The sequence below is a fragment of the Pseudomonas sp. AMR01 genome (assembly GCF_041946035.1).
GTDB classification, from domain to species: domain Bacteria; phylum Pseudomonadota; class Gammaproteobacteria; order Pseudomonadales; family Pseudomonadaceae; genus Aquipseudomonas; species Aquipseudomonas antarctica_B.
Genome location: NZ_JAUTYR010000004.1, coordinates 1 through 111,616 on the forward strand (window position 1 = coordinate 1; position 111,616 = coordinate 111,616).

The window sequence follows — 111,616 nt, forward strand, 5'->3', positions numbered from 1 at the left end:
GTAGTGAAACGATGCATCGCCGATGGTAGTGTGGGGTTTCCCCATGTGAGAGTAGGTCATCGTCAAGATTAAATTCCGAAACCCCTGTTTGCTAACGCAAACAGGGGTTTTGTTTTGGGCGGTCGGAAAATATCGTCAACGCTCCCTGACAAATTTGCACAGTTATTTCTGAACCAGAACACTAGAATAGGTACCTAACCTTTTTTAGAGTCAGAGCCCTATATATGCCCGATCCGGTTGATACCCTTGAGGTGTCGGATTTACCTCTGGATGACCTGGTGGCATGCCATGAGTGCGATTTGCTGATGCGCAAACCCGCGCTTGCCCGAGGTGAAAAGGCCCAATGCCCACGCTGCGGTTATGAGCTCTATGCTCACCGCCACAATGTCGTGGAGCGCAGTCTCGCCTTGGTTATTGCCGCCTTGTTGATGTACATCCCTGCGAACTTTTTACCCATCATGCAGCTCAATCTACTCGGGCAGACCTCGGAGGACACCGTATGGAGTGGCGTGGTTGGTCTGTTCGACACCGGCATGCAAGGCGTCGCGATCGTCGTATTCCTGTGCAGCATGGGCATTCCCCTGCTCAAGTTGCTCTGCCAATTGGCAGTGCTGCTCAGCATTCGCTGGAAGGTCGGTCGCAGCTATGGGTTGTTGCTCTACCGCATTTACCATCACCTCAAAGACTGGGGGATGTTGGAGGTTTACCTGATGGGCGTGCTCGTCGCGATCGTTAAGCTCGCTGATATGGCGTCCATCACGGTTAGCTTGGGCCTGTTCTGTTTTATCAGTTTGCTAATGGTCCAGGTACTGCTGGAGGTGGTCATGTCGCCCCATCAAATTTGGCAGGCGCTGTCTGGGGATAATGATCATGCGGGCGATTGATGCAGGCATTCTGGTGTGTACCGAGTGTCATGAGCTCAACAAGCGGGAGCCGGATACCGACGAACAACTCTGCACCCGTTGCGGTGCACTGATTCATGCCCGTCGCCCCAACAGTCTCGTGCGCACCTGGGCGTTGCTGGTCACCGCCGCGATTCTGTATATCCCTGCCAATTTGTTGCCAATCATGACCGTCAATTCCCTGGGCCAGGGCGATCCCAGTACCATCATGGCCGGCGTGATCCAGTTGGCGCAGCACGGCATGTACCCCATCGCTGCAGTGGTGTTCATCGCCAGTATCCTGGTGCCTACCTTCAAGCTGGTCGGCATTGGCTTGCTGCTGTTCTCGGTGCAGCGTCACCAACCGCTGTCCGCACAACAACGCATTGTGATGTACCGCTTTATCGAATTCATTGGCCGCTGGTCCATGCTGGATATCTTCGTGATCGCCATCCTGGTGGCGGTCGTAAACTTTGGGCGACTTGCCAGCGTCGAGGCTAATCTCGGCGCGGCAGCATTCGCCAGTGTGGTGATCTTGACGATGCTTGCCGCAGTAACTTTCGATCCCCGACTGATTTGGGATAACACGGAGTCGGACGACGACCATGAGTGATTTGCCTAAAGCTAAAACCCGCCCGGCTTCCAACTGGTCGGCCATTTGGGTGTTGCCCCTGATCGCCCTGATCATCGGTGGCTGGTTGGGATGGCGCGCCTATTCCCAGCAAGGTCTCGAGATTCAGGTCCGCTTTGAAAGCGGTGAAGGCATACAGGCCAACAAGACTGAAGTGGTCTACAAAGGCATGCCTGTGGGCAAGGTCAAAACCTTGGCCCTGGACGACGAGGGCAATAATCGCGGGGTGATCGCCACCATCGAAATGAACAAGGACGTGGAGCAATACCTTAAGACCAACACGCGTTTCTGGCTGGTAAAACCCAGCGTGACCCTCGCCGGCATCACCGGCCTTGAAACCCTCGTTTCGGGTAACTACATCGCCGCCAGCCCTGGTGACGGTGAGCCCACGCGCAAATTCAAGGCACTCTCCGAAGAGCCACCGTTATCCGACGCCAAACCTGGCCTGCACTTGACCCTCAAGGCTGACCGGCTTGGTTCGTTAAACCGTGGCAGCCCGGTGTTTTACAAACAGATCCAGGTTGGCCAGGTCAAAAGCTATCTGCTTTCCGAAGACCAGAGCACCGTCGAGATCAAGGTCTACATCGAACCGACTTACGCCAAGCTGGTGCGCAAACAGACGCGTTTCTGGAACGCCAGCGGCATCAGCATCGACGCCAACCTGTCCGGCGTAAAGGTGCGCAGCGAATCGCTGTCCAGTATCGTCGCCGGCGGTATCGCCTTCGCCACGCCGGAGAATCACAAAGACAGCCCGCCGACTGACCCGAGCCTGCCGTTCCGCTTGTACGAAGACTTCGATGCCGCCGCCGCAGGTCTCAAGGTCAAGGTCAAACTCACCGACTTCGAAGGCCTGCAGGCCGGGCGCACCCCGGTGATGTACAAAGGTATCCAGGTGGGGAGCCTGAAGACGCTGAAGATCAACCCGGATCTGTCGAGCGCCAACGCCGAACTGACGCTCGACCCATTGGCCGAAGACTACCTGGTGCAAGACACCCAATTCTGGGTGGTCAAGCCGTCGATTTCCCTGGCAGGCATCACTGGGCTTGAGGCGCTGGTGAAGGGCAACTACATCGCTATTCGTCCCGGCGACAAAGGCACCGCGCCGGCGCGTGAATACGTGGCCCGTGCCAAGGCTCCTCCGTTGGACCTACGCTCGCCGGGCCTGCACATGGTGCTGCTCACCGATAACCTGGGCTCCCTGGATGTCGGCAGCCCGATTCTCTACAAGCAGGTCAAAGTCGGCTCGGTGCAGAGCTACCAGTTCTCGCGTAAAAACAAGCAACTGGTGATCGGCGTTCACATCGAGAAGGAGTACGAAAACCTGGTCAATGGCTCGACGCGCTTCTGGAATGCCAGCGGAGTCACCCTGACCGGCGGACTCACCGGCGGCATCCAGGTGAAGAGTGAATCCCTCGCCAGCTTGATGGCCGGCGGTATTGCCTTCGAAACCCCGGAACCGAACGTGCCGCTGAAAAAACGCATTCCGCGTTTCCGTCTGTTTGCCGATCGCGATGCCGCTAATCAACATGGCACGCTGGTGACCATCAAGGTTGATCGTGCCGATGGTTTGCGCGCCGGCTCTCCGGTTCGATTCAAGGGGCTGGACGTGGGCAAGATCGAAAGCGTCGACCTCAGCGCGGACATGCAATCAGTGATGCTCAAGGCGCGCATCACCCAAGTCGCGGACCGTATCGCGCGCGCTGGCAGCCAGTTCTGGGTGGTCAAGCCCGAACTGGGCTTGATGAAAACGTCCAACCTGGAAACCCTGGTCACTGGGCAGTACATCGAAGTGCAGCCAGCGACAAAAAATGCCGGTCCACAAAAGAGCTTCGTTGCGCTGGACCAGCCGCCGAAGGCCGACCAACAAGAAGAAGGCCTGAGGTTAGTGCTCAGCGCTGCCCGCCGTGGCTCGTTGAAGGAAGGCGTTCCGGTCACCTACCGCGAAGTCACCGTGGGTAAAGTCACCGGCTACGAGCTGGGCCAGACTGCCGACCGCGTACTGATCCACATCCTGATCGAGCCCAAGTACGCAGCGTTGGTGCGCAGTGGCAGCCGCTTCTGGAATACCAGCGGCTTTGGCCTCGACTTCGGCCTGTTCAAAGGCGCGACGGTTCGCACCGAGTCTTTGGAGACATTAGTCGCCGGCGGCATTGCTTTCGCCACGCCTGAAGGTGAACGAATGGGCAACGTCGCTCGGCCACAGCAAACTTTCCCGCTGTTCGACAAGTTCGAAGATGAATGGCTCACTTGGGCGCCCAAGATCCCACTCGGCAAATAAACCGAGGTGCGTCCTTCGCGAGCAAGCCCGCTCCCACATTTGATCGCGTTTATCATGTAAAAACGCGGTCGAATGTGGGAGCGGGCTTGCTCGCGAAGAGGCCGGCACAGACATCAAAAAAGGCCCCTGGATTCTCACCCAGGGGCCTTTTTGCATTTCAGCGAAACACGTCAGACCTCATCCAGCTCCGGTTCATCTGCCTGCACATTGACTGTCGCCTTCACCGCATCGTGACGACGAATGTACTTCCAGTCCGCCTCATCAATGTAGATCCCATTAGGCCCGCTACCACCTTCAAGGTCGATCGCCACCTGCGCCGACACCTGCGGTTTCACACTCGCCAGAATCGGCACAAAGCCCAGTTGCAAACTGGTTTCCAGCAACGCCGCCTGATTCTTCTCGTCGATGTCCGCCGCCTCATCGAGGTAGTACGGCAAACGCACACGCCCGGCCTGGTCGCGGTCCATCAAGTGCAGCAACAAATACATGTTGGTCAGCGCCTTGATGGTCATGGTGGTGCCGTTGGAGGCTGCACCATCGATGTCGGTATGAATAATCGGCTGGCCGTTGACCTTGGTGATCTCGAACGCCAGTTCGAACAAATCCTTGAGGCCCAGCTGGTTATGGTTGGCCGCCACGAGGCGGGCCAGGTATTCCTTGGCCTCTTCGTTCTTGTTGTCTTGCTCGGCGCTCTGGCTGAGGTCGAACACCGAGAGGGTTTCGCCTTCTTCATACTGACCGGCACTGTGAATAATCTGGTCGATATGCTTGAGGGCTTCCTTGTTCGGCGCCAGCACAATGCGGAAGCTTTGCAGGTTGGACACCTGACGTTTGTTGATCTCGCGGTTGAACAACGCCAGTTGATGCTCAAGGCTGTCGTAGTCGCTGCGAATATTACGCAGGGTCCGCGCGATATCGGTGACCGCCGCACGGCGCGCCTTGCCGAGGGTCAGCGCCTCGTCGGTACGGTGCGCATACGCGTTGATCAGCAGTTGCAAGCGACGCTCCACGTCGTCCTCGCTGTCGAACTTGGCCACGCCCTTGAGGCGCACCTGAGCGTACAGCGCCTCGATCTGGCCATCCGCACGCAGCAAGCCCTGCCAGCTGTCCTGATAGTCATTGAGCAGCGGCAGCAGGTTGTCCATGGAATCGTCGACCGGGTCCATGAACGGCGTGCCGAACGGCAAGTCTGCCGGCAGTAGCTGACGACGGCGCAGCGCGTCATCCAGCGTACGTTGCTTGGCTTCCATATCGGCAATTTGACGGCCGACCAGTTGCAGCTTGGCCGACAGTTGCTGCACGCGTTCGGTAAACGCATCGCTGGAGCGCTTCAACTCGTCCTGCGCGGCTTCCATCTGCGCCAGGTTTTCCAGCTTCTCGCCTTCTTCGGCGCTCAGGGTTTGCGCACGGCGGAAATCTTCCAGCGCCTTCTGCGCGTCCAGCACTTGCTGGTACAGCGCTTCGGTCTGGGTCTTGCTCGCGGCGCGGTCCGAGGCTACAGCCTGTTGAGTCTTGAGCTGCTTGAGTTCTTTTTCCAGACGCTCTTTTTGATCGCGCAATGCCGCGCGATCGGCCAGGGCTTGCAGCGCAGGCGGCTCGATGTGCGAGATATCGATAGACAGCCCCGGCACTTCAAAACGCTCGCCCTTGAAGCCATCGAGGATTTGCTCCAGGGATTTAACCCACAGGCCTTCCTCGTCCAGCGTGATGCCATGTGCGCCGAGCGGCAGGCTGAACAACGAACTGTTGAACAGGCGCATCAGACGCTCGACATCCGGCTGCGAGAATTCCTCGCGCAGTTTGGCGTAGCTGTTGTTATCCGCGTGGTCGAGCTGCTGCTTGACCGACTTCAGGCGTTTTTCCAGGTCGCGCAAACGCTCGTCCAAATCCTCGGCGCTGAACTGTCGCGACTGCGCCAGGGCGCCGGCCAATTCATCGTGAGCATCCTTGGCCGCCAGCAGTTGCTGCTCCAGCACGTTGACGTTATCCACCAACGCAAAGCGATGCTTGAGCACCGACAACTCGCCCAGCCAACGCTGGATGCCGCTGATTTCGCGCTCCAGGCGCATCAGCTCCTGGGTGCCACCGCGCTGATCGTTCTGCAGCGTGTCCTGCTCGTTACGGTAATGCTCGGCCTGAATGGTCAGCTCTTCCTTGCGCGCACCGGCGTAGTCCGACCACGTGCCCAGCAACGAATCCAGCAGCGGCGACAGGCGATGCAGCTTGCCGCGCAGGCTGTCACGCTGGCGAACACCGTTGGCCAAGGCTTCCACCAACGGCCCGGCGGCGACCAGCGCGTTGTAGTCCTGTTCCATGCGTCGTACATCGCGGAAGGCTTCTTCGCACGCGGCGATGTAATCGACACTGCCGGAACGCAGGCTGTGTTCGAACGCATCCAGGAACAATTGCTTGAGCTTGGCCGCGGTGATTTCGCGCATGTGCAGCAGGTTGATAAACAGCGCGCGGAAAGTCTTCAGGCTCTGCTCGCTGGTGGAGCGCAGCGGAATCAGGGTCAGGTCCAGCGGGATCGACGTGTGGCCGCCCACCAGCAAACGGCGCAGCTCATCCGGCTTGAGTTCGTAGGCTTTCAGGCCTTCGCGCTCAAGGTTGGTGAACAGCTCTTTCTGACGCAGGCAGGTGTCGTTCTTCTGGTAATGCGCCAGGTCCAGCTTGCCGGCATAGGCAAAGAACTGGTGACCAAAACCGCCGCCCGGGCCGCGACCGACCACGCCGATCACGTGCGGGCCGTGGGGCAGGGACACTTCCACGAGGATGTAGCTGGTGTCGGTGGCAAAGTAGAAACGCCGCGATTGCTCCAGCGTGTACTTGCCGAAACTCATGTCCGACATGCGCGCCAGAATCGGGAACTGCAAGGCGTTGATCGATGCGGATTTACCCAGGTTGTTCGCGCCATACACCGACAGCGGTTCTTCCAGCGGGAACAAACCCAGGCTGTAACCGGCGGTGTTCAATAGGGCGAAGCGGCGGATGCCGTAGCGTTCCTTGCTCATGCATCGGTCTCCTGTTCTTCGGCAATGGCGCGGGCCATGGCGTCTTCTTCGCTTTCTTCTTCGAAGTCACTCAGATCCAGCGGGTCATCGGTTTTCAGCAATTTTTCATCGCTGTCTTCGTCGATGATCACCGGCGCCGGCAGTGGCAACACGCTGTGCACGCTGGCCGCGAGGTCGCGGTCTTGTTGCACCGACAGGCACACGTCGAGGAAGCGGTGCATCGGCGGCAGGAAGCGATAAATGCCGTTGTCTTCGCTGGCAAAGCCCAATTGGGTCATGCGGCGCATGATTTTTTCTTCGAGTTCTTCCTGGGTCTGCACCTCGGCCTGGATAAACAGGTCGCGGTATTTCTCCAGCAACGACGGCAACTCATCGCGGCCCAGGCTGCCACCATCAAGCACGGCGATCGGGTCGCGGCCCTGGTCGGCCAAATGCTCAACGATGATGAAGGTGAATAACGCCAGGCGCTGCGCGGTCTTGTTCACCTGCGCGCTGGCAATCGCGGAATCCGGCACAAAGTAGTAGAAGCCACGGGTATCGCACACCAGCTCAAAGCCCAGGGCCTTGAACAGCGTGCGGTACTGGTCCTGGAAGTTCGACAGTTGCGCGTACAGCTCCGGGTCGCGGCGGCTGACGTGGTAACCCTTGAACAGCTCGCGAAAGATCGGCGCCAGCTGGGACAGTTCGGATAGATCAAGATGCATGAGGGATACTCGCGGAATTCTCGGCGGCGTCGCTGCTGGCCGGGAGCAGGGCGAATGAGCGCAGGCTGACCTGATGCTCGTGTGTGTGGTAATCGCGGCGTTCCAGGCGTTCGCGCTTGAAGCGTTTTTCACGCGAGAGCCGCGAGAACCAGTACAGCAATTCGTCGGTGGCGCCGTCCGGCTCCTGCTCCAGCAGCCAGCTCATCAGGTCCGGCATCGGCAGTGCGTCTTCGCAGCGCTCGAGCATTTCCTTGACCGTACGCGGTGCACGCGGGGCTTCGCCCTTGTGGGATTTGTGTGCTTTGGGGAAACGCGCCGGTTTCGGCTCGAAATTCGCCAGGGCATACACATAGGCTTCCACCTGGCTCGCGCTGCCGAGGAAGGTGCTTTGCGGTCGCGTGAACATCGGCATGGCCGCTTGCGGCACCGCGTCCAACCCCTTACGACGAATCGCCGACAGGGCCAGTGCCGCGCCACGGGTTACGGCGTTATGCCGGCGTGCTTCTTCACGCAACGGCAACAGCAGTTCGCGGGCATGGCGCAAGGTCAACTGGGCGCTGGTCTGCATTTCAAGGATGCGCGCGTGGGTGCGCAGCAGCATGTCGTCGTCAACCAAATGGCCGAGGCGCTGTTGCTCGGTGAGCATGCGCAGCAGCACGTTCTCGACCTTGCGCACGCCTTGCTCGAAAGCGCCGTCGGCGTTCACCAACTGGATCATAGGTTCGACGTATTCGTCCCAGGTCGCCAGCACTTCGGCGTATCGCTGGCGCAACGGGATCTGCCGGTCGCTGGTCTTGGCGCGGTCGGCCACGGCCGCGAGCGCTTGCTCATCGTTGGCGAGTTTTTTCAGCACGTCCCGTACGCGCATATCCAGCAAGCGCAGTTGGCGGGCGAGGTCGTGGCCATCACGGATGTCAAAAGCGTCCTGGATATAACCCGCCAAGCGCTCAAGGTGGCGCAGGTAGGCTTCGATTTCCAGGCACAGGCCAAGCCGGTGCTCCTTGCGAAGATAGGCGAGGAAGTCGTGGATCTGCGCGTTGAGCTCGAAACGGTTCGGGCTCTTGGCGACAGGCACCAGGATATCCAGGCGAATCCACACGTCCAGCAGGCTGGTGATGTCCTGTGGCGTGCTGTCCAGTTGTTGGGCCGCCAGTTGTGCGCGCAATTCGCTCAGGCTCAACGTGCCTTGGTCGAAGTGTTCGCACAGTGGCTCAAGCAGGGCCCAGTGTTCGGCGAGGGCGCGCAAGACGCGCTTGGGTTCGATCATCGGAATGGCCGGCTGGTTGGCGATTAAAAGTCGCGATTGTACTGCATCGGGACTGGGATTTATCCACAGCCGGTCAGTGCGCAGTGGGCGATTGTGGCCGAACAGCGGTAGAATCCCCGCTCTTAACTTATCCACAAGTGGCCGAGCTGTGCTTATCGAGTCCCGACGTCGCGCTTACTTGACCGCCATGCAGGTGGTCAACTGGCTGCCCCGCACCGAACTGCCGTTTGCCGCCCCGTCGCGGCCCGAGCTGCTGGAAGCGCTCGAGCCCTATGAGGCCATCATGGTGTCGGGGGAGGAGGCGGCTGCGCCGGTGGCGGTGGTCAAGCCCGCGCCCGAAGTGCGCCCTGTGGTAGAGCGGGCGAAGATCGAAGTACCGCGCCCGTCGCCCATCGCCAAAGCGGCAGAGGTTGAAAAGGCTGCTCCGGTGGCCAAGGCCGTCGTGGTGCCGCCGCCGCGCTTCGCCCTGCAATTGCTGCGGGCCGGGCGTTGCCTGCTGCTGGTGGAACTGCCCACCGGCGAACGTTTCCAGACCCGCGACCCGGCCTACATGCTGCTCAAAGACATGCTGCGCGCCGCCGGCCTGCCCGACAGCCCGCAAATCATCGGTGACCCGGTTCGCTGGCCGTTGCTGACGCGCGGCACCATGGACCAGGGCCCGGAAGCCGCGCGAGATTTCGTGCAAGGCTTTGTGTCGGCACGCCTGGAAGACGAACCCTGCGTGTGCCTGTGGCTGATCGGCCTGCCCGCCGTGCGTTTCGCCGGCGAAGCGAATGCCGAAGCCTGGTACCGCGAACTGCAGGTAGAAGGCCTGGGCTCGGTCTGGGCCCTGCCGGGCCTGGAATTATTAATGGAAGAGCCACAGCGTAAGGCTGATGTCTGGCAAGCCATGCGCCGGCTGATGGCGCGCTGGAAAACAACCGATGAGTGAGGCTTTAACCTTCCGCCCGATGACCGAGGCTGACCTCGACGCCGTGCTGAAAATCGAATACGCAGCGTTCAGCCATCCCTGGACCCGTGGGATATTTCTCGACGGGCTGGGCAAGTACCAAATCTGGCTGATGTTTGAAGGCGAACAGCAAGTGGGGCACGGCGTAGTGCAGATCATCCTTGATGAAGCGCATTTGCTGAATATCACCGTCAAGCCGGAGAACCAGGGCCGTGGCCTTGGCCTGGCGCTGCTGGAGCACTTGATGTCGCGGGCGTATGCCGCCAATGCGCGGGAATGTTTCCTGGAGCTGCGTGACAGCAATACTGGCGCGTTTCGCTTGTACGAGCGGTATGGTTTCAACGAAATCGGCCGGCGTCGCGATTATTACCCCGCCGTTGGTGGCCGCGAAGATGCGGTTGTCATGGCCTGCACCTTGGTGGATTAACCACAAATCCAAATGTGGGAGCGGGCTTGCTCGCGAAAGCGGTGTGTCAGTCAAGATATCGGTCGACTGACACTCCGCTTTCGCGAGCAAGCCCGCTCCCACATTTGAACCGCGTTTTTTCAGCGGTTGCCGTCTACCGGGTCGAGATCCGCCAGTTCGGCTTCATCCAGCCCATTGCCGCCGCCAATCTCGTCTTCATCGACGATGCTCAAGTCATAATCCGCAGGACCGTCTTCACCTGCCTCCCGAGCATCCCGCGCGCCATCTTCAAGGATCAGCGTTTCCGGGCTCAAATCATCGTCGGTGGGATGGTGATCATCCGTCGACGCGCCGGTCAGCCCGGCTTCGCGTACCCGTTCGTCAGGCATCAGGTGCTCGCGCTCGCGAGACGGGATTTCATCGCCTATCTCAGCCGTTTGATCGGGTTCGTCAAAATCCAGCTCGCGCATCGAACCCATGCGGTCTTCGTTATCATCAATCGGTTCGGGCTGTGTAGCGCCAAAAGGGCGTCGTGATTCAGTCATGGCCAATCCTCATACTGTGGGGCTTATAGTGTGTGGACAGGCTGTGCGCCCCAAAAATTCAAGCTAATTTGCGTTGGGCGTGACCTGCAAGCGAGGTTGTCAGTCACAAAACTGCGCATCATTCCTGAGGCTTTCCCTGATGAACGAACTACAAGACCTGCTTGATAACAACGAACGCTGGGCGGATGCGATCAAACAGGAAGATCCCGAATTCTTCGCCAAGCTCGCCCGCCAGCAAACCCCGGAATACCTGTGGATCGGCTGCTCCGATGCACGCGTACCGGCCAACGAAATCGTCGGCATGCTGCCGGGCGATCTGTTCGTGCACCGCAACGTGGCCAACGTGGTGCTGCACACCGACCTCAATTGCCTGTCGGTGATCCAGTACGCGGTGGACGTGCTCAAGGTCAAACACATCCTCGTCACCGGCCATTATGGCTGTGGCGGCGTGCGCGCCTCGATGCAGGACCGCCAGTTTGGCTTGATCGACGGCTGGCTGCGCACCATCCGCGACCTGTATTACGAAAACCGCGAGGTATTGGCCCAGTTGCCGACCGAAGAAGAGCAAGTAGACCGCCTCTGCGAGTTGAACGTGATTCAGCAGGTGGCCAACGTCGGCCACACCAGCATTGTGCAAAACGCCTGGCACCGTGGGCAGAACCTGTCGATTCATGGCTGCATCTACGGCATCAAGGATGGCCGCTGGAAGAGCTTGAACACAACCATCAGTGGCTTTGAGCAGTTGCCGCCGCAGTATCGCCTGCGCCCGTTGGGTGAGGCTTAAGGCCCGCTGAGGCAGCCCTGCTGTTGAAAGAACAAGTAGCCTTCCTGGCTCAGTTCTTCCTCAGGGCCTTTGATCCAGCCCCGACAGATCTCACAGCCGCATTGGCAGGCGAACTGTCGGGGCAGGACGCTGCCAGTCTTGGCGAAATCAATGGTCAACCAGGTGTTGGCCGCGATCGGCATGACTGACCAGAGCTGCAGGTAAGCGGTGTCGAAATACAGGTTCGGCTCACAGGAATGGCGCAGTTGGCCGCAGAACCAAGGGTCATACAGCCGAATTCGTGTGGATATCTGGAAGGTATGAGGGCGGCAGTCGTTCAAGGCATAGCCGAATACCCTGGCGATGAGGCTGCGGTTGTCGAAATCGACGCGGGATTTGATACCAACGGTTTCACCGTTTTGGTCGCGCACGACCTCAAACTGGCGCATCGAGGGGTAGCCTGACTCGACGAGCGTGGTTGCGAAGGGGTAAAGACTGTCGTTTTCACTGTCAGCGCTGGTAGCCGTATCCATGGCTTGAGTTTTCATAACTCTCCCTGGTTGGGCTGCATCGACCTGCGTATGGGGAGTGATTGCCAGTCTTGCAGCGGGTGGGCCCGATTCAAGACTCGCTGAAGAGACCGCCGATATCTACTGTCAACATTGACAGTAGATATCGGCTTTTTTTTGTGCGACTCAAAGTGCTGGCGCGGTGATTGCGGGCGCTGGCGCGGCATCCTTCAGCTGTTTCAATTGAGTTTTTATAACCGGCGTGGCGCATTTGGCATTGGCTTGTTCCGGCGTCAGGTGACGCACCGAGGTATAGAACAACTCACAGGTCTGTTCCTTGCGCGTGACTTGCCAGGTGTTCATGCAGGCCTTGAGTAGCACATTCGGATCGCTGGCCGGTTTCTGCCCCATCCCGCCTTGCCAGCAGGCAGCACTCAAATCCTGGCCCATCACTTTCAAGCCTGCTTCGTCGGCCTTTTGCTCGTTATCGTCATAGTTCGCCGGGTCCGCCGCGTACCAGATGTAACTCGGGTGATTGGCGCCCAGCACCGACACGCTTCTGCCCGCCGCCGGGCTGATTTGCGCCAGGCTCAGTACGTTCACCGTCTGGCCGTACTGCTGCTTGATCCAATTGCGCACCGGTGCGCCGAACGCCACCATCGGCAATGAAGCGTTGGCTTGCAGGCTCAGCTCCTTGACCATGCGCGTCTGGTAGTCGGTGAAGTAGCTATAGACGGTTTCCAGATCCTTGCCCGCGTTGGACGGCGCAGCAATCGGCGCGATATCGATGATGGTCTGGTAAGCCGGTGTTTCGGTGGCCGGGATGCCATTGTCGGTGAGCAAGCTTGCCCAGCGGTCGGTGGTGGCCGATTCCAGATAGTCCTGGGCCTGGGTCAACGAATAATCCGGCGGAAAGTGCAGCAGCTCAATACTTTTACGGTTTTCCAGGGCCATGCCCAGCGGCAGGAACAGGTACCAGTTGTAGGCCCATTTGCCGTCGCTGTTGAGCTTGCTGGCGCCTTGATACGCCAGGTCTGCGGTATTGAGCAGCGCAGTCAAGGGCTGGCCGTAGCTGTCGGGCACTCCGGTAAACGTTGCCGACACCTGCCCGTCATGGGTTTTCACGCTGACTTTGGCGCGGCTGTAACCGTCACGCTGCAGGCTTTGGGTCAAGTAATGCTCGGCGGTTTGTTCCAGCGTCCACGGCCGAAAGCAGATCACATTGCAATTATTGGGAAACGCGAACAGCTGGGTGACGCGTTGCGTGCTGCCCAGTGGCACTTCGATGTCGGCCTGTACGACCGCACTGGCCAGCAGTGCGGCCACTGTGAAAAACAACCGGGTCGGTTTGAACATACTTAATTCCTTGTCAGCGAAAGCCCGTCTGCGCGGGATGAAAGCCCACTTGCACACAGTAGCGGTTGACCAGGAAAACCGCGTGCTAAATCGCTGAACGTGTCGTTATTGGATAAGAAACCCTACAGATTGAACTGCAAAGCGTTGCTCAGATCACCCATCGGCTGCTGGCCTCGAGCGCGCATCGCGTCATCGCGCTGCTTGAGGCCGTCCAGTGTCTCCAGCTGGAACACCCGGGTAATTAACCGCAGGATCGACGCGGTGTCGTAAACCGTGTGGTCCACCGTGCCTTTGCGCGCAAACGGCGACACGACGAGCGCCGGAACGCGCGTGCCTGGGCCCCAACGGTCGCCTTTTGGCGGTGCGACGTGGTCCCACCAGCCGCCGTTTTCATCAACCGTCACCACCACCACCATGTTTTTCCACTGCGGGCTTTCCTGCAGCACTTTCAACGCGCGAGCGATATGGCGATCGCCCGAGGCGACGTCGGCGTAACCGGCGTGCATATTCAGGTTGCCCTGGGGCTTGTAGAAACTCACGGCGGGCAGCTTGCCGGCCTGGGCGTCGGCGAAGAATTTGTTGGTGCTCGACTCATCGCCCAAACCGCCATCGCGCAGGCGCTTGTCACGTTCGGCGCGGTTTTCCGGCCCCTGTTTCTTGAAGTAGTTGAACGGCTGATGGTGGTACTGGAAGTTCGGGATCTTTGGAATGCCACCCGAATCCTTGAACTGATCCAGCGTCGCTTGCCATGCCCCGGCGTACCAGGCCCAGTCGATATTCTTTTTCGACAGTTTGTCGCCAATGTGTTCGTGGGTTTGCGGCACCAGCACGTTGGGCAGGTCAGGTTTGGAGTAATCCGGGTTTTCCGGGTCACGAATCCAGGTCGGCCAGTAGGGCGGGGCCAGGGTATTCACGCCGTAGCCGTCCGGAGTCAGGGCGCTCGGGCCGAACTGCGGGGGGCCGGTCATCGCGCTCGCCGGGGATTTATCCAGCGGCTTGAGGCGCGGGTCGGTCGGGTCATCACTTTGCAGCGTGGCGATCTGGGCCTTGGCGACGGACTGCGCGGCATTCGGGTAAAACGGCGCGGTGGCGCTGATCAAGTATTGGTGATTAAGGAAGGAGCCACCAAAGGCACCCTGGAAGAAGTTGTCGCACAGCACAAACTCCTTGGCCACATCCCACAGGCGCAGGGCATAACGGCTTTGGGCGTAATGGCCCATCACCAAACCGCCGGAATCGGCCCAGGCAACAAAGTTGTCGTTCTTGCCGCCATTGATCTGCATCTGGTTTTGATAGAACACGTGCCACAAATCGCGGGTGACCAGGCTCAACGGCAGGTCTTCGGCGTTCGGGCCCTTGAGGGCGAACGGAGCGTTGGGCAGGTTTTCCTGAAATTGCACTTCGCTGGGGTAAGTCACCCCGTCCACACTTTGCGGGCCGACTTGCAACACGCCGCCCCAGACCGGCGGCAACGTGGTCAGCAGGCTGCCATCGCGGTCGCGTTGCTGAGTGTCGGTCGCCGACAGCGCCGACAGGGGTTTCTCCACGCCGGGGAAGTCCGCAAACAGGTTGTTGAAGCTGCGATTCTCGGCGTAGATCACCACCACGGTTTTCACCTGCTCGCGCAGTGCCTTATCGAGCTCTTGTGGTGTGAGCGGCCGCACCACCGGTTTGCCCGGCGCTTCGCTGGTATTGCCGCAGGCACTCAAGGTCGCGCCGACCCCCAACACCGCCGCGCCCCCCAGAAACCGACGGCGGCTGCTGTCCACCGGTGGTGGGCTGACGGAATCGGCGGAAGGGCGGTCTTCGTGCTCGTCGCTCATGGCTGGGAGTTCCTGCAGGGTGGTTGTTTCAAGATATTTCCGCAGGACGGTAGCAATGGAATGTGACGGAACGAAGACAGTGGCGTGATCACGCAGCGGTGTCGAGGTGGCTCCGGCGCTGCTAGACTGATCCGATAATGGACCTTGCGAGGTGAACCGTGAAACCTTCAACCGCCCTTGATCTGCAACGCGCCGCCGTCAGAGAAGTCGTGGGCCGTTTTCGTATTTCAAACCCAAGAGTGTTCGGCTCGGTCTTGCAGGGTACCGATCAGGAAGGCAGTGATCTCGACCTTCTGGTGGATGCGCCGCCGGGCACTACGCTTTTTGATCTCGGCGGCCTTCAGGTTGAGCTTGAGGACCTGCTCGGGGTCAATGTCGACTTACTCACACCTGCCGATTTGCCATTGAAGTTTCGAGCGAAAGTGCTGGCAGAGGCTCGGCCGGTATGACAGCCAGTCGCCTTGGCGATTACCTCGATCACATCAGGCAAGCCACCGTGGACGCAATCAGCTTTGTTGAAGGCTTGAGTAAAGAGGAGTTTCTGGAGGACCGGCGCACCCAACAAGCGGTGGTCATGAGCCTTGTCATCATCGGCGAGGCCTCTACCAAGATCATGGATCAGTACACCGACTTCGCCGAGGGTCATGCTCAAATCCCTTGGCGTAGCATGCGTGGCATGCGCAACCGGATTGCCCACGGTTATTTTGATATCAACCTCGACGTGGTGTGGGACACAATTCAAACCGCATTGCCTGAATTGCTGGAGCACCTTCCGGGCGCTCCAGGCTGAAGGCATCTGCTGCAATAACAGATGCGTGATTTTCCGACTACGGCATCACCGGCGGCAAATACTTCAACGTCGTCCCCAGCGCCCACAGCAGAAACAGCACCAGCGGCGTGTGCACCAGCAATTGCACAAACGAAAAACCAATCAAGTCCCGCGCCTTCAACCCCAACACTCCCAGCAATGGGAGCATGTAAAACGGGTTGATCAGGTTCGGCAGCGCCTCGGCCGCGTTATAGATCTGCACCGCCCAGCCCAGGTGATATTGCAGGTCATTGGCGACTTGCATCACGTAAGGCGCTTCGATGATCCACTTGCCGCCACCCGAGGGGATAAAGAAGCCGAGTACCGCCGAATACACGCCCATCAATAAGGCATAGGTGTCGTGGGAGGCGATGGAGGTGAAGAACAGCGAGATATGGTGCGCCAGGGTCTGGCCGTCACCGCCCTTGACCACGGTCATCAGCGCGGCGATCGAACCGTACAGTGGGAACTGAATCAGCACGCCGGTGGTGGTCGGCACCGCGCGGGCCACCGCATCCAGGAAGCTGCGCGGGCGCCAGTGCAGCAGCGCGCCGACCATGATGAACAGAAAGTTATAGGTGTTCAGCCCCGAGATGGCGCTGATCGCCGGCTTGGTCGAGAACTCATGAAACAGCCAGCCGGCTGCCAGTAATGCCAGCAAAATGGTCAACAACGGGCTGTGTTCCAGCCATTCGCCCGGGCGGGTCGGCGCTTGTATCTTGGGCAGGTTGAACGCCGGGTCGACGCCGCAAGCCTTGGCGTCACGCGCGCTGTTCGGGCCGGGCGCGGTGGCGTAGGCGATGATCAACGACACCACAATCAGCGCCAGCAACAGCACGCCGGATTGCCACAGGAAGATGGTCTCGGTGAACGGGATCATCCCGGTGATCGACAGGATCGACGGCGGCAAGCTCGCCGGGTTGGCCTGCAACTGCGCAGCCGACGACGACAGCCCCAGCGCCCATACCGCGCCAAGCCCCAGTAAGCCGCGGCACCGGCGGCGCGGTAATCCATGCGCAAATCCGTGCGACGGGCCAGCGCGCGCACCAGCAAACCGCCGAACACCAGGGACAAGCCCCAGTTCAGCAACGACGCAACCATGGAAATCAATGCGACCCACGCCACTGCCGAGCGGCCGTTTTTCGGGATTCGCGCCAGGCGGTCGATCAGTTTTACCGCAGGCGGCGAGCTGGCCACCACGTAACCGCCGATCACCACAAACGCCATCTGCATGGTGAACGGAATCAGGCTCCAGAACCCGTCGCCAAAGGCTTTGGCGGCTTCGGTGGGCGCGGCGCCCATGCCCAGGGTCGCCACGGCGACGATGATCACGGCGAGGGCGGCGAATACCCAGGAGTCAGGAAACCAGCGCTCGGCAAAGTTGGAACAACGCAGGGCAAATAGGGCGTAGCGGCTTTCTTCGATAGCATCGGCCACAGGTTCTACCTCTTGTATTTATTAGGGTGATGGCAGTTTTCCGGCATGTTCCGCTACGGCCATTGATATGGGAATGCAGTTATCTTCATCGATCCATGAGGAAAACAAATATATCGGCCGCGATTGCCATCATCTGGCTCACCTCATAACCTGCACGCCATTTTGTTTGTCTGCCGAGCCTTTACATGACTGCCACCTTTTCCCCACAGGCGCAGCGTTTTTCCCGCTCCGACTACAAAACCCTGGGCCTGGCCGCCCTCGGTGGTGCTCTGGAAATCTACGACTTCATCATTTTTGTGTTTTTCGCGCTGACGCTCAGCCAGTTGTTTTTCCCGCCGGAAATGCCCGAGTGGCTGCGCCTGCTGCAAAGCTTCGGCATCTTCGTCACCGGCTACCTGGCCCGACCGTTGGGCGGCATCCTGATGGCACATTTCGCCGATCACTTGGGGCGCAAGCGCGTGTTCAGCCTGAGCATCCTGATGATGGCCTTGCCCTGCCTGCTGATCGGGATCATGCCGACATACGCGCACATCGGTTACTTCGCCCCGCTGATCCTGCTGGCGCTGCGCGTGCTGCAAGGCGCGGCGGTCGGCGGTGAAGTGCCGAGCGCCTGGACCTTCGTCGCCGAGCACGCGCCAAGGAACCATCGCGGTTACGCCTTGGGCTTCCTGCAAGCCGGCCTCACATTCGGCTACCTGCTCGGCGCGCTGACCGCGACCTTGCTGGCGCAAGTCTTCACCCCCGCCGAAATCCTCGACTACGCCTGGCGCTTGCCCTTCCTGCTCGGCGGCGTGTTCGGCGTGATCGGCGTATGGCTGCGGCGCTGGCTCAGCGAAACCCCGGTATTCCTCGAAATGCAGGCCCGCCGCCAAGCCTCCGCTGAAATGCCACTGCGCACCGTGCTGCGCGACCACCGCGCCGTGCTGCTGCCAGCGATGATCCTCACCTGCGTGCTCACCTCCGCCGTCGTCGTGCTCGTCGTCATCACCCCGACCATGATGCAAAAAACCTTCGGCATGAGCCCCAGCCACACATTCGCCTTGAGCGCCTTGGGCATCGTCTTCCTGAATATCGGCTGCGTCCTCGCCGGCCTTTTGGTGGACCGTATCGGCGCCTGGCGCGCGGTGCTGGTCTACAGTTTGTTGCTGCCGCTGGGCATTGCGGTGTTGTATGCGAGCCTGATCAACGGCGGCGTCTGGCTGGGCGCGGCATATGCCGTAGCGGGCTTGAGTTGCGGGGTGGTCGGCGCGGTGCCATCGGTGATGGTCGGCCTGTTCCCGGCGCAGGTGCGGGTGTCGGGCATTTCCTTCACCTACAACATTGCCTACGCGCTGTGGGCGAGCACCACGCCGTTGCTGTTGATTGCATTGATGCCGACCAGCCCGTGGATTTGCGTGGGCTATTGCGTGGTGATGGGGGCGGTGGGGGTGGCGAGTGTGGCGCTGTTCAGCAAGCGCCACACCTTGGCCGCCTGAGCTTTAAGTCAAAAAGTGCCAGAGCAACAGCGTGCCGACCAGCCCGACCACGGAGACGATGGTCTGTAACACCGACCACACCCAAATCGTCTGTTTCAGCTGCAAGCCAAAGTACTCGCGCACCATCCAGAAGCCGGCGTCGTTGACGTGGCAGAAGAACACCGAGCCTGCGCCAATCGCCAGCGCGATCAGTGAACTTTGCGTCGCCGCCAGCCCCGCCATCATCGGCGCTAGAATGCCCGCCGTGGTGGTCGTGGCGACGGTTGCCGAGCCAGTGGCCTGGCGCAGGGCCACGGCGATCAGCCAGGCCAGCAGCAGGTACGGCATGTGCGCGCCTTCGGCCACCTTGCTGATGGCCTGGCTCACGCCGGCGTCCAGCAAGGTTTGCTTGAGGCCGCCGCCGGCGCCGATGGTCAGCAACAGCACGGCGATCGGCGCAAGGGCTTTACGCAGGGTGTTGCCGACTTCCGCACGCGGCATGCCGGCGGCCCAGCCCAGGCAGATCACGGCGGCGATCACCGCCAGGCCGAGGGCGATCAGCGGTTCACCAAGGAACTTCAACGTCAGTGTCAACGGGTTTTCCGGCGACATGGCGACCTTGGCCAAGGTGCTGCCCAGCATCAGAATCACCGGCAACAAAATAATCAGCAACGACACGCCGAAGCTCGGCTGGCGCGGCGCCTTGGGCGGTGCACTGAACAGTGCGCCGATGTCGGCCGGTTCATCCACGTGCAAGCGCTTGGACAGCCAGTTGCCGTAGATCGGGCCGGCGAGAATCACCGCCGGCACCGCCAGGCAGAAACCCAGCAACATGGTCAGGCCGAGGTCGGCATGCAATGCGCTGACTGCGATCAGCGGCCCTGGATGCGGCGGCATCAGGGCGTGCAGGGTGGTCATGCCTGCCAGCGCCGGGATGGCGATTTTCAGCAGTGGCTGGTTCGAACGTTTGGCCATGACGAAGATGATCGGCACCATCATCACCAGGCCGACTTCGAAGAACAGCGGCAAACCAATCACCATTGCCACCAGCGCCATCACCCACGGCAATGACTTGCCCTTGCCTAACCCGAGCAGGGTAGTGGCAATGCGGTCAGCCGCGCCGGATTCAGCCATCAGCGCGCCAAGCATCGCGCCCAGCGCAATGATAATCCCGGCTTCGCCGAGGATCGCCCCGGCGCCTTTACTGAAGGCCTTGGCGACCTCTTCCGGTGGCAGGCCAGCGCCCACGCCGGCGATAAACGTACCGATCAGAATCGACAGGAACGGCGGTAACTTGGTGGCGCTGATCAGCACGATGATGCTGACGATGGCCAGCAATACACAAAACATGAGGCGGGTGTCGTGAACCATCCACGCGGCAGTCGATAACTCCAAAACGGGACTCCTTATCGAACAGGTTGGCTAATATGTTTCTTTTTGTTTCCTGCTCGAAAAGCATACCTGATAGAACCGCCCGAGCGTGCTCATGTGCGATTTTGGTGCGATCAAATTATCAGCGCGTTGGCGGGCAAATAGACGTTTGCAACCGGTGCCCGGTTATTTGGCCTACAGCTCCATGATCAGCGGACTACTCACCACGAGGACATTTCATGAGTGCAGGACAGAGCCACGCCATCCCTCAGGTTGAAGGCAAGGTTTTTCAGCACGAAGACCATGATGAGGTGCATGCCTGACGGATTTGTAATCTTCCCTCCACCGCCCCGATAAGTACCGAAAGCTACATTGCCCCCGCTGGGAAACCTCAGCGACTTCAAGGGCGTGGAACTCTCGTTATGGCACTTTCCGTTAGAACACTGTTGGGGGCGATGGCCGTGTGGGCGATCGCAAGCGTCGCTCAGGCGCAAACCCTCACCCTCGACTCAGCCCTGCAAACCGCCTTCGCCAATAACCCGGACCTGGCGGCCGCGCAGTGGGAAATCGAGATTGCCGGAGGCGCTCGTCAGCAGGCAGGGTTGATCCCCAACCCTGTGGCGTCCTGGGATGCCGAAGACACGCGCCGCAACTCGCGCACCACGTCCATCAAGCTCAGCCAGACCCTCGAACTGGGCGGCAAACGTGGCGCGCGAATTGATGTGGCCGAGCGTGCCCAGGATGGCGCCGCACTGACGTTGGAGCAGCGCCGAAACGGCCTGCGTGCAGACGTGATCGACGGCTACTACGGCGCCCTTCGTGCCCAGGAACGGCTTGAACTGGCGCAACGCTCCCTGGCCTTGGCCGAGCGCGGGCTGGTAGTCGCGAAGGGGCGCGTCACCGCCGGTAAATCCTCGCCGGTGGAAGCGACCCGCGCGCAGGTGCAGCTGTCGCAGATCCGCCTGGAACTGAACCGCGCGCAGATCGGCCTTACTGACGCTTATCGCCGCTTGGCGGCCAGCACGGGCAGCGCGAACCTGGACTTTCAAGCCGTGGCCACGCAAAGCCCAACGACGCCTCCCTTGCCGCCGACGGCGCAGTTGCTGGCGCGCCTTGAGCAAACCCCCGAGCTGCGCCTGGCTGAGCTGAAAATACTGCAGAGTGAAGCAGGCGTCGGCCTGGAAAAAGCCCAGCGCATTCCCGACCTCGACGTGTCCGTCGGCAGCCAATACGACGCAGGCGTGCGTGAGCGGGTGAACCTGGTGGGTGTATCGATGCCAATCCCGTTGTTCAACCGCAACCAGGGCAACGTGCTCGCCGCCAGCCGCCGCGCAGACCAGTCCCGCGACCTGCGCAACGCCACCGAATTGCGCCTGCGCACCGAGATTCGCCAGGCCATGGACCTGTGGCAAACCGCGAATACCGAAGTGCTCGCCTTCAATCAGCACATCCTGCCCGCCGCCCAGCGCGCGGTAGACAGCGCCACCCGTGGCTTCGAACTGGGCAAGTTCAACTTCATCGACGTACTCGACGCCCAGCGCACCTTGATCGCGGCCCGCACCCAATATCTCGCCTCGACCGCCCAGGCCACCGACGCTTGGGTGCGCATCGAACGGATTTACGGCGACCTCGCCCGCTTTTGATTTTTCCAGGAGTCTTCTATGAACCATAAACATGGCGTGGCGCTTGCCATCGCCCTGGGCCTGATGCTGTCAGGCGTTGTAAAGGCTGACGAGGAAGAGGGCGCACTCGAGCTCACCGAACAGCAAATCCAGGCGGCCGGCATTGAACTCGCCCAGGCCCAACCGCGCGCAATCAGCACCTTGCTGACGCTGCCCGGTGAAGTGCGGTTCGACGAAGACCGCACCTCGCACATCGTCCCGCGTGCGGCAGGCGTGGTGGAGTCGGTGAAGGTCAACCTCGGCCAGGCGGTGAAAAAGGGTGACGTGCTGGCGATCATCTCCAGCCAGCAAATCTCCGACCAGCGCAGCGAACTCGCCGCCAGCGCACGCCGGGTTGAACTGGCGCGCACCACGTTCCAGCGCGAGCGCCAATTATGGAAAGACGAGATCTCCGCCGAACAGGATTACCTGCTGGCGCGCCAGACCTTGCAGGAAGCTGAAATCGCCCTGAACAACGCTCGCCAAAAGATGACGGCCCTCAGTGGCAGCGCGGTAGCGGCGGGTGGCAATCGCTATGAATTGCGCGCGCCGTTCGCCGGCATCGTGGTGGAAAAACACCTCGGCGTCGGCGAAGTGGTCAGCGAAAACAGCAACGCTTTTACCCTCTCGGACCTGTCCCAGGTGTGGGTCACCTTCGGCGTATTTCCCAAGGACCTGAACAAGGTTCGCGTCGGCAAACCGGTAAAAGTCAGCTCCACGGAAATGGGCACCGAAGTCCTCGGCACAGTGGCTTACGTCGGCAATTTGCTTGGCGAGCAGACCCGTACCGCCACCGTGCGCGTGACCGTGCCCAACCCCGACGACGCCTGGCGCCCGGGGCTGTTTGTGACGGTACAAGTGGCCACCGACACTTATCAGGCCAAGGTCACCGTCCCGCAAACCGCGATCCAGACGGTCGAGGACAAACCCTCGGTATTCGTGCGCGCGCCGGACGGGTTTATCACCCGCCACCTTGAACTGGGCGTGAGTGAAAACGGCTACGTCGAAGTGCGCAAAGGGCTCGACGCCGGCGCGCAGGTGGCCACCGTCGGCAGCTTCATCCTCAAGTCCGAACTGGGCAAAGGCTCGGCCGAACACGCCCATTGATCCTGCGAGTGACTTTTCATGTTTGAGCGCCTTATCCAATTTGCCATCGAGCAGCGCATCATCGTGCTGTTGGCGGTGCTGTTGATGGCCGGTGTTGGCATCGCCAGTTACCAGAAGCTGCCCATCGACGCGGTGCCCGACATTACCAATGTGCAGGTGCAAATCAACTCCGCGGCGCCTGGGTTTTCGCCGCTTGAGACCGAGCAACGCATTACCTTTCCCATCGAAACTGCCATGGCCGGGCTGCCAGGTTTGCAGCAGACGCGTTCGTTGTCGCGCTCCGGTTTGTCCCAGGTCACGGTGATTTTCAAGGACGGCACCGACCTGTTTTTCGCCCGCCAATTGGTCAACGAGCGTCTGCAAAATGCTCGCGAGCAATTGCCCGTGGGCATCGAGACGGCGATGGGGCCGATCTCCACCGGGCTTGGGGAGATTTTCTTGTGGACCGTGGAGGCCGAGGACGGCGCGCTAAAGGATGACGGCACGCCTTATACGCCGACGGATTTGCGTGTGATTCAGGACTGGATCATCAAGCCGCAATTGCGCAACGTACCGGGCGTGGCCGAGATCAACACCATTGGTGGTTTCGCCAAGGAATACCAGATTGCGCCAGACCCCAAACGGCTGGCGGCTTACAAACTGACGCTGGGTGATTTGGTCACGGCGCTGGAGCGCAACAACGCCAACGTCGGCGCCGGTTACATCGAGCGCAGCGGCGAGCAACTGTTGATCCGTGCGCCGGGGCAAGTGGCGTCCATCGACGACATCGCCAACATTGTTATCACCAGCTCGGACGGTACGCCGATTCGGGTCCGCAACGTCGCGCAAGTCGAAATTGGCCGCGAGTTGCGCACAGGCGCTGCCACCGAAAATGGCCGTGAAGTGGTGCTGGGCACGGTGTTCATGTTGATCGGCGAAAACAGCCGCACCGTGTCCCTGGCGGTGGCAAAAAAGCTTGAAGAGATCAACCGTTCGCTGCCCGAGGGCGTGGTGGCTGTTACGGTGTACGACCGCACCAACCTTGTCGAAAAAGCCATCGCCACCGTGAAGAAAAACCTCTTCGAAGGTGCACTGCTGGTGGTCGCGGTGCTGTTTCTTTTTCTCGGCAACATCCGCGCCGCGCTGATCACCGCGATGGTGATTCCGTTGGCAATGTTGTTCACCTTTACCGGCATGTTTACCAACAAGGTCAGCGCCAACCTGATGAGCCTGGGTGCGCTGGACTTCGGCATTATCGTTGACGGCGCGGTGGTGATCGTCGAGAACGCCATCCGCCGTTTGGCCCATGCGCAGCAACGTCACGGGCGGCTGTTGACCCGCAGCGAGCGCCTGCATGAAGTGTTCGCGGCCGCAAAGGAAGCACGGCGCGCGCTGATCTTCGGGCAGTTGATCATCATGGTCGTGTACCTGCCGATCTTCGCCCTCACGGGCGTGGCCGGGAAAATGTTCCACCCGATGGCTTTCACGGTGGTGATCGCCTTGCTCGGCGCGATGATCCTGTCGGTGACTTTTGTGCCGGCGGCGATTGCGCTGTTTGTGACCGGCAAGGTCAAGGAAGAAGAAAACCTGGTGATGCGCACCGCGCGTCGCGCCTATGCGCCGGTTTTGGATTGGGTGATGACGCGCCGCCCGCTGGTGTTCGGTTTGGCCGTGCTGACCATCGTTGCGTCGGGGTTGGTCGCCAGCCGCATGGGCAGCGAATTTATCCCCAGCCTGAGTGAGGGGGATTTTGCCCAGCAGGCCCTGCGCGTGCCGGGCACCAGCCTTACGCAGTCGGTGCAGATGCAGCAGCAGTTGGAAAAAACCTTGATGGCCCAGGTGCCGGAAATCGAGCGAGTGTTCGCGCGCACGGGCACCGCGGAAATTGCTTCTGACCCGATGCCGCCGAATATTTCCGACAGCTACGTCATGCTGAAACCGAAGGACCAATGGCCGGACCCGAAAAAATCCCGCGAGGCACTGATCGCCGATATCCAGCGCGCCAGTGCGATTGTGCCGGGCAGTGCGTATGAGCTTTCGCAACCGATCCAGCTGCGTTTCAACGAACTGATTTCCGGGGTGCGCAGCGATGTGGCGGTGAAGGTGTTCGGCGATGACATGGCGGTGTTGAACAAGACCGCCGGGGAAATTGCCGAGACCTTGCAAGCGCTTGATGGCGCTTCGGAAGTGAAGGTGGAACAGACCTCCGGCCTGCCGGTGCTGACCATTAATATCGAACGCGACAAGGCCGCGCGCTTTGGCCTGAATGTGGGCGATGTGCAGGACACCATAGCCGTCGCGGTGGGTGGGCGTCAGGCCGGTACGTTGTACGAAGGCGACCGGCGTTTCGACATGGTCGTGCGTTTGTCCGACGCGTTGCGCACGGATATCGACGGGCTGTCGCGGCTGTTGATTCCGGTGCCGGCGCTGGCGGGCAACGCGTCCGGGCAGTTGGGTTTTATCGCCTTGTCCCAGGTTGCCAGCCTGGATTTGGTCCTTGGCCCGAACCAGATCAGCCGTGAAAACGGCAAGCGTCTGGTGATCGTCAGCGCCAACGTGCGCGGGCGCGATATTGGTTCGTTTGTCGAAGAGGCCGAAGCGGCCATCACGGCTCAGGTGAAAGTGCCTGCGGGCTACTGGACCACCTGGGGCGGGCAGTTCGAACAGCTGAAGGAAGCCTCCGAACGTCTGCGCATCTTGGTGCCGGTGGCGTTGCTGCTGGTGTTGGGGTTGCTGTTCATGATGTTCAACAACCTCAAGGACGGCTTGCTGGTGTTTACCGGGATTCCGTTCGCGCTGACCGGCGGGATCATGGCGCTGTGGCTGCGCGATATTCCGCTGTCGATCTCGGCGGGCGTGGGCTTTATTGCGCTGTCCGGCGTGGCAGTGCTGAACGGCCTGGTGATGATTGCCTTCATCCGCAACCTGCGCGAGGAAGGGCGCTCGCTGTCGGTCGCCATCAACGAAGGCGCGCTCACCCGCCTGCGCCCAGTGTTGATGACCGCGCTGGTGGCATCCCTCGGGTTCATCCCCATGGCCCTGGCCACCGGCACCGGCGCCGAAGTGCAGCGCCCGTTGGCGACAGTGGTGATCGGCGGGATTATTTCTTCCACACTGCTGACCTTGCTGGTGTTGCCGGCGTTGTATCAGTGGGCGCACCGCAAGGAAGAGTGATCCGTTGACGGCCTGACTGCTGAAAACGCCAAAGATCAACTGTGGGAGCTGTCGAGCTTTAGCGAGGCTGCGAAAGCGGTGGGTCAGTCGACATCTCTATCGGCAGTGCCGCCGACTTCGCAGCCTCGCTAAAGCTCGACAGCTCCCACATTTAATCGGCGGTGCTTGTTGGATCTTGGTGGGTCGCTGGCTCTGGAACCGTGCGCAATCTACTCGGCACCAAAGATCAACTGTGGGAGCTGTCGAGCCTTAGCGAGGCTGCGAAAGCGGTGGGTCAGTCGACATCTCTATCGGCAATGCCGCCGCCTTCGCAGCCTCGCTGGGGCTCGACAGCTCCCACATTTAATCGGCGGTGTGAGTTGGGTCTTGGTAGGTCGCTGGATCGGGAGCCGTGCGCAATCTACTCGGCACCAAAGATCAACTGTGGGAGCTGTCGAGCTTTAGCGAGGCTGCGAAAGCGGTGGGTCAGCCGAAATCTCTATCGGCAATGCCGCCGCCTTCGCAGCCTCGCTGGGGCTCGACAGCTCCCACATTTAATCGGCGGTGCTTGTTGAATCTTGGTAGGTCGCTGGCTCTGGAGTCATGCGCGATCTGCCCAGCAACACAAATCAACTGTGGGAGCTGTCGAGCTTTAGCGAGGCTGCGAAAGCGGTGGGTCAGTTGACATCTCTATCGGCAATGCCGCCGCCATCGCAGCCTCGCCGGGGCTCGACAGCTCCCACATTGATCCGCGCTGGATTGCTGTTCGCTCTTCTTAACCAGGAAACACCAGGCGAAACAAGGTGAATCCCCCTGGCAGGCTGCGCACCTCAGCCTGGCCTTGGTGCAGGGTCATGATCGACCTTACGATGGCCAGGCCCAAACCAGTGCCGCCTTCGGTGCGGGCGCGGCTGCTGTCGACACGGTAGAAACGCTCGAACAGGTGCGGCAGGTGCTGCACTTCAATTCCCTGGCCCGGGTTGCTTACTGACACCGATACGGTGTCCCCACAGGCCTCCACCAGCAGGGAAATAGGTGAGCCCGCCGGGGTGTGGCGGATGGCGTTGGACAGCAGGTTCGAGAGGGCACGCTGGATCATCAGGCGGTCGCCCTGCACTTGTGCGTCGCCGTTCAAGGTCAGGGTCAGTTGTTTGTCTTCGGCACTCAGGGCAAACAGCTCCATCACCCGATGGGCTTCATCCGCCAGGGAGACCGCAATGAAAGATGCCCGCGCCGCCGGGTGGCTGACCTGGGCAAGAAACAGCATGTCCGAGACGATGCGGCCCAGGCGCTCCAGTTCTTCGGTGTTGGATTCCAGCACCGCTTTGTATTCCTCCGGCGGGCGCTGGCGTGACAGCGTCACTTGGGCTTTGCCCATCAGGTTGGTCAGCGGCGCGCGCAATTCGTGGGCGAGGTCGTCGGAGAATTGCGACAACTGCTGCACCCCCGCGTCGAGGCGATCAAGCATCACGTTGAAACCTTGCGCCAATTCGCCCAGCTCCTGAGGCAGGTTGCCCACGGACAAGCGATGAGTCAGGTCCTGAGTGGTGACTTTAGCCGCCACATGGCTGAACTGCTTCAACGGCGCGAGCCCGCGTTGCACCAGCCACCAGGCGCCCATGCCGATCAGGATCAGCAACATCGGCAGCGCGATCACCGTCGCGCGCAGGTAAGCACTGAGCAGGGCCTGGTCGTCCCTTCGGTCCAGGGACAGCAACACGCGCACACGTTCGCCGCCAGCCAGGCGCATTAGGCTGGAGGCGCTAAGCACACCGTTGCCATTGCTGTCGGCCCAGTTGAGGTAACCGAGGGTTTCCCGTGGCGAAAAACCTCTCAGCAACGGCTCTTGGGGTTTGGCGCCGATGCTCAGCAACACGGTTTCGTCGGGGGCGGTGCCGACGATGGTCAGGTAGAAATTGTCATGGCCGATTACCAAATCCATCAGCGAATGCGGGCGGGCGCGGATGGCATGGGCGTCCAGGCCTTGGGCGAGGCTGTGCTGGATTTGCTCCATTTTGCTTTCCAGGCCTTTACGCGCGAGTTTCTCCAACTCGTGGGTGAGGGCGAGGTAGGCCAGTGTCGCCAGCAACAGCACCAGGCCGGCGCCCATCAAGCTGACCGTTAAACCCAGGCGCATCGACAGGCTGCTGGTTCTCATTGACGCGCTTCCAGCACATAACCCACACCGCGAATGGTATGGATCAACTTGACCTCGCTTTGGTCATCCACCTTGGCGCGCAGACGGCTGATGGAGACCTCCACCACGTTAGTGTCGCAGTCGAAATTCATGTCCCACACCAGTGAAATAATCTGCGTGCGCGTCAGCACTTCGCCGGCCTGGCGCATCAGCACTTGAAGCAGCGCGAACTCTTTGGTGGTGAGGTCGATGCGCCGGCTCCCGCGATACGCGCGGTGGCGGCGCGGGTCCAGTTCCAGGTCCGAGACGCGGAACACTTCCGGCTGCGGCATGTGCTCGCTGCGCCGCAACAATGTGCGTACTCGCGCCAGCAACTCGGGGAATTCGAAGGGTTTGACCAGATAGTCGTCGGCGCCCATGTCCAGGCCCTTGATCTTGTCGGCCAAGCGGCCACGGGCTGTCAGCATCATCACGCGCTGGGTGCCGCTGAGGCGCAATTGCTCCAGCACTTCCCAGCCATCCTTGCCTGGCAGGTTGACGTCAAGAATCACCAGCTCGTACGCGTGTTGCCCGGCGAGGTGCAGGCCGTCGATACCATTGGCGGCGCAGTCCACCACATAGCCACTTTCGCTAAGACCTTGCTGCAGGTATTCGGCGGTTTTTTGCTCGTCCTCAACCACAAGGATACGCATGGGGATTTACCTTTTACTGAAGGAGAAGGGCTCCATTTCCCTATGGAATGAGGTGTTTTTGGAGTAGGAAAAGTCTGAACCGTGAAGTAGCTTCAGGGTCAACTGCGACCATCGGTCGCTGTGTAAAGTCTGCGCGCAAAAAAAACGCCCCAATGGGGCGTTAAAAATTCATCTCTTTCCAAAGGAGCTACACAAAAGCTTCAGAGATGAATGTGCTCGGTGAAACAAATTGAATTGAGTATAGGAAGTTAAACTTAACGAAAGGCTGAGCCCGATATTACAGTTTTGTTAGTTGCCAATTTGTGAACAGATGTTAGTTAACCGCGAGCGAATGTAAGCGTTTGCCCTCGTGACGTTTATTCAGAGTGCTGCCAGCGGGTACTCGACGATGACACGCACTTCTTCCAGGTCTGATTCGAAGGCACTTGAACGCACAGTGGCCTGGCGTAGCCGCAACGACAAATCCCTCAGGCTGCCGCTTTGTACAACGTATTTGGCCTCGACATCGCGTTCCCAACGGCGCTGATCAGTCAACGGGTTGCCCGCTGCATCGCGACGCATATATACCGCGTTGGCGTCTCCGTAGTCGGCTCCGGAGCCTTTGCCGTAGCGGGTCATGAACGACAGGCCGGGAATGCCGAACGTGTGCATGTCCAGGTCGTAACGCACCATCCACGAACGTTCCTTGGGCGAGTTGAAGTCGCTGTACTGGATCGAATTGTTGAGGAAGATCGAGTCCGACTGGCGCAGGTAGTCGAAGTCGTCATTGCCGTTGTTGCGTTGATGCGACAGGGCCACGCTGTGGGCGCCGACCTTCATCCCGACCCTGACACTCCAGATGTTGTTATCGAACTCGCCGAGCAGCTTTTTGCCTTCATCCACGGCTTTGTAATAGTTGACGTCGCCGAACAGCGAAACATCGTCGTTCATCGGGTAGGTGGCGGCGCTGCCCACGTAGTATTGATCCCAGGCGTCTTTCAGTCGGCTGCTGTACAGGCTGACGCTGAGGTGTTTGTTGAGCTGATAGTCGCCGCCAAAATAGCCGACCCAGGGCGAGTCGACCCTGCCCGCATAGAAGGTCGCGAATCCTTTATCCATGCCACTTTGCGTGGGTTGGCTCATGCCGGTCAAACGCCCGCCTTGCAGGCTCAGGCCTTCAAGGCTGGTGTTCTGGGCGGTGACGCCGCGAAAGCTTTGCGGCAACAATCGCGAGTCGCCGGCGGCCACCACTGGCGTGGACGGGAACACATCGCCGGCCTTGATGATTGTGTCCAGCACGCGCAGTTTTGCCGCACCGCCGAATTTGCTGTAACTGCTTTCGGGATGATTGTTGCTGTCCACCGGCAGCACGTCAAACGAGCCCTTGCCGCCGCTGCGGCCAGTGCCCGAGTCGAGTTGCAGGCCGTACAGGGCAAATGCATCCAGGCCAAAACCGACGGTGCCCTGGGTGAAGCCGGACTCGAACTTTCCGATCAAGCCCTGGGCCCAGGCTTCGGAGTAGCCATTGCCCGTTGGGCTGGATTGGCCCTTGCGATCATCGCGATTGAAATAAAAATTACGCGCCAGCACGTTCACGCTGCTGCCTTCGATAAAACCTTCGGGTTTTTCTTCCGCCGCGACGGCGGCCACAGGCAATGCGGCAATCAGTGAGAAGGGAAGGGTATAGAGACGGATATTCATGTTTCGCTCCTGGTTCATTGCAGTGTCAGCTTCTTATAGAGGTGGGCGTTTTTATTGATCTGGCCCGGGCTGATAGTTGCAAACGGCGAATAACAGCGAAGTTGCGCAAACATTACAATCCTGGAAACTCACGGCCACTTAACAGATACGTAATGTATTAGTGAACTTGTCGTCAGGGTTCACTCGTTAGTCTCGGCACTGAACTTTTCAACCGAGGAACTTGAGATGAACTTTTACAAAATAGCGGTGGGTGTATTCGCGGCGTTGCTCTCATTCGGCGCCTTGGCCGAAGGCGGCGGGGACCGCACCTTTGCCCTGATGATGGAGCGCAATGAGAAAGCCATGGCCGATTACGCGGTCAAAACCGGCAAGCCAGCCCCCGAGGTGCAGGCCTACCGCTATGGCATGCGGCTGGACATTGCCAGGGTGGTCAACGTCACGCCGCCCGTGCGCTCGTGCAATCCGGTGCCGTCGCGCATGACCTATGAGGACTCCAGCGGCAAGCTCAATACCCTTGAGTATCAAGTGATGGGCGTGTGCCGAAACAACGGTGGTTAATAAATCCAAAAAAGAGTTGGGTGCAGCCCTGAAAAGTTGTCAGTGCGTCGGGCAGTTTGCCAATCAACTGTCGAGCTGACCCGTAGGGCTTATGCTTGAGGTATCGTAGGTTTTTTCTCGCTTGAAGAGCCGATCCTCCATGAGCCCTACTCACCGTCGCCCCGTTCCGCTGTCCAAAGCCTACCGCTTGCTCAACCACGGCCCGACCGTGTTGGTAAGTGCCGCGCATAACGGCCAGCGCAATATCATGGCTGCCGCCTGGGCCATGCCGCTGGATTTTGAACCGCCGAAAGTCGCCGTGGTGCTGGACAAGGCCACCTGGACCCGCCAGTTACTGGAAGGCGCGGGCACCTTTGTGCTTCAGGTGCCGTGCGTGGCCCAGGCCGATCTTGTGCAAACCGTTGGCAACATCACCGGTGCCGACACCGACAAATTCGCCGCTTACGGCTTGCAAACCTTCACGGGCGAACACACCGAAGCGCCGCTGCTGGAAGGTTGCGTGGCGTGGCTGGAATGCCGTTTGCTGCCCGAGCCGCACACACAACAGACCTACGATTTATTCCTCGGTGAAGTGGTCGCGGCGTATGCCGACGAGCGTGTGTTCAGCGAAGGGCACTGGCACTTCGACGGCCATGACGAGTCGCGCACCTTGCACCATGTCGCGGGCGGGAATTTCCTGACCATCGGCGAGCCGGTGGTTGGGCGTCAGTTGTAAGCAGCACCACTCGTCGATAGGCGGTGAAGGGCGCTGTTTTTGCCAGAACGGCTTGCGGTCTCCAGACAAATGGAGATCCAAATGTGGGAGCGGGCTTGCTCGCGAATGCGGTGTGTCAGCCACTGAATCTATCCACTGACACACCGCCTTCGCGAGCAAGCCCGCTCCCACAGTTCTGACCGAGCAAGACTTCAGCATCCTCACTGGGTTGGCTTTTCTGCCGCTTTCACGATGCACTCAGCGCCCCAGCATCTTCACCCAGCGCGACGGCGGCATGCCGTAAGTGCTGCGAAATTGCCGCGTCATATGGCTCTGGTCGGTAAACCCTGCGGTCAATGCCGCGTCCACCAGCAATTGGCCCTGGGCCAGCAGGCTGCGCACCAAATCCAGCCGCCGCATGGTCAAGTAACGGTAGGGACTGGTCCCAAACAACAACCGAAAATCCCGCGACAACGCCCAGCGATCACGGCCGCAATGGTCAGCGATTTCATCCAGGGTAATGCTGCGGCCCAAGGCGCTGAGGATGAATTCCCGAGCACGCTCGGCGGCGACGTAATCGAACGATTTACGGCTGATAATCTCGCCCGACGTATGGCTCAGTGCCTGGGCCAGGTCGAACATCGCGTCCTGCTCTTGCAAAGGATCAATCGGGCAATCCAGGCTTTGCAACAACACTTCGCTGGCACGGAACAGCCGTGGATCGGTCGACAAACCATTGGGGATAAACGGCAACGGCTTACCGCCGAGAACCTGCTGGATCAACGCCGGCTCCACATAAATCATCCGGTACTTGAAGCCTTCCACACTGCTGGCGCGGCCGTCATGGCTCTCATCGGGATGAATCACCATGGTCGTGCCAGGCAGGCTGTGGGTCATGCAGCCACGGTAATGGTAACTCTGCACGCCAAACAAGGTGCGGCCAATGGCGTAAGTGTCATGGCGATGCGGGTCGAACGCGAAACCGGCGAAGTACGCCTCGATACGGTCCAGGCCGCTGGCGTGCGGGGCGCGGTGCAACCAGTCGAGGGTGGAAGTCGGATTGCCCATGGTGGCTTGTCACAAATGGAGATGGAAATACGCTAACCAAGTCTGCATCCGTTGTCTGTGCAGGTCTTGTACGATTGTGCAGCGTGCTGGCGAGGCAAAGGAACGTTGATAGCGCAGTGGATATTCAAGCGTTGCGCGGGTGTTTTCCAGCGAGCGCATGGCCGGCGGTTACAGCCGTTGGCGGAACTGGCTCGACCGTTTCGGCGGCGGTGTTATGTGTTGTTAGGCGCACATCCTTCGAAACGGCGGTGAACATGCTGGCCTGCCAGTGTTCGTCAAACCCGCATCTGCATGTACCCCAAGCTGTGGCAGGCGGCCGGCATGAGCTACAGCGAGTGGGTGAGCCGCTTGATTGAGCTGGCGCTTGAGCGCCATGCGGGACGCAAGGGGTTGAAGATCAGTCGCTAGTCATTGGCCGAATGACCGTAACGGCGTTAGGCGTTACTGAGTACTTCCCGAAAAACATCTGGTCTGATGGCCGCAATGTGCAGCAGAGAGCGAGCGGCACCTGAGGGGGACCGACGCCCTTGTTCCCACTCCTGAAGGGTTCTTACCGAAACCCCTAAAAGCTCAGCAAACCTGGGCTGGGACAAGCCTGTCTTGCTTCTTGCTTCAGCGGCTTGAGTGGTCTCAACGTGATTCACCGAGCCGTAACGCCCCGCGTTAATGTCCTTAACGGCGACGAGTAATTCCTCGCCGATATTGCGTTTGGAGTCACGTTCCTTCAGCTGTTTCTCAGTGAGTGGCATGGTTCATTTCCTTCGCGATTCTGTACAGGGTATGCGCTGGAATATTCTCGGTTGCGCCCTTTCCATAAATCAGTAGCGCTACCAGAGCCCCGCAAGCCAACTGTGTGGTGTAGATAATTCTCACCGCCCCGCTCTTGCCTCGCCCCTCTAAATTCCAGCGTACTTTTCGGCAACCACCTGAGCCTGGAACGACCGTTCCGGCTTCAGGATGGTTGGCTAGAAAAGCCATGAAAATACCTCTTTCCTCCTCGGTCCAGTAGTCAGGCCATAGCCTGCTGAACAGCGGAGACTCTATGATCGTTAACACGCGAAATTCTACGTCTTTGACGTAGCCTCTGGCAAGAAAGCACGGACCAGAAAATCGCAGGAGAAAAGAGGCTGCTCAAGAGGCTTTTTACTGCAAAAAATGACATGGCACTTTGCGTACGAAGCGCAGAGTGGGAGCTTGGGAGAGCTGCTTGTAGGTTCAGTCTCGGCGGTCTGTACGAGCAATCCACGAATAAATCAGCGTCTTCGGCTCCTCAAGGTTATGCGTTCTTCGGCGGTAGCTGGCGTAGGTGGGTGACGTGCAATACGTGCACGCCTCACTCACCTCAATCTGCTCCCGCTTCACCCCCGCCGCCAGCAACAACATCAGCCCATACCCGCTTAAATCAAACCATGCACTGCCCGGCTGCCTCGCGTGAGGCGGTGGGATTTGCGGCGCCAGCAACGGCGACGGTTGCGTGAGGTGCCACAGGTGGTGCTGATGCGCCGGAAACTGCGCAATAAATGCGTCGCTCACCTCATAACAGCACGGCTTAATCGACGGCCCAATCGCCACCTGCAACTGGTCCACGGTGATGCCTTCGTCGGCGAAACACTGTACGGCATTGGCGATAATCCCGGCTTGCAGCCCCTTCCAGCCACCGTGCACGGCGGCCACCCGGTCGCCGTTTTTCGCGGCGATCAGAATGGGCAGGCAATCGGCGGTAATCACCGCAATGGGCTGATGCGCAGCGGTGCAGACACCGTCGGCCTCGAGGGTATTGGCCACTTGGCCCGCCTGCCATTCAATCACTGACGCGCTGTGCACCTGCTTGCAGATAAACACGTCATCCGGGCGCAATGGATCATTGATCGAACAAAAACCATGGTCGATGCCCGGAAGGGCGCCGATATTATCTGCCTGCTGCACGTGGCTCTCTCCGAAAATTTAAGGTTCAGTCGCCGACCGCTTCGCCTTCACGCCGGGGGTCGGCGCCGCCGCTCAGCGACACTTTCCCTTGGGCATCGCGGGTTCGCACGATGGCCTGGATGCCGCTGGTCATATCAATTTCGCTCAACGCGTGGCCTTTGTCTCGCAGTGCCTGTTTCAACGCCGGGCTGAACAAACCCGCTTCCAGTTCGGTAGCACCATTGCGGCTACCGAAGTTGGGCAGGCCTATGGCGGCCTGCGGGTCGAGTTTCCAGTCGAGCATCGCCACCAGGGATTTGCTCACGTACTCGATAATCTGAGAACCGCCCGGTGAACCCACCGTGGCCAGCAACTCGCCGCTGTTACGGTCGAACACCAGAGTGGGCGCCATCGCCGAGCGCGGGCGTTTACCCGGTTCGACGCGGTTGGCCACCGGTTGGCCGTTCTCTTCGGGGATAAACGAAAAGTCGGTCATCTGGTTGTTCAGCAAAAAGCCCTGAACCATCAGGTGCGAGCCAAAGGCCGCTTCCACCGTGGTGGTCATCGACACGGCGCCGCCCTGGTCATCCACCGCCACCACTTGCGAGGTGGAGATGCGCAGCGGCGAACGGTCCGGCGCGTAGGCGACCTGGATGCCTGCCGGTTGGCCCGGTTTGGCGATGCCCATGCTGCGCTCACCGATCAGCGCCGCGCGCCTGGCCAGGTAGTCCGGGGCGACGAGGCCCGCGACGGGGACCGGCACGAAGTCGGCATCGGCCACGTACAAGGCACGGTCGGCGAAAGCGAGGCGGCCCGCTTCGGCGAGCAGGTGCACGGCCTCGGGCGTGGGTTCAAGGGCTGCTGGCGATGGGCTCTTCACGGGCGTCATTGATGCGATGGCGAGTGCCGGGTCGCGGGCTTCAAGGGCCTGCAACGTGCCAAGGATTTGCGCGACAGCGATGCCGCCCGACGACGGCGGCGGCATGCCACACACACGGTAGTGTTTGTAATCAGTGCACAGCGGCGCGCGTTCTTTGGCGGTGTAGGCCTTGAGGTCCGCCTGCGACAGGCTGCCCGCGTTGCGATTGCCCTGAACCTTGCGCGCAATCTCATCGGCTATCGGCCCTTTGTACAGTGCGTCCGGCCCTTCCTTGGCGATGCGTTTGAACACGGCGGCCAGCGCCGGGTTTTTCAACAGTGTGCCGGTGGCTTTCGGCGTGCCGTCGGCGTTCAGGAAGTAGGCGGCCATGTCGGGCGATTGAGGGATATAGCGGTCGGCCGCGATCAAGCTGTGCAAGCGCGGGGAAATCGCAAAGCCGTTTTCGGCCAGCCGAATCGCCGGCTCAAACAGCGTGGCCCAGGGCAGGTGCCCGGTTTTTTTGTGCGCCATCTCCAGCGCTCGCAACACCCCCGGCGTGCCCACCGAACGCCCGCCAATCTGCGCCTCGGGAAACGCCAGTTGAGTGCCATCGGCTCTGAGGAACAGACGCTCAGTCGCCCCAGCCGGCGCCGTTTCGCGGCCGTCGTAGGCGTGCACGTTTTTCCCGTCCCACAGCATGATGAACGCGCCGCCGCCGATACCGGACGATTGCGGTTCCACCAGAGTCAATACCGCCTGCATCGCAATCGCCGCATCTATAGCTGAACCGCCTTGGCGCAACATCTCGCGCCCGGCCTCGGCGGCCAACGGGTTGGCGGCGGCAGCCATATGGCGCTCGGCGTGCTGCGTGGTGAGGTCGGTGCGATAACCCGAGCCCAACTCCGGTGCCGGCGGTTGCTCATTGATGGGGCTGTGGCAGCCAGCCAGGGCGAGGGCGGCGGTAATCACTGACAGTTGACGGCGGGAAATCGAAAACACGCGTTGAACTCCGTTCATTGTGAAAATGATCTGTTGTCCTTGGGGCAGTCCTTTTTACAGGTAAATCGTACCGTGCAGGTAGAGCACCGCTTCGCCCGAGATGATCACGCGGTCGCCCTTGAGTTCACACCGCAACTGCCCACGACGCTTGCCGCCCTGTTCAGCGCTGAGTTGCGAGGTGCCCAAACGCTCGGCCCAGAACGGTGCCAACGAAGTGTGGGCGGAGCCTGTGACCGGGTCTTCATTGATGCCCACATTCGGGCCAAACCAACGTGACACAAAATCAAACCGGGTGCTTTTGGCCGTCACCGCGATCCCGCGCTTGGGCAGGCCCTTGAGGCGGGCGAAATCCGGCGTAAGCGCTGCGACTTGAGCTTCGTCGTCTACCAGTACGATGTAATCATCGGTGGCAAACACCTCCGCGTGTTCAATCCCCAGAGCGCTCAACAGGCCGCTGGGTGGCTCGCAGCGCACAGGCCGCTTGGCCGGGAAATCCATCGCTAGTTCGTCGCCAGTGCGCGTCACCCGAAGCTCGCCGCTGCGGGTGGCAAAGCGCAATACGTCAGGCGCGCCAGGCAACATGTGAATCAGCACCCACGCCGCCGCCAACGTGGCATGTCCACACAGGTCCACTTCGACGTCGGGTGTGAACCAGCGCAACTCGTAACCATCGCCACGGGGCACGAAGTACGCGGTTTCCGAGAGGTTGTTTTCAGCGGCGATGTTTTGCAACTGCGCATCGGTCAGCCACTCGGTGAGCGGAACCACGGCGGCGGGGTTGCCACCGAACGCGTGCTTGCTGAAAGCGTCGACTTGGTAGATATCCAGTTTCACCGTGAGGCACTCCGTGTGGGGGAGGCTGGACACTAACAGTGGGTTCGGTGGAGCGTCAAAGTACAGATGGGTGCTTTTATTGGGCGCATGAACCTCGCGCGGTCAGCCCAGTCGCAGCAGCATCGCCCCGGCGGCGATGATGCACGCGGCGACGACCCGCACCCGCGTCAGGTGTTCTTTAAGCACCAGCGCCGAGATCAACACGCCAAACAGGATGGAGGTTTCCCTGAGCGCAGACACTGTGGCGATGGGCGCCGCCGTCATGGCCCACAGCGCCAGGCCATACGAAGCGATCGTCCCAGCGCCGCCGACGACGCCCAGCCGCCAGTTGCGCGTGACGTAATCGCAGAACACCGCGCGCCGAGTCGTTAACGCCCATGCCGCAAGCGGGAGACCCGTCAGCAGAAAAATCCACAGTGTGTAGGCCGCCAGCGCGCCGGATTTACGTACGCCCAAGCCGTCGATAAGGGTGTAGCCCGCAATTACGCCCGCGTTGATCAATGCCAGGATCACGCCTTTTCTCTGCCCCGCCGAAGGGCCCACGGCCATGCTCAAGATGCCCAGAGAGATCACCGCAATACCCAGCCATGCGAACGCCGACAAGCTCTCCGACAAAAGACATACGCTGACCGCCGCCACCAGCAAAGGCGCGGTGCCGCGCATGATCGGGTAGGTTTGGCTCATGTCGGCAATGCGGTACGTCGAGGCAACCAGCACGAAATACACCACCTGAAGCACCACCGACGCACCGATGAACGGCCAGCTCTGTTTCGCCGGAAGTTCAAGAAACGGAAGCGTTGCCAGGGCAATCAACGATGCGACGCAGGTGATGGTGCAGGTGGTGAGCAGCTTGTCGCTGCCGCCTTTGACCACCGCGTTCCAGGTGGCGTGAAGCAGCGCGCCGAGCAGGATAATGGCGAACACCTCGAGGCTCATGCGTCAGGGTGTCCCGGATTGATCAGCGACGTCAGCACGTGGTCCGCCCACACACCATTAATTTTGAGATACGCCCGCGCTTCGCCCTCTCGCTCAAACCCCAACCGCGTCAGCAGTCGTTCACTGCGGGTATTTTCTGGTCGGTAGTTGGCCATGATGCGATGCAGTTTCATATTCTCGAACACATGCGCAATCGCAGTCGTCAGCGCTTTGTGCATCAACCCCTGGCCCTGAGCCGACTCGCAGAGCGCATAACCCAAGTGGCAGGCCTGGAATGCGCCGCGCACGATGTTGCTGAAGTTGCAGGTGCCAATGATGTGGTCGTCGCGCAGTATCAGCAGATGCAAGGCATCGCCGTTGGCGGTTTTCTCGGCCATGGTTTCAAGGCGCAGGATGATGGCGTCAAGTTCGAAGAAATCACCACCGCGCGTCGGTTCCCAGGGTTGCAGGAAAACACGGTTTTGCACCAGGTACGCTTGCAAAGCGCGAGCGTGGGACGGGTCGGCGGCTTGAAGTGTCAGTCGCGGGGTGGCGATGCCTTGGGTGGGGAAGTGAGGGTTCACGTATCGCCTCCTTGTGGTTGGGGGCGAGTATGCCTCAGCACTTTTCTCGAGGCATAAAAAAACGGCCTACCTTTCGGTAAGCCGTTTTTAGTACTTGGTGTACACAGTCATTTGAACTGGGTCTGTATAGTGCTGTTATATATAGGTTTTGTTGGTGTGTTGTGAGTTAGGCATACATGTGGGAATACATGCTCCTCCTTGCTACCTCTCAACCATGCCCTCAGCACTGGTAGCGATCACGAATGTACCGATTGTAGTAAGAACCCTTTGAGCTAGCTGACATCAACCCTTGGTGGATCGTCGGGGGAACGTTACAGAAGTCGTAGGAGTGTCCTTGCTGAAAACGGATTCTCATTCTCTTGGTGGCAGCATCGTAGCCAACAGAGGTCATTGCATCAGATCGAACAGCAACCATATCCATATCACTTTCCCTAGCAGCGACGAGCTCCAGGTTGGTAGCTCGATCACTCGATGCTAAGCCAATCCGCCGGGTGTTTGCTTCAGAGGTCTAAAACCCGCTGGGAGAACGTGATTTCGCTAACCTCAATAATTGGGTGAAGCGGTAAATCGCGACGTGTATCTCATCTAGCGTATCCCCGTCCCACTCCTCAACCGTCTCTAACTCAGCTCGTAAACTGACGATACGCTGTTCGATTTCTTCGACTTCAGCGGCACCGCATTGCCTAGCGATTGCCTGCCAGTCGTCATCAGAGATTTTTTCGTGGAGAGCCAAGCCGGCTCGGGCATTTACGATCAGCTTCTGAAGGTTACTCATCTGAGATCTCGGGTGGGCGGCAGAAAAAGGTGCTGGGGACCCTGTCGATATCCTGAGTATACGGGGCATGAAAACCCGCGGGATCGAGTTAGTGGGAGGTGCCGGAAGTTACTGAAATTTCAATCGTTGAAATTGAAAGGATCTTGAGAAAAGGGAAATTGTTATCGTACCGGTAATGACAACCTCGGGTCTGTCGCCGCTTAGTGCAGATGCACAGGTGAACATGTAATTCATTGGTTCAACTGGCCCTATACTTGAAATGCTCCCGCTAAAAAGATCCGGGTTTCCCAGCCCGTTACGATGTGAACTCTGGTGGGCCCATGCATCTGGTGGAGGCTGTTCTTGACCTCCGCCGAGGGAATCAGTGCTTATGGGGCGTCGGGGGACCGACTCGCCTGCAAAGGTTGTAACGATGGTCTCTAAGTGGCTGCATTCATTCAGAAATCTACAATTAGCATCAGTCGATTCTGACGTTCCATGATCGTGTTACTAGCCCAGCTTGTATGACGCTTGGCTAGTGGAGTGCGCGGCAGGTGTTGGTCTGCCACCGCCGGCCTCTAGTGAGAATTATCGGGACGAAGGGCCTCTGTCAGGAGGGGCAGATCCAAAAGCTCTGGTAGGCCGATATTTTGATAGCTAATATCCCTAGGGTTATTGGAGGTTGTAGCAATTAAAAAAGCTTTATTCTCGTACCAAATCGATCGTCATCCCCAATATCGCCCAGCCACCCGACAGGTCTCCTAGGAACACGCAGGGTACACTTTCTGTTCTTACTGAAGAGTGTAGCGATTCATAAATAAATTATTAGGTCTAGATGCTATGTCAAATAGAGATGAGTTTTTGGTTTCAACTAAGAGAGTACTCTGCAGTAGATCGGGAAATAAATGTTCCTTTCCAGCATGCGATGCCCCTACATCTGGTCCTAGCGATGAGTCCGACGAGGCCATCGATTCTACGGGTATGGCATGTCATATTTATGCAGCAGCCCCTGGTAAAGGGGCTAAAAGATACGATTATAAGATGAGCCAAGAAGAGAGGCGAAACGTAAAGAACGGGATATGGATGTGCTTTAAGCACGGCAAGCAGATAGATAATGATGAGTGCAGATTCACGTCAGAACTCCTTTTTAAGTGGAAAGAAGTCGCAGAAAGAAAAGCGCAGATTGAGCAGGAGTTAGGGCGGGCGTTGTCAAAAGATAGTCGGCGGCTACTTCATATCGGGTTGCCAAAACATATGATCAAGATTGCAACAGCTAATGGATCTGAAAATGCTTTAATAGGTGATGCGCTCAGAGATTCATGTGCAAGTGCAATTTGGGGTGAAAATCTCATCGGCTATGTTAGAGATTATCTCATAGAGCGAACTCGGAACGCATTCAAGCACGGCGGCGCAACAGAGGTCAAAATTGAAGTTAGCGCAAAGCAAATAGTGCTTATAGACGATGGAGACAAATTTGATCATCTTGAGTTGCTGAACAGTAATAGAGCTAGGGGTGGAGCAGCGTCGAAGAAAAAGCTGTTGGAGAAATATAGTAACGAAGTTGTGTCGGTAGTCCGTCGTGTAGGTGATCATAATTTTTCCACTTTCTCTTTACTTGTTGACGCGGATGAACTGGCTCAGGTAACTCCGTGTACAATTGAGCTGAGATATGGTATGGAGGAAAGTCCAAACTTTAACTTGGAGATCTTTGAATCTTGCTCTCATATTTATGTGACTTTGCCGAGATACTTTTCTACCAGTGATCTCTATTGGCTGCATACGATACTTCCTGCATTAGATAACGATGAAAGTAGGTTGGTTTTCGTTATGCGTGAGGTAGCAGATTATATTCCTGGAGAATTGGCGCGGTCCTATCCCCAGTCGAGGATTATGAACTTGAGTTCGCGTTAGATTTAAGCGGGCTTTTGTGATGGTTAAATGGTTCGCCGCAGAGAAATAACTTGCCATACGTGGCAAAGATAATAAAAGGCCTCTTTGAGGTCTTTTGCATAACGACTTAAGATTTGAGCCAGCTTTCAACTTCGGTAGCTCCGTGCTTGATTTTCCATTCTTTTAGCACCTTCTGATTTCCACCTTTCGTTTGTAAGCGCTCCATAAACCCCACCGACTTCAAGATGAGTAACGCGCCTATCTAGGCGATGCCTGCGAGCAGTTCCACGGCAACAGGGCTTCATAATCTTCTACAAAGGTCGCCATTGGCATGCGCTCCAGTACGTGGCGCAGCCACGCATAGGGCTCTTGGCCATTGGCTTTGGCTGTCTCGACCAAGCTATAAAGTTGAGCGCTTGCCTTGGCGCCTCTGGGCGTGTCGCTGAACAGCCAGTTCTTTCTTCCGATCACGAAGGGGCGGATGGCTCGTTCAGCGGCGTTGTTATCAATCGGCAGGTAACCTTCCTCGACGTACCGCTCAAGCTTTTCCCAGTTGTTTGCCAGATAGGTAACTGCTTTGCCAAGTGCATTCTGTGTAGTCAAATAGGGCAGTGTTTTGCGCAACCACTCTTTGAGTTGCCCCATTACGTGGCAGCTCAAGTCCTGACGAGATTTTTTACGTACCTCGTCGCTTATCTCCTTGTAAGCGATCTCGATACCGTACAACTTGCTGATCAGTTTCAAGGCTATATCTGCGCGCCCCGTCTTGCCTTTGGGTTGCACTTTTTGTGCTTCCACGAACTTGCGACGAGCATGCGCCCAGCACCCTAGGCGCTCGACCGTATCGTTCGGACTTGAGACGTTTGAGCCAAAGACAGAAGCCGTTGCGCTCCCAATATAAAATTTTCACTCGGTTACGCGGCTTGTTGAGGAAAACGAAAAGCACGGGGTCGAATACTGCGACTTTAATATCCAGCTCGACCAGCGCAGCCAAGCTGTCGATCGTTTTTCGGAAGTCGACAGGCTTGGGGGTATAGATACACTTTTTCGACTTTAGCGTCGGGTCGCATCATGATGAACGGGCCCCTTAGGGAATCGGAAGCACAGCATCCAACATCAGCTAAGCGCTTTGAATGTGAGGTTTGTGGAGCGCTTACATTTTGTTCGTCGTCAACTTTTTCAGGTGAAGCGACAACTGAGCGTGGCCGCGCGTTTGCACCAGGTGCGCGATGGGCGTGCACTAAATCACGCGCCGTAGTATCTGGTTCCTGCTCGGGGCATCCGGCTTGGATATGCCTAGACGGTGGATACCGTCGATTTGTAAGCCGCCACTCAAGGCTTCTCATAACTGGCTGCTAGAGGAGGTTGCCAACCCGCGACTGGTCCTACGTGGACCTTCACCCCCCTAGCAAATTGCTCTTGATGGTACGGAGCACCTCTATACAAGATTACATCGCAATCTTTTTCCAGGTCTTTGTACAAACAGTTATCACTGGCACAACTGTAGAGTAGTGCAACGCTTAGCGAGCCTGTGTCGCTTTTTGCCAATAGTTTTACGTATATATCGCTTGAGTCTTCTGTAAACTCTACCGCCCATCCTGCGCTTCTTAGGGGTCTTACTAAGTCGTCAATGCAATCCTTCATAAGCAACGACTTTCGGAGGGTAGTCCCGTCATCGGTTGGAACGACGGGTACCACTTTTCCACTTTCGTGGTAGTGTTTTTCCTCCATAAGTTTTATTACCATTTGGGCCGATCCGTGCAGAATGGCCTGTTGCCATAGCAGTTCGCTGTCTTTATCTGGTGCTGGAAAAAAAAGAGAAACCGAGTTGTCTCGACAATACCATGACTCAATAAGACCGATAGTGGATATCGCGACGATTAATCGTGCCAAATTGGCTCTCTGCCATTCAGGGGAAAGTCCGTGGGCGAATAAATGTCTGTTTAAATTTGCGGCACCTGTGTATTCGTCGGTACTTTTGAAGAATGAGTCTTGCAGCCATCGTCGAAAAGTTTCAAATGCAAATACTCGTTCGTCCATACAGAACAGATAATCGACGCTTTTATAGCCGGTAGGCGTCCACATACCTTCATAGTGAAGCTCTGCGGCATGCTGGATGGCCCCCTCTACCACTCGATTTACCTTTTCCAAGGTCGCTAAGGATTGCATCTCTTTGGGGAGTATTCGAGTTATTGCTCCCTCGATGGCCGGTATAAGTGCCGCTATACTCGCTGATTTATAGCCTGCGTAAAATGCCAAATATGCTTCTCTGGCTAGCGGGCGGATATCTATTAAGCATTTCGCGTTCCCCATTATTTGCTCTATACATACAGCTTCAAACGAAAGTGTATAGATTGTGGAAGTGTGATAATTAAACATCTCGATGGCTTCGGATGCAGATCTAAGCTTCGCGTCTTGAAGTATTTTTCGTGCGTCTCCTCCGCTAACCCAGAAGGGTGAGAACCACTCCAGTTTCTTCCATTCTTCTGCTATCTGGTTGGAATGGTCGTGCCTCTCTTGCCAGGTTTCTATACTTTTATCAGTTGTTATAGGCAGGCATGCGCTTCCTTCTTTTGTATGGATAACTATGCAGTCTGTTTTGTTGAAAGCGCCAATCTCCTTGCGCTCTATTCCAGTAACACAAAGTCCTTTGTCCATAGCCCAGGATTTTAGTTGTTCAAGAGTGACGCTTTCTTGGTTTGATTTTTGATATCTAGCCCAGATTGCGCAAAAAGCATATTCCATCGCGCTTCTTTTCATCAGATGCTCCTTGAAGCTAGACCTTTGAGTTGACCAGTATTGCGTATCAGATGGCACTAGGCGGAGAGAGGAGCCAAATGACAGGACACAGTAAAGCTGATCGTTCTGCAAGCTCTAAAACCTGTCATCGAGCGCGCATCAGAACCTGGCAAAAGCTGACATCGGACCGTGGCGAATGCTTGAGCGCACCAGGTGCAAAGAACTGGCTACCTCTGGTCTATGGCCCGTCGCTAAGTGGTTAAGGTAACGGGCACCGTGGCGCTCTTGATCGACATTACAGGAGAAGAGCGGCTCAAATCATGCGATGACGACCTCGTCGACAGTCGGAAGCCAGGCTTTGAATTCTGCTCCGTTGGCAATCCGTCGAAATCCGAAAGGTGTAACCATGAGAAGGGCGTTGTCGTTGTTCTCTGGAACGGGGGCCTGGTCCCACAGTCCATTCTCTTCTACCTCCGAAATGAGTGCGGCGAACTGTTCCACGCTTTCAAGGCCGACTGTTGAAATCTCAAAACCTGTCTGGATCACATCTGAAATGAGTGCGGGTGGAGCATCCATGCCGGGGCTGGCATAAGCCGTCACCATCCTCCCGCCAAGGTGGTCGTTGATCCGTTTCTGTCGCTCGTAGGCTGCATCCACTTGTTGGCCAGGCGCGTTACTAGATACTGAAAACCTCCCATCCTCCGTCAATTCGATTCGCCACGGCATAGGCGGGTTGTCGCTAAATCTACCTATGATGGTTCGAGCGGGGAGAAATGATTCTGCCGTTTTCTGCTGGAATGCCTGTAGGAGCTCAAAGAAAAACATCGCAATCTGGAATGCGACTTCTATCTCGGCATTAGACACGAGTATCGGATTGCCACCGTTTCTTCGCCTTACTCGCAGACCTTCTTGAGCCAAAATGTAATCCGCATGCGCAATTGCGTTTCTGATGTCGTCACGGAAAGTGATCTCCAAAAGCCGCGCGAGGCCGATCATTCCGATTTCGGTGGCGACCTCTGCTAAGCGTCGAAACATTCTATTGGCATTGGGGCCTATCACTGCTCTCGGTTCCTTGCGAACTCGCACGAGGTCTTGGAACGGCCAGAGATTGTAAGGCTTCAATTGCGTAATACGCATGGTGTTCAGCAACCCCTCGTATACGCCGCCGGCTTCTGCAAGATGGGCGTATAGGCATAGCACTTGGCGAAGCTCGGCACGGGTCAATGGCTCCCCCTTTGACCCGAGGACTTTCAGCTCATGGAAAACCTCGTGGGCAGTGGCGACAGTACTCCAGCCAGCATCCTGCATTCCTCGGAACTCGCCGAAAAGACCTGCGGCGGTGTCGATTTCATTGATTTTGCGCACATAGGCAAACAAATAGGTGAGCTGGGTGTTCAGCTCTCGAAGATAGGCTTGAGCTTCCATGTTTTGCCTCTGAATGCATGTGGTTGCTAACGGATTACGATGAAGCAGCGTGGTTACTTTTGGTGGTTACCAGCGAGGTGCCGAAACAAACGATTTGGTCTGAATGAGACCATATCGTCTGTTTCGACCAGTCAGCTACATGGAGCTTGGGCGAATGTCCGTTCCATTCTGAGTACCCGAGATCCTGAATTTTTGGGTTTTTCCTGAGCTGATCTCGGCTGCCGTTTCCTTTACGGGCTGTCCGATCTGCATTGCACAGAGGCCGTCGCCTTCGTCATTGCCGGCGATGCCAACGATGTGCCGACCTGGCCTGACCTTGAATTTCACAATTTCACCGGTGTCGATGCGGGCGACCTTTTTTCCGTCGATAAGCACGTTGGCCAAGCAGCCGCCAGATGCCCAAAAACCGTTGTCTCGACTAACTGCCAGTGTCGCACCGTTGGGGGCGAGTATGCCTCAGCACTTTTCTCGAGGCATAAAAAAACGGCTTACCTTTCGGTAAGCCGTTTTTAGTACTTGGTGGCTACACAGGGACTTGAACCCCGGACCCCAGCATTATGAATGCTATGCTCTAACCAACTGAGCTATGTAGCCAAGTGGCGCGCATTATTCGCGTAGAACGGGAATGCGTCAAGCACTTTTATTGAGATTTTTTCTACGCTTTCAACTGTTTAACGAAAAACCGGCTAAACGGCGACGGGCGGCAATGTTCGATCCGTGAAGATCTAATGTGGGAGCGGGCTTGCCCGCGATGGCGGTGGGTCGGTTGGCAGGTGTGCTGGCAGACACGGCGCTATCGCGGGCAAGCCCGCTCCCACATTGGGTTTGCGGCGCGTTCTAGATCGCGTTATTGGGCTGCGGCAGACAATCTATCATGCGGTCGATCACGGTTTTGGCCATTTCCAGCAAGTGCCACACGGCGTGGATCTTGGCGCGATCGTGGGGTGGAAGGTTGTCACCGCAGTCCAGAGCAGTCGCAGCTGCGCTTTGGATCAGATGGGAGACGTAGAGTTGAGCGTCTTCGAAGCTGAGGTCTTCATTGACGATAAGGCAGTTTGTGGGTGCATCGGTAAAGGATTTGCTCATGGTGTAACTCCTGTCTGATTGAACGAAGTTTTCACCTATTGATTTCTGGCTGCTAAACCAGGCCACTTGCAGGTGGCGGGAGGTAGGTTAATGAGCCGACTAAGCGCAAACAACCCCAAAATATTCTTCAGGAAACGTCCTTCAAGTGAAAGGGACTTACCCTGCGGGCCGGGCTTTTCTTCAAGCATACAAAAAAGGCCAATTCAGTTGGGCAGATATCCCTGCCACCCAACAGTTGCCTCTCGGCGGCCTTACGGTTGTGACGGGGTGTGCGTGACGCGTTTCAGTTGTTCGCGTGCGCGCGACAGGCGTGAGCGAACGGTGCCGATCGGAATGTCCAACACGTCGGCAGTGTCCTGGTAGCTGCCATCTGTTTCCAGCGAGGCGTACAGCGTCTTGCGCATTTCTGCGGGCAAGTGGTCGATCGCGCTGAGGGTTTTCTCCAGCCGGCGGTTGACCTCGAATTCCCAATCCAGGTTTTTGTTGTCTTCCTGGCCGTGCCACAGCGATTCGTCGAATTCGCAGTGAATCGGTTTGGCGTACATGCGCCGGAAGTGGTTGCGGATCAGGTTCTGTGCGATGCCGCACATCCACGTGCTGAGGGTGGCTTGGCCACCGAAACGCTCGCGGTTGCGCCAGGCCTCCAGGTAGGTGAGTTGCAGGATGTCATCCGCATCTTCGGGGTTGAGTACGCGTTTATGAATAAAACGGCGAAGTTTTTTCTGCTGTTCGTCCGTCAGTTGGAGCATGAATTGAGGCGAGCTGCCAACAAGGTGCGCTAAAGCTTCAATGGGGATATTCACGATGTTTTCCTCAGGGTAGACGCTGTCGAATGGGTTTCGACGAGAACCCCTTTTGCACCGGCTGTGCCAAGCGGAAAAATCGTGCAAGCAATTGAATTACATAAATATATATCTTGAAACAGAGTGTTTTTGCGCAGCTATTTGCAAAACCTTCGACGGTTCTGTGCGGGTATTTTCACAACGCGCGATGGCGATAGTCCTGATGGAACCGTTCGGCAAACGCCTGCCACATAGGGACACAAACTTCCTGTCCCGGCACGCCCATGAAAGTCGAATCCAACCACGATCTGCACAAAATCCAGCGCCTGGAGCAGCCTGCCTCTGAAAAGGTCGCCCAGGTTCGCGCTCAGGTTGCCGCGCCGGGTCTGGATGAGCTCGCCAGCGCGTTCAGCCGGGAAGTGGCGTTCACCAGCAAAACCTTGAATCAACGCTCGATGGGGGTTCTGGTGACCCCGACCGAGCAGCTCGCGCAACTCTATGATCAGTTGGGCCATCCCGCTCAGGCGAGCCTGGCCTCCATCACTCAGCAAGCCCGGCAGGCGCTGAAAAAGCAGCCCAGTGTCGAGGATTTGTTGAAGCTCACGGGCGGCGATCCGGCGCGTACTTACGTGGTGCTGCGACAGATCACGGCGCAGGCGGAAGCTGAAATGCGCAAGACGGAAGCCGCACTGGCACGTGATGCATTGACCAGGCTGGAACTGCGCCACAAGCGCGAAATCCAGGCGGGCCTGAATATCGCCATGACGCTGCAAGCCGCCAGTGGTGACCCCCAGGAACGTCAGGCGGTACGCGCGCTGTATTACGCCAATGTGGTGGTGCGCCAATCGTTGTCGAGCATGATGCAGGCGCTGTTGGGCATGTACGGCGGTGATCGTTTCTCTGATGGGCTCAACGTAATGCGCCGGGCCCTGGCGGACGATGTGGCCGCCCTGGCCTCGTCCATCCCGACGGCCAAGTTGCGCACGCTGCTGCTGGGGCTGCAAAGCTGCGGTCAACTCGGGGGTGTTTTGTCGAGTTGCCATGGGTTGATCGAGCGCTTGAAGGTAGAGCACGACGCGGTCGTGCTGTTACAGCGCCTGTTGGGATACGCCGGCAACGGCATTGATACCTCCGAAGTGGAGCGGCTGGCCGCAGAGTTGGTCGGTGAGGAGGCGGCGAACCCATTGGCGTCACTGAATGCGATTTACCCCGTGATCAAAAGCTTGCCGATGGCGCTGTGGCGCGATACCCGCGGGCGTCAGGAAGGCCTGCATAATTTTTTGCTGGTGATGGACGAGTTCACCCTGCTGGAGAAAGGCCACGCCCGGTTTGGCAGTGAGCCGAGGGTGATCGCGTGACTGTCCTGGCGACCCTCAACCGCTGGCTGCTATTGGCCGCCCAGCGCGCCGAAGTACTCGGTGCGGTGGTGGTGTTGGCCATTGTGTTTATTTTTATCGTGCCGTTGCCCACCTGGCTGGTGGACATCCTGATCGCGCTCAATATCTGTATTTCCTGCCTGTTGATTGTGCTGGCGCTGTACCTGCCTGGGCCGTTGGCGTTTTCTTCGTTCCCCTCGATTTTGCTGTTGACCACGATGTTTCGCCTGGCGTTGTCGATTGCCACCACGCGCCTCATTCTGCTGGAGCAGGATGCTGGCGATATCGTCGAGGCGTTCGGCAATTTTGTGGTGGGCGGCAACCTGGCGGTGGGGTTGGTGATCTTTATGATCCTGACGTTGGTGAACTTCCTGGTGATCACCAAGGGTTCCGAACGCGTCGCGGAAGTGGCGGCGCGCTTCAGCCTCGACGCGATGCCCGGCAAGCAGATGTCCATCGACAGCGACTTGCGCGCCGGTTTGATCGACGGCATCCAGGCGCGCGACAAGCGTGACCAGTTGTCCCGTGAGAGCCAGTTGTTCGGGGCCATGGACGGCGCCATGAAGTTCGTCAAAGGCGACGCGGTTGCCGGTTTGGTGATCGTGGTGATCAACCTGCTGGGCGGCTTTTCCACCGGTATGTTTCAGCATGGCATGAGCGCCGCCGACTCGATGGCGTTGTACTCGGTGCTGACCATTGGCGACGGTTTGATTGCGCAGATTCCCGCGCTGCTGATCTCCCTGACGGCCGGCATGATCATCACCCGCGTGGCGCCGGATGGTCGCAAAGGCGTCAGCAACATGGGCGCCGAAATTGCCCGGCAGATGACCAGCGAACCCAAGAGCTGGATGATTGCGTCGGTGGGGATGCTCGCGTTTGCGGCGTTGCCTGGCATGCCCACCACGGTGTTCATCCTGATTGCAGCGATCACCGGTTCCCTGGGTTTTTACCTTATGCGCCAACGCCAGCGCGAGGAGCGCGCCAAGGAGGCGGAAACCATCGAGATGGCGCCGGAAGAAAACGGTTTCGTTGACTTGCGGGGGTTCGATCCTTCCCGGCCCTATCTCTTGCAGTTTCCTCCCTCGTTACGTGGCACTGACGTGGTGGTGGAACTCATGCACGAGATCCGCAAGGCGCGTAACGGCATCGTCGCCAGAATCGGCTTGACGCTGCCGCCGTTTGAAGTCGAGTTCGACGCTTCGTTGGCCGACGACGAAATGCGTTTTTGTGTGCACGAAGTGCCGATGGTCAAAGCCACCCAAGGTCACCAGGTGGCCGTGGCGCGTTCGGCGCTCAAGGACCCGGCACACGGTGTACCGGGCTTGCCCGAGCGTGAAGAGCAGGACTGGGTGTGGTTGCCCGTCGATGATCCGCTGCTTGACGACCCGGACCTTGAGCGTTTCAGCGCGTTGAGTCTGGTGGTTGAGCGCATGACCCATTCGATGATGCTCAGCGGGCCGCAGTTTCTCGGCATCCAGGAGAGCAAGTCGATCCTCGGTTGGCTGGAACACAACCAGTCGGAGCTGGTTCAGGAGCTGCAACGCATCATGCCGCTCTCGCGCTTTTCGGCGGTGTTGCAGCGCCTGGCCAGTGAAGGTGTGCCGCTGCGTGCGGTGCGGCTGATTGTCGAGTCGTTGATCGAGTATGGCCAACACGAGCGTGAGCCCGATGCCTTGGCCGACTACGCGCGCATCGCCCTCAAGTCGCAGATCTTTCATCAGTACAGCGAGGCCGACGGCCTGCACGCCTGGCTGCTGGCGCCGCAGACCGAAAATATCCTGCGTGAGGCGCTGCGTCAGACCCAGACAGGCGTGTTTTTTGCGCTCGACAACGACAGCAGCGCGGCGCTGATCAGCTTGCTCAACCAAGCCTTTACCCTGCGCGCGAAGACCAAGAGCGTGATGTTGGTTGCCCAGGATCTGCGCAGCCCCCTGCGTACCTTGTTGCTCGAAGAATTCAACCATGTGCCGGTGCTGTCATTTGCCGAGTTGGGCAACACCTCCAAGGTCAAAGTGCTCGGCCGTTTTGACCTCAGTCAAGACGAGCTGATGCGCGGGGCGGTGGCATGAGTCAGTCCCTGTGGCATGCGCGAGGGTGGGCTCGATGATGTATGAGCTACGGGTATTGAGTGGTTTGCATCAAGGCGCTGCGCTGCCGTTGTTCGGTGAACAATGGAGTATCGGTGCCCATGCCGATGCCGACCTTTTGCTCAACGACGGCGGAATTGCCGAGCACCATGCGCGGCTGCGGCTCATGCATGCGTGCTGGTCGGTCCAGGCCGAGGCGGGGCTGATTCAGGGCGCGGATGGCCTGATCCTGGCGCAGATCACCGACCTTGCGCTCAACACGGTTTTTTCGATTGGCGCCGTGCGCCTGTGCGTCACGCTGGCCGACCATCCCTGGCCCCAGGCGCCAGCGCCGCAACCGGCGCCGTCAGCCCCGGATAACGCGGCACCTCTGGCGTTGACGCTGTCATCCATTTCGCCCTCGCGGCAAAAGCATTTGATCAGCCTGGTGCTGGTGTGCGCGGTGATCATCGTGGCATTGGGCGTCGCCTCCACGGGCGAGCGCGAAGCGCAGGCGTCACTGATGCCGGCGGCGGACCAGAAACGCGAGTTGGGCTCACCCTTCGAGGTACGCCAGCAACTGCTGAAAATGCTCAGTGAGCGCGAGTTGGGCCAGCGCGTCAGCTTGCTGGTGATCAACGGCCAGATCGTGCTGGACGGCGAAGTGCCCCAGGACGACGTCGAGTTGGTGACACGCATGCTCAGCCGCTTCGGCGAGCAGTTTGAAACGGTGGTGCCGGTGCTCAGCCGTGTGCGGGTCAGCGACGGCACGCTGCCCTTCAAGATTTCGCAGATCGTCGGCGGACCGAATGGCCACGTGGTCCTCGAGACCGGCGATCGGCTGTTTGTCGGTGATGAAGTAGACGGCCTGCGCTTGCTGCAGATCGACAACAACAAGGTGGTCTTCGATGGGGCACAACGCTATGAGGTGCGCTGGTGAACGATAACCTGCAAGAACGCCTGCAAGCCTGGCAGCAGCAACAGTCGCTGGCATTGACGCGTTTTGCGCCGATTACCCAGCGCGGCCGCATTCAGCGCGTCAGCGGCATGCTGTTGCAATGCCGGTTGCCCGAGGCGCGTATTGGCGATTTGTGCCGGGTCGAGAAATCCCCTGGCGACAGCATGCTCGCCGAGATTATTGGTTTCGATCAGCAGGATGCGCTGCTCAGTGCCTTGGGCAACCTGGAAGGCGTGCGCGTGGGCGCCAGCGTGGAGCGCCTCGGCGTACCGCATCGGGTGAGAGTCGGTGATGACCTGTTGGGCCAGGTATTGGATGGTTTTGGCCGGCCGATTACGGGCGATGGCCCCAGTGCGTTTGTCGAAACCGACAGCGCTGATGCCAGCCCGGTGTTATGCGAGGCGCCGTTGCCCACGGAGCGTCCACGGATCAACCGCGCGCTGGCTACTGGCGTGCGCTCGATCGATGGCCTGCTGACCTTGGGCGAAGGTCAGCGTGTCGGCCTGTTTGCGGGCGCCGGGTGCGGCAAGACGACCTTGCTCGCAGAGATCGCGCGTAACGTTGAGTGCGATGTGATTGTGTTCGGCCTCATCGGCGAGCGGGGCCGTGAGCTGCGTGAGTTTCTCGACCACGAGCTGGACGATCAGTTGCGCGCCAAAGCCGTGTTGGTCTGCGCCACCTCCGACCGCTCCAGCATGGAGCGCGCCCGAGCGGCCTTTACCGCGACGGCGCTGGCCGAGGGGTTTCGGCGCAAGGGCAAGCGGGTACTGCTGCTGATCGACTCGCTGACGCGTTTTGCCCGGGCCCAGCGCGAAATCGGCCTGGCCGCCGGCGAACCTCTGGGCCGCGGTGGTTTGCCACCGTCGGTCTACAGCCTGTTACCGCGTCTGGTGGAACGTGCCGGGCTGACCCGTGACGGCGTGATCACCGCGATCTACACCGTGCTGATCGAGCAGGACTCCATGAATGACCCGGTAGCGGATGAAGTTCGTTCGTTGCTCGACGGCCATATCGTGCTGTCCCGCAAGCTGGCCGAGCGTGGCCATTATCCGGCCGTTGATGTGTTGGCCAGCCTCTCCCGCATATTGAGCAACGTCGCCGAGCCCGAGCATATCAGCGCCGGCACGGGGTTGCGGCGGTTGCTGTCGGCCTACCAGCAGATTGAGCTGATGCTCAAATTGGGCGAGTACCAGCCGGGCAGCGATGCCTTGACCGACATGGCCGTGGACAGCCGTCAGGCGGTCGATGGTTTTTTGCGCCAGGACTTGCGCGAGCCAACAACCATCGAGGCCACCCTGCAGCAACTGACGGAGCTGACGGCGTATGTCCCATTCTGATCTGCAGCTCGATGATATCGAGACTCTGCGACGCCTGCGCAGGCACCGCGCTGACCGCGCCGAACGCGCATTGCGTGAGGCAAAACGAACCCAGCAAGCCTTGCTCGCCAGTATCCGGCAGGCGCAGGACACGCTTGAACAGACCCGGCGGGACGAGGCAGAGCAAAGCGCGCAATTGCTCAACGAACACCAGGGCCAGGTACTGACCTTTAAAGCGCTGAAATCCTGGAGTGCGCAGGAGCAGACGTTGTCTGCCAGCACCCAGCGCGAAGAAGGCCAATTGCATGAGCTGCAAGACCGGCGAGAACAGCAGGAAACTGAAATTGGCAGTGCCCAGAAGCAGGTGACCCTGTGCCTGCGTCAAGTCGAAAAACTCCATGAATTATCCAATCTGCTGGCTCAGGAGCCGACATGACAAAGGTCTCCACCCGTTCGCCCAAACGCCTGCGCTCCCGCGATGCCAAGGATGACAGCGAGTCGCAAATGCTGGCCGCAGTGCCCTGGGAGCAAAGACGGCTGTTCTCCCAACTGTTCGACGACCGTGGGGGCGGCAGCGGCCACGGGGCAACCCTTGCACGACGCAAACCCTCAGCCGATGCCTTGATGGTCGAGGCGTTGACCGAACAGCTGGCGCCACGGGTGCTGGGCGCATCGCAGTGGCCGCTGGTCGCGGTGTTGTACTTGCCTCGCCTGGGGCGGATCAACGCCTCTGTTCGTCGCGAGAGCGGGGCGTGGAACGTCGAGCTTGCAGCGGAGGAAGAGTCCACCGCGCGCTGGCTCAGTGGTGTGCGCCAACGCTGCCAGGAGGGCCTCGCGCAGAGCTTGCGCATGCCGGTCAATTTAAGCGTCGCCAGCACGGGCGCGGCATGATGGTTTCATTGTTGAATTTTCCTTGCGTCAAGGGCGATGCGGTGGCCGCACGGCGCCGTTTGGGGCGTGGCTTGCGCCTGCCGTTTGAGGTCGCGCAGCAAACGGGTGAGCTGCTGCTTGAGCCGGGGCGTGCCCCGGTGGGCGCGAAGCCGTTGTGCTTCGAGACCGCGTGCGGCGTGTTGGCGTTCGGCGAGCCGGGGCCGCTGTTCAGCCTGCTCGGCGAGTGCCCGGTGACGCTCGCCCAGTCCGGTAACGATCCGGACTCCTGGTTCTGGGAGTTGTTCCAGCATCACCTCAGTACTCAGATACGCGCGCTGTTGGGCTACGTGCGATTGCGCACGACCGATCGGCCTTCGGACTTCGGTTGCAGCCTGTCGGTGACCCTGGGCGCGTCCAGGGTCGTGGGCTATCTGTGGCTGGCGCCCGAGAGCTTTCTCGCCTTGTGCGAGGCGGGGCCGTGGGTGCCCATCGCCGAACCCTTACCCGCGCAGTTTCAGGTGGCGATTGCCGTCACGCTTGGCCACTCACAGTTGCCCATCAAGCAGGTGAGCCACCTGCAGGTGGGCGATGTGCTGATGCTCGAGCAAAGTTTTTTTCAAGCCAGTGGCGATGGTTATGTACAGGCCGGCAGGCAGCGCCTGCATGGGCAAATTGATGATGAATCCGGGCCTTTGAGCCTGACCCTTGTTTCTATCGAGGACACGTTTGTGGAAGAGGATTTTGCAGCACCGCACTACCTTGGGCAGGCGGACGATGAGCCCGTGGAGGATGTGTTCGGCCACGAGCCGTTCGATGAATTGAGCATGGCGCTGACGGTGCGTTGCGGCACGCTCAACCTCACACTCGGCGAGCTGCGCAACCTGGCGCCGGGTGCGGTGCTGGGCATTTCCGGGTACGGCCCTGGCATGGCGGGTTTGTATTACGGCGATCGGACCATCGGCCAGGGGCAACTGGTGGACGTCGACGGACGACTGGGCCTGCAGTTAACCCGCGTGATGTTTTCCCGATGAGTTTTCAGGGGGTAGATCCCCTCGTTCTAGCGGTGTTTCTGGCGGCGTTGTCGTTGATGCCGATGCTGCTGATCGTGTGCACCGCATTTTTGAAGATCGTGGTTGTGCTGATGATTACGCGCAACGCCATCGGCGTGCAGCAAGTGCCGCCGAGCATGGCCATCAACGGCATCGCCCTGGCGGCGACGCTGTTTATCATGGCGCCGGTGGGGTATGAAATCGCCGAGGTGGTCAAGGTCACGCCGCTGAACCTTGCCAACGTGCAGACGCTCCAGCAAACCGGGCTTGAGGCGATCAAGCCATTGCGGGCCTTCATGGTGCGCAACATCGACCCGGATGTCCTCACGCATTTGCTGGAGAACACCGCGCGCATGTGGCCGGCGCAGATGGCGCAGGACGTGCAGCGCGAAGACCTGATCCTGCTGATTCCGGCGTTTGTACTGTCGCAGTTGCAGGCGGGGTTCGAGATCGGCTTTTTGATCTATATCCCCTTCATCGTGATCGACCTGATTGTCTCCAACCTGCTCCTGGCGCTGGGCATGCAAATGGTCTCGCCCATGACCATCTCTCTGCCGCTCAAATTGCTGTTGTTCGTGATGGTCTCCGGATGGTCGCGGCTACTCGACAGCTTGTTCCTTTCTTATCTCTGAGCCTTCTATGGAACCGATCGTGCTGTTCAAGCAGGGCATGTTGCTGGTGGTCGTACTCTCGGCGCCGCCGCTGATTGTGGCGGTGATCGTCGGCGTACTGACGTCGCTGGTGCAGGCCCTGATGCAGATCCAGGACCAGACCTTGCCGTTTGGCATCAAGCTGGTGGCGGTGGGGATCACCCTCGCGGTGACGGGTCGCTGGATCGGCGTGGAGCTTATCCAGTTGATCAACCTGACCTTCGACATGATCGCCCGCTCTGCACTGAACTGAGGGCCTGCCCGTGTTGCTTTATCTTGAGTTCCTGCCCAGCCTGCTGATTGGCATGGCGCGGATCTACCCCTGCGCTTTTCTGGTGGCGGCGTTCTGTTTTCAGCATATCCGCGGTATGCCCCGGCACACGATTGTGATGGTCATGGCGCTGATCCCTGCGCCAGGCATCAACGCGCTGCTGGCGGGCACTGACCTCTCGGCGCTGATGCTGGCCGCGCTGCTGCTCAAGGAGGCGGCGCTGGGGTTTTTACTGGGTACGTTGCTGTCGATGCCGTTCTGGATGTTCGAGGCGGTGGGGGCGTTGTTGGATAACCAGCGTGGCGCGCTGGCCGGTGGCCAACTCAACCCCTCGCTCGGGCTTGACGCCACGCCAATCGGGCACCTGTTCAAGCAACTGGCAATTTACCTGTTAATGGTCAGCCTGGGCTTGGGAGCGTTGACCCAGGTGATCTGGGACAGCTACCAGATCTGGCCGCCGACTGCCTGGTTTCCGGTGGTAGGTGCCAACGGGTTCAGCACCTTTGTGGCATTGCTCAGCGATACCTTCACGCACATGATGCTCTACGCGGCGCCCTTTATCGCCGTGTTGCTGTTGCTGGAATTCGGTATCGCCTTGCTGGGCCTCTACAGCCCGCAGTTGCAGGTGAGCACACTGGCACCGCCGGTGAAATGCCTGGCAGGCATCGGCATTTTGATTCTGTATTTTGCCTTGCTGCAGGACTTGATCGTCGGGCGCATGGTGCTACTGGGTGACCTTAAACATTCCCTTGGCTTGATGTTCAAGGTGTCGGCGCCATGAGTGATTCGGGAGAAAAGAAACACCCGGCCAGTGCGAAAAAACTGCGCGATCAACGCAAGAAGGGCCAGGTTGCGCAAAGCCAGGACGTCGGCAAATTGCTGGTGCTGACCGCCATCAGTGAAATCGCGCTGTTCACCGCCGAAACCAGCCTGCAACGCTTTCAGCAATTGATGCTGTTACCGCTGTCGCGCTTCGGCCAGCCCTTTGCGCGCGCCCTGGAAGAAGTGCTGACGGACGCCTTGCTGATTTTCTTCTCGTTCGCGCTGTTGATGGTCGGGGTAGCGATTACGGTAAAGCTGATCAGCAGCTGGATGCAGTTCGGTTTGCTGTTCGCACCGGAGACCCTGAAACTGGATTTCAAGCGTCTCAACCCGCTCAATCAAGCCAAGCAAATGTTCTCGCCGCAGTCGCTGATGAACTTGCTGATGGGCATCGTCAAAGCCTCGCTCCTGGGCTTGATTTTGTACGTGGTTATCGGCCCGTCACTGAACGCGTTGATCAACCTGGCCAACAGCGATCTGCAAAGCTACATCCTGGCGCTGATCGCCGTGTTTCGTCATTTGCTGCATGCGTGCCTGGGGCTATTGCTGGTGCTGGCGCTGATTGACCTGACCTTGCAGAAGTATTTCTTCGCCAAGCGCATGCGCATGACCCAGGTTGAGGTGGTCAAGGAATACAAGGACATGGAAGGCGACCCACACGTCAAAGGCCAGCGGCGCCAGCTTGCGCAGCAATTGGCCCAGGAAGAGCCGAAGGTCAAGTTGCCCAAGCTCGAGGAGGCCGACATGCTGGTGGTCAACCCGACGCACTTTGCCGTCGCCCTGTACTACCGACCGGGGAAAACCCCGCTGCCGCTGCTGGTGGAAAAAGGCACCGATGCCAACGCGCGAAAACTCATTGCGCGCGCGAAGGCCGCCGATGTCCCGGTCATCCAGTGTGTGTGGTTGGCGCGTACGATCTACGAGAAAAAGTTGGGCGCGAGTATCCCGCGCGAGACGTTGCAGGCCGTAGCGTTTATCTACCGCACCTTGCGCGAGCTGGACGATGACGCCAAGCGTGAAACCCTTGAACTGCCTGAGCTTGAGCAACGCTGATCAGCGAACCAGCCGGCCATCCAGAGCATCAAGGTTAGCCAGCGACAGCAGTCGGCTGAGCATTGGTTCGAGGGCTGTGCGCGCCTCGGGCAGTGCCTGCCAGATCACCAGTGCGCCACGGGCATCGAGGTAAATAAAGCAGCCGTCGAACGCGACGGCCTGCTCAAAACGGCGTTCCAGTACGCGCTGCAATTGCCCGGCCTGCAGGGCTTCGCGGGCAACCATCAGGCTCAGCCCCGGGCGGGTGCCTGCCTTCATGGCGCACAGTTTGATTCCCTGGCAAAGCGGCAGGTGAACGGCATCGCCGTTCACCAAAGCGTCCAGAAACGCCTGGCGATTAGAGGTATCGCCAGGCAAATCGGGGGTGCTCATCGCTCCAGCGACACCGTTTGATAGTCCGAGCGCTCGCCGGACGGGCCGGTTTCGACGCGCATCTGTGGCGGCCACCAGACTACCAATTTGTCGCTGCTCGATTGCGGGCGTGAACAGGAGTCGCCTTTGCAGGTGGGCGTACAGCCGGCGAGGAGCAGCACGGCACCGATCAGGCTGGCGCACAACAGTGAGTGTTTCATGGTCGGGTCTTCTGGGTTGGGGTGAGGAGGGAAGGGCGCGATACACCGATGTGTTCATCCTTCACGACCGGGCGCATGGCGATAAACACTTCTGCTTCCTCGCCGGGTTTGAGCCAGGCGCGGGGCCAGACACTGACGGCCAGGGTCTGCGAATTGCTGCATTCCTTTTCATCAATGCGTACGTTGCGTTTGATCTGATTGCGCACCACCACCACCGCCACGTTGAACTGGGGGCCGGTGTACCACTGGCTGCGTTCGGGGTTGAGTGCCAATACGTCGCGGGTGCTGCACAAGGTGTCCAGCCCCAGGGGCATCGGTCCCGCCTCGAAGCCTTTGGGCACTTGCCCGCTGACCAGGTGAGCCAGGGTGCCGGTGATATCGCTGCGCTTGATTTCAGGCTGGTGAGGGGCGAGGCGGCGCGCCAATGGTTTGAGCGCGGCCTGCAGTTCGGCCTGGTCTTCCTGGGGCAAATAACGTGACGGGTCGGCCTGATCGCCGATAACCCGTGGCGTGAGAATGAACAGACGTTCGCGGCGGTTGTTCTGCCGTTCAGTCGAGGAAAACAACGCCTTGCCCAGCAGTGGAATATCCCCCAGCAGCGGCACTTTGCTTTGCTTGTCTCGGTTGTTTGTCACGTGAAACCCTCCGACCACCAACGAGCGTTTTTCTGCCATGACTGCCTGGGTGCTCACCTTGCCCCGGCGCACATCAAGGCCGTCGAGCGTGGGGTTGGATTCATCGAAATTGCCGTCTTCAATGTCCACCACCAAGTGAATCTGATGGCTGCCCCGGCTGGTGATAACCCTTGGCACGACCTGAAAGCTGGTACCGACGGTGACGGGCAAAATGGTCGCGTTTTCGACGCCGGCCTTGAGGAACTGGGTGCGGTTGAAGTCGATCACCGCCGGCTGGTTTTCCAGGGTCAGCACCGACGGGTTGGAGACCATGGTTGCCAGGCCTTTGGCTTCGAGGGCGCGTACATCGGCGAAGAAGCGGTCGCGACTTTCGATGGCCAGCTGTGAGGTGGTGCCGGGCGCCACGTTCGCGCCGCCGCGGAACCGGCTGTTTTGAAACCCCCAGTTAACCCCGAATTCACGCAACTGTGTGCGCTCGATATCCAGGATGATCGCGTCGATCTCCACCAGCTTGCGCGCGACGTCGAGCTGAGTGATCAGCTCGCGGTACATCGCGTGGCGCTCCGGCAAGTCGTAGATCAGGATTGCGTTGTTGCGCACATCCGCCTCGACCCGGATTCGACTGGCACCTCGCGCCGCGCGTGGGGTGAGCGCGGCACCGGTTGCCAGCTCTCCTGAGTTTGTAGCGCTGCCAAGCATTTGTTCCAGCAACGGGTTACCCAACCGAGGGAAATTCGGCGTGACCAGTGCTGTTTGTGACGGGGCGTTGGGCGCTTTGCTCGCGGTTGAAAGCGCGGAGGCTGTACGCGGCTCAAGTAGCCCACGCAGCATGCTGGCGATGCCCGGGATAGTCAGCTTCTCGCCGCGATAATCCACAATGCGGTCAGCCGCGTTGGCGAACTTCAGCGGGTAGCTCAGCACGCTCTGTTTTTCATCCGGGGAGCGGCGCTGGCTGCTGAACTGCTTGATCTGCTCGATGTAACGTTTGGGGCCTGAAACCAGCACCACGCCATCTTCAGCCAGTTCGCCCCAGCCGAACCGGCTGTCGAGCAGGCCGATATCGGTCAGTGCTTGCTTGAGGTCGGAAATGGTCTCGGAGGAGACTTCCAGGCGCGCCGACTCTTGCAGGTCCAGGGTGCTGATGTAGAGCGTGTTGTTGTACAAATACCACTGGAAACGGTGCTCAACGGCAAGCCTGTCGAGCAGTGACTGAGGGGTGTTGGCGCGTATTTTTCCGTTAACGATGCCTTCGAGCAGGCCGTCGACTTGCAGCTGTATGCCAAAGGTCTGGGCAAAATCTTCCAGCACCTCTCGCAAAGGTTTGTGCTCGGCCTCATACGCATAGGCGGTGTTTTTCCATTCGGACGGAATGGCCGCCAGGCTGCTTTCCAGGGGCAGCAGCAACCAGGGCAATAGCATCAGGCTGCGCCATTGAGCCGGTTTGGGCGGGCAGGCAGGCGAGTGAGCGCGCAAACGCGTGCGTTTGTGGGGCGTGTTGTCCATGGAGATTTCTCGGGTTAGAGCGCCAGCGAGCGTAGCGCCGAAGAAGGAGTGGGAGGTAGGGGCCGCGCTTGGCGAGCGACCATCGCGCGCCAGGCATCACGTTGGTTGAGCAGGCTTTCGAGGCAACCCAGAATCTGCTCCTCGTTCGCCTCATCCTGCAGGCACTGAACCAGCCAGAGCGCGCCACGGTCCGGCGCTTGCGAGAGCGCTCCCTGAAAGCGGCCAAGGCTGTATTCACCCGGCCGCATCCAGGTTTCCAGCTGAGCGTTGCCGGGCCGCGAGAGCGTCAGTTGAACACTCAATTTCAGGGCGCCCGATTCGCGCTGCAGGGTGATGGCGTGGTTGTCTTCAAACAGCGTGAGCGGGTCTTCACGGGCATGCACCCAGCCGGCAATCAGGGTGTTCAACTTTGCGCGCCGTCGATGGCCGCTTTCAGCAACATGTGCCTGGCGCGGACCTGTTCGTGGAAGGCGTACTTGGCGTTGCGTTGCAGCATGCTCATTTCGAACAGGTCGACGTCGGCGTCGTCTGCATCGGTTTCCTGCATGGCCGTTTCGGTCCGATTTTTTTCAATATCGGCACGTCTCAACAGTTGGTTTTTCAGGTTCCCGTAGAATTCCATACACTTTTACTCTTGATGTGTATGGGCTATGTGGCGTGTCAATCGCCACCAGTTCCATCGTGAGTCAGCCGGGTTAAACATTCGCAAGCGGGTTACACCGCTGAAAACGGGTCCTCGCGCACCAGCAGGATTTTGCGCATCGAAGCCCAGTCAATACGGAAGTCGCCTTCGGTTGTTTCCAGTACCAGTGCCTGAGGTTTAACCGCGTCGTCCGCGCGTAGCACCCAGAGTGTGATGTCCAGCAGGGCGAGGCATTGCTCCAGGCTGGCAAGCTCGGAAGGATGGCAAAGGAGCGTTGCGCTGACGGTCGGCAGCTGCGCGGCCATCAGGCGTTTGATCAGGGCGGTGAGGCGTTGCGTCGGCGGGATGTCTTCAAGCAGGCAGCACAGGGCCTGGTCGGCAATCGAGGTGGCGTAGCGCTCCAGGTTGTCGCACATCATTTGGCGCTGGTGTGCCCACTCTTCCAGCTGCGCGTTGGCCTGTTGCCAGAAGGCCTGGTTCGCTTGCTCAAGCAGCACCTCGCACTGCGCCGCCGCCTCGCTCAGCAACTGGTCAGCCCTGGCGTGCGCACGCTCCAGCAGTTGGCTGGCTTGCGCGTTCTCCTTGAGCATCTCTTGGGTAATCAAGACGGTTGCCTGGCCTGTAGAGCCGTTGTGTAAGTCAATCTTGCGTCGGCATAGCATTGGGGGCAGCTCTATCAGGGTAGGAAATCGTCGCCGCTCGTGGTCGTCACTCGCCAGACGATGGCCTGCCAGAGCGTGTCGAGTCGGCTGTGTGCGTCTTCGAGAGAGGCGTGTGTTTCTTCCAGCTTCAGCACCCGTGGGCGTGAAAAACGCAACCGAAGCCGCTGCCAGATGGCTGGCGTGAGCCAGGCACGCAGCAGTTGCAGTGGGTCGTCGTCGGGCAGCAGCAGCGTTTCGGGTTTCAAGGCTTTGGAAATACGCAGGCACCACAGGTGCTGGGGCTCGCTGACGGTTCCGTCGATGGGGCGGTGGCAGGTGTTACCCAGCAGCGCGAGCATGTGGTTGAGTTGCTCTGTGGAGGCGAGTGCCAGGCGCAGCACGGTGGAATGCGGTGAAGGCGGCAGGCAAGGTGCGATGCCCAGCAGCCGGCTGATGCGCATGTGCCCGGCGCGGCTCAGCGCGTCCACGCTTTGTTGATCGAGCACCTGCCAGTCCGCGTGCGAGTGCTGCCATGGGATGGCCCACCACTGAGCCCACGCCAGTTGTTCACTCATTCGCAGGCTGAGCGTCGACAGATGATGCCTGTGCACGCCTGCGGCTGCGCCAGAACAACCCGCCGCCCACCGCCAGCCCGGTGGCGAGCAGTGAAAGTGCGACACAGGCTTGCCAGAACGCGAGGTCTTTTTCCGGAATCAGGAACGGCCCGAAATAGCTCAGCTGCTGCTGCTCTGTGTAGACGGTTGCCGGTACAAAAACCACCGTCAGTTTTTGCGCGTTATCCACGGCGGTGGACATGCCGGGGATGCTGCTGGCGACCATGCGGCGTACGCGCGCGCGGATATTGTCGGGTTCAAGCCGTGGGTCATGCTTGATAAACACCGAAGCGGACGCCGGCTGCACCGGTTCGCCGGGCGCGACACGTTCCGGCAGCACCACGTGGACACGCGCGACGATCACGCCGTCAATGTTTGACAGGGTGGCTTCCAGCTCCTGTGACAAGGCGTAGATGTAACGGGCGCGCTCTTCCAGCGGGGTGGAGATGACGCCTTCCTTGCGAAACGTCTGGCCCATGGTAATGCGCGCAACCTTGGGCAGCCCGGCAGCTTCCAGCGTGCGTACGGCGCGGCTGATGTCGGAGGCACTCACGCGCACCGTCACGCCCTCTTTGGCGGGGACCTTTTGTGCGCGTATGTGCTTGTCCGCCAGTTCCGCGACGACCTCGTTGGCCTCCTGTTCGGACAGCTGACGGTGCAATTCAACACTTTCACCGCAGCCGCTCAGCAGGAGTACCAGCGATAACATGAAACCCGGGGCCAGAAGACGGATCATTTTTACCTACTGCAGGTTGCTGATTTTTTCGAGGAATTGGGCCGTTTTACCGACGCTCTTGGTCAACACAGTGGTGAGCAACATGGAATCGGAAAGGTTGGCGGCGTAGTTGGCGCTGTCCTTTTCCTTGTTACCGGTACTGTAGGCGCGCAGGCCTTTGCTCATGCCAGTGGTCGACTTGATCAACTGATTGGAGGCGTCGGTCAGCAGGTTGGAAGGCGACGATGCCGTCACGGGTCGCGCCGAGCTTTCCATCTGGGCGCTGAAGAAACTGGCATCGTCCCGCTGCAGGTTCGACTCTTGAGCCTTAAAGGGTGTGTGCAGTGCGTCGTTACCCGACGTGAGGTTGCGTTCTATGCGCATAAAGAGCCTTCGCTAATGATCAAGGAAGCCTCTCCTGCCGTCAGGCAGGAGAGGTTTGCGCGTCAGCGCACTGCTTCAGCGTTCTTTTTTGCTTCGTTGTTTTCGTAAACCTTGTTGCTACGCTGGAAGGACTTGCGTTGCGCTGCATCGCGCTCCTGCTCCAAATCCTCGTTTTTGCCGCCGCCGTTGCCGATGGACCCGCCGAGAGCTTGAAAAAATGAGGGGAAATCGCTGATCGGATTGGACATAGTGGAAACTCCATTGTTAAAGCACAAATGATTGGTGTGTAACCCCGCTGTCTTTCGAACGTCGTTCAGTCGTTCAAAGCATCGGGGTCCCAAACTGTGTGGCACTCAGCCGTTAAAACGTTCCAGATGTTTCTCAATAGAGAATAGGTTCATGTAGTGAGTGTTGCGGCAGCAGGTATTAACTCAATGAGATGTCTAATTGTTTCATTCGGTAGTACAGCGTGCGCTTGGCGATACGCAGTTCCCCGGCAACGCCATCGACGTTATGTGCATGACGACGCAATGACTCTTCAATCAGCATTTTCTCTATTTGCTGTAAGCGGTCCTTGAAGTTGGGTTGTAAGTCTTGAGTCGGCAGCGGTGGTACTGACAGAGGTGTCAGCCCCAAGACAAAGCGTTTCGCGGTGGAACGCAACTCTCGTACATTGCCCAGCCAGGGGTGGCATAACAACTGTTGAAGCAGTGCATTGGAGGCCACGGGAGGCGGGCATTTGAAGTAGTCGGCTTCCTGGCGAACCATGTCCAGGAACAGCGGCACAATGCGCTCCTGTTTTTCACGCAGGGGAGAGAGCTTGATGTTGACCACGTTCAGGCGGAAATACAGGTCGCGACGAAAGGTGCCTTGCTCGACCATGTCATGCAGCGACTGCTGGGCGGAGGCGATGACGCGCATGTCCACCGGGATGAAACGGGTTGAGCCCAGGCGTTCAACCCCGCGCGCCTCCAGCGCCCGCAGCAGCTTGGCTTGCAGTGACAGAGGCATGCTGTCGACCTCGTCGAGGTACAGCGTGCCCAAGTGCGCAGCTTCGATAAAGCCCGCGCGTGACTGCACGGCCCCCGTGTAAGCGCCGCTGTTGACGCCGAAGAGTTGGCCCTCCGCCAGGCTTTCGGGAATGGCTGCGCAGTTAACGGCGACGAAGTTTCCGCGTCGGCCCGACAAATGATGAATACGTTTCGCCAAAGTGTCTTTGCCGGTGCCCGTCTCACCCAGTAACAGGATGTCAACGTTGAGTGTGGCGGTCGTATTGAGCGTGTTCTCAATATCGGCTGCTTCAATGAACGGGGCGTCTAATTCATTTTCCTTTGGGTAGGCGGCCGACATGTTCTATCACTTCACTATGAGTGGGGCAGTGTTCAAAGAGGGCGCGCAGTAGAGCGCACTTTATTCAAGTTGTCACTGTCTTATTGGAAGATTGCATCTTATTTATAGACGATTAGTTTGCAAGAGGGCAGGCGTTAAGTTATTCAATAGTCAGGGTCGGAAGTTGCTGTTTTTATTCGTAGGATTAAACTTAAAGTTGGTTGGAATACAGGAAGTGCTGACGTGTCGCCGCGCCAGTGCTTAACGCGCGCCCACAAAAAAGCCGATGCAGTGCATCGGCTTTTTTGGTGTGCGGTGATGACCGCGGTTAACGCTTACACGTTGAAACGGAAGTGCATCACGTCGCCATCCTTGACAATATATTCCTTGCCTTCCAGGCGCCATTTACCGGCTTCCTTGGTACCGGCTTCACCCTTGTACTGGATGAAGTCGTTGTAGGCGATTACTTCGGCGCGGATGAAGCCTTTTTCGAAGTCAGTGTGGATCACACCGGCGGCCTGTGGCGCGGTGGCGCCGACCTTGACGGTCCAGGCACGGACTTCTTCGACACCGGCGGTGAAGTAGGTCTGCAAGTGCAGCATCTCGTAACCGGCGCGGATCACACGGTTCAGGCCAGGCTCTTCCAGGCCCAGGGCCTCAAGGAACATGTCCTTTTCTTCGCCGTCTTCGAGCTCGGCAATTTCTGCCTCGATCTTGTTGCATACCGGAACAACGATTGCGCCTTCTTCTTCGGCAATGGCCATGACCACGTCGAGCAGCGGGTTGTTTTCGAAACCGTCTTCAGCCACGTTGGCGATGTACATCACCGGCTTGGTGGTCAGCAGGTGGAAGCCCTTGATCACCGCCTTTTCGTCGACGCTCATGCTCTTCATCAGGCTGCGTGCCGGCTTGCCCAAGGTGAAGTGAGCGATCAACTGCTCCAGCAAGGCTTTCTGGACGACGGCGTCCTTGTCGCCGCCCTTGGCGTTACGCGTGACCTTTTGCAGTTGCTTCTCGCAGCTGTCGAGGTCGGCGAAGATCAGTTCCAGGTCGATGATCTCGATGTCGCGTTTCGGGTCGACGCTGTTGGAGACGTGAATCACGTTTTCGTCTTCGAAGCAGCGGACCACGTGAGCGATGGCGTCGGTCTCACGGATGTTGGCGAGAAACTTGTTGCCCAGGCCTTCACCTTTCGAGGCGCCGGCAACCAGGCCTGCGATGTCGACGAACTCCATGGTGGTCGGCAGGATGCGCTTTGGATTCACGATGGCCGCCAGGGCGTCCAGGCGTGTATCGGGCATCGGCACGATACCGGTGTTCGGTTCGATGGTGCAGAAGGGGAAGTTCTCCGCCGCAATACCGGACTTGGTCAGGGCGTTGAACAGGGTGGATTTGCCGACGTTGGGCAGGCCGACGATGCCGCAATTGAATCCCATGGTGTTTCCCCTCGGTAAGAGTCAGGCCTTCTGGCTGTGCAGGTTTTTCATCGCGCGGTTCCATTCACCGGCGAAGATATCCGGCAGCACGCCGAGGGCAAAGTCGATGCTGGCATCGAGTTTTTCCTGTTCGGCGCGTGGCGCACGACCCAGGACGAAATTTGAAACCATACTGGCAACGCCTGGGTGGCCAATGCCGAGCCGCAGGCGGTAAAACGTATTCTGATTACCCAGCTGCGCGATGATGTCGCGCAGGCCATTGTGGCCGCCATGCCCGCCGCCTTGCTTAAGCTTGGCAACGCCGGGTGGCAGGTCCAGTTCGTCATGGGCCACCAGGATTTCTTCGGGTTTGATCCGGAAGAACCCCGCAAGCGCCGCGACAGACTGGCCGCTGCGGTTCATGTAGGTGGTGGGAATCAGCAGACGAACATCCTGACCCTGGTGCGAGAAGCGCCCGGTCAGGCCAAAATATTTGCGATCGGCCACAAGGTTCACACCTTGCGCGTGGGCGATGCGCTCAACAAAAAGGGCCCCCGCGTTATGCCGGGTCTGTTCGTATTCGGCGCCTGGATTTCCCAGGCCAACGATCAGTTTAATGGCAGTCACGACAGGGGCCCTTCCTTTGGAGTTGTGGATAACATCGCCGCAACCTTGTTGCGGCGAAAGTGGACGACAGAAGCTAACTTATCCAGAGATAAACTTCGCGTTATCGCCCGCTTTCTCGCTACGTTTCGGTCCGCGATGTTTCCTCAAGCTCCGACGTTACAGAGAGAAATTACTCTGCAGCGGGTTCTTCAGCTTCGTCAGCTTCTTCGGCTACACGTGGAGCGTGGACGTTGGCAACAGCCAGGTCCTTATCGTGAGCCAGTGCAACGAACTCAACGCCTTTAGGGGCTTTGAGGTCGGACAAGTGAATGATGGTGCCGATTTCAGCAGCCGACAGGTCGACTTCGATGAACTCAGGCAGATCTTTCGGCAGGCAGCTCACTTCCAGCTCAGTGGTAGTGTGGGAAACAACGCCACCTTTCTTGACCGGTGCTTCTTCACCGATGAAGTGCACAGGCACGATAGCGGTCAGTTTCTGACCGGCTACTACGCGGATGAAGTCAGCGTGCAGCACGTGGCCTTTAGCTGGGTGGCGTTGCAGAGCCTTGATGATGACGTTCTGCTTTTTGCCACCGACGTTCAACTCGATGATGTGGCTGTAGGCCGCATCGTTTTCGAGCAGTTTGGCAACTTCTTTGGCCAGCATGCTGATGGATTCAGGGGCTTTGTCACCACCGTAAACTACAGCTGGAACCAGGCTTGCGAGACGACGCAGGCGGCGGCTCGCACCTTTCCCCAGGTCGGAACGCACTTCAGCATTCAGAGTAAAATCGTTCATGTTGTATCTCCAAAATAACCACATTCGCCCTAGCGTTTGCGACCAGCGCTAAAGGCGATATGGGCAAAAAAGCCCCGCCCCGGCAAAATGCTGGGGCGGGGCGCTTTTCGTCAGTGAGGTGTACCGAAGGTTTGACCCTTAACGGAACATCGCGCTGATCGATTCTTCGTTGCTGATGCGGCGAACCGCTTCGGCAACTACCGGTGCGATATCCAGTTGACGGATACGCGAACAGGCTTGAGCTGCTGCGGACAACGGGATGGTGTTAGTCACCACCAGTTCGTCCAGCATGGAATTCTCGATGTTCTCGATCGCTCGGCCCGACAGCACAGGGTGTGTGCAGTAGGCGAAGACTTTTGCTGCACCGTGCTCTTTCAAGGCTTTGGCCGCGTGGCACAGGGTGCCGGCGGTGTCGACCATGTCATCAACCAGAATACAGGTACGCCCTTCGACATCACCGATGATATGCATCACTTCAGAGTGATTGGCTTTTTCACGGCGTTTGTCGATGATCCCGAGATCAACGCCCAGGGATTTGGCAACAGCCCGTGCACGCACGACGCCACCAATGTCCGGGGACACGATCATCAGGTTTTCAAAGCGCTGGTCTTCGATGTCGTCCACCAATACTGGGGAGCCGTAGATGTTATCTACTGGAATATCGAAGAACCCCTGGATTTGGTCAGCGTGCAGGTCAACCGTGAGAACACGGTCGATACCGACCACGGTCAGCATATCGGCAACGACTTTCGCGCTGATAGCCACACGTGCGGAACGCGGACGGCGATCCTGACGGGCATAGCCAAAGTAGGGGATTACAGCTGTGATTCGAGTCGCTGAGGAGCGGCGGAAGGCATCAGCCATCACGACGAGTTCCATCAGGTTATCGTTGGTCGGAGCGCAAGTCGGCTGAATAATGAAGACATCTTTACCGCGGACGTTTTCATTGATCTCTGCTGTAATTTCGCCGTCGGAGAATTTACCGACAGAGATGTCACCGAGAGGGATATGCAGCTGACGTACGACACGTCGAGCCAGATCGGGGTTAGCGTTCCCCGTAAAGACCATCATCTTGGACACGCGCAGTACCTAGAGGCTGAGGGTAACCTGGATGAGTATTAGAAAATGGCAGGGGCGGCTGGATTCGAACCAACGCATGGCAGGATCAAAACCTGCTGCCTTACCGCTTGGCGACGCCCCTGTATTTGATGCAACGAGTGCCTAACACTCGATTCCTTTTAGAGCAGACTTTGCAGCTTGCGATGCAACATCGAAACGTTGCTTCCCTTTGCTACAAACCCTGTAAGGGTCTCTGTAAGAAGGGCCGAGACTTTATCAGCTTCAGCTTTGCTTGGGAAGCCCCCAAACACACAACTTCCAGTTCCGGTTAATTTTGCTTCGGTAAATTTACCTAACAAATTCAAAGCGTTACGTACTTCTGGATAACGCCTTGCTACAACCGGTAAGCAGTCATTTCGACTGTTTCCCTTGGGAACGGGGCGCACTTTAATGGGAGGAGTGTTACGTGTCAACAGTGGATCTGAAAAAATTTCTGCTGTACTTACAGATACTTGCGGAACAAGCACGACATACCACGGCTCTTCGGGGTATTCGGGGCTGAGTTTCTCCCCCACGCCCTCGGCAAAAGCCGCGTGCCCACGCACGAAAACCGGCACGTCGGCGCCCAGCGTCAGGCCCAGCGCAGCCAGGCGATCATGGTCCCAGTTCAGCTGCCATAAGTGGTTCAGGCCGAGCAGCGTGGTCGCGGCATTTGAACTGCCGCCACCGATGCCGCCGCCCATGGGCAGGATTTTATCGATCCAGATATCGATGCCGAGCGAGCAACCGGATTGCGCCTGAAGTTTTTTCGCGGCCTTCACAATCAGGTTGCTGTCGTGGGGCACGCCTTCAAATTCGGTGTGCAGCTTGATCACGCCATCGTCGCGTAGGGTGAAGGTCAATTCATCGCCGTAGTCGAGAAATTGAAACAGCGTCTGCAACTCGTGGTAGCCGTCTTCACGGCGACCCAGAATATGCAGCATCAAATTGAGTTTGGCCGGGGAGGGCAGGGTCAGGGTGGTAACGGTCACGTTATTGCCCCAGCTTGCGCGGTTGCCAGTCCTTGATCACCAGCGTGACGTCCAGGTCGGTGCCGTGCAGCTTGATGCGCTCGGGCAGCCAATAACTGCCTTGCTGCACGTAGCTCAGGTATTCGACCTGCCAGCCATCCTGTTCCAGGGTGGCCAAGCGGCTGTCACCGTTGAGGCTCAGACGACTTTTGCTGTCCGGCGCGGGCAAGCCGCGTACCCACCAGACCAGGTGCGAAACCGGCAGCTTCCAGCCCATTTGCTGTTCCAGCAGCTCTTCCGGCGAGGCTGCTTCATAGCGGCCCTGATTGGCGACTTCAAGGCTCACCTGGTCCGGGCGACCGGTCAGGCGAGCTGCGCCGCGGCCCAAGGGGCCAGACAAGCGAATGTCGTAATAGTCTTGGCGTTGCAGCCAAAACAAGGTGCCGCTGCCGGAGTCTTTCGGCGCGCGAACCCCGACCTTGCCCTCGATCTGCCAGCCATCAATGCTGCTGAGCTGATCTTTATGCTGCTTCCACTGCGCCGGGTTGCCCTGGCCTTCAACGGATTCACGGCTGCCGGTGCCCGCGCAACCGGCGAGCAGGGCGATAAAACCAAATACGATTACATGGCGCAAAAACATAAGCTTAAAGGGTCTCGGATCCGGTCAGGCGCTTGATGGTGCCGCGCAGGATTGGGCTGTCGGGTTGTTCCTTGAGGAATTTTTCCCAGATTTGTCGTGCTTCACGCTGCTTGCCATTGGCCCAGAGCACTTCGCCCAGGTGTGCAGCGACTTCCTGATCGGGAAAGCGCTCCAGCGCCTGGCGCAGCAAGCGTTCGGCTTCGTCCAGGTTGCCCAGGCGATAATTCACCCAGCCCAGGCTGTCGAGGACGGCCGGGTCTTCCGGGTTCAACTTGTGGGCTTGCTCGATCAGTACCTTGGCTTCGGCGTAACGCGTCGTGCGGTCAGACAGGGTGTAACCCAAGGCGTTCAGCGCCATGGCATTGTCCGGGTCGCGCTTGATGATCAGGCGCAGGTCTTTTTCCATCTGCGCCAAGTCATTGCGTTTTTCCGCCTGCATCGCGCGGGTGTACAACAGGTTCAAATCGTCGGGGTATTGCAGCAAGGCCTGTTGCAGCACCTTCCAGGCGCGGTCGCCCTGTTTGTTCGCCGACAGGGTTTCAGCCTGGATCAGGTAAAGCTGGATCGCGTAGTCCGGTTCGGCGTCGCGCGCCGCAGCCAGGCGTTTTTCCGCCTCGTCGGTGCGACCGTTGCTCATCAGGATGTCCGCCTGGCGCAACTGCGCCGGCAGGTAATCATTGCCGGGGCCGACCTTGGCGTATTCGAGCAAGGCGCCTTGCGGGTCGTTGCGCTCCTCGGCGATACGGCCAAGGTTCAAGTGCGCCGAGTCCACATGGCTTTCACGCTGGATCAGCTCTTCCAGGTAACCCTTGGCCTCGTCCCAGGCTTTGGCTTCCAGGCACACCAGCGCCAGGGAGTAACGCAATTCGTCGTCGTCCGGGTATTGCTGGACCAGGTTGGCGAACTGCACTTTGGCGTCCGCCATGCGGTCCTGCTCCACCAGCATGCGTGCGTACGTCAGGCGCAGGCGCTTGTCGTCCGGGTACTTCTTGATGCTTTTTTCCAGCAGCGGAATTGCTTCCTTGCCACGATTGAGGTTCTGCAGCAAGCGTGCGCGCAGCAAAATCGGCGCGATCTCGCCGTCTTCCGGCGGGTTCTGCTCCAGCAGTTTCAGCGCGGCATCGGCTTCGTCGTCCTGTTGCAACAGCAAAGCCTTGCCGAAAATCAGCTGGCTGTTCTTCGGGTGTTTTTGCAGCAGGCGGTCGAAGCTCTTCATCAACCCGTTGCGCGTGTCCTGGTCGGTATCGGCAGCCGACAGCGCGAGGAAGTCGAAATGCGTGTCGCCCTTGCCCTGCAAGACTTTCTCCATGTAGACCATGGAGTCGTCATAGCGCCCGGCGCGTGCCAGTTGAACAGCAGCGGCGCGTTGCGCTTCAAGATCGTCCGGCGCGTTTTTCGCCCAGATCAGCGACGTATCCAGGGCTGCCTGGTCGGCGCCCAAATACTCGGCGATGCGAAACGCCCGCTCCGAAATGCCCGGATCCTGGGTGTTGATGGCCTGGGTCACGTAGTTATCCAGGGCAATGTCGAAACGATTGCGCTGGCCGGCCAATTCGGCAGTCAGCAGGCTGTAGACCGTTTCTTCACTGAACGAGGAATAAACCTTGGGCTTTTCAGGGGCGGGGGTGCTGTCTTCTACCGGCGGCGTACCGTCCGGCGACACGGGGGCCATGGCCTGGCAGCCGCTGAGGAAGACAAAAGCGAGGAGCAACGCGGAAGATCTATTCATATAGGAAGAGGACGACTAACCTGCGGTCGGATCATCATGACACAAGCCTTCGGCCAAACATAACCGAGTCTCAGTGGATGCCTTATAGGCACAAGGTATTAGGACAATAGCCTACGGTGGTTGTTCTGAACCATTCGAAGTAGGACAATTGTCGGCTTCCCGACATCATCAGCGATATTGAATGGCCTTCCTCGCACTCGGTATTAACCACAAGACTGCTTCAGTCGACGTGCGCGAGCGCGTGGCGTTTACGCCAGAGCAGTTGGTTGAGGCCTTGCAGCAGCTCTGCCGGATCACCGACAGCCGCGAAGCTGCGATCCTTTCGACCTGCAATCGCAGTGAGCTTTATATAGAGCAGGAACATCTTTCAGCGGATGTGGTACTGCGCTGGCTGGCCGATTTCCACCATTTGAGCCTCGACGAGCTGCGTTCGTGCGCTTATGTGCACGAAGAGGATGCGGCAGTTCGTCACATGATGCGCGTCGCCTCGGGCCTTGATTCGCTGGTGTTGGGTGAACCGCAGATTCTTGGCCAGATGAAATCCGCCTACGCCGTGGCTCGCGAGGCCGGCACCGTCGGCCCGCTGCTGGGCCGGCTTTTCCAGGCCACGTTCAACTCCGCCAAGCAAGTGCGCACCGACACCGCCATCGGTGAAAACCCAGTGTCCGTGGCATTTGCCGCCGTCAGCCTGGCCAAACAGATTTTCAGTGACTTGCAGCGCAGCCAGGCCTTGCTGATCGGCGCCGGTGAAACCATCACCCTCGTCGCCCGTCACCTGCATGACCTCGGCGTGAAGCGTATTGTGGTCGCCAACCGCACGCTGGAACGCGCGAGCATCCTTGCCGAGCAGTTCGGCGCCCATGCCGTGCTGCTGTCGGACATCCCGGCGGAGCTGGTGCGCAGCGATATTGTGATCAGCTCCACGGCGAGCCAGTTGCCGATCCTCGGCAAGGGCGCGGTGGAAAGCGCCCTGAAGTTGCGCAAGCACAAGCCGATCTTCATGGTGGACATCGCCGTTCCCCGCGATATCGAGCCAGAAGTCGGCGAGTTGGACGACGTTTACCTCTATAGCGTCGACGATTTGCACGAAGTGGTCGCCGAAAATCTCAAGAGTCGCCAGGGCGCCGCCCAGGCCGCCGAGGAAATGGTCAGCACCGGCGCCGAAGATTTTATGGTGCGCCTGCGTGAATTGGCGGCGGTGGACGTGCTCAAGGCCTATCGTCAGCAGGGCGAACGCTTGCGTGACGAGGAATTGCTCAAGGCCCAGCGGTTGCTGGCCAATGGCAGCAGCGCCGAAGAGGTGTTGATGCTACTGGCCCGTGGCCTGACCAACAAATTGCTCCATGCACCCAGCGTGCAGCTTAAAAAGTTGACTGCCGAAGGCCGCCTTGATGCGCTGGCCATGGCCCAGGAACTCTTTGCCCTCGGTGAGGGCGCGTCAGAAAGCTCTTCGGATAAAAAACCGCAATGAAAGCGTCACTGCTCAATAAACTGGACGTGCTCCAGGACCGTTTCGAAGAACTGACCGCCTTGCTCGGCGATGGCGAAGTCATCTCCGATCAGACCAAGTTCCGCAACTATTCCAAGGAATACGCGGAAGTTGAGCCGATTGTAACCACCTACAGCCAGTGGCTCAAAACCCAGGCCGACCTCGAAGGCGCTCAGGCGCTGCTCAAGGACAGCGACCCGGACATGCGCGAAATGGCCGTGGAAGAAGTCCGCGAGGCCAAGGAAAAGCTGATAGAGCTGGAAGGCGACCTGCAACGCATGTTGCTGCCCAAAGACCCTAACGACGGGCGCAACGTGTTCCTCGAAATCCGCGCCGGCACCGGTGGCGACGAGGCCGCGATTTTCTCCGGCGACCTGTTTCGCATGTATTCGCGCTACGCCGAGCGCCGCGGCTGGCGCGTCGAGATTCTTTCCGAGAATGAAGGCGAGCACGGCGGCTATAAAGAAGTCATCGCGCGGGTCGAAGGCGACAACGTCTACGGCAAGCTCAAGTTCGAGTCCGGCGCGCACCGCGTGCAGCGGGTACCGGCGACCGAATCCCAGGGCCGTATCCACACGTCCGCGTGCACCGTGGCCGTGTTGCCCGAGCCGGACGAGCAGGAAGCCATCGAGATCAACCCGGCGGACTTGCGTGTCGACACCTACCGCTCATCGGGCGCCGGTGGCCAGCACGTCAACAAGACCGATTCGGCGATTCGTATCACCCACTTGCCGTCCGGCATCGTGGTGGAGTGCCAGGAAGAACGCTCCCAGCACAAGAACCGTGCGCGGGCCATGTCCTGGCTGTCGGCCAAGCTCAATGACCAGCAGACCAGCGCCGCCGCCAACGCGATTGCCAGCGAACGTAAATTGCTGGTGGGTTCGGGCGACCGCTCCGAGCGCATTCGCACGTACAACTTCGCCCAGGGCCGGGTCACCGACCACCGGGTCAACCTCACCCTTTACTCCCTCGACGAGATTCTCGCCGGCGGCGTGGATGCGGTGATCGAGCCGTTGCTCGCCGAATACCAGGCCGATCAACTCGCGGCGATTGGTGAATAAACAGGTGAATAAATGACCATTATCGCCAGCCTGTTGCGCGCCGCCGACCTGCCGGACTCGCCTACCGCGCGTCTGGACGTGGAATTGTTGCTCGCCGCTGCCTTGGGCAAACCGCGCAGCTACTTGCACACCTGGCCGGAAAAAATCGTCAGCAGCGAACATGCGCTGACGTTTGCCGGCTACTTGCAGCGCCGCCGCAGCGGTGAACCGGTGGCCTATATCCTCGGCCAGCAAGGTTTCTGGAAGCTGGACCTGGAGGTCGCGCCGCACACACTGATTCCACGTCCGGACACCGAGTTGCTGGTGGAAGCCGCGCTGGAATTGTTGCCGGCCACCTCGACTCACGTCCTCGACCTGGGCACTGGCAGCGGCGCAATCGCCTTGGCCCTCGCCAGCGAGCGCCCGGCCTGGCAAGTAACGGCCGTCGACCGCGTGATGGAAGCGGTGGCGTTGGCCGAACGCAATCGCCAACGCCTGCACCTGAAAAACGCCACGGTGCTGAACAGCCACTGGTTCAGTGCCCTGAAAGGCCAAACCTTCGACCTGATCATCAGCAACCCGCCTTACATCGCCGACAACGATCCGCATCTGGTTGCCGGTGATGTGCGTTTTGAACCGGCGAGCGCACTGGTGGCGGGCCACGATGGTTTGGACGACCTGCGTGTGATCACTGCGCAAAGCCCGGCCCATTTGAAGGCTGGTGGCTGGTTGCTGCTGGAACACGGTTACGACCAGGCGGCGGCGGTGCGTGATTTGTTATCGGCGCAGGGCTTTGAAGACGTCCACAGCCGCATCGACCTAGGTGGCCACGAACGCATAACGCTGGGACGCCGCCCGTGCTGACCGACAGGGAGCTGTTGCGCTATAGCCGACAGATTCTGTTGCAGCATGTCGACATCGACGGCCAATTGCGCCTTAAACACAGCCGCGCGCTGATCATCGGCCTCGGTGGCCTGGGCGCGCCAGTCGCACTCTATTTGGCCGCCGCCGGTGTGGGCGAGTTGCACGTGGCCGACTTCGACACCGTCGACCTGACCAACCTGCAACGCCAGATCATCCATGACACCGACAGCGTCGGGCAGACCAAGGTCGATTCGGCCCTGCGCCGCCTGACCGCGATCAACCCTGAAATCACCCTGGTTGCCCATCGCCGCGCACTGGATGCCGACTCACTCGCGGCAGCCGTGGCGGCGGTGGACGTGGTGCTTGATTGCAGCGACAACTTTTCCACCCGCGAAGCCGTCAACGCCGCGTGTGTGGCCGCCGGCAAGCCATTGATCAGTGGCGCTGCCATTCGTCTTGAAGGCCAGTTGTCGGTGTTCGATCCGCGCCGCGCCGACAGCCCGTGTTACCACTGTTTATACGGGCACGGCAGCGACACCGAACTCACCTGCAGCGAAGCCGGCGTGGTCGGCCCCTTGGTGGGCCTTGTCGGCAGCCTGCAAGCGCTGGAAGCCTTGAAGCTGCTGGCGGGTTTTGGCGAACCGCTGGTGGGCCGGCTGTTGCTGATCGATGCCCTGACCACACGTTTTCGCGAGCTGCGCGTCAAGCGCGACCCAGCTTGCAGCGTGTGCGGGACGCAGCATGGTTAAGGACGCGCCCATCGGTGTGTTCGATTCCGGCGTCGGCGGCCTGTCGGTGCTGGATGAAATCCAACAGTTACTGCCCCATGAATCCCTGTTGTACGTGGCCGACGGCGGGCATATCCCCTACGGCGAGAAAACCCCGGCTTTCATTCTTCAGCGCTCGCGGTTGGTCGCCGAGTTTTTCCGCGAGCGTGGCGCCAAGGCTTTTGTGATTGCCTGCAACACCGCAACCGTCGCCGCCGTCGCCGATTTGCGTCTGGACTATCCCGACTGGCCGTTGGTGGGCATGGAGCCCGCCGTCAAACCTGCCGCAGCCGCCACTCGCAGTGGCGTGGTCGGCGTACTGGCTACCACCGGCACCTTGCAGAGCGCCAAGTTCGCCGCCTTGCTCGACCGCTTTGCCACCGATGTGCGCGTCATCACCCAGCCGTGCCCCGGCCTGGTGGAGTTGATTGAAACCGGCGACCTGCGCAGCCCCGCGTTGCACCAGATGTTGCAGGGTTACGTCGAACCGCTGCTCAGTGCCGGTTGCGACACCATTATCCTGGGCTGCACCCATTACCCCTTCCTCAAGCCGCTGCTGGCGCAAATGCTCCCCCCGAGCATCATCCTGATCGACACCGGCGCCGCCGTGGCGCGTCAACTCAAGCGTTTACTCGGCGAGCGCGACCTGTTGGCGACTGCCGATCCCGCGCCTGCGCAGTTCTGGACCAGCGGCGACGCCGACCACCTCAGAAATATCCTACCCACACTGTGGAAATTTCCCGGCGTTGTGCGAAGCTTCGACGCGTGAAAAAAACGTGAAAGACTGGCGTTATTTGCTGGAACTTCCGTCTATGTGCCAGCTTCTATAGCGAGTTAGCCTGCATACACCATAAAACTTCGTTTTCAAGGGATTGTTTCATATGAAGCGCTTGTTCTGTTTGGCTGCGATTGCAGCCGTTGTAGTGGGACACTCTATTTCGGCCCAGGCGGCTGGTTTGGAACTGGGTGTGGGGAGCACCAGCAACTCGACCATGACCTATCGTCTGGGGCTGACCTCGGACTGGGATAAAAGCTGGATGCAGAGCAATGTCGGTCGACTGACCGGCTACTGGAGCGGCGCCTACACGTTTTGGGACGGTGACCAGCGCGCAAGCGTCAGCAGCCTGTCGTTCTCGCCTGTGTTTGTGTATGAGTTTGCCGGGGAGAAGGTCAAGCCGTACATCGAGGCGGGGATTGGCGTGGCAGTGTTCTCGCGCACGCAGGTCGAAGACAACAACATTGGCCAGGCTTTTCAGTTCGAAGACCGGTTTGGCTTTGGTCTGCGTTTTGCTGGTGGGCATGAAGTCGGGATTCGTGCGACGCACTATTCCAACGCAGGCATCAGCAGCAACAACGATGGGGTAGAGAGCTACGCGCTGCATTACACGCTACCGCTGTAAATCTAAGCCCTGTACAAAACCAATGTGGGCGCTGGCTTGCCTGCGATGCAGGCACCTCGGTCTATCAGTGACGCCGAGGTGATGCGATCGCAGGCAAGCCAGCTCCCACAGGGGATTGTTGCCAGAGTGGGAATCAGCGGTACGCCGTCGCGATCCCTTCGCGCTCGGTCAAACACTCCGGCGCGCCCATCTCGAACTCCCGGCAAATCAATGGCCGTCGCTCGTAAATCGTGCACATCATCGTGTCCCTGTCCAACGCCGCGCACCAGCCGTCATCCAGGCGCAGCATCACTTCGCCGCCCCAATCGTCGGTATCGATATAGCGCTCCGGCACGCCCGTGTCGGTGATCAGCATCACTTCCAGCTGGCAGCAACAGGCCGCGCACGTGGAGCACGTCACGGTGGGTTCGGGAATCGGAGTGAGGGGGATGTTTGTCATAGGCGCGCAGTGTAAGGCAAGCGCGTGCGGCGCGTGTAATTGCTCTGACGGGCGTCAGTGCTCCAGTTGCCGAGCGATCCAGTGCAGTACGGGAAACAGCACTGCCCACAACAGCGCGAGGCCGACCATCGTAGGCGCCGTGCCGTAGCCAAAACTGACCCCGGCCAGTTGGCTGCCCGCGTAGTAAGACAGCGGCCCGCCCACCGCGCCCAACAGGCTGGCGCGCCACCACGGTTGTGCGCTCCAGCCCAGGCAGTGACGCAACGTGGTCGCGAGTACCGCCCACAGCAGCACCAGCCAAAACGGAATCAGCGGCCCCGCAAAGCTGAAGTGAAACACGCCAAACGTGCGCAACAGCGTGTCGACCACTGTGCCCAGCAGGGTCACGGCGAGGATCACTTGGCCCTCCGCCGACCATGAACTTATCCACAGCAGGTGGATGGCCAGCACCGCAATGCCCACCAGCAACCAGAGGCTGTCACCGCCGAGCACGCAGGCGAACCAACCGCACTGAAACAGTACGGCGTTGGCCAGCGGTTTAAGCATTGAAGCGCCCAAGCAGTGGCGGGTTGATCGCCGCAGGCTTGGCCAGCAGCAACTGCGCGGTACCAATGGTTCGCTCCATGAAGCCCCCTTCGCAGTAGCACAAGTAGAATTCCCACAGGCGCAGGAAGTACTCATCGTAGCCCAGCTCAGTGAGACGGCCATGGGCGCGGCGGAAGTTCTCATGCCACAGGCGCAGGGTTTTCGCGTAGTGCAGGCCGAAGTCTTCCATGTGCAGCAGGTTCATGTCGGTGTCGCGGCTGACGATCTGCAACATGTTCTGCACGCAGGGCAGTGCGCCGCCGGGGAAGATGTAACGCTGGATAAAGTCGACGCTGTTCTTGGCCTGTTCGAAGCGCTGGTCGCGAATCGTGATGGCTTGCAGCAGCATCAGGCCGTCGCGCTTGAGCAACTGTGCACACTGTTTGAAGTAGGTCGGCAAGAACCGATGGCCCACCGCTTCGATCATCTCGATCGACACCAGCTTGTCGTATTCACCGGTGAGGTCACGGTAATCCTGCAACAGCAGGGTGACTTGGCCTTGCAGGCCCAAAGTCTGGATGCGCTTTTCGGTGTAGGCGAACTGCTCTTTGGACAACGTTGTGGTGGTGACCTTGCAGCCGTATTGCTGCGCTGCGTAGAGCGCCATGCTGCCCCAGCCGGTGCCGATTTCCAGCAGATGGTCGGTGGGTTTGAGCGCGAGCTTCTGGCAGATGCGTTCCAGCTTGTTCAGTTGCGCCTGTTCCAGGGTGTCGTCCGGGGTTAGAAATTGCGCCGCCGAATACATCATGGTCGGGTCGAGAAATTCCTCGAACAGGTCGTTGCCCAAGTCGTAGTGGGCGGCGATGTTTTTCTGCGAGCCTTTGCGCGTGTTGCGGTTAAGCCAGTGCAGGCCCTGGGTAAACGGGCGTGCCAGGCGTGCAAGGCCACCTTCCATCGCGTCAAGGACGTCCAGGTTGCTGACCATCACGCGCACCACGGCGGTCAAGTCCGGGCTCGTCCAGTAACCGTGGATAAACGCTTCGCCCGCGCCGATGGAGCCGTTGGCCGCCACCAAGCCCCACACTGCTGAATCGAGGATCTGGATTTCCCCCAGCAGGTGCGCTTCCCGGGCACCGAATACCTGGCGTTCACCGTCTTCGATCACCACCAACTGACCATGGCGCAATTGGCTGAGTTGACGCAGCACAGCTTTGCGCAGCAGCGCGGTGGTCATGCCGTTGACGTTCAGGCGGTTGGCCTTGACCGATAAGTTAGGGGTTTTCATGGCGGCGATCCTTGGTATACCCGACTGCGGTGCGAGAGGCGCCATCGGCGGCCCTGTGGGAAAAAATCGGTGTGCGTTTGAGCAACAGACGCATTGCCTGCCAGTAAATCGCGAGGCAGGTTTTGGCGGTCATCCAGGGGAAGCGCCACAAATAGCGGTGCAGGCTGGCGCGGTTCAACGCTTCGCGCTCCAGGCTCAAGGTGGCGTCGAAAATTTTGTGCGCGCCTTGCCAATCGGCCATGTGTACGCCGAGTTTGGCGGCGGGCGGGCTGAAGCTCATACGGTATTCCAGGTCGCGCGGTAAAAACGGCGACACGTGGAAGGCCTTGGCCACGGCAAAATGCTGATGCTCCTGCGCGCCGAGGGCCTGGGCCGGCAGCACGTAGTGATAGCGCTCGCGCCACGGAGTGTTGGTCACTTCACACAGGATCGCCGCCAGACTGCCGTCGGCCTCGAAGCAGTAGAAGAAACTCACCGGATTAAAAGCCAGGCCCCAACTGCGGGCCTGGGTCAGTAGGCAGATAACGCCCTGGGGTGTACGCCCCAGGGCCTTGCCGACTTCCTGGCGCACGGCATCGGTCAAGCTCATGCCGTGTCGGGTGAACTCACGCAGGTAATCCTGCTGGCGAAAACCGAAGGGCGCCATGCGCCCTGCGCCGGCCAGGGGCGAAAGCCCGAGCACGTCGTCTTGTTCGCTTAAATCCAGGTACAGCAGGCCGATGCGGTAGCGGAAGGCGTGAGCCTTGGGTGAGAACCGGCGATGGGCGATCCAGCCGCTGTACAGGGCACTGTTCACAGGGTTTCCCCAAAGGCTTGGGCCACGCGCAGTGCGCTGACCACGCCGTCTTCGTGAAACCCGCTGGCCCAGTAGGCGCCGCAATAAAAGGTGTTGCGCGTGCCGTGCAATTCTTCCCAACGGTTTTGCGCCTCTACCGCCCCGAGGCTGTATTGCGGGTGCGCGTAGGTGAAGCGCGCGAGGATTTTCAGCGGGTTGATCATCGGCGTCTGATTAAGGCTGACGCAAAAGGTAGTAGCGCTGTCGATGCCTTGCAGGATGTTCATGTCGTAGGTAACGGCAGCCTGGGTCTGGGCGTTGCCGGTGAGCCGGTAGTTCCAGCTGGCCCAGGCCAGTTTGCGGTCGGGCAACAGGCGGGTGTCGGTGTGCAACACCACGTCGTTGTCGGCGTAGGGCAGGGCGCCAAGGATCTGTTGCTCGGCGGCACTCGGGTCGCCGAGCAAGGCCAGCGCCTGGTCGCTGTGACAGGCGAAGACCACCTTGTCGAACGCTTCGGTGCCGGCGGCGCTGTGAATCACCACGCCCTCGGCATCGCGCTCCACCAGATGCACCGGGCAATTAAGCCGGACCTGATCGCGAAAACTGCGGGTCAGCGGTTCGATGTAGCTGCTCGAGCCGCCCTCGATCACGCACCACTGCGGCCGATTATTCACCGACAGCAAGCCGTGGTTCTTGAAGAAGCGTACAAAGAACTGCAACGGAAAACCGAGCATGTCCTGCAGTGACATCGACCAGATCGCCGCGCCCATTGGCACGATGTAATGCCGGATAAAGCGTGGGCCGTAACCGCCTGCCTCGAGGTAATCCCCCAGGGTCATGTCGGCACTGATGCGCTGCTCTTGCAGGTCCAGCGGCGCCTGGCGGTTGAAGCGCAAGATATCGCGCAACATGCCCCAGAACCCCGGCGACAGAATATTGCGGCGCTGGGCAAACAGGCTGTTGAGGTTATTGCCGTTGTACTCGAACCCCTCGTTTTGATCGCACACCGAAAAGCTCATCTCGGTGGGTTTGAACGTCACGCCAATCTGCCCCAGCAGGCGAATGAAATTGGGGTAGGTCCAGTCGTTGAACACAATAAAACCGGTGTCCACCGCATAGTGTTTGCCCTCGACCTCCACGTCGACCGTGTGGGTGTGCCCGCCGATGCGGTCGCCCGCCTCGAACACGGTGATGTCGTGGCGACGGCTGAGCAGATAGGCACTCGTCAGCCCGGCGATGCCGCTGCCGATAATGGCGATCTTCACAGGTCGTCCTTATGCGGTGGCGGGCTGCGCAGCATGCGTTTGCCGATGATCAACTGCACACGGCTGGGCAGTTTCGACAGTGGCCACAAGGTGGCGATAAACAGGGCCGGGAAGGCGATTTCCAGCGGGCGTTTGCCCAGCTTGGCGAAGATATGCCGCGCGGCTTTATCGGCCGACCAGCTCAAGGGCATCGGGAAGTCATTGCGCTCGGTCAGCGGCGTGTCGACAAAGCCCGGGCTGATCACCGTGACGTCGATGTTCTCCGGCGACAGGCTGATGCGCAGGGATTCAAACAGGTAACGCAGCCCGGCCTTGGACGCGCCATACGCTTCGGCGCGGGGCATCGGCAGGTAGGTCACGGCGCTGGCCACGCCGACCAGATGAGGCGTGTGCCCGGCCCGCAGCAGCGGCAGCGCGGCTTCAATGCAGTAACTGCTGGCCAACAAATTGGTGCGCACCACGTGTTCGACGATCGATGAGTCAAACTGCTTGGCGTCGACGTATTCGCAGGTGCCGGCGTTGAGGATCACGGTATCCAGCGATCCCCAGACCACGCCGATATGCTCGCCGATTTCGCGCACGGTCTGGCTGTTTGTCAGGTCGCCGGCCACTACCAGCACTTGCCCGGGATAACGCTGGGCGAGGGCTTCCAGCGGGCCTTTGCTGCGCGAACTGAGCGCGACGTGGGCGCCGCTGTTGAGCAACTCCACGGCCAGTGACGCACCGATGCCACTGCTGGCGCCGGTCAACCAATAACGACGGGGCGGTGTAAGGCTCATCCCATTCTCCTTTTCAGCCAACTGATAACCCGGCCGAGTACCGGCAAGTGTTCGTAGAGCAGTGCGCCGGCATCAAAATAGTCACGATGACGGTAGACCTTGTCGCGCCACATCAGGTGCGAACACCCTTCTACTCGGATCAACTTACCGTTAGCCAGGCGCGGGTGGCAAAAACTCATTTTCCAGCGCAGGTAGCCCTCACCTTCAGCCACCTGATCGAAGCCGTGGAAGTCAAAACGCAGCTGGCTGACATTGCTGTACAGCTCGCTGAAGTAACGGTGCATCGCGGGCAGGCCGTGCACTTCGTGCAGCGGGTCGGCGAAGGCGATGTCCTTGCTGTACAAACTGTCGAGCAGGTGCAGGTTGTGCTTGTCCAGCGTGGAAAAGGCCTGGGCGAATCGGGGCAGGAAGTCACTCATGGATGCCTCCCGCGGCTTCACGCGACGGCAGGCTGCGGAACGCGGCCAGTGCGCGCTCGCGGGATTTTTTCAGGTCGACAATAGCGCGCGGGTAGTCCGCCACGCCAAACAGGCCGCCGACCGCCTCGGGGTTGTGCACTTCCTTTTTGTTCAACCCGGCCAGTTCCGGCAGCCAGTGCTTGATAAACAGGCCTTCGCTGTCGAATTTTTCCGATTGGCTCAGCGGGTTGAAAATCCGGAAGTAGGGCGACGAATCGGTGCCGGTGGACGAACTCCACTGCCAGCCGCCGTTGTTGGCCGCCAGGTCGCCGTCGATCAGGTGGCGCATGAAGAAGCGCTCGCCTTCGCGCCAGTCGATCAGCAGGTTCTTGGTCAAGAACATCGCCACCACCATGCGCAGGCGGTTGTGCATCCAGCCGGTTTCGAGCAATTGGCGCATGGCCGCATCGATGATCGGCAAACCCGTGCGCGCTTCCTGCCAAGCTGCCAAGTCTTTTGGCGCATGGCGCCAGGCCACGGCTTCGGTTTCGGGGCGGAAGGCGCGGTGGCGGGAGACCCGTGGGTAGCCGACCAGAATGTGTTTGTAAAACTCGCGCCACAGCAGCTCGTTGACCCAAGTGATGGCGCCCATGTCGCCACTTTCGAACTCGCCGCCGTTGGTTTGCAGCGCTGCGTGCAGGCATTGGCGCGGCGACACCACACCGGCGGCGAGGTAGGCCGACAGCTGGCTGGTGCCGGGCTTGGCCGGGAAGTCGCGCTCGTCCTTGTAGTAGCTGATCTGCTGGTCGGCAAACACGTCGAGGCGACGACGGGCTTCGTCTTCACCGGCTGGCCAGAGCGCACGCAGGGTGTCGGTCGGCGGCTCGAAGCCTTCGACGGTGGTCGGAATCGGGTCGCTTTTGAGCGCTATCGGCGCCTGGGTTTTGGGCGCGGCGACGATGCGCGGCAGTGCGCTGTGCAGGCGGGCGTAGCAGACCTTGCGGAACTGGCTGAACACCTGGAAGTAGTTGCCGGATTTTGTCAGTACGCTGCCGGGTTGAAAAAACAGTTGATCGAGGTAGCTGTGGAAGGTCACGCCGTTGGCTTCAAGGGCTTTGGCCACCGCCGCGTCGCGATGGCTTTCGTGGATGCCGTATTCCTCGTTGACGTGCACTGACTCCACCGACAGTTCCTGGCACAGGGTGCTGAGCACGGCGGGCGCCTGGTCCCAGGTCGGCGCGGTACGGATCAGCAGGGGAATATTCAGCTTTCCGAGCGCTTTACTCAGGCATTCCAGGTTGCGCAGCCAGAAGTCGACTTTGCTCGGCGCGTCATCATGGGCCAGCCATTGCTGGGGAGTGATCAGGTAGACAGCCGCCATCGGGCCTCGCTGGCTGGCGGCAGCCAAGGCGGTGTTGTCGTGTAGGCGCAAGTCGGTGCGCAGCCAGATCAAATGCATTTAAACGATTCCACGCTGGATCAGTATCTGGTGGGCCGATAACGGGTCTTCGGCCACGAACAATTCAGGGGTGTCACGGGTTAATACGGCTAACTCGGCCTGGTGGATGCATACCGTTGGTCCGGCAATCAACGTTGGGCAACTGACACCGCTCAAAAATTTCGGGATGGCCGACAACTGCAGGGCCTTGCTCGAATACAGCAACACGGCACGCGGTTGCAGGCGTTCAACCGCCAACGCCAACTCACCGGTGGGCAAGGGCCAGTCGAACACTTCGACCGGGCAATCGGCGCTGCTCGCCAGCCACGCGCTGAGCCACAGGTGCGGTTCCAGCGGCAGGTCCGAATGGTTGATCAGCAACAGCGGGGCGCCCTGCAGTTGGCGATTGTTGTGATAAATACGCGCGCCGAACTTGCTGCGCAGCCACGAGAGGAAAAACACCCGCTCCATCTGCGCGCCGAACTGGCCCTGCCAGCGTTGCTCCAGCTCTTGCAGCAGCGGCAGCAACAGTTGCTCGCACAAGGTGCGCGGCGGGTACAGCGCCATGGCCTGATTGAAGGCGTCGTCGACGCGGCGCTCGGCCAGTTCGCTGATAGCGATTACCAAGTGCTGGCGCAAGGCTTGCCATTCGTTTTCGGCGGTGTCGGCGCTCGACTGGGCTGAGTCGAGCAAGCCTTTCACTTGGCTGACGGCCACGCCGCGATTGAGCCAGGTAAGAATGGTATGAATGCGTTGCACGTGTTCGGCGCTGAACAGCCGATGCCCCTTGGCCGTGCGCTGCGGCACGATCAAGCCATAACGACGTTCCCAGGCGCGCAGGGTCACCGCGTTGACACCCGTCAGGCGCGCAACTTCGCGAATCGGCAACCAGCCATCTTCCAGGGCTTGGGCGATGTCTTCGCCGGGTTCGTCTATCAGGGCAGCTGTCATGGGTTAGATCGCATTTCGCAGGCTGAGATTTTCCGGGTGCGGCTGCAGGTAGGCCTGTTGCGCGATGTAACGGTCCGGGTGTTGGCGAAAATGGTGTTTAAGCAACGTGAGCGGCACCACCAGCGGCACAATGCCGTGGCGGTACTGGCCGATGACGGTTTGCATTTCCTGCTTGTCATCGGCGCTGATGGCTTGCTTGAGGTAGCCGCTGATGTGTTGCAATACATTGCTGTGAGTACCGCGAGTGGCGCATTTTTTCAGGCCGGTCATCAGGTCGCTGAAATAACAATCGGCCAGCTCAGTCAGGTTGGCGCCCTTGCCCATGCTGCCCAGCATGTGGCCAAGGCTCTTGTAGTGCACAGGGCTGTGGGCCATCAACAGATATTTGTAGCGAGAATGAAAAGCCAGCAAGCGGTGACGGGTCAGGCCCTCGGCCAGCAGCTGTTGCCAGCTGGCATACACAAAAACCCGGGTCAGGAAGTTTTCCCGTAGCACCGGGTCGTTCAGGCGGCCGTCTTCTTCCACCGGCAGGTTGGGGTGGCGCGCGCAAAAGGACTGGGCATAGATGCCGCGTCCACCGCCGTCCACCGGTGTGCCGTTTTCACGGTACACCTTGACCCGCTCCAGGCCACACGACGGCGATTTCTGCATGAAGATGTAACCGCACAGGTCGGTATGTTCCGCGGCCATTTGCTGGCCGTAGTCGTCCAGCGGCTGGGTGACATTGAGCGCGCGGTTAACCGTGCCAATCGCTTGCGGGCGCTCGGGGTCGCCCACCAGGCGGATCGGTTCGCGAGGAATGCCCAAGCCGATGGCGACTTCAGGGCACAGCGGCACGAAGTCGAAATAGTCGGCGAGGGTTTGGCTGCACAGCAAGGATTGTTTATGTCCGCCGTTGAAGCGCACATTTTCGCCCAGCAGGCAGGCGCTGATGGCGATCTTTGGTTTAACGGTGCTGGACATGACTGAACCTCTGCAAGATTCCTGTACAAGCCTTAAGGCCTGTACAACTAAATCTCATCATAGGTTTGGTGCTGTACAAGTCAAATATTTTGTACAAGTATTTTCAGCGCGCTTACTTCCAGCCGATTCGCCAGTCTTCGGCGTTTTGCAGGGTTTGCCAGGCGAGGCGCTTGGCGCGCCGCGTCATGACCGCTTGCAGCTCGATTTCCAGCACGGTGCCTTCTTCGTCACGGAATAGTTCGGTGACCAGAAAGTGTTTTTCCTTGTTTTGCGGGCGCGCGGCTGTCCACTTCGACAGCAGCAATTTGGCGGGATTGATCTGGTTCATTGCAGGTGCTCGATCAAACGGCGCGCGGCTTCCTGGCCACTGAGCCATGCGCCTTCGACGCGGCCCGACAGGCACCAGTCGCCACACACGTACAAACCCAGGTCGGCATCGGCGAGCACGCCGAACTCATGGCTGGTGGACGGGCGCGCATACAACCAGCGGTGGGCCAGGCTGAAGGACGGCGCAGGCATGGCGCTGTTCAGCAATTCGGCGAAAGCGCCGTGCAGATGTTCAATCACGGCTTCCTTTGGCAGGTCCAAGTGGGCCTTGCTCCACGTGCTGGTTGCGTGCAATACCCACGTGTCTAGGGTGGTGTCGCGCCCCGGTTTACTGCGGTTGCGCGCCAGCCAATCGAGGGGGCTGTCTTGTACAAAGCAGCCTTCCATGGGCGTATCCAGCGGTGTATCAAAGGCCAGGGCAACGGCCCAGGTCGGATCCATTTTTACCCCGGCGGCGACACTCGCCAACTTGGGCGCGGCGGCCAGCAAGGCGGTGGCCTGCGGTGCTGGCGTGGCGATGATCACGTGACTGAACGGGCCATGGTTGCCGCCGTCGGCATCCAGCAGGTTCCAGTGCTGAGTGCCCTGGAATACATCCGTGATGCGGCAACCGAATTCCACCGGCAAATCGTCGAGCAGCGCACGCGTAATCGCGCTCATGCGCGGCGTGCCGACCCAGCGGATCTGTTCATCGGGGGAGGGTGTCAGTTGGCCGGACTTGAAGTTATACAGCTGCGGCTTCCACTGCTCGGCCCAGCCGTTGCTTTGCCAGCGTTGCACTTCATTGACGAAGCGGCGGTCGCGGGCGGTGAAGTATTGCGCACCCATGTCGAGGGCGCCGGCGTCGCTGCGCTTGCTGGACATGCGGCCGCCACTGCCGCGGCTTTTATCGAAGAGTTGCACAACGTACCCCGCGTCTCGTAACGCTCGGGCGGCGGATAGACCGGCGATGCCGGTGCCGATGATCGCGATGGGAACAGTCATGGGAGGCCTCGTTTTACCGTTGGGTACAGACTACGCCGACACCAATAGCTGTACAATATTGTTTTTTGGTATAAGTTTTGGCGTACCTGTTCTAACGGCGTGGCCTATGGTTAAACAACAGCTCACGCCCGCTTGCCAATGATCCCTGTTTATAAAATAGACCAGTGACGGGCCGCGAACGTTACATGAGGAGGATCCCATGCATATTTTGCTGACCGGCGGTACAGGTCTGATCGGGCGCAAGCTCTGTTTGCACTGGCTTGCCCAGGGCCATCGCCTGACGGTATGGAGCCGCGAGCCGGACACCGTCGCCCATTGGTGCGGCGACGAGGTGTTGGGTGTCGGCCGCCTGCAGGACGTTATCGGCCACGTGGACGCAGTGGTTAACCTGGCCGGCGCGCCTATCGCCGACCGGCCGTGGACCAAAAAACGCAAGGCGCTGTTGTGGAGTAGTCGCATCAGCCTCACCGAAGCGCTGCTGACGTGGATGGAGGGGCAGGAACAAAAGCCTTCCGTGTTGATTTCCGGTTCGGCCGTGGGTTGGTACGGCGACGGTGGCGAGCGCGAATTGACCGAAGCCAGCGGCCCGGTGAAGGACGACTTCCCCAGCCAGCTGTGTATCGCCTGGGAAGAAACCGCCCTGCGCGCCGAAGCGTTGGGCGTGCGCGTGGTGTTGGTGCGCACGGGCTTGGTGCTGGCGGCGAAGGGCGGCTTTTTGTCGCGGCTGTTGCTGCCGTTCAAATTGGGGCTGGGCGGGCCTATCGGCAATGGTCGGCAGTGGATGCCTTGGGTGCATATCAAGGATCAAATCGCGCTGATTGATTTTCTTCTGCATAAATCTGACGCAAGCGGTCCTTATAATGCCTGCGCGCCACACCCGGTACGCAATCGCGAGTTTGCCAAGACCCTGGGCCGCGTGCTGCACCGCCCCGCCTTTATGCCGCTGCCGGCGTTTGCCTTGAAGGTCGGGCTGGGCGAGTTGTCCGGGTTGTTGTTGGGCGGGCAGAAAGCAGTGCCCGAACGGCTACTGGCCGCCGGTTTCACTTTTCAGTTCACTGAGTTGCACGCGGCCCTGGAAGACTTGTCCAGCCGCCTCTAGCCATAGGATGTTGCATGACGGATCACGCGTTGTTACTGGTCAACCTGGGCTCACCGGCGTCCACGTCGGTGGCCGATGTGCGCAGCTACCTCAATCAGTTTTTGATGGACCCCTATGTGATCGACCTGCCCTGGCCGGTGCGACGCTTGCTGGTGTCGCTGATCCTGATCAAGCGGCCTGAGCAATCGGCGCATGCCTACGCGTCTATCTGGTGGGAAGAGGGCTCGCCGCTGGTGGTGCTCAGCCGCCGCCTGCAACAGCAAATGACTGCGCAGTGGACCCAGGGCCCGGTGGAGTTGGCGATGCGTTACGGCGAGCCGTCGCTTGAAACGACCCTCACGCGTCTCGCCGCCCAAGGCATTCAAAAGGTCACTCTGGCGCCGTTGTATCCGCAGTTTGCCGACAGCACCGTGACCACGGTGATTGAGGAAGCCAAGCGGGTGGTGCGCGACAAAAAGCTCAAGGTGCAATTCTCGATCCTGCAACCGTTCTACGATCAGCCGGAGTACCTCGATGCGCTGGTAGAGAGCGCCAAGCCTTATGTGGCGAAGGATTTCGATCATTTGTTGCTGAGTTTTCACGGGTTGCCTGAGCGCCATCTGACGAAACTCGACCCGACGGGCCAGCACTGCTTCAAGGATGCGGACTGCTGCAAGAACGCCTCGCCTGAGGTGCTCGCCACCTGTTATCGCGCGCAATGTTTCAGCGTGGCGCGCGATTTTGCCGAGCGCATGGGCTTGCCGGACGGTAAATGGTCAGTGGCATTCCAGTCCCGCCTGGGCCGCGCCAAATGGATCGAACCCTACACCGAGGCCCGCCTGGAAGCGCTGGCGCAACAAGGGGTGAAGAAGCTGCTGGTGATGTGCCCGGCGTTTGTCGCCGACTGTATCGAGACCCTGGAAGAGATCGGCGATCGCGGGCTGGAGCAATTCCGTGAGGCGGGCGGCGAGGAATTGGTGCTGGTGCCGTGCCTGAATGATGACCCGCAGTGGGCGGTGGCGCTTAACACCCTATGCGAGCGGGCGCCGATAGCGCTGTAATCGCGCCAACGGTGGCAGCTGGTTTGCCTGCGATAGCGTGTGACTGAATACACCTCAGTGACTGCATCGCAGGCAAGCCAGCTCCCACTTTGACTCTGCCCACGTTGAGTTTTTGGTGTTACTCGTGATGCGGTTCGCCGAGGAACGTCAGCGAGGTGAACAGGCCTCGTGTCGCCACATCGGCGTTGTCCTTGAGCGGCACTTCCACTTGCGCGGCAATCACATTCAACCCTTCATTGCGTACCAGCACTTGCGCGCGGCCGTCCTTGTCAGTCTCTGTGCTCACGGTGTTCGGCATGTTGCGATAGTCGCCAATCAATTTGACCCCCGCCACCGGCTTGCCATCCAGCAACACCCGCACCGGCAGAGCCTTGCCCGGTCCTACCGTCAGCGGATCAACTTCCGGCAGGATGACCAGTTTGATCTGCTTCAGCGCCGGCAATTTCGCCCCCGGCTGGTAAATCGCCAGGCTGTACTTGAACGTCTGGGTCGACTCAATTGCCCCCGGCACTTGGCTACGGCCCTGGTTGATCCACTTTTTATCCGCGGTCTGCGACCACATGCCGTTATCCAGCGCCACCGCCAATACCGCCGGTGATTTGAGGGGCTTGAGGCGTGCTTGGTCGGCCAGGCGTTCGACGGTCACCGGAATCATCTTGCCGCTGACGTCATAGGCCCAGGCGCCGCTGACTTTCTGGGCCTTGAACGCATTGTCTTCGGCGCCATGGCCGTAGATGACTTCGATATTGCCGCGACGCTGTTCGGTCCACAGGCCATGGGCCGAGGCGTGGGTGGCAAACAGCAGGCCGATCAAGGCCAAGGGTTTGAGAAGGTGCATGGGGCGTCCTTTACAGGTTGAGGGTCAGGCTGACGGTGAAATTGCGCGGCTCGCCGGGGTTGACCCAGTAATTGCTGTAAGAGCGCTCGTAGTACTTTTCATCGAACAGATTGTTGAGGTTCAAGCCGACGGTGACGTTTTCCGTGGCCTTGTAATGCGCGAGCAAATCGACGGTGTGATAGGCCGGCAATTCGAAACTGCCGCCGGCCTCGCCCGAGCGGTCGCCCACATAGGTGAAGGCTGCGCCCAGGTCCGAGCCGCGCAACGTGCCGTCCTGAAATTCATAAACGCCCAGCAGGCTGCCGCTGCGCCTGGCCACGCCGAGAATTCGGCTGCCGGCGGGAATGGCCGCGTCGCCTTTGGTGACTTCGGCGTCGATGTAGGCAAAGGCTCCGATCACGCGTACGGCGTCAGTCACTTGGCCGGTCAGTTGCAGGTCAAAACCCTGGCTGCGCGCTTTGCCCATGGCACGGCTGGTGTCGGTGGCCGGGTCCAGGGCGAGGACGTTTTCCTTTTCAATATGAAACGCGGCGAGGGTGGCGCTGAGGCGGTCATCGAACAGCTCGCTCTTGATGCCCACTTCATAACCCACGCCTTCTTCGGGCTTGAACGACTTGCCGCCCGCGTCCAGGCCATTGTTGGGCTTGAACGAGGTGGACGCGTTGGCGAACACACCGACTTGCGGCGTCAGTTGGTAGAGCAAACCGGCGCGCTGGGTGAGGGCATCGTGGGTTTGCCGGCTCGTGGCGTGGTTGCGGGTGAAGTCATCGGTGCGTTGTTCAAAATGCTCGAAGCGCGCGCCAAGCGTGCCGCGCAGGCGGTCGGTGAAAATAATCTGGTCTTGCAGGTTCAGCGCCTGGCTTTTTACCTGCTCAAAGAAGTCGGTGCCGGAGCGTGCGCCGTTGGGCTTGGGCTGGCCGTACACCGGCGTGTAGATGTCGATGGCGTAGGGGCTGCCGGCGATGGCGGTCACGCGCTCTTTCTTGCGGTAGTCCTCGTACTCGGTGCCGATCAGCACTTCGTGCTGCCAGCTGCCGATGTCGAACAGGCCGCGCAGCTCCAGCTGAGTAATGCTGTCGTGCCAGCCGGTAGAGCGCTCGCGGTAGCGGCGGTTCACGGTATGGCCGTCGGCGTTCAGGGCGCGGCTTTCCGAGGCGTCACCCCACAAGCTGCCTTGCTTGTAGTGGCTGGCCAGGCGCAGTGACCAGGCGTCGTTGAGGTGATGCTCCAGAGTGGCCTGGAGGCGGTTGTTGTGATTGCGGATATTGCCGTCGTCGGGTTCGCCGAGGAAGGTGGAGCGCGACATGCCGTGGGAGTCAACGATGCCACGGTCGAAGGTGGAGCTGTGGCGCACGAATTCACTTTCGACGAGCAGGCTGGTGTCCGGGTCCAGCTGCCAGCTGAACGACGGCGCAACGAACACGCGCTTGGCGTCGACGTGATCGCGAAAGCTTTGGTTGTCCTCTACTGCCAGGTTCACCCGTGAGAGCACGCGCCCTTCGCTGTCCAGCGGGGTGTTCACATCCAGCGCGGTGCGATAGCGGTCCCAACTGCCGGCGCTGGTTTGCAGCGTGGTGAAGGCTTCCGCCTGGGGTTTCTTGGTGACGATATTGACGGTGCCGCCCGGATCGCCGCGCCCGTAAAGGCTGGCGGCAGGGCCTTTAAGCACTTCGATACGCTCGATGTTGGCCGCGTCCGGCGTGCTCGGGTAGCCACGGTTGGCGCTGAAACCGTCCTGATAGAACTCCGACGTGGTGAAGCCGCGCACGCTGTATTCGTAGAGGGTCAGGCCGCCGAAGTTATTTTGTTTGGACACGCCGCCGGCGAATTCCAGGGCGCGTTCCACGCTGGTGCTGCCCAGGTCGGTGAGGACGGTGGCGGGAATCACGCTGATGGCTTGTGGGATGTCGCGAAGGGCGGTGTCGGTTTTGGTCGCGCTGGCGGAACGGGTGGCGCGGTAGCCTTTGACCGGGCCGGTGGCGGACCCATAGGCGTCGGCGGTGACGCTGATGGCGCCCAATTCCACCGTGTTTTCTTCGGTGTGGCTTTCTTCGGCGTAGGCGGGGTCGAGCAGCAAACCCAAGGCCAGACCGGCCACGGGGACAATTCTTCTAGGCAGCATGATAGAGCGTTCCAATATCAATATTGAAACAATATAACATGACCGATGAGAATGGATTTCTTTTGAAACATCAAGTTACAGGAGCCCGCGAACGGGCTCCCTTAAACCGTTATTCCTCTTCCTTGACCGGCGCTGGCGGCGGACGCAGACCAATCTCCGCCAACAGCTTTATTTCCTTGCCGTTGCGCATTACCTGAATCGCCACTTTGTCGGTCGGCTTGATCCGCGCCACCTGGTTCATCGACTTGCGGCCATCTCCGGCCGGTTCGCCGTCGATGCTGAGGATCACATCACCCAATTGCAGGCCGGCTTTTTGCGCCGGGCCGTCGCGGAAAATCCCGGCGACCACAATGCCGGGGCGCCCGGTCAGGCCAAACGACTCGGCCAGATCCTTGGTCAGCGGCTGCACTTCAATGCCCAGCCAGCCACGAATCACTTGGCCGTGTTCGATGATCGACTTCATCACCTCCATCGCCAGCTTCACCGGGATCGCAAAACCGATGCCTTGGGAGCCACCGGATTTGGAGAAGATCGCCGTGTTGATGCCGGTGAGGTTGCCATTCGCGTCCACCAGCGCGCCGCCGGAGTTGCCCGGGTTGATCGCGGCGTCGGTCTGAATGAAGTCTTCGTAGCTGTTGAGCCCCAACTGGTTACGCCCGGTGGCGCTGATGATGCCCATGGTCACGGTCTGGCCGACGCCGAACGGGTTGCCGATGGCCAGTGCCACATCGCCCACGCGCAGGGCCTCGGAGCGGCCGATGGTGATCGACGGCAGGCTTTTCAAATCAATTTTGAGTACCGCGAGGTCGGTTTCCGGGTCGCTGCCGACCACACGGGCGAGGGTTTCACGGCCGTCACGCAGGGCCACCACAATCTGGTCGGCGCCGCTGGTCACGTGGTTGTTGGTGAGGATGTAGCCTTCCGGGCTCATGATCACCCCGGAACCCAGGCTGGATTCCATGCGGCGCTGCTTGGGCGAGTTGTCGCCGAAATAACGGCGAAATTGCGGGTCTTCAAACAGCGGATGCGGCGGTTTGTTGATGACCTTGGTGGTGTACAGGTTGACCACGGCTGGCGCGGCGATAACGACGGCGTCCGCATAGGTCACCGGGCCTTGCACCACCGAATTGCTTTGCGGGGCCTGTTGCAGGTTCACATCCAGGCTGGGCAAGCCCACCCACTGGGGATAACGCTGAATAATCAGCGTCGCGATCAGCACGCCAGCCAACAATGGCCATCCAAAAAAACGCAGTGCCTTGAGCATCAAGTAAGTCCTGACAGGTTGCAGGGGGCGGGAGAGCGCCCATAATGTCGCGCATTATACGAGGCTGTGACGCCTGCGAACGGGATATTTAGGAGTCTTTTATGGCCGTCCCCCTTACCACCCTCGTCGAGGAAGCAGACCGCTACCTTGGCAGCGCAAAAATAGCCGATTACTGCCCCAATGGCCTGCAAGTGGAGGGGCGCCCGCAGGTGATGCGCATCGTCAGCGGCGTGACCGCGAGCCAGGCCCTGCTGGACGCTGCTGTCGAAGCCCAGGCCGACTTGGTGCTGGTGCACCACGGGTATTTCTGGAAAGGCGAAAACCCCTGCATCACCGGCATGAAGCAACGGCGCCTGAAAACCCTGCTCAAGCACGACATCAGTTTGCTGGCCTACCACCTGCCGCTGGATCTGCACGCTGACGTGGGCAACAACGTGCAGCTGGCGCGCCAGTTGGACATCACGGTTGAAGGCCCGCTGGATCCGGATAACCTCAAAATCGTCGGCCTGGTCGGCTCCCTTGCCGAGCCGATGTCTCCGCGAGACTTCGCTCGCCGCGTGAGGGACGTCATGGGCCGCGAGCCGCTGTTGATCGAAGGCAGCGAGATGATCCGCCGTGTCGGTTGGTGCACCGGCGGTGGCCAGGGCTACATCGACCAGGCGATTGCCGCCGGTGTCGACCTCTACCTGAGCGGCGAAGCGTCCGAGCAAACCTTCCACAGCGCCCGCGAGAACGACATCAGCTTTATCGCCGCCGGCCATCACGCCACCGAGCGCTACGGCGTGCAGGCGCTGGGCGATTACCTGGCGCGGCGGTTTGCGCTGGAACACCTGTTCATCGACTGCCCCAACCCGATCTAAAGAGCATCAAGGCTCAAATGTGGGAGCTGGCTTGCCTGCGATTGCATCACCTCGGTTTGCCTGAATGACCGAGGTGCCTGTATCGCAGGCAAGCCAGCTCCCACACAAGCCAGCCCCCGCAGGAAGCCCAAACTACGGGGCATATTCATATACCGTTTCGATCTAGCCAGCTCCCTGATTAGAAGAAGGTGCTGTGCTAGCATGCCCCGCTCGAACACGGCCCGCTGGCCGTCCACAAGATCGTTTTTCCGTGAGTAGCCATGGTCGACAAACTGACGCATCTGAAACAGCTGGAGGCGGAAAGCATCCACATCATCCGCGAGGTCGCCGCCGAGTTCGATAACCCGGTGATGCTCTACTCGATCGGTAAAGACTCCGCCGTGATGCTGCACCTGGCGCGCAAGGCTTTCTTCCCGGGCAAACTGCCGTTCCCGGTGATGCACGTCGACACCCGCTGGAAATTCCAGGAGATGTACAAGTTCCGCGACAAAATGGTCGAAGAACTGGGCCTGGACCTGATCACCCATATCAACCCGGACGGCGTGGCGCAGAACATCAACCCGTTCACCCACGGCAGCGCCAAGCACACCGACATCATGAAGACCGAGGGCCTCAAGCAGGCGCTGGACAAGCATGGTTTCGACGCAGCTTTCGGCGGTGCCCGTCGCGATGAAGAGAAATCCCGCGCCAAAGAGCGCGTGTACTCGTTCCGCGACAGCAAGCACCGCTGGGACCCGAAAAACCAGCGCCCGGAGCTGTGGAACGTCTACAACGGCAACGTCAACAAGGGCGAGTCGATCCGCGTGTTCCCGCTGTCCAACTGGACCGAGCTGGATATCTGGCAGTACATCTACCTGGAAGGCATCCCGATTGTGCCGCTGTACTTCGCCGCCGAGCGCGACGTGATCGAGAAGAACGGCACGTTGATCATGATCGACGACGACCGCATCCTTGAGCACTTGTCCGACGAAGACAAAGCCCGAATCGTCAAAAAGAAAGTACGTTTCCGTACCCTTGGCTGCTACCCGTTGACGGGCGCGGTGGAGTCCGAAGCCGAGACGCTGACGGACATCATTCAGGAAATGCTCCTGACGCGAACTTCCGAGCGCCAGGGCCGTGTCATCGACCACGATGGTGCAGGCTCGATGGAAGATAAAAAACGTCAAGGCTATTTCTAAGGGGCTGTCATGTCGCACGTATCTGATTTGATCAGCGAGGACATCCTCGCCTACCTGGGCCAGCACGAGCGCAAGGAAATGTTGCGCTTTCTAACCTGCGGCAACGTCGATGACGGCAAGAGCACCCTCATCGGGCGCCTGCTGCACGACTCCAAGATGATCTACGAAGATCACCTGGAAGCCATCACCCGCGATTCGAAAAAATCCGGCACCACCGGCGATGACATCGACCTGGCGTTGCTGGTCGACGGCCTGCAGGCCGAGCGTGAGCAGGGCATCACCATTGATGTTGCCTACCGCTACTTCTCCACCGCCAAGCGCAAATTCATCATCGCCGACACCCCCGGCCATGAGCAGTACACCCGCAACATGGCCACCGGTGCGTCCACCTGTGACCTGGCGATTATCCTGATCGACGCTCGCTACGGCGTGCAGACCCAGACCCGTCGCCACAGCTTTATCGCCTCGTTGCTGGGCATCAAGCACATTGTGGTGGCCGTCAACAAGATGGACATCAATGGTTTCGATCAAAGCGTTTTCGAGCAGATCAAGGCCGATTACCTGAAGTTCGCCGACGGCATCGCGTTCAAACCGAGCACCATGGCCTTCGTACCGATGTCAGCGCTCAAGGGCGACAACGTGGTGAACAAGAGCGAGCGCTCGCCCTGGTACACCGGGCAGTCGCTGATGGAAATTCTCGAAACCGTCGAGATCGCCAACGACCGCAACTACACCGACCTGCGTTTCCCGGTGCAGTACGTCAACCGTCCGAACCTGAACTTCCGTGGTTTCGCCGGTACGCTGGCCAGCGGCATCGTGCACAAGGGCGACGAAGTCGTGGTGTTGCCGTCGGGCAAGAGCAGCCGCGTCAAATCCATCGTCACCTTTGAAGGTGAACTGGAGCACGCTGGCCCAGGCCAGGCCGTGACCCTGACCATGGAAGACGAGATCGATATCTCCCGTGGCGACCTGCTGGTACACGCCGATAACGTGCCGCAAGTGACTGACGCCTTCGACGCCATGCTGGTGTGGATGGCCGAAGAGCCGATGCTGCCGGGCAAGAAATACGACATCAAGCGCGCCACCAGCTACGTGCCGGGTTCCATCACCAGCATCGTGCACCGTGTGGATGTGAACACTCTGGCGGAAGGCCCGGCGAGTTCGCTGCAATTGAACGAGATTGGCCGGGTCAAGGTCAGCCTCGATGCTGCCATCGCGCTGGACGGTTACGACAGCAACCGCACCACTGGCGCGTTTATTGTTATCGACCGTTTGACCAACGGCACCGTGGCTGCGGGCATGATCATCGCGCCGCCGGTTAACCATGGCGGTTCTGCGCAACACGGCAGCCTCGCGCATGTAGCCACCGAAGAACGCGCCCTGCGCTTCGGCCAGCAACCGGCCACCGTGTTGTTCAGCGGTTTGTCGGGTGCGGGCAAAAGCACCCTGGCCTACGCGGTTGAGCGCAAGCTGTTCGACATGGGCCGCGCGGTGTTTGTACTGGATGGCCAGAACCTGCGCCACGACCTGAACAAGGGCTTGCCGCAGGACCGTGCCGGGCGTACCGAGAACTGGCGCCGTGCCGCTCACGTTGCACGTCAGTTCAACGAAGCTGGCTTGCTGACCTTGGCCGCGTTTGTTGCGCCGGATGCCGAAGGGCGTGAACAGGCCAAGGCCTTGATCGGCGCCGACCGCCTGCTGACGGTATACGTGCAAGCGTCGCCGTTGGTATGCGCCGAGCGTGATCCGCAAGGTTTGTACGCGGCCGGTGGGGATAACATCCCTGGCGAGTCCTTCCCGTACGACGTGCCGTTGAATGCCGACCTGGTGCTCGACACCCAGGCCTTGTCGCTGGAAGACAGCGTCAAGCTAGTGCTGGAGCTGTTGCGTCAGCGCGGCGCGATCTAAACCTCGCCGCCACTAAAAAGCCCGCCACCGATCACTCGGTGGCGGGCTTTTTATGGTGTCTTGAAGACAACTCGGTCAAATGTGGGAGCTGGCTTGCCTGCGATAGCTGACTGTCAGTTGATATATGTGTAACTGACCCACCGCTATCGCAGGCAAGCCAGCTCCCACATTTTGATCATCTTTTGCCTGGGTAATTGCTGTGCAGTGTGTCTAGCAGCGCATCCTTATCTTCCCACAGCTTGTTAATCCAGCCCTGGAACGCCAACCGATACTCCCCATCCTGCTCATAATTCTTGCCAATAAACTCAGCCGGAATCTGCACCTCTTCAAAGTGCACCACTACATCCTTCACATTCCCGCACAGCAAATCCCAATACCCCGGGCGCCCGGCAGGGTAGTGGATAGTCACATTGACCAATGACTTCAGCTGCTCACCCATGGCATCCAGCACAAACGCGATACCGCCAGCCTTGGGCTTGAGCAGGTACTTAAACGGTGATTTCTGCTGCGCATGCTTACCCGGCGTATACCGTGTGCCCTCGGCAAAGTTGAAAATCCCCACAGGGTTGTCGCGAAACTTCGCACAGGTCTTGCGCGTGGTTTCCAGGTCTTTGCCTTTCTTCTCGGGGTGTTTTTCCAGATAGGCCTTGGTGTAGCGCTTCATGAACGGAAAGCCCAACGCCCACCACGCCAGACCAATCACCGGCACCCAGATCAGTTCCTGCTTGAGAAAGAACTTCAACGGGCGAATCCGCCGGTTAAGCACGTATTGCAACACCATGATGTCGACCCAGCTCTGGTGGTTGCTGGTCACCAGGTACGAGTGTTCATAGTCCAGGCCCTCAAGCCCGGTCAGGTGCCAGCGTGTGCGCCGCACCAGGTTCATCCAGCCCTTGTTGTTGGTTACCCAGGCTTCGTGGGTGTGGTTCATCAGCCATTCGCTGAAACGCTTGGCGAATGGCAGCGCCTTGAACAGCGCGACGATAAACAAAAACGAGCACAGCAATATTGTGTTCAGCGCCAACAACAGGGACGCGATCACCCCGCGCACGGCGGCAGGTAGAAAATCCAGCATTTAGATATCCATAGGTCGGTTGGCGGCTTGAATCGCAGTCAGCGCGATGGTGTACACAATGTCGTCTACCTGAGCCCCACGGGGCAGGTCATTCACTGGCTTGCGCAGGCCCTGGAGCATCGGGCCCAGGCTTACGCAATCGGCGCTGCGTTGCACGGCTTTGTGGGTGGTGTTGCCCGTGTTCAGGTCCGGGAACACAAACACCGTGGCTTTACCGGCCACCTGGCTGTTGGGCGCCAATTGCCGGGCCACGGTTTCGTTGGCTGCGGCGTCGTATTGCAAGGGGCCGTCGATCAGCAGCGAACTTTGCTGCTCGTGGGCGAGCAAGGTGGCTTCGCGGACTTTCTCCACTTCCTCACCGCTGGCCGAATCACCGCTGGAATAGCTGATCATCGCCACCCTCGGGGTAATGCCGAATGCGGCGGCCGAGTCGGCACTTTGCAGGGCGATCTCCGCCAGCTCGGCGGCGCTTGGGTGCGGGTTCATCACGCAGTCGCCGTACACCAGCACCTGCTCCGGGAACAGCATAAAGAACACCGATGACACCAGCGTGCAGCCCGGCGCCGTTTTAATCAGCTGCAGGGCAGGGCGGATGGTGTTGGCGGTGGAGTGAATGACGCCGGAGACCAGGCCGTCCACTTCATCCAGCGCGAGCATCATGGTGGCGATCACCACGGTGTCTTCCAGTTGTTGCTCGGCCATCGGCGCGTTGAGGCTTTTGCTCTTGCGCAGGGCGACCATCGGTTCGACGTAGCGTTGGCGAATCAGGTCCGGGTCGAGAATCTCCAGGCCCTCGGGCAACTCGATGCCGTGGGCGCGGGCAACCGCTTCCACGTCCGCCGGCTTGGCCAGCAACACGCAACGAGCAATGCCCCGCGCCTGACAGATAGCGGCGGCTTGCACCGTCAGCGGCTCGCTGCCTTCGGGCAACACGATGCGCTTGTTGGCGGCCTGGGCGCGCTGGATCAACTGGTAGCGGAACACGGCCGGCGACAGGCGCATCTCCCGTGGCGTGCCGCAGCGTTGGTGCAGCCAGCGTGCATCGAGGTGGCTGGCGACGAAATCAGTGATGATCTCCGCGCGCTCGCGGTCATCAATCGGGATTTCCTTGTTCAGGCTGTTGAGCTGGTTGGCCGTGTCGTAGGAGCCGGTGCTCACCGACAGCACCGGCAGCCCGGCCTGGAACGCGCCCCGGCACAAATCCATGATGCGCGGGTCGGGCAGGGTGTCGCTGGTCAGCAGCAAACCGGCCAGTGGCACGCCGTTGATGGCGGCCAGGCTGACGGCGAGGATGATGTCGTCGCGGTCGCCCGGCGTTACCACCAGCACGCCGGGCTTTAGCAGCTCCACGGTGTTGCGCATGGTGCGCGCGCAGATGATGATTTTGGTCATGCGCCGGGTTTCGTAATCACCGGCGTTGAGGATTTGCGCGCCCATCAGGTCGGCCACGTCACGGGTGCGTGGCGCGTTGAGTTCAGGCTGATAGGGAATGCAGCCGAGCAGGCGGAAATCGCCGCTGCGCAACAACGGCGAATGCTCTTTGAGGCGCGCCGAGAACGCCTCCATGCTTTCGTCGGTGCGCACCTTATTGAGGATCACGCCGAGCACTTTCGGGTCTTTCGGGCCGCCGAACAGTTGCGCCTGCAATTCCACGCGGCCTGATAGCTCGGTGAGTACTTCGTTTTCCGGGGCCGACACCAGAATCACTTCCGCATCCAGGCTCTTGGCCAGGTGCAGGTTGACCCGCGCCGCGTAGCTGGCGCTGCGCGTTGGCACCATGCCTTCAACAATCAGCACGTCTTTGCCCACGGCGGCTTGCTGATAAAGGGTGATGATTTCTTCGAGCAGTTCGTCGAGCTGGCCGTCGCCGAGCATGCGCTCCACGTGAGCCAGGCCCAAGGGCTGCGGTGGTTTCAAACCGTGGGTGCGCGCGACCAGTTCGGTGGAGCGCTCGGGGCCGGTGTCGCCAGGGTGCGGCTGGGCAATCGGCTTGAAGAAGCCGACTTTCAGCCCGGCTCGCTCAAGGGTACGCACCAGCCCAAGGCTGATGGAGGTCAGACCCACACCAAAATCGGTGGGCGCGATAAAAAAAGTTTGCATGCGAATTCTCTGGAGGTGCATGGCTTGGGTGGCGCTCTATGGCTGAGCGCCTACCGCGAATCAGGTGCCAAGGTTATCGTTATTCGCGGGCTTGCGCACACCAGCCGCACGCAAAGGGTTGGCCTATTTTTTCAAGACGTTGCGCCGCATCGAGCACCCAGGCGCGGGACTGCCAGGGCGGCTGGTGGCGCAGGTGCTGGGTGTGGCCGCAGGACAGCTCGGCAACCCAGTGCTGATCCTCATCCAAGTGGAAGCCGATGATGAAGGATGCCGTTGATCGGCTCCGTCTGTCCGTGTTCTGTTCGCTTTCGGGCAAATCCTTGTTTAGACTTGTCCGTTCTTCATTCTTATGCAAAAGGTCTCGCCCCATGACGATCGCCGCTAACAAGGCTGTCTCCATCGACTATACCCTGACCAACGACGCTGGTGAGGTCATCGACAGCTCCGCCGGCGGCGCGCCGCTGGTCTACCTGCAAGGCGCAGGTAATATTATCCCGGGCCTGGAGAAGGCTCTGGAAGGCAAAAGCGTCGGTGATGAACTGACTGTTGCTGTAGAACCTGAAGACGCTTACGGCGAATACTCCGCTGAGCTGGTCAGCACGTTGAGCCGCAGCATGTTCGAAGGCGTTGACGAGCTGGAAGTGGGCATGCAGTTCCACGCTTCCGCGCCGGACGGCCAAATGCAGATCGTCACCATCCGCGATCTGGACGGCGACGACGTGACTGTCGACGGTAACCACCCTCTGGCGGGTCAGCGCCTGAACTTCCAGGTGAAGATCGTTGATATCCGCGATGCCTCGCAAGAAGAAGTGGCTCACGGCCACGTCCACGGTGAAGGCGGTCACCAGCACTGATTGACGCATTGATCAGCTGGTAGCCAAAACGCCCCGACTTGATCGGGGCGTTTTTTTATGCCCAAAGAATGTACACGGTCCAAATGTGGGAGCGGGCTTGCTCGCGAATGCGGTGTGTCAGGCACCAGATGTATTGACTGGCGCACCCATTCGCGAGCAAGCCCGCTCCCACATTTGGATCTGTGCCGTCCATAAATCAGGCACAAACAAAAATGCCCCGGACCTTTCGGTACGGGGCATTTCTTAACTGTTACGCAACCGGAGTTACGAGGCAGTTGTTACCACTTAGGCTGCTGCAGCGACGTTCAGAGCCTTGATGTGGCCATTCAGGCGGCTCTTATGACGAGCGGCCTTGTTCTTGTGGATGATGCCTTTATCGGCCATACGGTCGATAACTGGCACAGCCAGAACGTAAGCTGCTTGAGCTTTTTCAGCGTCTTTGGTGTCGATGGCTTTAACTACATTCTTGATGTAGGTACGAACCATGGAACGCAGGCTGGCGTTGTGGCTGCGACGCTTCTCAGCCTGTTTTGCACGTTTTTTGGCGGAAGGTGTGTTGGCCACCGTCGAGCTCCTCGAAAGACTTTTTAGGAAATAGCAAACAAAATAGGCCGCGAATCATGCCGATGACTTGATGGGTTGTCAAGGCCGGCTGATGCGAACTGCTGAGTGGTCGATCTGAAGAGGCGGGTGATTTATTTCCGGCGCTTGACCTGTAAACTCGCGAGCTTTGGCTCTGTGCTGTTGCAGGCGCGCAGTATCGCATAAGTAGGCGCTTTGTTCGCCTGCTCTTTATCTAAAGGCGCAAACTCTTTCAATGAATCTGCTCAAATCGTTGGCTGCCGTCAGCTCTATCACGATGATCTCCCGGGTTTTGGGGTTCGTGCGTGACACCCTGCTGGCGCGCATTTTTGGCGCCAGCATGGCCACGGATGCCTTCTTTATTGCGTTTAAATTGCCCAACCTGCTGCGGCGGATTTTCGCTGAAGGCGCTTTTTCCCAGGCCTTCGTGCCGATCCTGGCCGAATACAAAACCCAGCAGGGCGAGGAGGCGACCCGCACCTTTATTGCCTACGTTTCGGGCCTGCTGACCCTGGTGCTGATGCTGGTGACTATCGCCGGCATGCTCGCCGCGCCCTGGGTGATCTGGGCCACGGCGCCGGGTTTTGCCAACACACCGGAAAAATTCGCGCTGACCACTGACCTGCTGCGAGTGACCTTTCCTTATATATTGCTGATTTCCCTGTCGTCCCTCGCCGGGGCGATCCTCAATACCTGGAACCGTTTCTCGGTACCCGCCTTCGTGCCGACCCTGCTTAACGTCAGCATGATTATTTTCGCGCTGTTCCTCACGCCGTACTTTGACCCGCCAGTGATGGCCTTGGGTTGGGCGGTGCTGGCTGGTGGCCTGGCGCAGTTGCTCTACCAACTGCCGCACCTGAAAAAGATCGGCATGCTGGTACTGCCGCGCCTGAACCTCAAAGACACCGGCGTATGGCGCGTGATGCGTAACATGCTGCCAGCGATTCTTGGCGTCTCCGTCAGCCAGATTTCCCTGATCATCAACACCGCCTTCGCCTCATTGCTGGTTTCCGGCTCAGTGTCTTGGATGTATTACGCCGATCGCCTGATGGAGCTGCCGTCCGGCGTGCTCGGCGTGGCGCTGGGCACAATTTTGCTGCCAACCCTGGCTCGCACCTACGCCAGCAAAGACCGCCAGGAGTATTCGCGCATCCTCGATTGGGGCCTGCGCCTGTGCTTTGTGCTGGTGCTGCCCTGTTCCCTGGCCCTCGGCATTCTGGCCGAGCCGCTGACAGTCTCTTTGTTCCAGTACGGCCAGTTCGATGCGCATGACGCCTTGATGACGCAGCACGCGTTGGTCGCCTACTCCGTGGGGCTGCTCGGCATTATCGTGATCAAAGTGCTGGCGCCGGGTTTCTACGCCCAGCAAAACATCCGCACGCCAGTAAAAATTGCGATCTTCACCCTGATCGTCACGCAACTGCTCAACCTGGTGTTTATCGGCCCGCTGGCCCACGCTGGCCTGGCCCTGGCCATCAGCGCAGGCGCGTGCATCAACGCGGGTTTGCTGTTTTATCAACTGCGCAAGCAGCAGATGTTTCAGCCGCAGCCCGGCTGGGGGATGTTTGCGCTCAAGCTGGTGGTGGCGGTGACGGCGATGTCGGCCGTGTTGCTGGGCCTGATGCACTTTATGCCGGCCTGGGATGAAGGCCATATGCTGGAGCGCTTTATGCGCCTTGGCGTGCTCGTGGTCGCCGGGGTGGTGGTGTACTTCGGGATGTTGCTGCTGCAAGGCTTTCGCCTGCGGGATTTCAATCGCAAGTCGTTGGGCTAGAGACTTTGCCGCGATAAAACGGTTGTTTTATCGATTCGAACCATTTGGCCTGCGCTGTTGCCTGTCGTCCGGGGCCGGGTGTGGTTATAATCGACCACTTTATGAGCAAGAAGCGCGTTATGCAGCTGGTTCGAGGTCTCCACAACCTGCGCCCCGAGCATCGGGGCTGCGTCGCCACTATTGGCAACTTTGACGGTGTTCACCGTGGCCACCAGGCTATCCTGGCCCGGCTGCGCGAACGTGCGGTCGAGTTGGGCGTGCCCAGCTGCGTGGTGATTTTTGAACCACAGCCGCGGGAATACTTCACCCCCGAAACCGCGCCGGCGCGCCTGGCCCGCTTGCGGGACAAGCTGCAACTGCTGGCGGAAGAAGGTGTGGACCGCGTCCTCTGCCTGGCCTTCAACCAGCGTTTGCAAAGCCTGAGCGCCGCCGAGTTCGTCGACCGCATCTTGGTCGATGGCCTGGGCGTGCAGCACCTTGAGGTCGGCGACGACTTCCGTTTTGGTTGCGACCGCGTAGGCGATTTCGATTTCCTGCAAAAAGCCGGCGTCAGCCAGGGTTTTACCGTCGAAGCCGCGCAAACCGTCGAACTCGACGGCCTGCGCGTGAGCAGTACGCAGGTGCGTAACGCCCTGGCCGCTGCCGACTTCGCCTTGGCCGAGCGTTTGCTCGGTCGCCCGTTCCGCATTGCCGGGCGGGTATTGCACGGTCAGAAGCTGGCGCGCCAACTCGGCACGCCAACCGCCAACGTGCAACTCAAGCGCCGTCGCGTGCCGCTGACCGGGGTTTACCTGGTCAGCGTCGACATCGACGGCCAACCGTGGCCGGGAGTCGCCAACATAGGCGTCAGGCCCACGGTTGCAGGTGATGGCAAGGCCCACCTGGAAGTTCACCTTTTGGATTTTGCCGGTGATTTATACGACCGGCGTTTGACGGTGGTTTTCCACCAAAAGCTGCGTGAAGAGCAGCGTTTCGCCTCCCTTGAGGCGTTGAAAACGGCGATCAATGCGGATGTCGCCGCCGCCCGTGCACTAGCCGCACCTAGCGCCCATCGCTAACCGAAGAGCCTTAAATGACCGACTATAAAGCCACGCTAAACCTTCCGGACACCGCCTTCCCAATGAAGGCCGGCCTGCCACAGCGCGAACCGCAGATCCTGCAGCGCTGGGACAGTATTGGCCTGTACGGAAAGTTGCGCGAAATTGGCAAGGATCGTCCGAAGTTCGTCCTGCACGACGGCCCTCCTTATGCCAACGGCACGATTCACATCGGTCATGCGCTGAACAAGATTCTCAAGGACATGATCCTGCGCTCCAAAACCCTGTCGGGTTTTGACGCACCTTATGTTCCGGGCTGGGACTGCCACGGCCTGCCGATCGAGCACAAAGTCGAAGTGACCTACGGCAAGAACCTGGGCGCGGATAAAACCCGCGAACTGTGCCGTGCCTACGCCACCGAGCAAATCGAAGGGCAGAAGTCCGAATTCATCCGCCTGGGCGTGCTGGGCGAGTGGGACAACCCGTACAAGACCATGAACTTCAAGAACGAGGCAGGTGAAATCCGTGCCTTGGCCGAAATCGTCAAGGGCGGTTTCGTGTTCAAAGGCCTCAAGCCCGTGAACTGGTGCTTCGACTGCGGTTCGGCCCTGGCCGAGGCGGAAGTCGAGTATGAAGACAAAAAGTCCTCGACCATCGACGTCGCCTTCCCGATTGCCGACGAGGCCAAGCTGGCCCAGGCTTTCGGCCTGGCAAGCCTGAGCAAGCCGGCTGCCATCGTGATCTGGACCACCACCCCGTGGACCATCCCGGCCAACCAGGCGCTGAACGTGCACCCGGAGTTCACCTACGCGCTGGTGGACGTCGGTGATCGCCTGCTGGTGCTGGCCGAGGAAATGGTCGAGGCTTGCCTGGCCCGTTACGAGCTGCAAGGCTCGGTGATCGCCACGACTACCGGCTCCGCGCTGGAACTGATCAACTTCCGTCACCCGTTCTATGACCGTCTGTCGCCGGTGTACCTGGCTGAGTACGTTGAGCTGGGTTCGGGCACTGGCGTGGTTCACTGCTCGCCTGCCTACGGCGTGGACGACTTCGTGATCTGCAAGAAGTATGGCCTGGTCAACGACGACATCATCAACCCGGTGCAAAGCAACGGCGTGTACGTGCCGTCGCTGGAGTTCTTCGGCGGCCAGTTCATCTTCAAGGCCGACCCGCTGATCATCGAAAAGCTGCGTGAAGTCGGTGCGCTGATGCAAACCGCCACCATTCAGCACAGCTACATGCACTGCTGGCGTCACAAAACCCCGCTGATCTACCGCGCCACTGCGCAGTGGTTTATCGGTATGGACAAAGAGCCGACCAGCGGCGACACCCTGCGTAATCGCGCAATCAAGGCTATCGAAGAAACCAAGTTCGTTCCGGCCTGGGGCCAGGCGCGCCTGCACTCGATGATCGCCAACCGCCCGGACTGGTGCATCTCCCGCCAGCGCAACTGGGGCGTGCCGATCCCGTTTTTCCTGAACAAGGAAAGCGGCGAGCTGCACCCACGCACCGTTGAGCTGATGGAAATCGTTGCCCAGCGCGTTGAGCAGGAAGGTATCGAAGCCTGGTTCAAGCTGGACGCCGCCGAACTGCTGGGCGACGAAGCCCCGCAGTACGACAAGATCAGCGACACCCTCGACGTGTGGTTCGACTCCGGCACCACGCACTGGCATGTCCTGCGCGGCTCGCACCCGATGGGTCACGAAACCGGCCCGCGTGCCGACCTGTACCTGGAAGGCTCCGACCAACACCGTGGCTGGTTCCACTCGTCGTTGCTGACGGGCTGCGCCATCGACAACCACGCGCCGTATCGCGAATTGCTGACCCACGGCTTCACCGTCGACGAGACGGGTCGCAAGATGTCCAAGTCGCTGAAAAACGTGATCGAGCCGAAAAAGATCAACGACACCCTGGGCGCCGACATCATGCGTCTGTGGGTCGCTTCGACCGATTATTCGGGTGAAATCGCCGTCTCGGACCAGATCCTGGCCCGTAGCGCCGATGCCTACCGCCGTATCCGTAATACCGCACGCTTCCTGCTGTCGAACCTGACCGGTTTCAACCCGGCCACCGACATCCTGCCGGCCGAGGACATGCTCGCCCTGGACCGTTGGGCTGTGGACCGTACCTTGTTGCTGCAGCGTGAGTTGCAGGAGAGCTACGGCGAATACCGCTTCTGGAACGTCTACTCGAAGATCCACAACTTCTGCGTGCAGGAGCTGGGTGGTTTCTACCTCGACATCATCAAGGATCGCCAGTACACCACCGGCGCCAACAGCAAGGCGCGCCGTTCGGCGCAGACCGCGCTGTACCACATCTCTGAAGCGCTGGTTCGCTGGATCGCACCGATCCTGGCCTTCACCGCTGACGAACTGTGGGAATACCTGCCGGGCGAGCGTAACGAATCCGTGATGCTCAACACCTGGTACGAAGGCCTGACCGAACTGCCGGCCGACTTCGAACTGGGCCGCGAGTACTGGGAAGGCGTGATGGCCGTCAAGGTTGCGGTGAACAAGGAGCTGGAAGTTCAGCGCGCGGCCAAGGCCGTCGGTGGCAACCTGCAAGCCGAAGTCACCCTGTTTGCCGAGGACGGCCTCACCGCCGACCTGGCCAAGCTGAGCAACGAACTGCGCTTCGTGTTGATCACCTCCACCGCGAGCCTGGCACCGTTTGCACAGGCGCCGGCGGATGCCGTGGCCACCGAAGTACCGGGCCTCAAGCTCAAAGTGGTCAAATCGGCCTTCGCCAAGTGCGCCCGTTGCTGGCACTGCCGTGAAGACGTCGGCGTGAACCCTGAGCACCCGGAAATCTGCGGTCGTTGCGTCGACAACATCAGCGGCGCTGGCGAGGTTCGCCACTATGCCTAATGCAGCCGGTCGTTTTGGACGTCTGGGCTGGCTCTTTTTGAGCGTGCTGGTGCTGATCATCGATCAGCTCAGCAAGGCTCATTTCGAGGGCGCCTTGCAGATGTACCAGCAGATTGTGGTCATTCCTGACTATTTCAGCTGGACCCTGGCCTACAACACCGGCGCTGCCTTCAGCTTCCTGGCTGATGGCGGCGGCTGGCAGCGCTGGCTGTTCGCCCTGATCGCTGTGGTGGTCAGTGCAGTGCTGGTGGTCTGGCTCAAGCGCCTGGGCCGCGATGACACCTGGCTCGCCATCGCCCTGGCACTGGTGCTGGGCGGCGCGCTGGGCAACCTGTACGACCGCATTGCCCTGGGCCATGTGATCGACTTCATTCTGGTGCATTGGCAGAACCGCTGGTATTTCCCGGCGTTCAACTTTGCCGACAGCGCCATCACCGTCGGTGCGATTATGCTGGCGTTGGACATGTTCAAAAGCAAGAAAACCGGAGAGACCGTCAATGACTGATCAGGTATTGGCTGAGCAACGCATCGGCCAGAACACGGAAGTCACTTTGCATTTCGCACTGCGCCTGGAGAACGGCGACACGGTCGACAGCACCTTCGACAAAGCCCCGGCGACCTTCAAGGTCGGTGACGGCAACTTGCTGCCGGGTTTTGAAGCGGCCCTGTTCGGTTTCAAGGCCGGCGACAAGCGCACCCTGCAAATCCTGCCGGAAAACGCTTTTGGCCAGCCCAACCCGCAAAACGTGCAGATTATTCCGCGCTCGCAATTCCAGGACATGGAACTGTCGGAAGGCTTGCTGGTGATCTTCAACGATGCGGCGAATACTGAATTGCCGGGTGTGGTGAAAACCTTCGATGACGCGCAAGTGACCATCGACTTCAACCACCCGCTGGCCGGTAAAACCTTGACCTTTGATGTTGAAATATTCGACGTTAAAGCGATCTGATTAACGACGCGATTTAAAATGTGGGAGCGGGCTTGCTCGCGAAAGCGCTGGATCAGTCAACCTATGTATTACTGACCCAGCGCTTTCGCGAGCAAGCCCGCTCCCACATTTGATCTCCATTGTCAGGTAGGGTAGCGTCAAACCTGATCCAAACGTTGCTGCAAGACACGAGGCACCGCATGCAAATCAAACTCGCCAACCCCCGTGGCTTCTGCGCCGGCGTGGACCGTGCGATCGAAATCGTCAACCGCGCCCTGGAAGTCTTCGGGCCGCCGATTTACGTGCGTCATGAAGTCGTCCACAACAAATTCGTGGTCGAAGACTTGCGCGCCCGCGGCGCCATCTTTGTCGAAGAGCTCGACCAGGTGCCGGACGACGTGATCGTCATCTTCAGTGCCCACGGTGTTTCCCAGGCCGTGCGCACCGAAGCCGCCGGCCGTGGCCTGAAAGTATTCGACGCCACCTGCCCGCTGGTGACCAAGGTGCACATCGAAGTTGCGCGCTACAGCCGCGACGGTCGTGAATGCATCCTGATCGGCCACGCCGGTCACCCGGAAGTCGAAGGCACCATGGGCCAGTATGACGCCAGCAATGGTGGCGCCATCTACCTGGTGGAAGACGAGAAAGACGTCGCCAACCTGCAGGTGCAAAACCCTGAACGCCTGGCCTTCGTGACCCAGACCACCTTGTCGATGGACGACACCAGCCGCGTCATTGATGCCCTGCGCACACGCTTCCCGGCCATTGGCGGGCCGCGCAAGGACGACATCTGCTACGCCACGCAAAACCGTCAGGATGCGGTCAAGCAACTGGCCAACGAGTGCGACGTGGTATTAGTCGTCGGCAGCCCAAACAGTTCCAACTCCAACCGCCTGCGCGAGCTGGCTGAACGCATGGCCACACCGGCCTACCTGATCGACGGCGCCGAAGACATGCAGCGCAGCTGGTTCGACGGCGTCGAGCGTATCGGCATTACCGCAGGTGCCTCGGCCCCGGAAGTGCTGGTGCGTGGTGTGATTCAGCAATTGCAGGCCTGGGGTGCCACGGGCGCCGATGAATTGGCCGGCCGTGAGGAGAACATCACGTTCTCCATGCCCAAGGAGCTGCGGGTTCGCTCGCTGCTTTGACCCCTCAAGGCCCCGCATCAGCCTCGGCATAAAGCCTGTTCGGTCTTATCACTGCGCAGGCTGATGCGCCCGCTGGGGGCCAGCACCACTTGATACAGGCTTTGTGCCTGCTCCGTGTCGCAGACGTGCACAGTGCCGGCGCGGAAGCCCCCTCCTGCAAAAACCGGCTCACCCAACCCGCTGAAACGCACCTGGGTCTTGACCGGCCCGTTGCCCGCAATTGCCACCTCCCCGCTGTCCTGGCGTTCCTGTAGTACCGGGTTGTCGCCGTCCAGAGGGCCGCGTCCGCTGGCGTCCACGATCACTCGCCACCCTCGGCTCCAATCCTCCTCCAGAGCATGAATAATCACGGTGCGATTGCGTGTGATGGCTTCGGTACGTGCGAATCGCAGGCCGTCCGCCAGGGCGTGTGCGGCGCTGCTTCGCTGCTGCGATTCCAACAGCCCCTTGAAACCGGGTACCGCCATTTGCGTGAGGATGCCGCTCAGCAGCAGGCCGACCAGCAATTCGATCAGGGTGAAACCTCGTTGCGTCATGTGTCGTCCCTCCGTGGACGTGGTGCGTATTTTTACTGGCAGGCTTAGGTATAGCCGTCGGTGTGCAGCGTCGGATGATGGCCTTTAAGTCCAAAGTATTTCCCTTTGTTCCGGCAGCAGCGCCGGCTGGAATCCGACGCTAGTCTTGGGGCGCACAGCAGGTTTCTGCTGTTTTTCTCCGGCCCTCGACATGGACGACGACGGTAATGCCTGCATCCCCAAACACACGTTTCCCCTGCACCCTGTTTCACCTGCAGTCAGGCATGACCCTGATCGAAGTGCTGGTGTCGGTGCTGA

The 111,616-nt window shown here is 59.5% G+C and carries 109 protein-coding genes, 2 tRNA genes and 5 pseudogenes (1 of these 116 cut by a window edge); 46 read left to right on the plus strand and 70 right to left on the minus strand.

Features of this window, described 5'->3' with window-relative positions; translation table 11 throughout:
* Positions 1 to 224 precede the first annotated feature (224 nt).
* The 3 genes from Q7C20_RS05065 to Q7C20_RS05075 are packed head-to-tail and all read left to right on the plus strand — an operon-like array spanning position 225 to position 3,790.
* Complete coding sequence (locus tag Q7C20_RS05065) at positions 225 to 884, plus strand: paraquat-inducible protein A (protein WP_375065970.1); 660 nt, start codon at positions 225 to 227, stop codon at positions 882 to 884.
* Positions 871 to 1,494 carry a paraquat-inducible protein A gene (locus Q7C20_RS05070; RefSeq protein ID WP_375065972.1) on the plus strand — a complete coding sequence of 208 codons (624 nt, stop codon included), beginning with the start codon at positions 871 to 873 and terminating at the stop codon, positions 1,492 to 1,494. Before Q7C20_RS05065 ends, Q7C20_RS05070 begins: the two co-directional genes overlap by 14 nt.
* Positions 1,487 to 3,790 carry an MlaD family protein gene (locus tag Q7C20_RS05075; protein ID WP_375065974.1) on the plus strand — a complete coding sequence of 768 codons (2,304 nt, stop codon included), beginning with the start codon at positions 1,487 to 1,489 and terminating at the stop codon, positions 3,788 to 3,790. The genes Q7C20_RS05070 and Q7C20_RS05075 overlap by 8 nt, the downstream gene beginning before the upstream one ends.
* A 170-nt stretch (positions 3,791 to 3,960) precedes the next feature.
* Here Q7C20_RS05075 and mksF read toward each other — a convergent pair whose 3' ends face one another.
* Genes mksF through mksB form a run of 3 tightly spaced genes read right to left on the minus strand, consistent with a single transcriptional unit; the run spans position 3,961 to position 8,772 of the window.
* A complete protein-coding gene (gene mksF, locus Q7C20_RS05080; RefSeq protein WP_375065976.1) occupies positions 3,961 to 6,801 on the minus strand; it encodes an Mks condensin complex protein MksF in 2,841 nt (946 codons plus the stop codon).
* Positions 6,798 to 7,505 (minus strand): Mks condensin complex protein MksE, encoded by a 708-nt coding sequence (gene mksE / locus Q7C20_RS05085; RefSeq protein WP_048724390.1) that lies wholly within the window; start codon positions 7,503 to 7,505, stop codon positions 6,798 to 6,800. The genes mksF and mksE overlap by 4 nt, the downstream gene beginning before the upstream one ends.
* The gene (gene mksB, locus Q7C20_RS05090; RefSeq protein WP_375065979.1) at positions 7,495 to 8,772 is read right to left on the minus strand and encodes an Mks condensin complex protein MksB; all 1,278 of its coding nucleotides are present in this window, start codon (positions 8,770 to 8,772) and stop codon (positions 7,495 to 7,497) included. Before mksB ends, mksE begins: the two co-directional genes overlap by 11 nt.
* 187 nt (positions 8,773 to 8,959) lie before the next feature.
* Between mksB and Q7C20_RS05095 the strand changes: the two genes are divergently transcribed.
* The gene (locus Q7C20_RS05095) at positions 8,960 to 9,703 is read left to right on the plus strand and encodes an energy transducer TonB (RefSeq protein WP_375066438.1); all 744 of its coding nucleotides are present in this window, start codon (positions 8,960 to 8,962) and stop codon (positions 9,701 to 9,703) included.
* The gene (rimI, locus tag Q7C20_RS05100) at positions 9,696 to 10,148 is read left to right on the plus strand and encodes a ribosomal protein S18-alanine N-acetyltransferase (RefSeq protein WP_375065981.1); all 453 of its coding nucleotides are present in this window, start codon (positions 9,696 to 9,698) and stop codon (positions 10,146 to 10,148) included. Before Q7C20_RS05095 ends, rimI begins: the two co-directional genes overlap by 8 nt.
* 119 nt (positions 10,149 to 10,267) lie before the next feature.
* Here the strand turns inward: rimI and Q7C20_RS05105 are convergent, their stop codons facing one another.
* Entirely contained in the window at positions 10,268 to 10,672 is a 405-nt protein-coding gene (locus Q7C20_RS05105) for a serine kinase/phosphatase (protein ID WP_375065983.1), read from the minus strand.
* A gap of 139 nt (positions 10,673 to 10,811) precedes the next feature.
* Between Q7C20_RS05105 and can the strand changes: the two genes are divergently transcribed.
* On the plus strand, positions 10,812 to 11,456 hold the full coding sequence (gene can / locus Q7C20_RS05110) for a carbonate dehydratase (RefSeq protein WP_348060071.1): 645 nt from the start codon (positions 10,812 to 10,814) through the stop codon (positions 11,454 to 11,456).
* Here can and Q7C20_RS05115 read toward each other — a convergent pair.
* The 3 genes from Q7C20_RS05115 to acpA form a co-directional block, all read right to left on the minus strand.
* Positions 11,453 to 11,983, minus strand: a complete 531-nt coding sequence (locus tag Q7C20_RS05115; protein WP_348060073.1) for an SET domain-containing protein-lysine N-methyltransferase — start codon at positions 11,981 to 11,983, stop codon at positions 11,453 to 11,455. The two genes, can and Q7C20_RS05115, sit on opposite strands and share 4 nt — an antisense overlap.
* A gap of 147 nt (positions 11,984 to 12,130) precedes the next feature.
* Complete coding sequence (locus Q7C20_RS05120) at positions 12,131 to 13,300, minus strand: hypothetical protein (protein ID WP_375065985.1); 1,170 nt, start codon at positions 13,298 to 13,300, stop codon at positions 12,131 to 12,133.
* Positions 13,301 to 13,422: 122 nt separating this feature from the next.
* Positions 13,423 to 15,123, minus strand: coding sequence for an acid phosphatase (acpA, locus tag Q7C20_RS05125; RefSeq protein WP_375065987.1), 1,701 nt, complete (start codon positions 15,121 to 15,123; stop codon positions 13,423 to 13,425).
* Between the two features lie 158 nt (positions 15,124 to 15,281).
* Between acpA and Q7C20_RS05130 the strand changes: the two genes are divergently transcribed.
* Complete coding sequence (locus Q7C20_RS05130; protein WP_348060079.1) at positions 15,282 to 15,572, plus strand: nucleotidyltransferase family protein; 291 nt, start codon at positions 15,282 to 15,284, stop codon at positions 15,570 to 15,572.
* Complete coding sequence (locus tag Q7C20_RS05135) at positions 15,569 to 15,913, plus strand: DUF86 domain-containing protein (RefSeq protein WP_375065990.1); 345 nt, start codon at positions 15,569 to 15,571, stop codon at positions 15,911 to 15,913. The genes Q7C20_RS05130 and Q7C20_RS05135 overlap by 4 nt, the downstream gene beginning before the upstream one ends.
* A gap of 37 nt (positions 15,914 to 15,950) precedes the next feature.
* Here Q7C20_RS05135 and Q7C20_RS05140 read toward each other — a convergent pair.
* A pseudogene (locus tag Q7C20_RS05140) lies at positions 15,951 to 17,368 on the minus strand (short-chain fatty acid transporter).
* A gap of 185 nt (positions 17,369 to 17,553) precedes the next feature.
* Here Q7C20_RS05140 and Q7C20_RS05145 point away from each other — a divergent pair.
* Entirely contained in the window at positions 17,554 to 18,843 is a 1,290-nt protein-coding gene (locus Q7C20_RS05145) for an MFS transporter (RefSeq protein WP_375065992.1), read from the plus strand.
* Between the two features lie 3 nt (positions 18,844 to 18,846).
* Here the strand turns inward: Q7C20_RS05145 and Q7C20_RS05150 are convergent, their stop codons facing one another.
* On the minus strand, positions 18,847 to 20,217 hold the full coding sequence (locus Q7C20_RS05150; RefSeq protein ID WP_375065994.1) for a gluconate:H+ symporter: 1,371 nt from the start codon (positions 20,215 to 20,217) through the stop codon (positions 18,847 to 18,849).
* A 398-nt stretch (positions 20,218 to 20,615) separates the two neighbouring features.
* Here Q7C20_RS05150 and Q7C20_RS05155 point away from each other — a divergent pair, with 398 nt between their 5' ends.
* From Q7C20_RS05155 to Q7C20_RS05165, 3 genes are read left to right on the plus strand one after another with little or no spacing between them, the layout of a single operon-like run.
* Positions 20,616 to 21,836 carry a TolC family protein gene (locus Q7C20_RS05155; RefSeq protein WP_375065995.1) on the plus strand — a complete coding sequence of 407 codons (1,221 nt, stop codon included), beginning with the start codon at positions 20,616 to 20,618 and terminating at the stop codon, positions 21,834 to 21,836.
* Positions 21,837 to 21,854: 18 nt separating this feature from the next.
* Positions 21,855 to 22,961 (plus strand): efflux RND transporter periplasmic adaptor subunit, encoded by a 1,107-nt coding sequence (locus tag Q7C20_RS05160; protein ID WP_375065997.1) that lies wholly within the window; start codon positions 21,855 to 21,857, stop codon positions 22,959 to 22,961.
* 18 nt (positions 22,962 to 22,979) lie between these two features.
* Positions 22,980 to 26,114, plus strand: a complete 3,135-nt coding sequence (locus tag Q7C20_RS05165; RefSeq protein WP_375065999.1) for a CusA/CzcA family heavy metal efflux RND transporter — start codon at positions 22,980 to 22,982, stop codon at positions 26,112 to 26,114.
* Between the two features lie 754 nt (positions 26,115 to 26,868).
* On the opposite strand, the gene Q7C20_RS05170 is transcribed toward Q7C20_RS05165, so the two are convergent.
* The 3 genes from Q7C20_RS05170 to Q7C20_RS05180 form a co-directional block, all read right to left on the minus strand.
* Positions 26,869 to 28,251 carry a heavy metal sensor histidine kinase gene (locus Q7C20_RS05170; RefSeq protein WP_375066001.1) on the minus strand — a complete coding sequence of 461 codons (1,383 nt, stop codon included), beginning with the start codon at positions 28,249 to 28,251 and terminating at the stop codon, positions 26,869 to 26,871.
* On the minus strand, positions 28,248 to 28,922 hold the full coding sequence (locus Q7C20_RS05175; protein ID WP_375066003.1) for a heavy metal response regulator transcription factor: 675 nt from the start codon (positions 28,920 to 28,922) through the stop codon (positions 28,248 to 28,250). The genes Q7C20_RS05170 and Q7C20_RS05175 overlap by 4 nt, the downstream gene beginning before the upstream one ends.
* A gap of 360 nt (positions 28,923 to 29,282) precedes the next feature.
* Positions 29,283 to 30,602: an OprD family porin gene (locus Q7C20_RS05180; protein WP_375066006.1), complete on the minus strand. Its 1,320-nt coding sequence runs from the start codon at positions 30,600 to 30,602 to the stop codon at positions 29,283 to 29,285.
* A gap of 225 nt (positions 30,603 to 30,827) precedes the next feature.
* Here Q7C20_RS05180 and Q7C20_RS05185 point away from each other — a divergent pair, with 225 nt between their 5' ends.
* Positions 30,828 to 31,160: a DUF2790 domain-containing protein gene (locus Q7C20_RS05185; RefSeq protein ID WP_375066008.1), complete on the plus strand. Its 333-nt coding sequence runs from the start codon at positions 30,828 to 30,830 to the stop codon at positions 31,158 to 31,160.
* Between the two features lie 139 nt (positions 31,161 to 31,299).
* The gene (locus tag Q7C20_RS05190) at positions 31,300 to 31,875 is read left to right on the plus strand and encodes a flavin reductase family protein (protein WP_375066009.1); all 576 of its coding nucleotides are present in this window, start codon (positions 31,300 to 31,302) and stop codon (positions 31,873 to 31,875) included.
* Between the two features lie 237 nt (positions 31,876 to 32,112).
* Here the strand turns inward: Q7C20_RS05190 and Q7C20_RS05195 are convergent, their stop codons facing one another.
* The gene (locus Q7C20_RS05195; protein ID WP_375066011.1) at positions 32,113 to 32,922 is read right to left on the minus strand and encodes an AraC family transcriptional regulator; all 810 of its coding nucleotides are present in this window, start codon (positions 32,920 to 32,922) and stop codon (positions 32,113 to 32,115) included.
* 279 nt (positions 32,923 to 33,201) lie between these two features.
* On the opposite strand from Q7C20_RS05195, the pseudogene Q7C20_RS05200 reads away from it, so the two are divergent.
* A pseudogene (locus tag Q7C20_RS05200) lies at positions 33,202 to 33,330 on the plus strand (D-alanine--D-alanine ligase A); the annotation flags it as partial.
* 26 nt (positions 33,331 to 33,356) lie between these two features.
* Here the strand turns inward: Q7C20_RS05200 and Q7C20_RS05205 are convergent.
* The 9 genes from Q7C20_RS05205 to Q7C20_RS05245 form a co-directional block, all read right to left on the minus strand.
* Positions 33,357 to 33,671 (minus strand): helix-turn-helix domain-containing protein, encoded by a 315-nt coding sequence (locus tag Q7C20_RS05205; protein WP_375066013.1) that lies wholly within the window; start codon positions 33,669 to 33,671, stop codon positions 33,357 to 33,359.
* Positions 33,658 to 33,900, minus strand: a complete 243-nt coding sequence (locus tag Q7C20_RS05210; protein WP_375066015.1) for a hypothetical protein — start codon at positions 33,898 to 33,900, stop codon at positions 33,658 to 33,660. The genes Q7C20_RS05205 and Q7C20_RS05210 overlap by 14 nt, the downstream gene beginning before the upstream one ends.
* Positions 33,901 to 34,137: 237 nt before the next feature.
* Positions 34,138 to 34,848 carry a peptidoglycan editing factor PgeF gene (pgeF, locus tag Q7C20_RS05215; protein WP_375066017.1) on the minus strand — a complete coding sequence of 237 codons (711 nt, stop codon included), beginning with the start codon at positions 34,846 to 34,848 and terminating at the stop codon, positions 34,138 to 34,140.
* 25 nt (positions 34,849 to 34,873) lie between these two features.
* A complete protein-coding gene (gene ggt, locus Q7C20_RS05220; RefSeq protein ID WP_375066019.1) occupies positions 34,874 to 36,703 on the minus strand; it encodes a gamma-glutamyltransferase in 1,830 nt (609 codons plus the stop codon).
* Between the two features lie 36 nt (positions 36,704 to 36,739).
* Entirely contained in the window at positions 36,740 to 37,519 is a 780-nt protein-coding gene (locus Q7C20_RS05225) for a PhzF family phenazine biosynthesis protein (protein WP_375066021.1), read from the minus strand.
* Between the two features lie 102 nt (positions 37,520 to 37,621).
* Positions 37,622 to 38,455, minus strand: a complete 834-nt coding sequence (locus Q7C20_RS05230; RefSeq protein ID WP_375066023.1) for an EamA family transporter — start codon at positions 38,453 to 38,455, stop codon at positions 37,622 to 37,624.
* Positions 38,452 to 39,018, minus strand: coding sequence for a GNAT family N-acetyltransferase (locus Q7C20_RS05235; RefSeq protein WP_375066025.1), 567 nt, complete (start codon positions 39,016 to 39,018; stop codon positions 38,452 to 38,454). Before Q7C20_RS05235 ends, Q7C20_RS05230 begins: the two co-directional genes overlap by 4 nt.
* A 220-nt stretch (positions 39,019 to 39,238) precedes the next feature.
* Positions 39,239 to 39,439: a KTSC domain-containing protein gene (locus Q7C20_RS05240; RefSeq protein ID WP_060548250.1), complete on the minus strand. Its 201-nt coding sequence runs from the start codon at positions 39,437 to 39,439 to the stop codon at positions 39,239 to 39,241.
* A gap of 87 nt (positions 39,440 to 39,526) precedes the next feature.
* Positions 39,527 to 39,793, minus strand: a complete 267-nt coding sequence (locus tag Q7C20_RS05245; RefSeq protein ID WP_375066028.1) for a hypothetical protein — start codon at positions 39,791 to 39,793, stop codon at positions 39,527 to 39,529.
* Positions 39,794 to 40,813: 1,020 nt separating this feature from the next.
* Here Q7C20_RS05245 and Q7C20_RS05250 point away from each other — a divergent pair.
* Positions 40,814 to 41,683: a hypothetical protein gene (locus Q7C20_RS05250; protein WP_375066030.1), complete on the plus strand. Its 870-nt coding sequence runs from the start codon at positions 40,814 to 40,816 to the stop codon at positions 41,681 to 41,683.
* Between the two features lie 106 nt (positions 41,684 to 41,789).
* On the opposite strand, the gene Q7C20_RS05255 is transcribed toward Q7C20_RS05250, so the two are convergent.
* The 9 genes and pseudogenes from Q7C20_RS05255 to Q7C20_RS05295 form a co-directional block, all read right to left on the minus strand.
* A complete protein-coding gene (locus Q7C20_RS05255; protein WP_375066032.1) occupies positions 41,790 to 41,888 on the minus strand; it encodes a hypothetical protein in 99 nt (32 codons plus the stop codon).
* 32 nt (positions 41,889 to 41,920) lie between these two features.
* A pseudogene (locus tag Q7C20_RS05260) lies at positions 41,921 to 42,508 on the minus strand (IS66 family transposase); the annotation flags it as partial.
* A 52-nt stretch (positions 42,509 to 42,560) separates the two neighbouring features.
* Positions 42,561 to 42,656 (minus strand): annotated as a pseudogene (locus Q7C20_RS05265) (IS66 family insertion sequence element accessory protein TnpB); the annotation flags it as partial.
* A 338-nt stretch (positions 42,657 to 42,994) separates the two neighbouring features.
* The gene (locus Q7C20_RS05270; RefSeq protein WP_375066034.1) at positions 42,995 to 44,422 is read right to left on the minus strand and encodes a hypothetical protein; all 1,428 of its coding nucleotides are present in this window, start codon (positions 44,420 to 44,422) and stop codon (positions 42,995 to 42,997) included.
* A gap of 297 nt (positions 44,423 to 44,719) precedes the next feature.
* Positions 44,720 to 45,826, minus strand: coding sequence for a hypothetical protein (locus Q7C20_RS05275; protein ID WP_375066036.1), 1,107 nt, complete (start codon positions 45,824 to 45,826; stop codon positions 44,720 to 44,722).
* Positions 45,827 to 45,961: 135 nt separating this feature from the next.
* Positions 45,962 to 46,210 carry a hypothetical protein gene (locus tag Q7C20_RS05280; RefSeq protein ID WP_375066038.1) on the minus strand — a complete coding sequence of 83 codons (249 nt, stop codon included), beginning with the start codon at positions 46,208 to 46,210 and terminating at the stop codon, positions 45,962 to 45,964.
* Between the two features lie 133 nt (positions 46,211 to 46,343).
* A tRNA-Met gene (locus tag Q7C20_RS05285) sits at positions 46,344 to 46,420 on the minus strand.
* A gap of 243 nt (positions 46,421 to 46,663) precedes the next feature.
* The gene (locus Q7C20_RS05290) at positions 46,664 to 46,912 is read right to left on the minus strand and encodes a DUF6124 family protein (RefSeq protein WP_375066040.1); all 249 of its coding nucleotides are present in this window, start codon (positions 46,910 to 46,912) and stop codon (positions 46,664 to 46,666) included.
* A gap of 251 nt (positions 46,913 to 47,163) precedes the next feature.
* On the minus strand, positions 47,164 to 47,715 hold the full coding sequence (locus tag Q7C20_RS05295) for an RNA polymerase sigma factor (RefSeq protein WP_348058747.1): 552 nt from the start codon (positions 47,713 to 47,715) through the stop codon (positions 47,164 to 47,166).
* A gap of 263 nt (positions 47,716 to 47,978) precedes the next feature.
* Here Q7C20_RS05295 and sctW point away from each other — a divergent pair, with 263 nt between their 5' ends.
* The 11 genes from sctW to sctU are packed head-to-tail and all read left to right on the plus strand — an operon-like array spanning position 47,979 to position 58,125.
* Positions 47,979 to 49,052, plus strand: a complete 1,074-nt coding sequence (gene sctW / locus Q7C20_RS05300) for a type III secretion system gatekeeper subunit SctW (protein WP_375066042.1) — start codon at positions 47,979 to 47,981, stop codon at positions 49,050 to 49,052.
* A complete protein-coding gene (gene sctV / locus Q7C20_RS05305; RefSeq protein ID WP_375066044.1) occupies positions 49,049 to 51,139 on the plus strand; it encodes a type III secretion system export apparatus subunit SctV in 2,091 nt (696 codons plus the stop codon). The genes sctW and sctV overlap by 4 nt, the downstream gene beginning before the upstream one ends.
* 37 nt (positions 51,140 to 51,176) lie before the next feature.
* Positions 51,177 to 52,076: an FHA domain-containing protein gene (locus Q7C20_RS05310; RefSeq protein ID WP_348058757.1), complete on the plus strand. Its 900-nt coding sequence runs from the start codon at positions 51,177 to 51,179 to the stop codon at positions 52,074 to 52,076.
* Complete coding sequence (locus Q7C20_RS05315) at positions 52,073 to 53,431, plus strand: FliI/YscN family ATPase (protein WP_375066046.1); 1,359 nt, start codon at positions 52,073 to 52,075, stop codon at positions 53,429 to 53,431. The genes Q7C20_RS05310 and Q7C20_RS05315 overlap by 4 nt, the downstream gene beginning before the upstream one ends.
* Positions 53,418 to 53,846 carry a YscO family type III secretion system apparatus protein gene (locus Q7C20_RS05320; RefSeq protein ID WP_375066048.1) on the plus strand — a complete coding sequence of 143 codons (429 nt, stop codon included), beginning with the start codon at positions 53,418 to 53,420 and terminating at the stop codon, positions 53,844 to 53,846. The genes Q7C20_RS05315 and Q7C20_RS05320 overlap by 14 nt, the downstream gene beginning before the upstream one ends.
* Positions 53,843 to 54,301, plus strand: coding sequence for a type III secretion system HrpP C-terminal domain-containing protein (locus Q7C20_RS05325; protein ID WP_375066050.1), 459 nt, complete (start codon positions 53,843 to 53,845; stop codon positions 54,299 to 54,301). Before Q7C20_RS05320 ends, Q7C20_RS05325 begins: the two co-directional genes overlap by 4 nt.
* A complete protein-coding gene (locus Q7C20_RS05330) occupies positions 54,298 to 55,311 on the plus strand; it encodes a FliM/FliN family flagellar motor switch protein (RefSeq protein ID WP_375066052.1) in 1,014 nt (337 codons plus the stop codon). Before Q7C20_RS05325 ends, Q7C20_RS05330 begins: the two co-directional genes overlap by 4 nt.
* Positions 55,308 to 55,961: a type III secretion system export apparatus subunit SctR gene (gene sctR, locus Q7C20_RS05335; protein ID WP_348058733.1), complete on the plus strand. Its 654-nt coding sequence runs from the start codon at positions 55,308 to 55,310 to the stop codon at positions 55,959 to 55,961. Before Q7C20_RS05330 ends, sctR begins: the two co-directional genes overlap by 4 nt.
* Before the next feature lie 7 nt (positions 55,962 to 55,968).
* Positions 55,969 to 56,232, plus strand: coding sequence for a type III secretion system export apparatus subunit SctS (sctS, locus tag Q7C20_RS05340; protein ID WP_348058731.1), 264 nt, complete (start codon positions 55,969 to 55,971; stop codon positions 56,230 to 56,232).
* A gap of 10 nt (positions 56,233 to 56,242) precedes the next feature.
* The gene (gene sctT / locus Q7C20_RS05345; protein WP_375066055.1) at positions 56,243 to 57,031 is read left to right on the plus strand and encodes a type III secretion system export apparatus subunit SctT; all 789 of its coding nucleotides are present in this window, start codon (positions 56,243 to 56,245) and stop codon (positions 57,029 to 57,031) included.
* A complete protein-coding gene (gene sctU, locus Q7C20_RS05350) occupies positions 57,028 to 58,125 on the plus strand; it encodes a type III secretion system export apparatus subunit SctU (protein ID WP_348058727.1) in 1,098 nt (365 codons plus the stop codon). Before sctT ends, sctU begins: the two co-directional genes overlap by 4 nt.
* Here the strand turns inward: sctU and Q7C20_RS05355 are convergent, their stop codons facing one another.
* The 19 genes from Q7C20_RS05355 to Q7C20_RS05445 all read right to left on the minus strand — a co-directional run bounded on the left by Q7C20_RS05355 (position 58,126) and on the right by Q7C20_RS05445 (position 72,419).
* On the minus strand, positions 58,126 to 58,497 hold the full coding sequence (locus Q7C20_RS05355; protein ID WP_375066058.1) for a transcriptional regulator: 372 nt from the start codon (positions 58,495 to 58,497) through the stop codon (positions 58,126 to 58,128). It abuts the gene before it with no gap.
* Positions 58,494 to 58,697, minus strand: a complete 204-nt coding sequence (gene hrpT, locus Q7C20_RS05360) for an HrpT family type III secretion system protein (protein ID WP_348058723.1) — start codon at positions 58,695 to 58,697, stop codon at positions 58,494 to 58,496. The genes Q7C20_RS05355 and hrpT overlap by 4 nt, the downstream gene beginning before the upstream one ends.
* A complete protein-coding gene (sctC, locus tag Q7C20_RS05365) occupies positions 58,694 to 60,835 on the minus strand; it encodes a type III secretion system outer membrane ring subunit SctC (RefSeq protein WP_375066060.1) in 2,142 nt (713 codons plus the stop codon). The genes hrpT and sctC overlap by 4 nt, the downstream gene beginning before the upstream one ends.
* Before the next feature lie 14 nt (positions 60,836 to 60,849).
* Entirely contained in the window at positions 60,850 to 61,242 is a 393-nt protein-coding gene (locus Q7C20_RS05370; protein WP_375066062.1) for a type III secretion protein, read from the minus strand.
* Positions 61,239 to 61,457 (minus strand): hypothetical protein, encoded by a 219-nt coding sequence (locus tag Q7C20_RS05375; protein WP_348058717.1) that lies wholly within the window; start codon positions 61,455 to 61,457, stop codon positions 61,239 to 61,241. The genes Q7C20_RS05370 and Q7C20_RS05375 overlap by 4 nt, the downstream gene beginning before the upstream one ends.
* A gap of 92 nt (positions 61,458 to 61,549) precedes the next feature.
* Positions 61,550 to 62,140, minus strand: coding sequence for a type III secretion system stator protein SctL (gene sctL / locus Q7C20_RS05380; RefSeq protein ID WP_375066065.1), 591 nt, complete (start codon positions 62,138 to 62,140; stop codon positions 61,550 to 61,552).
* 14 nt (positions 62,141 to 62,154) lie between these two features.
* The gene (locus Q7C20_RS05385; protein WP_375066067.1) at positions 62,155 to 62,694 is read right to left on the minus strand and encodes a type III secretion protein; all 540 of its coding nucleotides are present in this window, start codon (positions 62,692 to 62,694) and stop codon (positions 62,155 to 62,157) included.
* On the minus strand, positions 62,687 to 63,469 hold the full coding sequence (sctJ, locus tag Q7C20_RS05390) for a type III secretion system inner membrane ring lipoprotein SctJ (protein ID WP_375066069.1): 783 nt from the start codon (positions 63,467 to 63,469) through the stop codon (positions 62,687 to 62,689). Before sctJ ends, Q7C20_RS05385 begins: the two co-directional genes overlap by 8 nt.
* A gap of 6 nt (positions 63,470 to 63,475) precedes the next feature.
* Positions 63,476 to 63,832: a hypothetical protein gene (locus tag Q7C20_RS05395; RefSeq protein WP_348058709.1), complete on the minus strand. Its 357-nt coding sequence runs from the start codon at positions 63,830 to 63,832 to the stop codon at positions 63,476 to 63,478.
* 62 nt (positions 63,833 to 63,894) lie between these two features.
* Complete coding sequence (locus Q7C20_RS05400; protein WP_348058707.1) at positions 63,895 to 64,080, minus strand: type III secretion effector protein; 186 nt, start codon at positions 64,078 to 64,080, stop codon at positions 63,895 to 63,897.
* A gap of 178 nt (positions 64,081 to 64,258) precedes the next feature.
* A complete protein-coding gene (locus Q7C20_RS05405; protein WP_375066072.1) occupies positions 64,259 to 65,182 on the minus strand; it encodes a sigma 54-interacting transcriptional regulator in 924 nt (307 codons plus the stop codon).
* Between the two features lie 314 nt (positions 65,183 to 65,496).
* Complete coding sequence (gene ychF, locus Q7C20_RS05410; protein ID WP_348058703.1) at positions 65,497 to 66,597, minus strand: redox-regulated ATPase YchF; 1,101 nt, start codon at positions 66,595 to 66,597, stop codon at positions 65,497 to 65,499.
* A 21-nt stretch (positions 66,598 to 66,618) separates the two neighbouring features.
* Positions 66,619 to 67,203, minus strand: coding sequence for an aminoacyl-tRNA hydrolase (gene pth / locus Q7C20_RS05415; protein WP_375066074.1), 585 nt, complete (start codon positions 67,201 to 67,203; stop codon positions 66,619 to 66,621).
* 169 nt (positions 67,204 to 67,372) lie between these two features.
* A complete protein-coding gene (locus Q7C20_RS05420; protein WP_375066076.1) occupies positions 67,373 to 67,981 on the minus strand; it encodes a 50S ribosomal protein L25/general stress protein Ctc in 609 nt (202 codons plus the stop codon).
* Between the two features lie 138 nt (positions 67,982 to 68,119).
* Complete coding sequence (locus Q7C20_RS05425) at positions 68,120 to 69,061, minus strand: ribose-phosphate pyrophosphokinase (protein WP_003208392.1); 942 nt, start codon at positions 69,059 to 69,061, stop codon at positions 68,120 to 68,122.
* Positions 69,062 to 69,107: 46 nt separating this feature from the next.
* Positions 69,108 to 69,182, minus strand: a tRNA-Gln gene (locus tag Q7C20_RS05430).
* A 37-nt stretch (positions 69,183 to 69,219) separates the two neighbouring features.
* On the minus strand, positions 69,220 to 70,023 hold the full coding sequence (gene ispE / locus Q7C20_RS05435) for a 4-(cytidine 5'-diphospho)-2-C-methyl-D-erythritol kinase (protein ID WP_375066441.1): 804 nt from the start codon (positions 70,021 to 70,023) through the stop codon (positions 69,220 to 69,222).
* A 49-nt stretch (positions 70,024 to 70,072) separates the two neighbouring features.
* Positions 70,073 to 70,690 carry a lipoprotein insertase outer membrane protein LolB gene (gene lolB / locus Q7C20_RS05440; RefSeq protein ID WP_375066083.1) on the minus strand — a complete coding sequence of 206 codons (618 nt, stop codon included), beginning with the start codon at positions 70,688 to 70,690 and terminating at the stop codon, positions 70,073 to 70,075.
* 4 nt (positions 70,691 to 70,694) lie between these two features.
* Complete coding sequence (locus Q7C20_RS05445; protein WP_375066085.1) at positions 70,695 to 72,419, minus strand: tetratricopeptide repeat protein; 1,725 nt, start codon at positions 72,417 to 72,419, stop codon at positions 70,695 to 70,697.
* Positions 72,420 to 72,600: 181 nt separating this feature from the next.
* On the opposite strand from Q7C20_RS05445, the gene hemA reads away from it, so the two are divergent.
* The 6 genes from hemA (at position 72,601) to Q7C20_RS05475 (ending at position 77,979) form a co-directional block, all read left to right on the plus strand.
* Positions 72,601 to 73,890: a glutamyl-tRNA reductase gene (hemA, locus tag Q7C20_RS05450; RefSeq protein ID WP_375066087.1), complete on the plus strand. Its 1,290-nt coding sequence runs from the start codon at positions 72,601 to 72,603 to the stop codon at positions 73,888 to 73,890.
* A complete protein-coding gene (gene prfA, locus Q7C20_RS05455; protein WP_375066089.1) occupies positions 73,887 to 74,969 on the plus strand; it encodes a peptide chain release factor 1 in 1,083 nt (360 codons plus the stop codon). Before hemA ends, prfA begins: the two co-directional genes overlap by 4 nt.
* Positions 74,970 to 74,981: 12 nt before the next feature.
* Entirely contained in the window at positions 74,982 to 75,812 is an 831-nt protein-coding gene (prmC, locus tag Q7C20_RS05460) for a peptide chain release factor N(5)-glutamine methyltransferase (RefSeq protein ID WP_375066091.1), read from the plus strand.
* Positions 75,806 to 76,561, plus strand: coding sequence for a molybdopterin-synthase adenylyltransferase MoeB (locus tag Q7C20_RS05465; RefSeq protein WP_375066093.1), 756 nt, complete (start codon positions 75,806 to 75,808; stop codon positions 76,559 to 76,561). Before prmC ends, Q7C20_RS05465 begins: the two co-directional genes overlap by 7 nt.
* Entirely contained in the window at positions 76,554 to 77,348 is a 795-nt protein-coding gene (gene murI, locus Q7C20_RS05470; protein WP_375066095.1) for a glutamate racemase, read from the plus strand. Before Q7C20_RS05465 ends, murI begins: the two co-directional genes overlap by 8 nt.
* Positions 77,349 to 77,460: 112 nt before the next feature.
* Positions 77,461 to 77,979 carry an acyloxyacyl hydrolase gene (locus Q7C20_RS05475; RefSeq protein ID WP_375066097.1) on the plus strand — a complete coding sequence of 173 codons (519 nt, stop codon included), beginning with the start codon at positions 77,461 to 77,463 and terminating at the stop codon, positions 77,977 to 77,979.
* Positions 77,980 to 78,112: 133 nt separating this feature from the next.
* On the opposite strand, the gene Q7C20_RS05480 is transcribed toward Q7C20_RS05475, so the two are convergent.
* The 12 genes from Q7C20_RS05480 to Q7C20_RS05535 form a co-directional block, all read right to left on the minus strand.
* A complete protein-coding gene (locus Q7C20_RS05480) occupies positions 78,113 to 78,418 on the minus strand; it encodes a YkgJ family cysteine cluster protein (protein WP_348056732.1) in 306 nt (101 codons plus the stop codon).
* 54 nt (positions 78,419 to 78,472) lie between these two features.
* Positions 78,473 to 78,964: a DUF2878 domain-containing protein gene (locus Q7C20_RS05485; RefSeq protein WP_375066099.1), complete on the minus strand. Its 492-nt coding sequence runs from the start codon at positions 78,962 to 78,964 to the stop codon at positions 78,473 to 78,475.
* Positions 78,957 to 80,228, minus strand: coding sequence for a class I SAM-dependent methyltransferase (locus tag Q7C20_RS05490; protein ID WP_375066101.1), 1,272 nt, complete (start codon positions 80,226 to 80,228; stop codon positions 78,957 to 78,959). Before Q7C20_RS05490 ends, Q7C20_RS05485 begins: the two co-directional genes overlap by 8 nt.
* Positions 80,215 to 81,024, minus strand: a complete 810-nt coding sequence (locus Q7C20_RS05495) for a DUF1365 domain-containing protein (RefSeq protein WP_375066103.1) — start codon at positions 81,022 to 81,024, stop codon at positions 80,215 to 80,217. Before Q7C20_RS05495 ends, Q7C20_RS05490 begins: the two co-directional genes overlap by 14 nt.
* Positions 81,021 to 82,268 (minus strand): NAD(P)/FAD-dependent oxidoreductase, encoded by a 1,248-nt coding sequence (locus Q7C20_RS05500; protein ID WP_375066105.1) that lies wholly within the window; start codon positions 82,266 to 82,268, stop codon positions 81,021 to 81,023. The genes Q7C20_RS05495 and Q7C20_RS05500 overlap by 4 nt, the downstream gene beginning before the upstream one ends.
* Positions 82,265 to 83,047: an SDR family NAD(P)-dependent oxidoreductase gene (locus Q7C20_RS05505; RefSeq protein WP_348056742.1), complete on the minus strand. Its 783-nt coding sequence runs from the start codon at positions 83,045 to 83,047 to the stop codon at positions 82,265 to 82,267. The genes Q7C20_RS05500 and Q7C20_RS05505 overlap by 4 nt, the downstream gene beginning before the upstream one ends.
* Entirely contained in the window at positions 83,044 to 83,466 is a 423-nt protein-coding gene (locus Q7C20_RS05510) for a nuclear transport factor 2 family protein (RefSeq protein ID WP_375066107.1), read from the minus strand. Before Q7C20_RS05510 ends, Q7C20_RS05505 begins: the two co-directional genes overlap by 4 nt.
* A complete protein-coding gene (gene phrB, locus Q7C20_RS05515) occupies positions 83,459 to 84,904 on the minus strand; it encodes a deoxyribodipyrimidine photo-lyase (protein WP_375066109.1) in 1,446 nt (481 codons plus the stop codon). The genes Q7C20_RS05510 and phrB overlap by 8 nt, the downstream gene beginning before the upstream one ends.
* On the minus strand, positions 84,905 to 85,834 hold the full coding sequence (locus tag Q7C20_RS05520) for a MerR family transcriptional regulator (RefSeq protein ID WP_375066111.1): 930 nt from the start codon (positions 85,832 to 85,834) through the stop codon (positions 84,905 to 84,907). It abuts the gene before it with no gap.
* 3 nt (positions 85,835 to 85,837) lie between these two features.
* Positions 85,838 to 86,797, minus strand: a complete 960-nt coding sequence (locus Q7C20_RS05525) for a YbgA family protein (RefSeq protein WP_375066113.1) — start codon at positions 86,795 to 86,797, stop codon at positions 85,838 to 85,840.
* A gap of 112 nt (positions 86,798 to 86,909) precedes the next feature.
* Entirely contained in the window at positions 86,910 to 87,125 is a 216-nt protein-coding gene (locus Q7C20_RS05530; RefSeq protein WP_375066115.1) for a TIGR02450 family Trp-rich protein, read from the minus strand.
* Positions 87,122 to 88,108, minus strand: a complete 987-nt coding sequence (locus Q7C20_RS05535) for an NAD(P)/FAD-dependent oxidoreductase (protein WP_375066118.1) — start codon at positions 88,106 to 88,108, stop codon at positions 87,122 to 87,124. Before Q7C20_RS05535 ends, Q7C20_RS05530 begins: the two co-directional genes overlap by 4 nt.
* 199 nt (positions 88,109 to 88,307) lie before the next feature.
* On the opposite strand from Q7C20_RS05535, the gene Q7C20_RS05540 reads away from it, so the two are divergent.
* The gene (locus tag Q7C20_RS05540; protein WP_348056756.1) at positions 88,308 to 89,207 is read left to right on the plus strand and encodes a TIGR01777 family oxidoreductase; all 900 of its coding nucleotides are present in this window, start codon (positions 88,308 to 88,310) and stop codon (positions 89,205 to 89,207) included.
* 14 nt (positions 89,208 to 89,221) lie between these two features.
* Complete coding sequence (hemH, locus tag Q7C20_RS05545; RefSeq protein ID WP_375066120.1) at positions 89,222 to 90,247, plus strand: ferrochelatase; 1,026 nt, start codon at positions 89,222 to 89,224, stop codon at positions 90,245 to 90,247.
* Positions 90,248 to 90,365: 118 nt separating this feature from the next.
* Here the strand turns inward: hemH and Q7C20_RS05550 are convergent, their stop codons facing one another.
* The 3 genes from Q7C20_RS05550 to algW all read right to left on the minus strand — a co-directional run bounded on the left by Q7C20_RS05550 (position 90,366) and on the right by algW (position 94,471).
* A complete protein-coding gene (locus Q7C20_RS05550; protein WP_375066122.1) occupies positions 90,366 to 91,085 on the minus strand; it encodes a DUF4198 domain-containing protein in 720 nt (239 codons plus the stop codon).
* A 10-nt stretch (positions 91,086 to 91,095) separates the two neighbouring features.
* Entirely contained in the window at positions 91,096 to 93,207 is a 2,112-nt protein-coding gene (locus Q7C20_RS05555; RefSeq protein ID WP_375066124.1) for a TonB-dependent siderophore receptor, read from the minus strand.
* 109 nt (positions 93,208 to 93,316) lie between these two features.
* Positions 93,317 to 94,471, minus strand: a complete 1,155-nt coding sequence (gene algW, locus Q7C20_RS05560) for a Do family serine endopeptidase AlgW (RefSeq protein ID WP_348056763.1) — start codon at positions 94,469 to 94,471, stop codon at positions 93,317 to 93,319.
* 101 nt (positions 94,472 to 94,572) lie between these two features.
* Here algW and Q7C20_RS05565 point away from each other — a divergent pair, with 101 nt between their 5' ends.
* From Q7C20_RS05565 to cysN, 3 genes are all read left to right on the plus strand, one after another.
* Positions 94,573 to 95,331, plus strand: a complete 759-nt coding sequence (locus tag Q7C20_RS05565; RefSeq protein WP_348056765.1) for a Nif3-like dinuclear metal center hexameric protein — start codon at positions 94,573 to 94,575, stop codon at positions 95,329 to 95,331.
* Between the two features lie 260 nt (positions 95,332 to 95,591).
* Positions 95,592 to 96,509, plus strand: coding sequence for a sulfate adenylyltransferase subunit CysD (gene cysD, locus Q7C20_RS05570; protein WP_003171640.1), 918 nt, complete (start codon positions 95,592 to 95,594; stop codon positions 96,507 to 96,509).
* Positions 96,510 to 96,518: 9 nt separating this feature from the next.
* A complete protein-coding gene (cysN, locus tag Q7C20_RS05575; protein ID WP_375066128.1) occupies positions 96,519 to 98,417 on the plus strand; it encodes a sulfate adenylyltransferase subunit CysN in 1,899 nt (632 codons plus the stop codon).
* A gap of 175 nt (positions 98,418 to 98,592) precedes the next feature.
* On the opposite strand, the gene Q7C20_RS05580 is transcribed toward cysN, so the two are convergent.
* The 3 genes from Q7C20_RS05580 to Q7C20_RS05590 all read right to left on the minus strand — a co-directional run bounded on the left by Q7C20_RS05580 (position 98,593) and on the right by Q7C20_RS05590 (position 101,962).
* Complete coding sequence (locus Q7C20_RS05580) at positions 98,593 to 99,492, minus strand: acyltransferase (RefSeq protein WP_375066129.1); 900 nt, start codon at positions 99,490 to 99,492, stop codon at positions 98,593 to 98,595.
* Positions 99,493 to 101,592, minus strand: coding sequence for a phosphate acetyltransferase (gene pta / locus Q7C20_RS05585; protein WP_348056772.1), 2,100 nt, complete (start codon positions 101,590 to 101,592; stop codon positions 99,493 to 99,495).
* 79 nt (positions 101,593 to 101,671) lie between these two features.
* Complete coding sequence (locus tag Q7C20_RS05590; protein WP_375066443.1) at positions 101,672 to 101,962, minus strand: DUF3565 domain-containing protein; 291 nt, start codon at positions 101,960 to 101,962, stop codon at positions 101,672 to 101,674.
* On the opposite strand from Q7C20_RS05590, the gene Q7C20_RS05595 reads away from it, so the two are divergent.
* The gene (locus tag Q7C20_RS05595) at positions 101,961 to 102,446 is read left to right on the plus strand and encodes a peptidylprolyl isomerase (protein WP_348056774.1); all 486 of its coding nucleotides are present in this window, start codon (positions 101,961 to 101,963) and stop codon (positions 102,444 to 102,446) included. The genes Q7C20_RS05590 and Q7C20_RS05595 overlap by 2 nt on opposite strands.
* Before the next feature lie 285 nt (positions 102,447 to 102,731).
* Here Q7C20_RS05595 and rpsT read toward each other — a convergent pair whose 3' ends face one another.
* Complete coding sequence (rpsT, locus tag Q7C20_RS05600) at positions 102,732 to 103,010, minus strand: 30S ribosomal protein S20 (RefSeq protein ID WP_003171647.1); 279 nt, start codon at positions 103,008 to 103,010, stop codon at positions 102,732 to 102,734.
* A gap of 253 nt (positions 103,011 to 103,263) precedes the next feature.
* Between rpsT and murJ the strand changes: the two genes are divergently transcribed.
* The 6 genes from murJ (at position 103,264) to ispH (ending at position 110,783) form a co-directional block, all read left to right on the plus strand.
* A complete protein-coding gene (gene murJ / locus Q7C20_RS05605; protein ID WP_375066133.1) occupies positions 103,264 to 104,802 on the plus strand; it encodes a murein biosynthesis integral membrane protein MurJ in 1,539 nt (512 codons plus the stop codon).
* A 119-nt stretch (positions 104,803 to 104,921) separates the two neighbouring features.
* Entirely contained in the window at positions 104,922 to 105,860 is a 939-nt protein-coding gene (gene ribF, locus Q7C20_RS05610) for a bifunctional riboflavin kinase/FAD synthetase (protein WP_375066135.1), read from the plus strand.
* A 14-nt stretch (positions 105,861 to 105,874) separates the two neighbouring features.
* Positions 105,875 to 108,706: an isoleucine--tRNA ligase gene (gene ileS / locus Q7C20_RS05615; RefSeq protein WP_375066138.1), complete on the plus strand. Its 2,832-nt coding sequence runs from the start codon at positions 105,875 to 105,877 to the stop codon at positions 108,704 to 108,706.
* Complete coding sequence (gene lspA, locus Q7C20_RS05620; RefSeq protein ID WP_348056783.1) at positions 108,699 to 109,211, plus strand: signal peptidase II; 513 nt, start codon at positions 108,699 to 108,701, stop codon at positions 109,209 to 109,211. The genes ileS and lspA overlap by 8 nt, the downstream gene beginning before the upstream one ends.
* 7 nt (positions 109,212 to 109,218) lie before the next feature.
* Positions 109,219 to 109,656: an FKBP-type peptidyl-prolyl cis-trans isomerase gene (gene fkpB / locus Q7C20_RS05625; RefSeq protein WP_172681466.1), complete on the plus strand. Its 438-nt coding sequence runs from the start codon at positions 109,219 to 109,221 to the stop codon at positions 109,654 to 109,656.
* A gap of 179 nt (positions 109,657 to 109,835) precedes the next feature.
* Positions 109,836 to 110,783, plus strand: coding sequence for a 4-hydroxy-3-methylbut-2-enyl diphosphate reductase (gene ispH, locus Q7C20_RS05630; protein ID WP_375066140.1), 948 nt, complete (start codon positions 109,836 to 109,838; stop codon positions 110,781 to 110,783).
* On the opposite strand, the pseudogene Q7C20_RS05635 reads toward ispH, so the two are convergent.
* Positions 110,737 to 111,319 (minus strand): annotated as a pseudogene (locus Q7C20_RS05635) (GspH/FimT family pseudopilin). The gene ispH and the pseudogene Q7C20_RS05635 overlap by 47 nt on opposite strands.
* 206 nt (positions 111,320 to 111,525) lie before the next feature.
* On the opposite strand from Q7C20_RS05635, the gene pilV reads away from it, so the two are divergent.
* A protein-coding gene (gene pilV, locus Q7C20_RS05640; protein WP_375066142.1) for a type IV pilus modification protein PilV crosses the window boundary here: on the plus strand, positions 111,526 to 111,616 show its 5' portion. The gene runs 395 nt beyond the window's last position; 91 of the gene's 486 nt are visible here — the first part of the coding sequence; it begins with the start codon at positions 111,526 to 111,528; its stop codon lies beyond the right edge, outside the window.

Excerpts from the sequence above, each read along its gene's own strand:
- ribF (WP_375066135.1), top strand. The coding sequence starts at position 104,922 with ATGCAGCTGGTTCGAGGTCTCCACAACCTGCGCCCCGAGCATCGGGGC.
- ychF (WP_348058703.1), bottom strand. The coding sequence starts at position 66,597 with ATGGGATTCAATTGCGGCATCGTCGGCCTGCCCAACGTCGGCAAATCC.
- Q7C20_RS05580 (WP_375066129.1), bottom strand. The coding sequence starts at position 99,492 with ATGCTGGATTTTCTACCTGCCGCCGTGCGCGGGGTGATCGCGTCCCTG.
- Q7C20_RS05210 (WP_375066015.1), bottom strand. The coding sequence starts at position 33,900 with ATGGCTTTTCTAGCCAACCATCCTGAAGCCGGAACGGTCGTTCCAGGC.
- algW (WP_348056763.1), bottom strand. The coding sequence starts at position 94,471 with ATGCTCAAGGCACTGCGTTTTTTTGGATGGCCATTGTTGGCTGGCGTG.
- Q7C20_RS05475 (WP_375066097.1), top strand. The coding sequence starts at position 77,461 with ATGAAGCGCTTGTTCTGTTTGGCTGCGATTGCAGCCGTTGTAGTGGGA.
- Q7C20_RS05275 (WP_375066036.1), bottom strand. The coding sequence starts at position 45,826 with ATGGAAGCTCAAGCCTATCTTCGAGAGCTGAACACCCAGCTCACCTAT.
- Q7C20_RS05375 (WP_348058717.1), bottom strand. The coding sequence starts at position 61,457 with ATGGAATTCTACGGGAACCTGAAAAACCAACTGTTGAGACGTGCCGAT.
- murJ (WP_375066133.1), top strand. The coding sequence starts at position 103,264 with ATGAATCTGCTCAAATCGTTGGCTGCCGTCAGCTCTATCACGATGATC.
- murI (WP_375066095.1), top strand. The coding sequence starts at position 76,554 with ATGGTTAAGGACGCGCCCATCGGTGTGTTCGATTCCGGCGTCGGCGGC.
- ispE (WP_375066441.1), bottom strand. The coding sequence starts at position 70,023 with ATGCTGCATATTCTGGGTCGCCGTGAAGACGGCTACCACGAGTTGCAG.
- Q7C20_RS05230 (WP_375066023.1), bottom strand. The coding sequence starts at position 38,455 with ATGAGCCTCGAGGTGTTCGCCATTATCCTGCTCGGCGCGCTGCTTCAC.
- phrB (WP_375066109.1), bottom strand. The coding sequence starts at position 84,904 with ATGCATTTGATCTGGCTGCGCACCGACTTGCGCCTACACGACAACACC.
- Q7C20_RS05070 (WP_375065972.1), top strand. The coding sequence starts at position 871 with ATGCGGGCGATTGATGCAGGCATTCTGGTGTGTACCGAGTGTCATGAG.
- cysD (WP_003171640.1), top strand. The coding sequence starts at position 95,592 with ATGGTCGACAAACTGACGCATCTGAAACAGCTGGAGGCGGAAAGCATC.
- Q7C20_RS05135 (WP_375065990.1), top strand. The coding sequence starts at position 15,569 with ATGACAGCCAGTCGCCTTGGCGATTACCTCGATCACATCAGGCAAGCC.
- Q7C20_RS05510 (WP_375066107.1), bottom strand. The coding sequence starts at position 83,466 with ATGAGTGACTTCCTGCCCCGATTCGCCCAGGCCTTTTCCACGCTGGAC.
- Q7C20_RS05445 (WP_375066085.1), bottom strand. The coding sequence starts at position 72,419 with ATGAATAGATCTTCCGCGTTGCTCCTCGCTTTTGTCTTCCTCAGCGGC.
- cysN (WP_375066128.1), top strand. The coding sequence starts at position 96,519 with ATGTCGCACGTATCTGATTTGATCAGCGAGGACATCCTCGCCTACCTG.
- Q7C20_RS05540 (WP_348056756.1), top strand. The coding sequence starts at position 88,308 with ATGCATATTTTGCTGACCGGCGGTACAGGTCTGATCGGGCGCAAGCTC.
- ggt (WP_375066019.1), bottom strand. The coding sequence starts at position 36,703 with ATGAACGGAGTTCAACGCGTGTTTTCGATTTCCCGCCGTCAACTGTCA.
- ispH (WP_375066140.1), top strand. The coding sequence starts at position 109,836 with ATGCAAATCAAACTCGCCAACCCCCGTGGCTTCTGCGCCGGCGTGGAC.
- Q7C20_RS05520 (WP_375066111.1), bottom strand. The coding sequence starts at position 85,834 with ATGACAGCTGCCCTGATAGACGAACCCGGCGAAGACATCGCCCAAGCC.
- Q7C20_RS05115 (WP_348060073.1), bottom strand. The coding sequence starts at position 11,983 with ATGAAAACTCAAGCCATGGATACGGCTACCAGCGCTGACAGTGAAAAC.
- lspA (WP_348056783.1), top strand. The coding sequence starts at position 108,699 with ATGCCTAATGCAGCCGGTCGTTTTGGACGTCTGGGCTGGCTCTTTTTG.
- Q7C20_RS05330 (WP_375066052.1), top strand. The coding sequence starts at position 54,298 with ATGATGGTTTCATTGTTGAATTTTCCTTGCGTCAAGGGCGATGCGGTG.
- Q7C20_RS05270 (WP_375066034.1), bottom strand. The coding sequence starts at position 44,422 with ATGAAAAGAAGCGCGATGGAATATGCTTTTTGCGCAATCTGGGCTAGA.
- Q7C20_RS05310 (WP_348058757.1), top strand. The coding sequence starts at position 51,177 with ATGTATGAGCTACGGGTATTGAGTGGTTTGCATCAAGGCGCTGCGCTG.
- Q7C20_RS05420 (WP_375066076.1), bottom strand. The coding sequence starts at position 67,981 with ATGAACGATTTTACTCTGAATGCTGAAGTGCGTTCCGACCTGGGGAAA.
- Q7C20_RS05400 (WP_348058707.1), bottom strand. The coding sequence starts at position 64,080 with ATGTCCAATCCGATCAGCGATTTCCCCTCATTTTTTCAAGCTCTCGGC.
- pta (WP_348056772.1), bottom strand. The coding sequence starts at position 101,592 with ATGCAAACTTTTTTTATCGCGCCCACCGATTTTGGTGTGGGTCTGACC.
- Q7C20_RS05205 (WP_375066013.1), bottom strand. The coding sequence starts at position 33,671 with ATGCCACTCACTGAGAAACAGCTGAAGGAACGTGACTCCAAACGCAAT.
- hemH (WP_375066120.1), top strand. The coding sequence starts at position 89,222 with ATGACGGATCACGCGTTGTTACTGGTCAACCTGGGCTCACCGGCGTCC.
- Q7C20_RS05535 (WP_375066118.1), bottom strand. The coding sequence starts at position 88,108 with ATGACTGTTCCCATCGCGATCATCGGCACCGGCATCGCCGGTCTATCC.
- Q7C20_RS05170 (WP_375066001.1), bottom strand. The coding sequence starts at position 28,251 with ATGAGAACCAGCAGCCTGTCGATGCGCCTGGGTTTAACGGTCAGCTTG.
- Q7C20_RS05065 (WP_375065970.1), top strand. The coding sequence starts at position 225 with ATGCCCGATCCGGTTGATACCCTTGAGGTGTCGGATTTACCTCTGGAT.
- sctL (WP_375066065.1), bottom strand. The coding sequence starts at position 62,140 with ATGCTATGCCGACGCAAGATTGACTTACACAACGGCTCTACAGGCCAG.
- ileS (WP_375066138.1), top strand. The coding sequence starts at position 105,875 with ATGACCGACTATAAAGCCACGCTAAACCTTCCGGACACCGCCTTCCCA.
- Q7C20_RS05505 (WP_348056742.1), bottom strand. The coding sequence starts at position 83,047 with ATGAGCCTTACACCGCCCCGTCGTTATTGGTTGACCGGCGCCAGCAGT.
- Q7C20_RS05565 (WP_348056765.1), top strand. The coding sequence starts at position 94,573 with ATGGCCGTCCCCCTTACCACCCTCGTCGAGGAAGCAGACCGCTACCTT.
- Q7C20_RS05290 (WP_375066040.1), bottom strand. The coding sequence starts at position 46,912 with ATGAGCAAATCCTTTACCGATGCACCCACAAACTGCCTTATCGTCAAT.
- prfA (WP_375066089.1), top strand. The coding sequence starts at position 73,887 with ATGAAAGCGTCACTGCTCAATAAACTGGACGTGCTCCAGGACCGTTTC.
- hrpT (WP_348058723.1), bottom strand. The coding sequence starts at position 58,697 with ATGAAACACTCACTGTTGTGCGCCAGCCTGATCGGTGCCGTGCTGCTC.
- Q7C20_RS05590 (WP_375066443.1), bottom strand. The coding sequence starts at position 101,962 with ATGGGGCGAGACCTTTTGCATAAGAATGAAGAACGGACAAGTCTAAAC.
- Q7C20_RS05485 (WP_375066099.1), bottom strand. The coding sequence starts at position 78,964 with ATGCTTAAACCGCTGGCCAACGCCGTACTGTTTCAGTGCGGTTGGTTC.
- acpA (WP_375065987.1), bottom strand. The coding sequence starts at position 15,123 with ATGAGCGACGAGCACGAAGACCGCCCTTCCGCCGATTCCGTCAGCCCA.
- mksF (WP_375065976.1), bottom strand. The coding sequence starts at position 6,801 with ATGAGCAAGGAACGCTACGGCATCCGCCGCTTCGCCCTATTGAACACC.
- Q7C20_RS05355 (WP_375066058.1), bottom strand. The coding sequence starts at position 58,497 with ATGAGCACCCCCGATTTGCCTGGCGATACCTCTAATCGCCAGGCGTTT.
- can (WP_348060071.1), top strand. The coding sequence starts at position 10,812 with ATGAACGAACTACAAGACCTGCTTGATAACAACGAACGCTGGGCGGAT.
- Q7C20_RS05480 (WP_348056732.1), bottom strand. The coding sequence starts at position 78,418 with ATGACAAACATCCCCCTCACTCCGATTCCCGAACCCACCGTGACGTGC.
- Q7C20_RS05075 (WP_375065974.1), top strand. The coding sequence starts at position 1,487 with ATGAGTGATTTGCCTAAAGCTAAAACCCGCCCGGCTTCCAACTGGTCG.
- Q7C20_RS05155 (WP_375065995.1), top strand. The coding sequence starts at position 20,616 with ATGGCACTTTCCGTTAGAACACTGTTGGGGGCGATGGCCGTGTGGGCG.
- Q7C20_RS05255 (WP_375066032.1), bottom strand. The coding sequence starts at position 41,888 with ATGGAGCGCTTACAAACGAAAGGTGGAAATCAGAAGGTGCTAAAAGAA.
- Q7C20_RS05165 (WP_375065999.1), top strand. The coding sequence starts at position 22,980 with ATGTTTGAGCGCCTTATCCAATTTGCCATCGAGCAGCGCATCATCGTG.
- sctS (WP_348058731.1), top strand. The coding sequence starts at position 55,969 with ATGGAACCGATCGTGCTGTTCAAGCAGGGCATGTTGCTGGTGGTCGTA.
- sctJ (WP_375066069.1), bottom strand. The coding sequence starts at position 63,469 with ATGATCCGTCTTCTGGCCCCGGGTTTCATGTTATCGCTGGTACTCCTG.
- Q7C20_RS05325 (WP_375066050.1), top strand. The coding sequence starts at position 53,843 with ATGACAAAGGTCTCCACCCGTTCGCCCAAACGCCTGCGCTCCCGCGAT.
- Q7C20_RS05395 (WP_348058709.1), bottom strand. The coding sequence starts at position 63,832 with ATGCGCATAGAACGCAACCTCACGTCGGGTAACGACGCACTGCACACA.
- Q7C20_RS05405 (WP_375066072.1), bottom strand. The coding sequence starts at position 65,182 with ATGTCGGCCGCCTACCCAAAGGAAAATGAATTAGACGCCCCGTTCATT.
- Q7C20_RS05385 (WP_375066067.1), bottom strand. The coding sequence starts at position 62,694 with ATGAGTGAACAACTGGCGTGGGCTCAGTGGTGGGCCATCCCATGGCAG.
- Q7C20_RS05120 (WP_375065985.1), bottom strand. The coding sequence starts at position 13,300 with ATGTTCAAACCGACCCGGTTGTTTTTCACAGTGGCCGCACTGCTGGCC.
- Q7C20_RS05195 (WP_375066011.1), bottom strand. The coding sequence starts at position 32,922 with ATGGGCAATCCGACTTCCACCCTCGACTGGTTGCACCGCGCCCCGCAC.
- Q7C20_RS05530 (WP_375066115.1), bottom strand. The coding sequence starts at position 87,125 with ATGAACCAGATCAATCCCGCCAAATTGCTGCTGTCGAAGTGGACAGCC.
- Q7C20_RS05250 (WP_375066030.1), top strand. The coding sequence starts at position 40,814 with ATGAGCCAAGAAGAGAGGCGAAACGTAAAGAACGGGATATGGATGTGC.
- Q7C20_RS05595 (WP_348056774.1), top strand. The coding sequence starts at position 101,961 with ATGACGATCGCCGCTAACAAGGCTGTCTCCATCGACTATACCCTGACC.
- mksB (WP_375065979.1), bottom strand. The coding sequence starts at position 8,772 with ATGATCGAACCCAAGCGCGTCTTGCGCGCCCTCGCCGAACACTGGGCC.
- Q7C20_RS05145 (WP_375065992.1), top strand. The coding sequence starts at position 17,554 with ATGACTGCCACCTTTTCCCCACAGGCGCAGCGTTTTTCCCGCTCCGAC.
- sctR (WP_348058733.1), top strand. The coding sequence starts at position 55,308 with ATGAGTTTTCAGGGGGTAGATCCCCTCGTTCTAGCGGTGTTTCTGGCG.
- rimI (WP_375065981.1), top strand. The coding sequence starts at position 9,696 with ATGAGTGAGGCTTTAACCTTCCGCCCGATGACCGAGGCTGACCTCGAC.
- Q7C20_RS05190 (WP_375066009.1), top strand. The coding sequence starts at position 31,300 with ATGAGCCCTACTCACCGTCGCCCCGTTCCGCTGTCCAAAGCCTACCGC.
- Q7C20_RS05240 (WP_060548250.1), bottom strand. The coding sequence starts at position 39,439 with ATGGATATGGTTGCTGTTCGATCTGATGCAATGACCTCTGTTGGCTAC.
- Q7C20_RS05555 (WP_375066124.1), bottom strand. The coding sequence starts at position 93,207 with ATGCTGCCTAGAAGAATTGTCCCCGTGGCCGGTCTGGCCTTGGGTTTG.
- Q7C20_RS05320 (WP_375066048.1), top strand. The coding sequence starts at position 53,418 with ATGTCCCATTCTGATCTGCAGCTCGATGATATCGAGACTCTGCGACGC.
- sctW (WP_375066042.1), top strand. The coding sequence starts at position 47,979 with ATGAAAGTCGAATCCAACCACGATCTGCACAAAATCCAGCGCCTGGAG.
- sctC (WP_375066060.1), bottom strand. The coding sequence starts at position 60,835 with ATGGACAACACGCCCCACAAACGCACGCGTTTGCGCGCTCACTCGCCT.
- Q7C20_RS05105 (WP_375065983.1), bottom strand. The coding sequence starts at position 10,672 with ATGACTGAATCACGACGCCCTTTTGGCGCTACACAGCCCGAACCGATT.
- Q7C20_RS05160 (WP_375065997.1), top strand. The coding sequence starts at position 21,855 with ATGAACCATAAACATGGCGTGGCGCTTGCCATCGCCCTGGGCCTGATG.
- prmC (WP_375066091.1), top strand. The coding sequence starts at position 74,982 with ATGACCATTATCGCCAGCCTGTTGCGCGCCGCCGACCTGCCGGACTCG.
- Q7C20_RS05175 (WP_375066003.1), bottom strand. The coding sequence starts at position 28,922 with ATGCGTATCCTTGTGGTTGAGGACGAGCAAAAAACCGCCGAATACCTG.
- Q7C20_RS05245 (WP_375066028.1), bottom strand. The coding sequence starts at position 39,793 with ATGAGTAACCTTCAGAAGCTGATCGTAAATGCCCGAGCCGGCTTGGCT.
- sctU (WP_348058727.1), top strand. The coding sequence starts at position 57,028 with ATGAGTGATTCGGGAGAAAAGAAACACCCGGCCAGTGCGAAAAAACTG.
- Q7C20_RS05550 (WP_375066122.1), bottom strand. The coding sequence starts at position 91,085 with ATGCACCTTCTCAAACCCTTGGCCTTGATCGGCCTGCTGTTTGCCACC.
- Q7C20_RS05490 (WP_375066101.1), bottom strand. The coding sequence starts at position 80,228 with ATGAAAACCCCTAACTTATCGGTCAAGGCCAACCGCCTGAACGTCAAC.
- mksE (WP_048724390.1), bottom strand. The coding sequence starts at position 7,505 with ATGCATCTTGATCTATCCGAACTGTCCCAGCTGGCGCCGATCTTTCGC.
- Q7C20_RS05095 (WP_375066438.1), top strand. The coding sequence starts at position 8,960 with ATGCAGGTGGTCAACTGGCTGCCCCGCACCGAACTGCCGTTTGCCGCC.
- Q7C20_RS05185 (WP_375066008.1), top strand. The coding sequence starts at position 30,828 with ATGAACTTTTACAAAATAGCGGTGGGTGTATTCGCGGCGTTGCTCTCA.
- hemA (WP_375066087.1), top strand. The coding sequence starts at position 72,601 with ATGGCCTTCCTCGCACTCGGTATTAACCACAAGACTGCTTCAGTCGAC.
- Q7C20_RS05180 (WP_375066006.1), bottom strand. The coding sequence starts at position 30,602 with ATGAATATCCGTCTCTATACCCTTCCCTTCTCACTGATTGCCGCATTG.
- Q7C20_RS05525 (WP_375066113.1), bottom strand. The coding sequence starts at position 86,797 with ATGTCCAGCACCGTTAAACCAAAGATCGCCATCAGCGCCTGCCTGCTG.
- lolB (WP_375066083.1), bottom strand. The coding sequence starts at position 70,690 with ATGTTTTTGCGCCATGTAATCGTATTTGGTTTTATCGCCCTGCTCGCC.